The organism is Streptomyces sp. NPDC048436, from assembly GCF_043200355.1.
Taxonomy (GTDB): domain Bacteria; phylum Actinomycetota; class Actinomycetes; order Streptomycetales; family Streptomycetaceae; genus Streptomyces.
This window is the reverse complement of record NZ_JBICXP010000007.1, coordinates 228258-342640: the sequence shown is the minus strand read 5'-3', so window position 1 is coordinate 342640 and position 114383 is coordinate 228258. Positions and strand designations below refer to the sequence as shown.

99 protein-coding genes, 2 tRNA genes and 1 pseudogene (1 of these 102 only partly in view) are annotated in these 114383 nt (G+C 69.8%); 39 read left to right on the top strand and 63 right to left on the bottom strand.

Features of this window, described 5'->3' with window-relative positions; genetic code table 11:
* Positions 1–232 precede the first annotated feature (232 nt).
* Complete coding sequence (locus ACGFX9_RS25350) at positions 233–1792, top strand: APC family permease (protein ID WP_393476214.1); 1560 nt, start codon at positions 233–235, stop codon at positions 1790–1792.
* Between the two features lie 22 nt (positions 1793–1814).
* On the opposite strand, the gene ACGFX9_RS25345 is transcribed toward ACGFX9_RS25350, so the two are convergent.
* The 3 genes from ACGFX9_RS25345 to ACGFX9_RS25335 all read right to left on the bottom strand — a co-directional run bounded on the left by ACGFX9_RS25345 (position 1815) and on the right by ACGFX9_RS25335 (position 4853).
* Positions 1815–2681, bottom strand: a complete 867-nt coding sequence (locus tag ACGFX9_RS25345; RefSeq protein ID WP_393476211.1) for a hypothetical protein — start codon at positions 2679–2681, stop codon at positions 1815–1817.
* A gap of 95 nt (positions 2682–2776) precedes the next feature.
* The gene (locus tag ACGFX9_RS25340) at positions 2777–4318 is read right to left on the bottom strand and encodes a CehA/McbA family metallohydrolase (RefSeq protein WP_393476208.1); all 1542 of its coding nucleotides are present in this window, start codon (positions 4316–4318) and stop codon (positions 2777–2779) included.
* Between the two features lie 106 nt (positions 4319–4424).
* On the bottom strand, positions 4425–4853 hold the full coding sequence (locus tag ACGFX9_RS25335) for an ankyrin repeat domain-containing protein (RefSeq protein WP_393476205.1): 429 nt from the start codon (positions 4851–4853) through the stop codon (positions 4425–4427).
* 132 nt (positions 4854–4985) lie between these two features.
* Here ACGFX9_RS25335 and ACGFX9_RS25330 point away from each other — a divergent pair, with 132 nt between their 5' ends.
* The 3 genes from ACGFX9_RS25330 to ACGFX9_RS25320 are packed head-to-tail and all read left to right on the top strand — an operon-like array spanning position 4986 to position 9151.
* Positions 4986–5543: a hypothetical protein gene (locus ACGFX9_RS25330; RefSeq protein WP_393476201.1), complete on the top strand. Its 558-nt coding sequence runs from the start codon at positions 4986–4988 to the stop codon at positions 5541–5543.
* Positions 5544–5589: 46 nt separating this feature from the next.
* The gene (locus ACGFX9_RS25325; protein ID WP_393476198.1) at positions 5590–6474 is read left to right on the top strand and encodes an LLM class F420-dependent oxidoreductase; all 885 of its coding nucleotides are present in this window, start codon (positions 5590–5592) and stop codon (positions 6472–6474) included.
* Positions 6475–6517: 43 nt separating this feature from the next.
* Positions 6518–9151: a bifunctional FO biosynthesis protein CofGH gene (locus tag ACGFX9_RS25320; RefSeq protein WP_393476195.1), complete on the top strand. Its 2634-nt coding sequence runs from the start codon at positions 6518–6520 to the stop codon at positions 9149–9151.
* Positions 9152–9169: 18 nt separating this feature from the next.
* Here the strand turns inward: ACGFX9_RS25320 and ACGFX9_RS25315 are convergent, their stop codons facing one another.
* Positions 9170–10570, bottom strand: a complete 1401-nt coding sequence (locus ACGFX9_RS25315; protein WP_393476192.1) for an FG-GAP-like repeat-containing protein — start codon at positions 10568–10570, stop codon at positions 9170–9172.
* A 206-nt stretch (positions 10571–10776) separates the two neighbouring features.
* On the opposite strand from ACGFX9_RS25315, the gene ACGFX9_RS25310 reads away from it, so the two are divergent.
* Both ACGFX9_RS25310 and ACGFX9_RS25305 read left to right on the top strand, forming a co-directional pair.
* Complete coding sequence (locus ACGFX9_RS25310; protein ID WP_393476189.1) at positions 10777–14118, top strand: tetratricopeptide repeat protein; 3342 nt, start codon at positions 10777–10779, stop codon at positions 14116–14118.
* A gap of 169 nt (positions 14119–14287) precedes the next feature.
* Positions 14288–15406: an ADP-ribosylglycohydrolase family protein gene (locus tag ACGFX9_RS25305; RefSeq protein ID WP_393476186.1), complete on the top strand. Its 1119-nt coding sequence runs from the start codon at positions 14288–14290 to the stop codon at positions 15404–15406.
* A 70-nt stretch (positions 15407–15476) separates the two neighbouring features.
* Here ACGFX9_RS25305 and ACGFX9_RS25300 read toward each other — a convergent pair whose 3' ends face one another.
* Together ACGFX9_RS25300 and ACGFX9_RS25295 are read right to left on the bottom strand one after the other, a co-directional pair.
* Positions 15477–17057: a sodium:solute symporter family protein gene (locus tag ACGFX9_RS25300; RefSeq protein ID WP_393476183.1), complete on the bottom strand. Its 1581-nt coding sequence runs from the start codon at positions 17055–17057 to the stop codon at positions 15477–15479.
* 288 nt (positions 17058–17345) lie between these two features.
* A complete protein-coding gene (locus ACGFX9_RS25295) occupies positions 17346–18137 on the bottom strand; it encodes an SDR family oxidoreductase (protein WP_393476180.1) in 792 nt (263 codons plus the stop codon).
* An 82-nt stretch (positions 18138–18219) separates the two neighbouring features.
* Here ACGFX9_RS25295 and ACGFX9_RS25290 point away from each other — a divergent pair, with 82 nt between their 5' ends.
* Positions 18220–19083, top strand: coding sequence for a hypothetical protein (locus ACGFX9_RS25290; protein ID WP_393476177.1), 864 nt, complete (start codon positions 18220–18222; stop codon positions 19081–19083).
* Between the two features lie 119 nt (positions 19084–19202).
* Here the strand turns inward: ACGFX9_RS25290 and ACGFX9_RS25285 are convergent, their stop codons facing one another.
* The 3 genes from ACGFX9_RS25285 to ACGFX9_RS25275 all read right to left on the bottom strand — a co-directional run bounded on the left by ACGFX9_RS25285 (position 19203) and on the right by ACGFX9_RS25275 (position 21641).
* Positions 19203–19412 (bottom strand): DUF397 domain-containing protein, encoded by a 210-nt coding sequence (locus ACGFX9_RS25285; protein WP_393476174.1) that lies wholly within the window; start codon positions 19410–19412, stop codon positions 19203–19205.
* Between the two features lie 227 nt (positions 19413–19639).
* Positions 19640–20497, bottom strand: coding sequence for a helix-turn-helix domain-containing protein (locus ACGFX9_RS25280; RefSeq protein ID WP_393476171.1), 858 nt, complete (start codon positions 20495–20497; stop codon positions 19640–19642).
* A 352-nt stretch (positions 20498–20849) separates the two neighbouring features.
* Positions 20850–21641 (bottom strand): GPP34 family phosphoprotein, encoded by a 792-nt coding sequence (locus ACGFX9_RS25275; RefSeq protein ID WP_393476168.1) that lies wholly within the window; start codon positions 21639–21641, stop codon positions 20850–20852.
* 144 nt (positions 21642–21785) lie between these two features.
* On the opposite strand from ACGFX9_RS25275, the gene ACGFX9_RS25270 reads away from it, so the two are divergent.
* Both ACGFX9_RS25270 and ACGFX9_RS25265 read left to right on the top strand, forming a co-directional pair.
* Entirely contained in the window at positions 21786–24305 is a 2520-nt protein-coding gene (locus ACGFX9_RS25270; RefSeq protein WP_393476165.1) for a D-alanyl-D-alanine carboxypeptidase, read from the top strand.
* A 190-nt stretch (positions 24306–24495) separates the two neighbouring features.
* Complete coding sequence (locus ACGFX9_RS25265) at positions 24496–26358, top strand: MFS transporter (protein WP_393476162.1); 1863 nt, start codon at positions 24496–24498, stop codon at positions 26356–26358.
* Positions 26359–26370: 12 nt separating this feature from the next.
* On the opposite strand, the gene ACGFX9_RS25260 is transcribed toward ACGFX9_RS25265, so the two are convergent.
* The 4 genes from ACGFX9_RS25260 to ACGFX9_RS25245 all read right to left on the bottom strand — a co-directional run bounded on the left by ACGFX9_RS25260 (position 26371) and on the right by ACGFX9_RS25245 (position 30593).
* Positions 26371–27261 carry a MerR family transcriptional regulator gene (locus ACGFX9_RS25260; protein ID WP_393476159.1) on the bottom strand — a complete coding sequence of 297 codons (891 nt, stop codon included), beginning with the start codon at positions 27259–27261 and terminating at the stop codon, positions 26371–26373.
* Between the two features lie 70 nt (positions 27262–27331).
* Entirely contained in the window at positions 27332–27970 is a 639-nt protein-coding gene (locus tag ACGFX9_RS25255) for a hypothetical protein (RefSeq protein WP_393476156.1), read from the bottom strand.
* A 92-nt stretch (positions 27971–28062) separates the two neighbouring features.
* Positions 28063–30057, bottom strand: coding sequence for a transglycosylase domain-containing protein (locus tag ACGFX9_RS25250; protein WP_393476153.1), 1995 nt, complete (start codon positions 30055–30057; stop codon positions 28063–28065).
* A 47-nt stretch (positions 30058–30104) separates the two neighbouring features.
* On the bottom strand, positions 30105–30593 hold the full coding sequence (locus ACGFX9_RS25245) for a MerR family transcriptional regulator (protein ID WP_393476598.1): 489 nt from the start codon (positions 30591–30593) through the stop codon (positions 30105–30107).
* A gap of 212 nt (positions 30594–30805) precedes the next feature.
* Between ACGFX9_RS25245 and ACGFX9_RS25240 the strand changes: the two genes are divergently transcribed.
* Entirely contained in the window at positions 30806–32314 is a 1509-nt protein-coding gene (locus ACGFX9_RS25240; protein ID WP_393476150.1) for a SulP family inorganic anion transporter, read from the top strand.
* A gap of 384 nt (positions 32315–32698) precedes the next feature.
* Positions 32699–33415, top strand: a complete 717-nt coding sequence (locus tag ACGFX9_RS25235) for a hypothetical protein (RefSeq protein WP_393476147.1) — start codon at positions 32699–32701, stop codon at positions 33413–33415.
* Between the two features lie 62 nt (positions 33416–33477).
* Here ACGFX9_RS25235 and ACGFX9_RS25230 read toward each other — a convergent pair whose 3' ends face one another.
* The 7 genes from ACGFX9_RS25230 to ACGFX9_RS25200 form a co-directional block, all read right to left on the bottom strand.
* Positions 33478–35115 carry an amino acid ABC transporter substrate-binding protein gene (locus tag ACGFX9_RS25230; protein WP_393476145.1) on the bottom strand — a complete coding sequence of 546 codons (1638 nt, stop codon included), beginning with the start codon at positions 35113–35115 and terminating at the stop codon, positions 33478–33480.
* A gap of 4 nt (positions 35116–35119) precedes the next feature.
* Positions 35120–37156, bottom strand: coding sequence for a hypothetical protein (locus ACGFX9_RS25225; RefSeq protein ID WP_393476143.1), 2037 nt, complete (start codon positions 37154–37156; stop codon positions 35120–35122).
* A 360-nt stretch (positions 37157–37516) separates the two neighbouring features.
* Positions 37517–37589, bottom strand: a tRNA-Arg gene (locus tag ACGFX9_RS25220).
* 191 nt (positions 37590–37780) lie between these two features.
* Positions 37781–39871, bottom strand: a complete 2091-nt coding sequence (locus ACGFX9_RS25215; RefSeq protein WP_393476140.1) for a pectinesterase family protein — start codon at positions 39869–39871, stop codon at positions 37781–37783.
* A gap of 81 nt (positions 39872–39952) precedes the next feature.
* On the bottom strand, positions 39953–41875 hold the full coding sequence (locus tag ACGFX9_RS25210; RefSeq protein WP_393476137.1) for a helix-turn-helix domain-containing protein: 1923 nt from the start codon (positions 41873–41875) through the stop codon (positions 39953–39955).
* Between the two features lie 48 nt (positions 41876–41923).
* Positions 41924–43333, bottom strand: a complete 1410-nt coding sequence (locus tag ACGFX9_RS25205) for an MFS transporter (protein WP_393476134.1) — start codon at positions 43331–43333, stop codon at positions 41924–41926.
* Positions 43334–43438: 105 nt separating this feature from the next.
* The gene (locus ACGFX9_RS25200; protein ID WP_393476131.1) at positions 43439–44236 is read right to left on the bottom strand and encodes a 3-hydroxybutyrate dehydrogenase; all 798 of its coding nucleotides are present in this window, start codon (positions 44234–44236) and stop codon (positions 43439–43441) included.
* 358 nt (positions 44237–44594) lie between these two features.
* On the opposite strand from ACGFX9_RS25200, the gene rho reads away from it, so the two are divergent.
* Positions 44595–45791 (top strand): transcription termination factor Rho, encoded by a 1197-nt coding sequence (gene rho / locus ACGFX9_RS25195; protein ID WP_393476128.1) that lies wholly within the window; start codon positions 44595–44597, stop codon positions 45789–45791.
* Positions 45792–45820: 29 nt separating this feature from the next.
* Here rho and ACGFX9_RS25190 read toward each other — a convergent pair whose 3' ends face one another.
* On the bottom strand, positions 45821–47104 hold the full coding sequence (locus ACGFX9_RS25190) for a M6 family metalloprotease domain-containing protein (RefSeq protein WP_393476125.1): 1284 nt from the start codon (positions 47102–47104) through the stop codon (positions 45821–45823).
* Positions 47105–47394: 290 nt separating this feature from the next.
* Between ACGFX9_RS25190 and ACGFX9_RS25185 the strand changes: the two genes are divergently transcribed.
* On the top strand, positions 47395–48051 hold the full coding sequence (locus tag ACGFX9_RS25185) for a TetR/AcrR family transcriptional regulator (RefSeq protein ID WP_393476122.1): 657 nt from the start codon (positions 47395–47397) through the stop codon (positions 48049–48051).
* Positions 48052–48166: 115 nt separating this feature from the next.
* The gene (locus ACGFX9_RS25180) at positions 48167–49684 is read left to right on the top strand and encodes an MFS transporter (RefSeq protein WP_393476119.1); all 1518 of its coding nucleotides are present in this window, start codon (positions 48167–48169) and stop codon (positions 49682–49684) included.
* A gap of 66 nt (positions 49685–49750) precedes the next feature.
* Here the strand turns inward: ACGFX9_RS25180 and ACGFX9_RS25175 are convergent, their stop codons facing one another.
* On the bottom strand, positions 49751–50266 hold the full coding sequence (locus tag ACGFX9_RS25175) for a MarR family winged helix-turn-helix transcriptional regulator (protein ID WP_393476116.1): 516 nt from the start codon (positions 50264–50266) through the stop codon (positions 49751–49753).
* Between the two features lie 129 nt (positions 50267–50395).
* On the opposite strand from ACGFX9_RS25175, the gene ACGFX9_RS25170 reads away from it, so the two are divergent.
* Complete coding sequence (locus ACGFX9_RS25170) at positions 50396–51178, top strand: dioxygenase (RefSeq protein WP_393476113.1); 783 nt, start codon at positions 50396–50398, stop codon at positions 51176–51178.
* 23 nt (positions 51179–51201) lie between these two features.
* Here ACGFX9_RS25170 and ACGFX9_RS25165 read toward each other — a convergent pair.
* Positions 51202–52241, bottom strand: a pseudogene (locus ACGFX9_RS25165) (questin oxidase family protein).
* Positions 52242–52325: 84 nt separating this feature from the next.
* The gene (locus ACGFX9_RS25160) at positions 52326–52853 is read right to left on the bottom strand and encodes a GNAT family N-acetyltransferase (RefSeq protein ID WP_393476110.1); all 528 of its coding nucleotides are present in this window, start codon (positions 52851–52853) and stop codon (positions 52326–52328) included.
* Positions 52854–53037: 184 nt separating this feature from the next.
* Here ACGFX9_RS25160 and ACGFX9_RS25155 point away from each other — a divergent pair, with 184 nt between their 5' ends.
* Positions 53038–54045, top strand: coding sequence for an RNA polymerase sigma factor RpoD/SigA (locus ACGFX9_RS25155; protein ID WP_393476107.1), 1008 nt, complete (start codon positions 53038–53040; stop codon positions 54043–54045).
* 276 nt (positions 54046–54321) lie between these two features.
* Here the strand turns inward: ACGFX9_RS25155 and ACGFX9_RS25150 are convergent, their stop codons facing one another.
* Positions 54322–55371: a helix-turn-helix transcriptional regulator gene (locus ACGFX9_RS25150; RefSeq protein ID WP_393476104.1), complete on the bottom strand. Its 1050-nt coding sequence runs from the start codon at positions 55369–55371 to the stop codon at positions 54322–54324.
* A 62-nt stretch (positions 55372–55433) separates the two neighbouring features.
* On the opposite strand from ACGFX9_RS25150, the gene ACGFX9_RS25145 reads away from it, so the two are divergent.
* The 5 genes from ACGFX9_RS25145 to ACGFX9_RS25125 all read left to right on the top strand — a co-directional run bounded on the left by ACGFX9_RS25145 (position 55434) and on the right by ACGFX9_RS25125 (position 61495).
* A complete protein-coding gene (locus tag ACGFX9_RS25145) occupies positions 55434–57032 on the top strand; it encodes an MFS transporter (protein WP_393476101.1) in 1599 nt (532 codons plus the stop codon).
* A gap of 192 nt (positions 57033–57224) precedes the next feature.
* Positions 57225–57986, top strand: a complete 762-nt coding sequence (locus tag ACGFX9_RS25140; RefSeq protein WP_393476098.1) for a DeoR/GlpR family DNA-binding transcription regulator — start codon at positions 57225–57227, stop codon at positions 57984–57986.
* 65 nt (positions 57987–58051) lie between these two features.
* On the top strand, positions 58052–58999 hold the full coding sequence (gene pfkB / locus ACGFX9_RS25135; protein WP_393476596.1) for a 1-phosphofructokinase: 948 nt from the start codon (positions 58052–58054) through the stop codon (positions 58997–58999).
* 100 nt (positions 59000–59099) lie between these two features.
* Positions 59100–61118, top strand: a complete 2019-nt coding sequence (locus ACGFX9_RS25130; protein WP_393476095.1) for a fructose-specific PTS transporter subunit EIIC — start codon at positions 59100–59102, stop codon at positions 61116–61118.
* A gap of 128 nt (positions 61119–61246) precedes the next feature.
* Positions 61247–61495, top strand: a complete 249-nt coding sequence (locus ACGFX9_RS25125; RefSeq protein WP_393476092.1) for a hypothetical protein — start codon at positions 61247–61249, stop codon at positions 61493–61495.
* Here ACGFX9_RS25125 and ACGFX9_RS25120 read toward each other — a convergent pair.
* From ACGFX9_RS25120 to ACGFX9_RS25105, 4 genes are all read right to left on the bottom strand, one after another.
* Complete coding sequence (locus ACGFX9_RS25120; protein ID WP_393476089.1) at positions 61492–62265, bottom strand: DUF6227 family protein; 774 nt, start codon at positions 62263–62265, stop codon at positions 61492–61494. The two genes, ACGFX9_RS25125 and ACGFX9_RS25120, sit on opposite strands and share 4 nt — an antisense overlap.
* A 161-nt stretch (positions 62266–62426) precedes the next feature.
* Positions 62427–63656, bottom strand: a complete 1230-nt coding sequence (locus ACGFX9_RS25115; RefSeq protein WP_393476086.1) for an Ig-like domain-containing protein — start codon at positions 63654–63656, stop codon at positions 62427–62429.
* Positions 63657–63871: 215 nt separating this feature from the next.
* Positions 63872–64915 carry a P1 family peptidase gene (locus ACGFX9_RS25110; protein WP_393476083.1) on the bottom strand — a complete coding sequence of 348 codons (1044 nt, stop codon included), beginning with the start codon at positions 64913–64915 and terminating at the stop codon, positions 63872–63874.
* 13 nt (positions 64916–64928) lie between these two features.
* Entirely contained in the window at positions 64929–66140 is a 1212-nt protein-coding gene (locus ACGFX9_RS25105; protein ID WP_393476080.1) for a low temperature requirement protein A, read from the bottom strand.
* Positions 66141–66369: 229 nt separating this feature from the next.
* Between ACGFX9_RS25105 and ACGFX9_RS25100 the strand changes: the two genes are divergently transcribed.
* From ACGFX9_RS25100 to ACGFX9_RS25080, 5 genes are all read left to right on the top strand, one after another.
* On the top strand, positions 66370–67848 hold the full coding sequence (locus ACGFX9_RS25100) for a NarK family nitrate/nitrite MFS transporter (protein ID WP_393476077.1): 1479 nt from the start codon (positions 66370–66372) through the stop codon (positions 67846–67848).
* Between the two features lie 120 nt (positions 67849–67968).
* Positions 67969–70257 (top strand): formate C-acetyltransferase, encoded by a 2289-nt coding sequence (gene pflB, locus ACGFX9_RS25095; protein ID WP_393476074.1) that lies wholly within the window; start codon positions 67969–67971, stop codon positions 70255–70257.
* Positions 70258–70290: 33 nt separating this feature from the next.
* Positions 70291–71082 carry a pyruvate formate-lyase-activating protein gene (pflA, locus tag ACGFX9_RS25090; protein WP_393476071.1) on the top strand — a complete coding sequence of 264 codons (792 nt, stop codon included), beginning with the start codon at positions 70291–70293 and terminating at the stop codon, positions 71080–71082.
* An 84-nt stretch (positions 71083–71166) separates the two neighbouring features.
* Complete coding sequence (locus ACGFX9_RS25085; RefSeq protein WP_393476068.1) at positions 71167–72579, top strand: NarK family nitrate/nitrite MFS transporter; 1413 nt, start codon at positions 71167–71169, stop codon at positions 72577–72579.
* 40 nt (positions 72580–72619) lie between these two features.
* Positions 72620–72847: a hypothetical protein gene (locus ACGFX9_RS25080; RefSeq protein WP_393476065.1), complete on the top strand. Its 228-nt coding sequence runs from the start codon at positions 72620–72622 to the stop codon at positions 72845–72847.
* Positions 72848–72854: 7 nt separating this feature from the next.
* On the opposite strand, the gene mscL is transcribed toward ACGFX9_RS25080, so the two are convergent.
* The 6 genes from mscL to ACGFX9_RS25050 form a co-directional block, all read right to left on the bottom strand.
* Positions 72855–73334, bottom strand: coding sequence for a large conductance mechanosensitive channel protein MscL (gene mscL, locus ACGFX9_RS25075; protein WP_393476062.1), 480 nt, complete (start codon positions 73332–73334; stop codon positions 72855–72857).
* Positions 73335–73478: 144 nt separating this feature from the next.
* Complete coding sequence (locus tag ACGFX9_RS25070) at positions 73479–74021, bottom strand: hypothetical protein (RefSeq protein ID WP_393476059.1); 543 nt, start codon at positions 74019–74021, stop codon at positions 73479–73481.
* A gap of 215 nt (positions 74022–74236) precedes the next feature.
* Entirely contained in the window at positions 74237–75088 is an 852-nt protein-coding gene (locus tag ACGFX9_RS25065) for an S-methyl-5'-thioadenosine phosphorylase (RefSeq protein WP_393476056.1), read from the bottom strand.
* A gap of 96 nt (positions 75089–75184) precedes the next feature.
* Complete coding sequence (locus ACGFX9_RS25060; protein ID WP_393476053.1) at positions 75185–75550, bottom strand: FmdB family zinc ribbon protein; 366 nt, start codon at positions 75548–75550, stop codon at positions 75185–75187.
* A 67-nt stretch (positions 75551–75617) separates the two neighbouring features.
* On the bottom strand, positions 75618–76883 hold the full coding sequence (locus ACGFX9_RS25055) for an MFS transporter (protein ID WP_393476050.1): 1266 nt from the start codon (positions 76881–76883) through the stop codon (positions 75618–75620).
* 279 nt (positions 76884–77162) lie between these two features.
* Positions 77163–78683 (bottom strand): potassium/proton antiporter, encoded by a 1521-nt coding sequence (locus ACGFX9_RS25050; protein ID WP_393476594.1) that lies wholly within the window; start codon positions 78681–78683, stop codon positions 77163–77165.
* Between the two features lie 214 nt (positions 78684–78897).
* Between ACGFX9_RS25050 and ACGFX9_RS25045 the strand changes: the two genes are divergently transcribed.
* Entirely contained in the window at positions 78898–81651 is a 2754-nt protein-coding gene (locus ACGFX9_RS25045; RefSeq protein ID WP_393476047.1) for a penicillin acylase family protein, read from the top strand.
* 87 nt (positions 81652–81738) lie between these two features.
* On the opposite strand, the gene ACGFX9_RS25040 is transcribed toward ACGFX9_RS25045, so the two are convergent.
* Positions 81739–82350 carry a 5-formyltetrahydrofolate cyclo-ligase gene (locus ACGFX9_RS25040; protein ID WP_393476044.1) on the bottom strand — a complete coding sequence of 204 codons (612 nt, stop codon included), beginning with the start codon at positions 82348–82350 and terminating at the stop codon, positions 81739–81741.
* Positions 82351–82456: 106 nt separating this feature from the next.
* Here ACGFX9_RS25040 and galU point away from each other — a divergent pair, with 106 nt between their 5' ends.
* From galU to ACGFX9_RS25005, 7 genes are all read left to right on the top strand, one after another.
* Positions 82457–83362: a UTP--glucose-1-phosphate uridylyltransferase GalU gene (galU, locus tag ACGFX9_RS25035; protein ID WP_393476041.1), complete on the top strand. Its 906-nt coding sequence runs from the start codon at positions 82457–82459 to the stop codon at positions 83360–83362.
* A gap of 4 nt (positions 83363–83366) precedes the next feature.
* Positions 83367–84698 (top strand): gephyrin-like molybdotransferase Glp, encoded by a 1332-nt coding sequence (gene glp, locus ACGFX9_RS25030; RefSeq protein ID WP_393476039.1) that lies wholly within the window; start codon positions 83367–83369, stop codon positions 84696–84698.
* 87 nt (positions 84699–84785) lie between these two features.
* Entirely contained in the window at positions 84786–85301 is a 516-nt protein-coding gene (moaC, locus tag ACGFX9_RS25025) for a cyclic pyranopterin monophosphate synthase MoaC (RefSeq protein WP_393476036.1), read from the top strand.
* The gene (locus tag ACGFX9_RS25020) at positions 85298–85798 is read left to right on the top strand and encodes a molybdenum cofactor biosynthesis protein B (RefSeq protein WP_393476033.1); all 501 of its coding nucleotides are present in this window, start codon (positions 85298–85300) and stop codon (positions 85796–85798) included. Before moaC ends, ACGFX9_RS25020 begins: the two co-directional genes overlap by 4 nt.
* Positions 85795–86418 carry a GNAT family N-acetyltransferase gene (locus ACGFX9_RS25015; RefSeq protein WP_393476591.1) on the top strand — a complete coding sequence of 208 codons (624 nt, stop codon included), beginning with the start codon at positions 85795–85797 and terminating at the stop codon, positions 86416–86418. The genes ACGFX9_RS25020 and ACGFX9_RS25015 overlap by 4 nt, the downstream gene beginning before the upstream one ends.
* Before the next feature lie 197 nt (positions 86419–86615).
* Positions 86616–87956 (top strand): gephyrin-like molybdotransferase receptor GlpR, encoded by a 1341-nt coding sequence (gene glpR, locus ACGFX9_RS25010; RefSeq protein WP_393476030.1) that lies wholly within the window; start codon positions 86616–86618, stop codon positions 87954–87956.
* Positions 87957–88023: 67 nt separating this feature from the next.
* Positions 88024–88097: transfer RNA gene (locus ACGFX9_RS25005), tRNA-Ala, on the top strand.
* A 97-nt stretch (positions 88098–88194) separates the two neighbouring features.
* Here ACGFX9_RS25005 and ACGFX9_RS25000 read toward each other — a convergent pair.
* The 5 genes from ACGFX9_RS25000 to ACGFX9_RS24980 all read right to left on the bottom strand — a co-directional run bounded on the left by ACGFX9_RS25000 (position 88195) and on the right by ACGFX9_RS24980 (position 91607).
* Complete coding sequence (locus ACGFX9_RS25000; protein WP_393476027.1) at positions 88195–88689, bottom strand: GNAT family N-acetyltransferase; 495 nt, start codon at positions 88687–88689, stop codon at positions 88195–88197.
* Positions 88690–88938: 249 nt separating this feature from the next.
* On the bottom strand, positions 88939–89484 hold the full coding sequence (locus ACGFX9_RS24995) for an NUDIX hydrolase (RefSeq protein ID WP_393476024.1): 546 nt from the start codon (positions 89482–89484) through the stop codon (positions 88939–88941).
* Positions 89485–89501: 17 nt separating this feature from the next.
* A complete protein-coding gene (locus tag ACGFX9_RS24990) occupies positions 89502–90623 on the bottom strand; it encodes an adenosylhomocysteinase (protein WP_393476021.1) in 1122 nt (373 codons plus the stop codon).
* Positions 90624–90678: 55 nt separating this feature from the next.
* A complete protein-coding gene (locus ACGFX9_RS24985) occupies positions 90679–91155 on the bottom strand; it encodes a hypothetical protein (protein ID WP_393476018.1) in 477 nt (158 codons plus the stop codon).
* Positions 91152–91607, bottom strand: a complete 456-nt coding sequence (locus ACGFX9_RS24980) for an ATP-binding protein (protein ID WP_393476016.1) — start codon at positions 91605–91607, stop codon at positions 91152–91154. Before ACGFX9_RS24980 ends, ACGFX9_RS24985 begins: the two co-directional genes overlap by 4 nt.
* Before the next feature lie 262 nt (positions 91608–91869).
* Here ACGFX9_RS24980 and ACGFX9_RS24975 point away from each other — a divergent pair, with 262 nt between their 5' ends.
* Entirely contained in the window at positions 91870–93120 is a 1251-nt protein-coding gene (locus tag ACGFX9_RS24975) for a multiprotein-bridging factor 1 family protein (protein WP_393476013.1), read from the top strand.
* A 14-nt stretch (positions 93121–93134) separates the two neighbouring features.
* The gene (locus ACGFX9_RS24970; RefSeq protein ID WP_393476010.1) at positions 93135–93500 is read left to right on the top strand and encodes a hypothetical protein; all 366 of its coding nucleotides are present in this window, start codon (positions 93135–93137) and stop codon (positions 93498–93500) included.
* A 59-nt stretch (positions 93501–93559) separates the two neighbouring features.
* On the opposite strand, the gene ACGFX9_RS24965 is transcribed toward ACGFX9_RS24970, so the two are convergent.
* From ACGFX9_RS24965 to ACGFX9_RS24945, 5 genes are all read right to left on the bottom strand, one after another.
* Entirely contained in the window at positions 93560–93904 is a 345-nt protein-coding gene (locus ACGFX9_RS24965) for a hypothetical protein (protein ID WP_393476007.1), read from the bottom strand.
* Positions 93901–94140: a hypothetical protein gene (locus ACGFX9_RS24960; protein ID WP_393476004.1), complete on the bottom strand. Its 240-nt coding sequence runs from the start codon at positions 94138–94140 to the stop codon at positions 93901–93903. Before ACGFX9_RS24960 ends, ACGFX9_RS24965 begins: the two co-directional genes overlap by 4 nt.
* A gap of 45 nt (positions 94141–94185) precedes the next feature.
* Positions 94186–94989: an N-acetylmuramoyl-L-alanine amidase gene (locus ACGFX9_RS24955; RefSeq protein ID WP_393476588.1), complete on the bottom strand. Its 804-nt coding sequence runs from the start codon at positions 94987–94989 to the stop codon at positions 94186–94188.
* 194 nt (positions 94990–95183) lie between these two features.
* On the bottom strand, positions 95184–95408 hold the full coding sequence (locus ACGFX9_RS24950) for a hypothetical protein (RefSeq protein ID WP_393476001.1): 225 nt from the start codon (positions 95406–95408) through the stop codon (positions 95184–95186).
* Positions 95409–95499: 91 nt separating this feature from the next.
* A complete protein-coding gene (locus tag ACGFX9_RS24945; RefSeq protein WP_393475998.1) occupies positions 95500–97122 on the bottom strand; it encodes a right-handed parallel beta-helix repeat-containing protein in 1623 nt (540 codons plus the stop codon).
* Positions 97123–97251: 129 nt separating this feature from the next.
* Here ACGFX9_RS24945 and ACGFX9_RS24940 point away from each other — a divergent pair, with 129 nt between their 5' ends.
* Positions 97252–97806, top strand: a complete 555-nt coding sequence (locus ACGFX9_RS24940; RefSeq protein WP_393475995.1) for a hypothetical protein — start codon at positions 97252–97254, stop codon at positions 97804–97806.
* 47 nt (positions 97807–97853) lie between these two features.
* Here ACGFX9_RS24940 and ACGFX9_RS24935 read toward each other — a convergent pair whose 3' ends face one another.
* From ACGFX9_RS24935 to ACGFX9_RS24880, 12 genes are all read right to left on the bottom strand, one after another.
* The gene (locus ACGFX9_RS24935) at positions 97854–100457 is read right to left on the bottom strand and encodes a hypothetical protein (RefSeq protein ID WP_393475992.1); all 2604 of its coding nucleotides are present in this window, start codon (positions 100455–100457) and stop codon (positions 97854–97856) included.
* 111 nt (positions 100458–100568) lie between these two features.
* Positions 100569–100874 carry a hypothetical protein gene (locus ACGFX9_RS24930; protein WP_393475989.1) on the bottom strand — a complete coding sequence of 102 codons (306 nt, stop codon included), beginning with the start codon at positions 100872–100874 and terminating at the stop codon, positions 100569–100571.
* A 200-nt stretch (positions 100875–101074) separates the two neighbouring features.
* Entirely contained in the window at positions 101075–103132 is a 2058-nt protein-coding gene (locus ACGFX9_RS24925) for a hypothetical protein (RefSeq protein WP_393475986.1), read from the bottom strand.
* Positions 103133–103348: 216 nt separating this feature from the next.
* Entirely contained in the window at positions 103349–103852 is a 504-nt protein-coding gene (locus tag ACGFX9_RS24920; RefSeq protein WP_393475983.1) for a hypothetical protein, read from the bottom strand.
* On the bottom strand, positions 103852–104394 hold the full coding sequence (locus tag ACGFX9_RS24915; RefSeq protein ID WP_393475980.1) for a phage tail tube protein: 543 nt from the start codon (positions 104392–104394) through the stop codon (positions 103852–103854). The genes ACGFX9_RS24920 and ACGFX9_RS24915 overlap by 1 nt, the downstream gene beginning before the upstream one ends.
* A gap of 12 nt (positions 104395–104406) precedes the next feature.
* On the bottom strand, positions 104407–104838 hold the full coding sequence (locus ACGFX9_RS24910) for a minor capsid protein (RefSeq protein ID WP_393475977.1): 432 nt from the start codon (positions 104836–104838) through the stop codon (positions 104407–104409).
* Entirely contained in the window at positions 104835–105185 is a 351-nt protein-coding gene (locus tag ACGFX9_RS24905) for a hypothetical protein (protein ID WP_393475974.1), read from the bottom strand. Before ACGFX9_RS24905 ends, ACGFX9_RS24910 begins: the two co-directional genes overlap by 4 nt.
* Complete coding sequence (locus tag ACGFX9_RS24900; protein ID WP_393475972.1) at positions 105182–105499, bottom strand: hypothetical protein; 318 nt, start codon at positions 105497–105499, stop codon at positions 105182–105184. Before ACGFX9_RS24900 ends, ACGFX9_RS24905 begins: the two co-directional genes overlap by 4 nt.
* On the bottom strand, positions 105496–105885 hold the full coding sequence (locus ACGFX9_RS24895; RefSeq protein WP_393475969.1) for a hypothetical protein: 390 nt from the start codon (positions 105883–105885) through the stop codon (positions 105496–105498). Before ACGFX9_RS24895 ends, ACGFX9_RS24900 begins: the two co-directional genes overlap by 4 nt.
* A 4-nt stretch (positions 105886–105889) precedes the next feature.
* Positions 105890–106018: a hypothetical protein gene (locus ACGFX9_RS24890; protein WP_393475967.1), complete on the bottom strand. Its 129-nt coding sequence runs from the start codon at positions 106016–106018 to the stop codon at positions 105890–105892.
* Between the two features lie 20 nt (positions 106019–106038).
* Positions 106039–106896, bottom strand: a complete 858-nt coding sequence (locus ACGFX9_RS24885) for a phage head protein (RefSeq protein ID WP_393475964.1) — start codon at positions 106894–106896, stop codon at positions 106039–106041.
* Between the two features lie 65 nt (positions 106897–106961).
* Entirely contained in the window at positions 106962–107660 is a 699-nt protein-coding gene (locus ACGFX9_RS24880) for a hypothetical protein (RefSeq protein ID WP_393475962.1), read from the bottom strand.
* 105 nt (positions 107661–107765) lie between these two features.
* Between ACGFX9_RS24880 and ACGFX9_RS24875 the strand changes: the two genes are divergently transcribed.
* On the top strand, positions 107766–108254 hold the full coding sequence (locus ACGFX9_RS24875) for a DUF6082 family protein (protein WP_393475959.1): 489 nt from the start codon (positions 107766–107768) through the stop codon (positions 108252–108254).
* A gap of 36 nt (positions 108255–108290) precedes the next feature.
* On the opposite strand, the gene ACGFX9_RS24870 is transcribed toward ACGFX9_RS24875, so the two are convergent.
* On the bottom strand, positions 108291–108461 hold the full coding sequence (locus ACGFX9_RS24870; protein WP_393476585.1) for an Rmf/CrpP fold protein: 171 nt from the start codon (positions 108459–108461) through the stop codon (positions 108291–108293).
* Between the two features lie 2 nt (positions 108462–108463).
* Positions 108464–110695, bottom strand: coding sequence for a phage minor capsid protein (locus ACGFX9_RS24865; RefSeq protein ID WP_393475956.1), 2232 nt, complete (start codon positions 110693–110695; stop codon positions 108464–108466).
* Between the two features lie 301 nt (positions 110696–110996).
* Here ACGFX9_RS24865 and ACGFX9_RS24860 point away from each other — a divergent pair, with 301 nt between their 5' ends.
* Positions 110997–111521, top strand: coding sequence for a hypothetical protein (locus ACGFX9_RS24860; protein ID WP_393475953.1), 525 nt, complete (start codon positions 110997–110999; stop codon positions 111519–111521).
* Positions 111522–111526: 5 nt separating this feature from the next.
* Here ACGFX9_RS24860 and ACGFX9_RS24855 read toward each other — a convergent pair whose 3' ends face one another.
* The 3 genes in view from ACGFX9_RS24855 to ACGFX9_RS24845 are tightly spaced (each overlapping or abutting the next) and all read right to left on the bottom strand, a layout consistent with a single transcriptional unit that may run on beyond the window.
* Positions 111527–112993, bottom strand: a complete 1467-nt coding sequence (locus ACGFX9_RS24855) for a phage portal protein (RefSeq protein WP_393475950.1) — start codon at positions 112991–112993, stop codon at positions 111527–111529.
* On the bottom strand, positions 112980–113207 hold the full coding sequence (locus tag ACGFX9_RS24850) for a hypothetical protein (protein ID WP_393475947.1): 228 nt from the start codon (positions 113205–113207) through the stop codon (positions 112980–112982). The genes ACGFX9_RS24855 and ACGFX9_RS24850 overlap by 14 nt, the downstream gene beginning before the upstream one ends.
* A protein-coding gene (locus ACGFX9_RS24845) for a PBSX family phage terminase large subunit (RefSeq protein ID WP_393476583.1) crosses the window boundary here: on the bottom strand, positions 113204–114383 show its 3' portion. 77 nt of this gene lie beyond the right edge of the window; only the last 1180 of its 1257 coding nucleotides appear in the window; its start codon lies off the right edge, out of view — the gene reads right to left on this strand; its stop codon occupies positions 113204–113206. Before ACGFX9_RS24845 ends, ACGFX9_RS24850 begins: the two co-directional genes overlap by 4 nt.

Here is a 114383-nt window from a genome sequence, read left to right as displayed (position 1 = left end):
GATATGTGGACGGTGAGAAGCGGCGCGGGAAACTTTTGAAACGGGCAAAACGGACAGTGCTGCGGTTCCCGCATACCGGACAGTCTGGCATTTGCCTGAGAATGAATAAGCGTTTCTCGGAACCACTCACTCAATCAATGGCGGTTGCCCCAATTCATCCATCGATTGCAACCCAAGAGAACCGGATCTCTATCTTCCGTATGTGGAAACCGCAGGACTTAACGTCCTGTTCATGAGTCAGTTGGACGTACGGCCCCAGGCCGGAGACACGGTAAGCGGCGCCCCCGACGGGGGCGTACGCGCCAAAGGCCTCGGCGGGAACTCCGTCGGCCTCATGGGCAGCGCCGTCATCGGCATCTCCACCGTCGCCCCCGTCTACTGCCTGACGTCGACCCTCGGCTCCACAGCCGGCGAGGTCGGCCTGGCCATGCCCGCGGTGTTCCTCGCGGGCTTCCTGCCGATGCTCCTGGTGGCCTTCGCCTACCGCGAGCTCAACAAGGCCATGCCGGACTGCGGTACGTCGTTCACCTGGACCGTGAAGGCCTTCGGCCCGCGGATCGGCTGGATGTGCGGCTGGGGCCTTGTCATCGCCACGATCATCGTCCTGTCGAACCTCGCGGGCGTGGCGACCTCGTACTTCTGGCTCCTGGCCGGCGAGATCACGGGCAGCGAGTCGACAGCGGCCCTGGACGACAACAAGGCCGTCCACATCCTCACGTGCCTCGCCCTGATCGCCGCGGCGACGGCGATCAGTTACCGGGGGATGACGGCTACCAAGGGGGTGCAGTACGCCCTGGTGGGGCTCCAGCTTGTCGTGCTCGCGATCTTCGTGGTGATGGCCTTCCAGAAGGCGGGCACCGCGGACTTCCCCATGTCGGCGGAGTTCTCGTGGTCGTGGCTCAACCCGTTCGCCGTGAAGTCGTTCTCCGCGTTCACCGCGGGCCTCTCGCTCGCGATCTTCGTCTACTGGGGCTGGGACGCGTGCCTGGCCGCCAACGAGGAGACGACCGGCAGCGACAAGACTCCCGGCCGCGCCGCGCTCGTCGCGATGGTCGTCCTCGTCGGCTCCTACCTCGCGACCGCCATCGCCGCGCAGATGGTCGTGGGCTCGGGCACGAAGGGCCTCGGCCTCGCCAACCCCGACACCTCCGACAACGTCTTCGCCGTCCTGGCGGGCCCGATCATGGGACCGACCCTCGGCATCCTGCTCTTCGTCGCCGTCCTCGCGTCGGCGGCGGCGAGCCTGCAGACGACGTTCATCCCGGTGGCCCGCACGGTCCTGGCCATGGCCACGTACGAGGCGCTCCCGAAGTCGTACGCACGCGTCCACCCGCGCTTCAGGACCCCGGGCCGCGCGACGGTCATGGCAGGCGTCGCGACCGCTGTCTTCTACACGGTCATGACGCTGGTCTCCGAGCACGTCCTGGTCGACACGATCTACGCGCTCGGCCTCATGATCTGCTTCTACTACGCACTGACGGCCTTCGCCTGCGTCTGGTACTTCCGCCGTGAACTCCTCGGCTCCGTACGGGACTTCGTGTTCAAGGGGCTGCTCCCGGCACTCGGCGGCGCCCTCCTGACCGGCGTCTTCACCAAGACCCTGACGGACATGTGGAACCCCGCCTACGGCAGCGGCTCCTCCGTCTTCGGCGTCGGCTCGGTCTTCGTGATCGGCGTGGGCCTGCTGCTCCTCGGCGTGGTGATCATGCTGGTGATGGGCCGCACGAGCCCGGCGTTCTTCCGGGGCGAGGTCCTGAAGCGGGACACTCCGGCGCTGGTCGTCGAGGACTGAGCCTCAGTCTTCAGTCCTGTCCTCAGTCCAGGAGTCGCAGGAGCGACGTCTTCAGGCCCGCGACGAAAGCATCGCGGACCCCAGCGCCCACCAGGTCAAGGGACAAGTACGGGTTGAGGTCCTCCAGCTCCACCAGGAGCAGCTCCCCCGAAGGGGCCCGGCAGGCGTCCACGCGTTGGATGCCGTGGTCGATCGTGTTCCAGTCGATGAACCGCTGGGCGAAGGCCAGGTCCGCCGCCGTGGGGGCGTAGGGCTCCAGGGCCCAGCGGCGGTCGGGGTGGGGGGTGTGCAGGGCGTACTGGAACGTGTCGTCGATGAAGTAGAACGACACCTCGTACGTGAAGTCGACGCGGGGTTGGATGAGGAGCGAGCCGTCGGCGTGGTGGCCGCGGGTCTCCAGCTCGGTGCGGGTCAGGAATTCCAGGCCTATCGAGTCCGCGCCCTGCTTGGGCTTGATCACGTACTGGTCGTCGGCGCCGGTCGGCAGCCGGTCGATGTCCGCCAGGCTGTCGACCGTGGGGATCACCGGGTGGCCCGCCGCCGTCAGGTCGAGGAGGTACTGCTTGCCCGCCATGTCCGCGCTGCCCGTGAGCTGGTTGTGGACGCGGGCCCCCGTCGCGAGCGCGTGGGCGCGGAAGGCGTCGAAGGACGACTGGTAGTTGAGGACCGGGCCGCTGTTGCGGATCAGTACCGCGTCGAAGGCGTCCATCAGGCGTCGCGCATCCAGCGGGTGGCACAGGGCGATGTCGAAGTCCGTGCGCAGGCGGGCCGCCAGGGCGATGTCCTCGTCGCAGTAGCGGCGGCCCCGGGCCTCGTAGGCGAGGTCGGTGACCAGCAGGACGCGGGGCTTGGTGGACGAGGCGGACGAGGCGGACGAGGGCGATGGCATGGGGCGGCTCTCCTGGGGCGCTGGTGATCAGCCGACCCTATGCGTGGCCCCTCGCGAAGGCCGCCCCGCCCCAGGGGCGGCCCTCGCGGCGCGCTCTAGTTCCGGCCCAGGAACACCGGGTTCGTGAAGGCCGCCAGCGGGCCCGGGAGTCCGGGGGTGACCGGGGCGTGGCGGACCTCTGCCCTCACGTATGCCGCGTACGAAGCTGTGGTCTGCCACTGCGCCGTACCCGTCCCGGATTCCGGCAGTGCGGGGGCCGTGAACAGGACGCCCTGGTCCGTGACGAAGCGGACCGTGCAGCCCGGGGCGCCCGTGACGTCCAGGCGGACCGTCACCGGGGCGTCCCGCTCGACGTACAGGCGTTCGCCGATGCCTGCCTGCTTGCCCCGGCCGCCGGTGGCCGTGAATTTCAGGCTGACGTTCTTGGACTCCGCCACGTAGCTGTGGCCCGCGCGGATGCCCGCCTGGATGGCCTCGCGGGTCAGGTCGTCCGCGAGGACCACCGTCTGCGGGCTGCCGATCGGGTCGGGGTCGCGGTGGGCGTCGCTGTTGCCCATCGCGGGAATCCACGGCTTGCGGCCGCGGACCGCGGCGACCAGGGTGCTGTCCCAGTCGGCCAGGGAGATCTCGTCGTCCGGGGTGTACGGGCCGTTCCACACCTCCACCGCGTCCGCTTCCCCGAAGCCGAACTTCCAGTTGCAGCCGATGCAGGTGGCGTGCGGGTGGGCGGGCACGACGAGGCCGCCCGCGTCGCGGATCTCCCGGGCGTACTTGCCGAAGCGGTTGTCGCGGGCGCGGTACCGCCAGTCGATGAACGTTTCGGGGTCCGTGCCGAGGGCGACCACGTGGCCGTTGCGCGTGGTGACCTCCTCGCCCAGCATGATGAGGAGATCGTCGCCCGCCTCGCCGGCCCAATGGGCGTGCGCGGAGTGCGTGTTGTGCTCGGAGCTGTTGATGAAGTCGAGCCCCGCGGCGCGCGCGCCCGCCGCGATCTCGGCCAGGGTGCGCTTGCCGTCCGAGTACACGGAGTGCAGATGGCAGTCCCCCCGGTACCAGGCGCGGCCCCGCCCCTTCGCCCGCTCCGGCGGGTGGACCGGCCGGGGCGTCTTGCCGGGCGCCCCGTACTTGAGCGTGATCGTCACCTCGTACGGCAGGCCCTGCGGGGCCACGCTGTAGGGGCCGAGCGCGATGTGCCAGGTGCCCGCCCTGACCGGGCCCGGAATGTAGCCGGGTGTCGCCTCGTCGGCGCGGATGAAGAACTCCGTGCGGGCGCCGCCCGACCAGCCCCTGAAGCCCTTGCCGCCGAGGGCGGTGCCACGCTGGTCGAAGACGCCGATGTCGAGCGCGTTGCCCTGCGTGCCGGCCGGGACGCTCACCTTCTCGTAGGTGTACGAGACGTGGATCTCCCGTACGCCGTCCGGGACTTCGACCGGCAGGTACACGTAGTCGGGTGACCCGGTGGGCAGCGTTCCGCGCACCACCTTGGTCTGGTCGCCACTGCCGGAATCGCGCCCTGCGGCGCTCGCGAAGCTCACGCTGTTCAACGTAAGCGCGGCGGCGGCTCCCGTCACGAGCAGACCGCGCCGGTTCAGGGATGTGTCCGCGGATCTGGCCGGGCGGTGTTCGTCCTCGCACATGTGTCGGCTCCCCAGGGTGTCGGAAGGGACTGCAGGGCCACCCTGGTATTGAGTCGTGAACTGCCGCGCAAGGGAAGGCAATTGACAGAGTTACACACGGTGTCGTTCAGCCACCCGCTACAGGCCTCGCGCCCGCGGCCCGAAGCAGGGCCGCCGTCTCCTCGTGCCCGCCCTGCAGCGCCCAGTTCAACGGGGTGCTGCCCGTGCCGTGGTCCTCGCGCAGGTTGGGGTCCGCGCCGTGGGCGAGGAGTTGGCGCACCGCTTCGGTGTGGCCCCAGCAGGCCGCCCCGCACAGCGGCGTGCCCTGGGCGCCGTGGCCGCTCTCCGCGTCGGGGTCGGCGCCTGCCTCCAGGAGCGCCCTGACGATGGACACGGTGCCGTGGACGGAAGCGCCGTACAGCGGTGTCGTGCCGTCAGGGTCGGGCGCCTTCGGGTCCGCGCCCGCTCGCAGCAGCGCCTTCGCCTGACGGGTGAAGCCCAGCTCCGCGGCCAGGACCAGCTGTTGTGTCTGTCTCTTGCGTCGTCTTCTGCTCATCGGGCGCCAGGGTAGTTCGGGAGGAGACCGGAGTGGTCGGATTTATCGCTCCCCCACGCGGCGGAGGCGCGGCGCCCCGGATCGGCCCGTACGTCGATGCGGCACCCCGCGCCCGCGGTCAGCATGACTCCCATGCTGAAGATGAGCGCACTCCCCGACGTCCCCCGGTGGGCCGTGATCGCCGCCCACGCCGTACCGCTGGCCACGCTCCCCTCCGGCCTGTGGCGCATCGCCCTGGTCGTCGGGCTTCCGGTGGCGGACGTGCCCGTCCGGGGCTGGGGCGAGACGCTCTACGTCCTGGGTCTCAGCGTCGTATCCGAGTGCCTCGCCCTGCTGACGCTCGGCCTGGTGCGGGGGTGGGGCGAGGTCGTGCCGGGGTGGGTACCGCTGCTCGGCGGGCGCGGGGTGCGGCCGCTCGCCGCGGTGGTTCCGGCGCTGCTCGGGGCCGCCGGGCTCCTCTTGATCACTGGCTGGTTCGTCTACGCCCAGTACGCGGACCTCGGCCCCGGAGTCACGCACAGCGCCGTCCGGGAGGCGGTACTCGTGGCCTGTTACGTGCCGCTCCTCCTGTGGGCGCCGCTGCTGGTCGCGGTGACGGTCGCGTACTACCGGCGGCGGACGGGAAGGACGGGACGTACGGGACGTACCGGATCGGCATGGACTCCTGCGCCGCTGACGGCTAGTAAGTGAGCCCCGCCCGCGTACGACGCGACAGGACTCAACCGGAGGCCGTTCCATGCGAGTTGCCGCCACCCTCTATCTCACCGACCGGACCATCACGCCCATCCGCCTCGCCCAGGAGCTGGAGCGGCGCGGTTTCGCGGGGCTCTATCTCCCCGAGCACTCCCACATCCCCGTCTCCCGCGAAACCCCCTATCCGGGCGGTGAACTCCCGCCCGAGTGCGCCCGCATGCTCAACCCCTTCGTCGCCCTCGCCCAGGCCGCCGCCGTCACCGAGCGGCTCGGACTCGGCACGAACATCACGCTCGTCGGGCAGCACGACCCCATCGACCTCGCCAAGCAGATCGCGACCCTCGACCATCTCTCGGGCGGCCGTCTCACCCTCGGTATCGGCTACGGCTGGAACAAGGAGGAGGCCGCCGACCACGGCGTCGAATGGCGCACGCGGCGCGCGCTTGTGCGGGACCGGATGGCGGTCATGCGGGCCTTGTGGGCCGAGCAACCGACCGCGTACGAGGGTGAGTTCGGGAGCGTCCGCGCCAGTGACGTCCACCCGAAGCCGGTGCGCGCGCCCCGGCCACGCGAGCAAGGCCCCCTGCACGGCCCCCGCACCCTCATCGGCGGAGCCGCAGGACCCAAGCTCTTCGCGCACATCGCGGAGTACGCCGACGGATGGCTGCCCATCGGCGGCAGCGGTCTTCGCGATTCCCTCCCCGCACTCCGCACCGCATGGGCCGACGCGGGCCGGGACCCCGCGGGGCCGTACGTGGCGCTCTCCGCCGTGGAGCCGGCCGAGGGCAAGCTCGCCCACTACGCGGAACTCGGCGTGGACGAGGTCATCGTGCAGATCCCGGCACGCGGGGAGGCGGAGGTGCTGCGCGTCCTCGACGGATTCCAGCGATACGTGCACCTCACACCCGCCCCCGGTAACCCGCACTGACCTGTAGCTGTTTCTGTCGGCGCTCGCTCGTATGCTCGGAGTCATGACCAACAGCGCGCCGCAGGACTCAGCACCCCAGGGGCCGGCCCAAGCGCCCGCAAGGCCCACCGCCAACGCCATGCGGCGCGCGCTCAAACGCGCCAGGGACGGGGTCGCGCTCGACACCGCCGAGGCTGCCGTGCTGCTCCAGGCGCGCGGCGACGACCTCAAGGACGTCGCCGCGTCGGCCGCGCGGGTGCGTGACGCGGGGCTCGCGGCGGCGGGGCGGCCCGGGGTCATCACGTACTCGAAGAAGGTCTTCATCCCGCTGACGCGGCTGTGCCGTGACAAGTGCCACTACTGCACCTTCGTGACCGTCCCCGGCAAGCTGCGGCGCGAGGGCCACGGCATGTTCCTCTCGCCGGACGAGGTCATCGACATCGCGCGGCGGGGCGCCGAAATGGGCTGCAAGGAAGCCCTGTTCACGCTCGGCGACCGGCCCGAGGACCGCTGGCCCGAGGCCCGCGAGTGGCTGGAGGCGGAGGGCTACGACGACACCCTCGCCTACGTCCGCGCGATGGCGATCCGCGTCCTGGAGGAGACGGGCCTGCTCCCGCACCTCAACCCGGGCGTCATGACCTGGACCGACCTCCAGCGCCTCAAGCCCGTCGCGCCGTCCATGGGCATGATGCTGGAGACGACGGCGACACGGCTGTGGAGCGAGCCGGGCGGCCCGCACCACGGCTCGCCCGACAAGGAGCCCGCCGTCCGGCTGCGGGTCCTTGAGGACGCGGGCCGCTCGAACGTCCCCTTCACCACCGGCGTCCTCATCGGGATCGGCGAGACGTACGAGGAGCGGGCGGACGCCCTCTTCCGCCTCCGCTCGACCCAGCGTTCGTACCACGGCATCCAGGAAGTCATCGTCCAGAACTTCCGCGCCAAGCCGGACACGGCGATGCGCGGCATGCCGGACGCCGAGCTGGAGGAGCTCGCCGCGTGCATCGCGGTGGCCCGGCACATCCTCGGCCCCAGCGCCCGCATCCAGGCCCCGCCGAACCTGGTGGACGCCGAGTACGCCCTCCTGATCGGCGCCGGCATCGACGACTGGGGCGGCGTCTCACCCCTGACGCCCGACCACGTGAACCCCGAGCGCCCCTGGCCGCACATCGACGAGCTCGCCGAGAAGACCGCGGCCGCGGGCTTCACGCTGCGCGAACGGCTCACGATCTACCCCGAGTTCATCGAGCGCGGCGAGCCCTGGCTCGACCCGCGCCTCCTGCCGCACGTGCGCGCGCTCGTCGACCCCGAGACGGGCCTTGCGAACGAGGACGCCCGGCCGAGCGGGCTGCCCTGGCAGGAGCCCGACGAGGGGTACGTCGCCTCGTCCGGCCGGACCGACCTGCACCGCACGATCGACACCACCGGCCGCACATCGGACCGGCGTGACGACTTCGACGAGGTGTACGGCGACTGGGAGGCCCTGCGTGAGCAGGCCGCGCCCGGCATGGTCCCCTCCCGCATCGACGGCGACGTACGGGCGGCCCTGAAGACGGCCGCCGACGATCCGACGCGCCTGACGGACGCCGAAGCCCTGACGCTGCTGCACGCGGACGGCCCCGCGCTCGACGCGCTGTGCTCCGTCGCGGACGACCTGCGCAAGTCGGTGGTCGGCGACGACGTCACGTACATCGTCACGCGGAACATCAACTTCACGAACGTCTGCTACACCGGCTGCCGCTTCTGCGCCTTCGCCCAGCGCCGCACGGACGCCGACGCCTACACGCTCTCCCTGGACCAGGTCGCCGACCGGGCCGCGCAGGCCTGGGAGGTCGGCGCCACCGAGGTCTGCATGCAGGGCGGTATCCACCCGGACCTGCCCGGCAGCGCGTACTTCGACATCGCGCGGGCCGTGAAGGAGCGCGTGCCGGGCATGCACGTGCACGCCTTCTCGCCGATGGAGGTCGTGAACGGCGCGACGCGCACGGGACTTTCGATACGGGACTGGCTCAGCGCCGCGAAGGAAGCGGGCCTCGACTCGATCCCCGGCACGGCCGCGGAGATCCTCGACGACGAGGTGCGCTGGGTCCTGACCAAGGGCAAGCTGCCCACGGCCACCTGGATCGAGGTGGTGAAGACGGCCCACGAGCTGGGCATCCGCTCCTCGTCCACGATGATGTACGGGCATGTGGACCAGCCAAGGCACTGGCTCGGGCACTTCCGCACGCTCGCCGCGATGCAGCAGGACGCCCTGTCCAAGGGCGTGGAAGGCTTCACGGAGTTCGTCACGCTGCCCTTCATCCACACGAACGCGCCGGTCTATCTGGCGGGCATCGCGCGCCCGGGCCCGACCACCCGCGACAACCGCGCGGTGATGGCGATGGCGCGGCTGCTGCTCCACCCGTACATCCCGAACATCCAGACGAGCTGGGTGAAGCTGGGTACGGAGGGCGCGGCGGAGATGCTCAGGTCCGGCGCGAACGACCTGGGCGGCACGCTGATGGAGGAGACCATCTCCCGTATGGCGGGCTCCAGTTACGGCTCGTACCGCTCGGTCAAGGACCTGATCGCGATCGCGGAGGAGGCCGGGCGTCCGGCGAAGCCGCGTACGACGCTGTACGGCGAGGTGTCCCAGGAGCGCCAGGAGGCGGCCGCCGCGTCGGACGGCCACCTCCCGGAGTTGCTTCCGGTGCTGGAGTAAGTCGCACCGGGGGCGGGGTCAGGCGAGCTCGCCGCCGAACCGGGCGCCCGCCTCCGGGGTGCCGAGCGAGGACGGGCTGAACGACGTGATGCCGGTCGTCGTCAGGCCGGAGTTGGAGCCACGGAACAGCCAGGCGGCGCCGGAGTCCTTGGTCGTGCCGTCCTCCAGCGGGGCGCCCACGGTAAGGTCGGCGCGGCCGTCCTTGTTCACGTCGGAGAGCTTGACCTCGGTGCCGAAGTTGTCGCCGGACTCCGAAACGCCGGGGACGGCGGCCGTGGTCTGGTTGAAGGCCTGGGCGCCGGTGCCGGTCAGGCCGTTCGCGCCGCCCTTGAGGAGTACGACGGCGCCCGTGTCCCCGGCGGAGTCGACGTCTTCACCGGGCACGCCGACCGCGATGTCCGGGTAGCCGTCGCCGGTGACGTCGCCCGCGGAGAGCGAGTAGCCGAACTGGTCGCCCTTGTCGTTCAGGTCGGGGTCGCCCTGCTCGCCCACGCCGGGGACGCCTGCCGTGTCCTGAGTGATCTTCGCGGTGCGGGTGGAGAAGCCGGACGCGGAGCCGTAGACGACCCGGACGGCGCCCGCGTCGTAGACCTGCATCTCGGAGACCTCGTCGACCTCGCGGGCCACGAGGTCGCCGTAGCCGTCCTTGTCCACGTCGGCGATGACGCCGTTCGTCGTGAACTTCTTGGTCGGCGTCGACGTCTTGGCGAGGCCGTCCTTGCTGCCCTTCCACAGGCGCGAGGAGTGCTGCATCTCCTCCATGGCGTGGCCGGTCACGAGGTCGTCGGCGCCGTCACCGGTGACGTCGCCCACCATGAGGTCCTGGGGGCCGTCGTCGCCGTTCTCGACGGAAGAGGTGGAGGCGGGCTTCCCGTCACGGGTGAACGGGCCGTAGTTCACCGTGAGGGTGCTCTGCGAGTTGGCGACGAGGTCGGTCTTGCCGTCGCCGTTGAAGTCGCCGGCCTTCAGCTCGTTCACGTAGTCGCCCGACAGCTCGGTGCCCTGGGTCAGGCCGTTCGCGGAGCCCCAGATCACGACGTGCCTGGCGCCGTTGTTCACGGTGAGGTCGGTGTATCCGTCCCCGTCCAGGTCGGCCGCCTCGGTGCTCGCACCGAAGCTGCCGCCCTCCTCGGGGTCGCCGGGTACGCCGGCGGTGGTGCGGTCGATGCGCTTGGCGTGCGCGGTGTCGGCGCCCGACGCCGAGCCGTACACGATCGATACGTAGCCGGCGCCGGACGTGCCGTTCACGGCGCCGCGGTACGCGGAGACGGCGAGGTCGGCGTACCCGTCATGGTTGAAGTCGGTCACGGGCTTGGTCGCGGCGGCCGGAGCGGCGGCGGCGGAACCTGCCGTGGCCACGATGGCGAACGGGGTCGCGAGGGCGGTCACCGCGACGGCGGCTATGAGTGAGCGACGCACTTGTCCTCCTGTGGGGAAACTTCTGTGACACAAGGGAAGACAGGTGCCTGGGGCGAGTGGTTGTACACCACAGGTTCTTGTTACCGGGCCCGGACATTTACCTTCCGGTTTCGGCCGTACGGTTTCGGCCCGGCGGCCCGGGGCCGGTGGAACACTGTGCGCAGGGCAGGGCAGTCGGGTTCGCGGGGGAGGGTGGAGAGCCTGTGGTGGCATCGTCGGCCGGGTCGGATCAGCCGTCCATGCAGGAGCTGATACGTCGCCGAAGGCGGGCGGGTTTCGTCGGCCGCCGGGGTGAACTCGATGCGTTCCGAGCCAATTTCGACGTACCGCCGCACGACGACCGGCACCGCTTCCTGTTCCATGTGCACGGCATCGGAGGCGTCGGGAAGACGTCGCTGGTGAGGGAGTGGGAGCAGCTGGCGCGCGAGCGCGGCGCGTTGACGGCGTACGTGGATGAAGCAGTCGGCAGCGTGCCGGAGGCGATGGCGGCGATCAGCGCTCAATTCGCTCTGCAGGGACGCCGATGCAAGGACCTCAACCGGCTTCTGACGGCCCACCGCGAGCGTCGCCACGAAGCTGAATCGGCGTCCGCGGCGGCGATGTTCGACGCCGGGCGGGAACCTGGCCCGGCGACCCCGCCCGCTCCCTCCACCGGCAGCATGACGGCAGCCCGCGCGAGCCTGGTCGGACTCGGGCTTCTGCCCGGAGTGGGCGCCTTCGCGGGAGCGGTGGACCCGGCCCAACTCGCGCAGGGGGCTGACTGGTTGCGTGCCGGTCTGAGCGCTCGCCTCGGCAGCCAGGACGACGTCCAGCTCGTCCTGGCCCCGGAGCGGGTCCTCACGCCGGTTCTCCTGAACGAGCTGACCGAGGCGGCGAAGGGGGCACCGTGGATCGTCCTCTTCTTCGACACGTACGAGAGGACGGCGCCGTTCCTGGACAGCTGGCTGCACGAGGTGATGCTCACCGACCGGCACGGAGCGCTGCCCGCGAACGTGGTCGTGGTGACGGCGGGGCAGCAGGCCTTCGACACGGCCCGCTGGGGCGGCTACGGGGACTTCGTCATGGACGTCCCGCTGGGCCCCTTCACCGAGTTGGAGGCGCGGGGGCTGCTCGCCGGAAAGGGAGTGGTGGCGGAGCCGGTGGTGGAGGAGGTCCTGCGGCTCTCCGGCGGCCTGCCCGTCCTCGTCTCCACCCTCGCCGAGGGCAGGCCCGCCGCCCCGGACGACGTCGGCGACCCCAGCGCCACAGCGGTGGAGCGCTTCCTGAAGTGGGAGCGGGATCCCGTACGGCGGACCGTGGCGCTGGCGTGCGCGCTGCCGAGGCGGCTTGACGCGGACGTGTTCCGGACGGCGGTGGAGGGGATCTGCGCGGAGGCGGAGGTGCCGGGCCTCTTCGGGTGGCTGCGGGGGCTGCCGTTCGTGAGCGACCGGGGTGACCGGGTGCAGTACCACGATGTGGTGCGGGCGCCGATGCTTCGCTCGCAGCGCAACGGGTCGCCGCGGGGGTGGGCGGAGGTGCACGGACGGTTGGCGGAGACGTTCGCCGGGTGGCGGGCGGAGGCGGAAGCGGGCCTTGCGGACTCGGAGTTGTGGAAGGACGAGCCGTGGCGGGAGTTGAGGCTGGCGGAGTCGTATCACCTGCTGTGTGCGGGGGAGCGGGGTGCGTTGTCGGCCGTCCTGCGGGATGTCGTCGACGCCTGTGACGAGGGCGAGGTCGTGGCAAGGCGCTGGGCGCGCGTCCTGGTGGACGCGGGGGAGGACGCCGGGGCGGCGGCTGCCGGGAAGTGGGGTCGTGACCTGCTGGCCGCGCTGGGCGAGAACTGCGTCGACGCGCTGGGGCTGCTCGCCGACCGTGCCGGGTTCGACGCGCGGGGTCAGGCGGTCGCACGGATGCTGCGGGGGCGTGACCTGCGCAACAGCGGGGCGTACGAGGCGGCGCTTGCCGAGTACGACCGGGCTGTCGGCCTGGATCCGGAGCTGGCGAGGGCCTACTACGGCAGGGGGTCGACCCGTGCCTTGCAGGGTGATCACGCCGCCGCGATCACTGAGCTCGACCGGGCCCTCGCCGTCGCCCCTGACTATGGGCGGGCCCTGCGGCTGCGGGGCGAGTTCCACCGGCTCCTCGGCAACTGGGGGCAGGCGATCAGGGACTTGGGCCGGGCGATCGCGATCCAGCCGGCGGATGCGTTCGCCTGGGCGTCCCGGGGTGCCGCCCAGTACAGCATCGACCAGGACGAGGAGGCCCTGGCGGACCTGGACCGGGCGGTGGAACTCGACCCGGAGTACGCGTGGGCGCTGGCGCGGCGGGCTCGGGTGCGACGCTCCCGCGGGGAGCACGCACAGCAGATGGCGGACCTGGACCGCGCGGTCCTGCTGGCCCCGCAGTCGGCGTTCATGGCCTGCGAGCGGGGCGACGCCCTGCGGCTCGCGGGGAGGCCCGAGGAAGCTCTCTCGGAGTACGACCGGGCGATCGAACTCGACGATGCGTACGCGTCGGCGTACGCGAGTCGGGGTGCCTTGCTGGACGATCTCGGGCGGCTGGAGGAGGCGCTGGCCGACCTGGACCGGTCCATCGACCTCCATCCGTCCTATGCCTGGGCGTGGGTCCGCAGGTCGAACGTGAAGCGGGCCCTGTCCGACTACGACAGCGCGTTCGCCGACGCCGACCGGGCCGGCGTCCTTTGGCCCGACAACGACTGGGTCCTGTACCAACGCGCCGCGGCACTCAACGATCTGGAGCGCTACGAGGAGGCCCGCTCCGGTCTTGACCGGGCGCTCGATCTGAACCCCGACTTCCGGACGGCGCGCGTCCTGCGCGGCTCTGTGCTGCACAGCCTCGGCCTGTACGCGGAGGCGTCGGCGGATCTCGACCGTGCCGTGGAGGAGGAGCCGGACGACGCCTGGACGGTCATCACGCGTGCGCGGTTGTGCCTCTCCGCCGGCCGCTGGGAGCAGGCCCTTGCCGATGTGGCGCGCTACGCGGAGGCCGGGGAGGACCCGGGGTGGGCGCGTCGCAAGGCTGCCGAAATCCACCTGTGGACCGGCGACCCGGAGCGGGCGCTGGCTGTGCTGGAGGCCGATGAAGCCGACGACGCCGAGGAGTTGGGCAAGGCGTACCGCATGACGGGGCGGTGGGACCGGGCGCGGGAGGCGGCGCGGACGCTGGGTGCGAGGGACGCGGCGGCGGGGGCGCTGGCCCTCGCGCTGACGGCCGGCGGCACGGAGGGGACGACCGCGGCCCGCCCGCTGTGGCAGGAGGCCGCCCGTTGCTGGCGAACCGAGGATCTGCCGCCGGGCCCGCGCGACTGCCTGGGCGTGGTGTTCCACGCGGCCATGGCCGACTGGACGGCACTCGACGCCACCCTGGAGCGAGTGCTGGCCGCGCGGGCGCCGGAAGTGGACTGGGAAGACCTGGCCGAAGCGGCCGACCTCTTGACGGAAGTCCTCCAGGCCCCCGGCGCGGACCGATCCCGCCTGGCCCCACGCCTGGCCGGGGTGGTGGCGGCGCGGGACGCCTTTCAGGAGCGGTGGGCGGGGCCCGTGGCGTAGGGGAGCGGGCTGCGGAGATCCCTGAAAGCCCTGGTGAAGGCCGGTCAAAAGTGATCTGAAGGGCGTCTCCTTCGAAATCGCATCGACCCTGAACCGACCGTTCCCGGTCGATTACAGTGCTGCGCAGAAGTGCGGGAAGCGCAGGGGGCGAGCCAGGAGAGGAGGTGCCGTGAGCACCGCAGCAGCTACCGGAGTCTGGGGCCGTGCCGAGCAGCAGGACTTCCGCAGCCGGGTGCGCGGCACGCTGCTCGGAGCCGCCGTCGGCGACGCGCTGGGAGCGCCCGTCGACGCCCTGGACCTCGAAGAGATACGTGAGGCGCACGGGGCCGAAGGGCTCACCGAGCCCGCTGTCGCGCACGGGCGGCGCGGCGCGGTCACCGCGGCCACGCAGCTCACCCTCTTCACCGTCGACGGACTCATACGCGCCCAGGTGCGGCGCGACACCGGCGCCTGGCATCCGCCGACCGACCTGCACCGCGCCTACCGGCGGTGGGCCGCCACCCAGAGCGACTGGGGCCCCGACGAGCGGCGCAAGGAAGACGGATGGCTGGCCCGCGAGGAGTGGCTCTACTCCCGTCGCTCGCCGGCCCGCGCCTGCCTGGTGGGGCTCGGGGACGAGAACATGGGGACCCTTGAGGCCCCCAAGAATCCCGAGGACCGGGGGGCCGAAGCCCTCGCTCGGTCCGCCCCCTTCGGGCTCCTGGTCGGGTGGGAGCCACAGCTGGTGCTCCAGCTCGCCGTGGAGTGCGCCGTGCAGACGCACGGGCATCCCACCGCGTACCTCGCCGCCGGCGCGCACACCATCCTCGTACACGGGCTCGCCCGTGGGGAATCCCTGGACGGCGCCATCCAGCGGGCGCTCGCGCTGCTTGCCGCCCGGCCAGGTCACCAGCCGGTCAGCGACGCGCTGAAGCACGCGCTGGGTGCCGTACGGCAGGGGATGCCCGCTCCTCCCCGGGTGGAGGAGCTGGTGGGGGAAGGTACCGCGGAGGGCGTGCTCGCCGGGGCCGTGTACTGCGCCCTGGTCGGGGAGGACATCCGGCACGGGCTGCGCCTCGCCGTGAACCACGGAGGGCCGTCCGCCGCCGTCGGGGGGCTGTGCGGGGCTCTGCTCGGGGCGCTGCACGGGGAGACCGCGCTGCCGCCCGCCTGGCTCACCGAACTGGAGGGGCGGGCCACGATGCTGGAGCTCGCGGACGACTTCGCCATGGAGATGACACAGGGGCCCGCCCTGCACGGTCCGGCGCTCTCGTCACCGGGGTGGCTGGCTCGCTACCCGCGGGCTTGAACGCGAACGCCGGACAGGCAGTTACCAGCCTGTCCGGCGTTTGAGGACGAACTACGGCGAAGCCGGTGATCTACGGCAACGGGCGCCGAGCCGAGTCCAGCACCTCGTCCTGCGGCTCCGCCGGGGGAGGAACAGCCGCTGCCCCCGCCGAACCGTCGTCGTCCGTATTGATCATCTCGATGATCGCGTCCCGCTCCGGAGTGTCCTCCGGCTTCAGATAGCCGACCAGGATGTAGAGGATCAGCGAGACCGCGAGCGGGATCGAGACCTGGTACTCCAGCGGCACCCCGCCCTCGACGTTCCAGTTGATCGGGTAGTTGACCAGCCAGAAGGCGAGCAGACCCATCGACCAGCTGGTCAGCGCCGCGGTCGGGCCCGACTTGCGGAACGTACGCAGCAGACCCAGCATCATCGGGATCGCGATCGGACCCATGAGTCCGGCCACCCACTTGATGACGACCGTGATGATGTCCTTGAAGGTCGGCGAGCTGACCTGCGTGGCCACCGCCATGGAAAGGCCGAGGAAGATCACGGTCGTCAGGCGCGCCGCGATCAGACCCGAGCGTTCGTTCCAGCGCCTGGCCTGCTTGGAGATCACCGGCGCCACGTCCCGTGTGAACACCGCGGCGATCGCGTTCGCGTCCGAGGAGCACATGGCCATCGTATGGGAGAAGAAACCGACGATGACCAGGCCCAACAGGCCGTGCGGGATGAGCTGTTCGGTCATCAGGGCGTACGAGTCGGAGCCGTCGGGCTTCTGCGCGTCCACCAGGAGCGGCGACATCCACATGGGGAAGAAGAGGACGACCGGCCAGACAAGCCACAGGATCGCCGAGAGCCGGGCCGAGCGAGCGGCCTCCCTCGGGTTCGCGGTGGCCATGTAGCGCTGGGCCTGGTTGAGCATGCCGCCGTTGTACTCGAAGAGCTTGATGAAGAGGAACGCGAGGAGGAAGATCGTTCCGTACGGGCCGACCAGTGGTTTGCCGTGGCCCGCGAGCTCCGGCTCGTCCCAGACCCCGAAGAAGCCGCCGTAGGGGCCGAGCTTGGCGACCACGGCGATGAACATGGCGATACCGGCCATGAGTTGGATGATGAACTGGCCGAGCTCGGTGAGCGCGTCGGCCCACAGGCCGCCGATGGTGCAGTAGACGGCGGTGATCACGCCGGTGATCAGGATGCCCTGGTTGATCGAGATGCCGGTGAACACCGAGAGCAGGGTGGCGATGGCGGCCCACTTGGCGGCCACGTCCACGATCTTCAGGAGCATCCCGGACCAGGCGAGCGCCTGCTGCGTCCGGAGGTTGTAGCGGTTCTTCAGGTATTCGAGCGGCGAGGCCACGTGCAGCCGTGAGCGGAGCCGGTTGATGCGGGGTGCGAAGAGCTTCGAGCCGATGGCGATGCCGAGAGCGATCGGGAACGACCAGGTGATGAAGGACGTGACGCCGTAGGTGTACGCGATGCCCGCGTACCCGGTGAACATCACCGCGCTGTAGCCGGACATGTGGTGCGAGATGCCGGACAGCCACCAGGGCATCTTGCCGCCCGCGGTGAAGAAGTCGCTGACGTTGTCCACCCGCTTGTGCGACCAGATGCCGATCGCGACCATCACGCCGAAGTAGCCGATGAGCACGGCCCAGTCGAGACTGTTCATGTGCCCCCTCCAGGGGTCCGCCTTGTGAACTGCGCAGAAATGCCGTGCACTTCGCCAGTTTCGTGACACACGGACGTGGCGGCCTTGAAGTGCCCGCTCATCGTGGGTTCGGGGGCGTGTCGCGGACAACCGCCCGTGTAGTCAAGAGGGGGTAAAATCGTTCTGTTTGCTGACCTCGGTTCACATTTCTGATCACGGCAGCGGGTTTGAGAAACATGCAAAAGCGGCTGTACGGGACCCAAGTCCCGTACAGCCGCGCAGTGTTCCGGCAGCTCCGATGGGCGGCGTCTACCGCATCAGCTCCCCCGCGTTCACCAGCAACGACTGCCCCGTGATCGCCCGCGCCCTGTCCGACGCGAGGAACACCGCCGCGTCCGCCACATCCCCGTCCGTGGCCAGCTCCGGCAGCGCCATCCGCTCCGCGAGGCGCCCCCGCACCTCCGCCTCCGGGACCCCTTCGGTGTGCGCGGTGAACTGGACGTACGCCTCGACCGGCGGGCCCCACATCCAGCCGGGCAGCACCGTGTTGACCCGGATCCGGTCGGGCCCGACCTCGTGCGCGAGGGAGTACATCGCCGAGGTCAGCGCGCCCTTCGACGCCGCGTACGCCGCCTGCCGCACCTGGGAGGGTGACGCGATCGCCGACTGCGTGCCGATGAACACCACCGAGCCGCCGCCCCGCTCCTTGAGCGCGGGCAGGCAGGCCCGGGTCATCCGCAGCGTGCCGAGCAGATTTACGTCGATGACCTGCTGCCAGGTCGCGAAGTCCGCGTCCCGCACACCCCCGAAGTAGCTGTCCCAGGCGGCCACATGGACCACCGCGTCGATCGCGCCGAAGCGCTCATGAGCCAGCGCCGCCAGGGCCTCGCACTGGGCCTCGTCCGTGATGTCGGTCGGCAGATACGCGGTGTGCGCGCCCTCGGGGTCGATCTCCGCGGCCGACTTGGCGAGGTTCGCCTCCGTACGCGCCCCCAGCACGGCGCGGCCCCCGTCGCGTACGACGGCCGCGCACACCTGATGTCCGAGCCCGGCGCCCACTCCCGAGACGACGACGGTCTTTCCTTCGAGGAGCGACGGCATGGGGCGCCTCCCGGCTCTGGCAGTTTTGCTGACAGGGCGTCAGAGTATGGGCGTCCACCGGAGGAAGGAAGGGGAGGGACACATGAGCGACGACAGTCATGAGGACACGCGTGACGACACCCGCAGCGAGGTGTACGGGGAGCTGGCCGGCGTCGGGCCGTACGGAGTGCGCCCGGGCCACGCCCTGATCACCATGGTCGAACCGCACCCGGGCCACGAGTACGCCTACAACCGCTGGTACGAGGACGACCACTACTACGCCGGTGCGATGGCGATGCCCTGGATGTACGCGGGCCGCCGCTGGGTCGCACCCCGCGAACTCCAGCTCCTGCGCCGCCCCGAGAAGTCCGCCGTCGCCGAGCCCGTGACCGCGGGCTGCTACCTCTCCACGTACTGGGTCACCGAGGGCCGCTACGACGACCACATGAAGTGGACCGTCGGCATCAACAAGCGCCTCAACCGCGACGGGCGGGTCTATCGCGACCGCACCCACGTGTTCACGGCCTTCCAGGACCACGAGGCCACCGTCTATCGGGACGGTGCGGCCGGGCCCCGCGACTTCCACGCCCTCGACCACCCCTACCGGGGTCTTGTCCTTGAGGTCATCGACGCCGAATCGGCGCAGCGGCGGGCCGAGTTGCTGGAGTGGCTGCGGGCCAAGCAGCTGCCTCGCGTGCTTCAGGACTCACCGGCCGCGATGGTGACGATCTTCAGGCCGACGCCGCTGCCGGGGGACCGGATGACGTACGTGAAGCAGGTCGAGAGGGTGGATACGCGGCTCACGCTGCTGTGGTTCCTGGAGGCCGATCCGCGGGAGTGCTGGGAGGAACACTTCGCGGGCAGGCCCGATGCGGTGGCGGAGTCCGGGCTCGGGCGGGTGGAGCTGGTGGCGCCGTTCGTTCCGACGGTGCCGGGGACCGATACGTACGTCGATCAACTGCGGTAGCGGGTTCCCCCGAGCTTCGTCAGGACAGAGCCGAGCCCCCTCGGCCGGGACGGCGGGCCAGTCGAGAGGGCTCAATCGGTGGTTCATATGCGGTTGTTGATCTCTCTCACTGGCTCGTATCAGTCGAGGTGTGCGGTCTCCCGGCCGACCTCGGACACGAACGCACGCCATGAATCGGCGGGGAAGGCGAGGACGGGGCCCTCGGTGACCTTGGAGTCCCTGACCGAAATCGCCGTCACAAGCGGGGACTTGACCTCTACGCACGCGCCGTTTCCCGTGGAATACGAGGACTTGACCCACGTATTCGTAGCGCCCTGATGAATTGCCATGGTTACTCCGGTTCGCCCAGTCGGTGAGTTGCGAACGCCGCGAAGAGCGGCTGTGCCACCAGGTGGTGCTTGATGGCGTGAATGACGCTACTCGCCAACATCGCCGAGTGAAGGGAGCGTTCACTCAACCGGATGGCATATTCCAGTGGGGTCTTCCGCCTCGCCGAGAGGTAGGTGTACCGTGCGGCGCCCGCCCGCGCGAGGCGGTCGCATACGCGGCCGGAGCCCTAGCGTGCGTAGTCTTTCGCGATCTCCGCGATGAGTTGGCGTGATTGATCCACATTCAGGGCCTGTGCCCGCAGATGCTCGTACATCACGCTGTACTGCTGGACGTCGTTCGCCTTCTCCAGATAGAGATCGCTCGTGACGCCCTCGATGTAGACCACGCTGGAATCCGCGGCGTCCGGGAATTCGAGGATCGCGTACTGGCCGTTGAGGCCCGGATGCGCGCCCATCTCGAAGGGGATCACCTGGACGGTCACGTGCGGCAGTTGGGACTGCTCCACGAGATGCTCGAGCTGGTCGCGCATCAGATGCCGGGAGCCGACCACGCGGCGCAGCGCGGACTCGTCGAGGACGGTCCACAGGCGCAACGGATTCTCCGGGGCACTGATTCGTTCCTGCCGGCGCACGCGGACCTGGACGCGCTTCTCGATGTCCGTCGGCGTGGTCTCCGGCAGGGCGCCGGTGATGAGGGCTTCGGCGTACGCACGGGTCTGGAGCAGGCCCGGGACGACCTGGGGGTCGTAGACGCGCAGGGACGCCGCGTCCGTCTCCAGGCCGATGTAGACGCTGTACGGGATGTCGCCGAAGGAGTGCCACCAGCCCTGCTGGCGGGAGTCCTTGGCCATTTGCATGAGCGAGTCGACGATGCGGTGGTCCTCGACCTCGTACACCCCGCAGAGATCGCGGACATCGCGCTGGCTGATCGAGCGGCGGCCGTTCTCGAGGCGGCTGATCTTGGACTGCGAGACCAGCAGACGCTCGGCGACCTCCTCTGCCGTCATGCCCTTGAGCTCACGGAGCCTGCGGAGCTCCTGGCCCAACCGGCGTCGCCGGACGGTGGGGTTGACATTGGACGCCACGGACGTGCACCTCCGACTACATGCCTCTACTTTGCGTATCTGCTGTTCAGCAGAGTGCCACCAACGCGTCGCGCACCGCTGGGAAACAGCCGATGTTGAAATGCGATGCGAAGGCGTCGGTGTGAGGGGTGCGGTCCGGCTGTGCGGCGCCAAGATGTGCGGCCGCGCGGGGCGGAGGTACCGGTGTCGTCGTCCGGACGGTCCGGTGCCAGTGCCCCGCGCGGCCCAGCGGCTCCCGAACCGGGTCTGGGGGACTGCGGTGCGGCGTTGCTGTTGCGGGTACTGCGGTTTCGTTACTGCGGATTTCGGTGCTGCGGTGCTGCTGTGCTGCGTGTTCGGTGCTGCGTTTTGTTCAGTGGGCCACGGCACGTGCCATGGATCCGCGGCGTGGCTGCATCGGAACCCCGCCGGGTTCCGGCGCGGTCCTGGCCGGCTGTCGGCCACCGCCTGGACCACCGTGTCCGCCAGGACCACCCGGTCCGCCCGGGCCCGCTGGGGCCGGACTGCGGCGTGGCTGAGCGGCCACACCGTTCTGGACGTCCATCACGGCGTGCGCCACGAGGCCGCCCATCGGGTCGTGCCTGATCAGGTCCCGGAGACGGGAGCGCGATGAACGCCCCTCGTTGCCGGGGTAGAGGTGCTTGCCGAGTCCCACTGCGTGAGCGAGCGCGGCGAGCGCCGCGGTCCGCGGGTCCGGCGGTACGCCGGTGCGGATCGCACTGTCCAGCCGGGACCTGATGTCCCGGCTGATCGCCGTCTCCGTCGCTTGGTAGCGAGTCGTCGGCAGCACTCCGCACATCTGGCCCGATACGGCATGCACCATGCCGCACCGCTCCAGGTGCGCGAGGTAAATCTGGCGCAGCCCCAGTCGGGGCCCGCCAATCCAGTGGACCGCCCGAACCGGGCTGCCGCGCCTGCGCAGCAGTTCCAGTGCGGAGTCCAGAGTCGGATCTCCGGTCGGCCGTGGCATCACCACGGCGATACGATCCCCGTCAGGGGCTATCCGTCCGGCCAGCGCCAGCTCCACTAGCTGTGCTCCGGCCAGACCGAGGTCGAGCGACTGCGGCTGCGCTGTGGTACCCGTGGCCGGGTCCAAAGCGAGCAGCAGAAGCTCCTCCGGAATTGTTCTGCGGCTCCTGCCCATCCATGCCTCCCCGCGTGGATGAATGACAGGGTGACCCCTCTCACATTGGTCTGTCGAGAGTGCGTGACCGGTACGTACGGGAACCAGTAGGTATGTCGTTCTCGTCTACCACGGGGGTTAAGCCCTCACACAGGACACTGGTACATGGTTCGGACAGCGGGTCCGGCCGTGTTTTGGCGCAACGGCAACGCGAGCGGCATGGCGTACGAGGAGGCATCGGTGGCGGGCGAGACCCCCGACAGGTCGAAGCAGCGGAAGTCGTCGGGGAACCCGACCGGGGTGGAGCCGTCCGTTCCGGCACCGGAGGAACGGGACCCACGGCTGGCGGTGGCCCGCGAGGTTCCCGCGGCGCGGGAACCGGAGCGGCGAGAGCAGGAGCAGGAGCAGGAGCCGGAGCCTCGGGAGGACCAGGCGACGGCGGTTTTCTCCACGAAGGCGGTGGCGGAGGCGGAGGCGGAGGCGGCCAAGGGTGAGCCTGAGCCTGCCCCTGAGCGTGAGCGTGAGCCTGCGGCTCCGGGCGAGGCGAACGGTGACGCGCGGCTGAGGGCGGCTGTGGCGGCGTGGGTGGCCACGGCGGACGAGAAGGACGCCGAGGCGCCCGAGACCTCCGATGACGAGACGCCGTCCGGCGAGGCCGACAAGGCTGGCGACACCGCCGAGGAGGAGAGCTCCTCCGAGGCCGAGGCCGAATCCGAGGCCACGCCCGACTCCGGGACTTCGACGGACAGCGGCGACGCGGCTGACGAGGCCGATGAGGCCGATGAGGCCGACGACGAGGAAAGCTCTTCCGACGCCGAGGTCACGCCTGACGCCGGGACTTCGGCCGCCGGCGGTGACGTGTCCGGCGAGGCTGACGAGCGCGAGGACGAGGCGCCTGACGCCGACGAGGAGGGTTCCTCCGACGGCGGCGATGCGACTGACGAGGCCGATGAGGTGGCCGACGCCGACGAGGAGAGCGCCTCCGACGCCCCCGAGGGGAGCACTAAGGCCCCCGAGCGCCCCACCGGTGGAGTCGATCAGGCCACCGCCGTCTTCAAGGCGCTGCCCCCGAAGGCCGTCGACCAGCCCACCACCATGCTCAAGCTGGGCGACCACAAGCCCGAGCCCAAGAAGCCCGAAGCCAAGAACACCGAGAAGCCCAAGGCGAAGCCCGAGGCAAAGCCAGAAGCGAAGCCAGAAGCAAAGCCCGAGAACGACGCCGAGCGCACCAGCAAGTTCGTCGCGCTCAAGCCCCTGGACAGCGCATCGCCCGGCGGAGCAGCAGGAGCAGCAGGAGCAGCAGGGGCCACTGGCGCCCCCCTGCCCCCCGCCAAGGCCGCCCCGCAGGAGAAGAACCCCGAACGCACCACCCAGCAGCCCCTGCCGCCCAGGCCTCCGTTGGACCTCCTGGCAGAGCTGACCAACACTCCGCCGCCCGCGGAGACCCGCGTACGCACCGCCGTGCGCAGGGTCAAGATCTGGACGCCGCTGGTGCTGCTCATGGTGGTCGTCTTTGCGGTCGTACAGGCCGTGCGGCCACTACCGACGCCCACCCTTGAGCTCACCGCGCAGGAGACCGTCTCCTTCGAGGGAGGCAAGCCGTCGATGCCGTGGCCGAGTCAGGGTCAGGCCGCGATGGACGTCAACGGCATCGGGTCGTTCGGTACGTCGGGCGACCAGAAGCCCGTGCCGATCGCCAGCATCGCCAAGGTCATGACGGTCTACCTCATCCTGCGGGACCACCCGCTGAAGCAGGGCGAGGACAGCCCGAAGATCCCGGTCGACGCCGCGGCGGAGAAGCACTACGAGACGGGCAAGGCGGGCAACGAGTCGGTCGTCAAGGTCACCGAGGGCCAGAAGATCACCGAGTACGAGGCGCTGCAGGCGGTCATGCTGCCGTCCGCGAACAACGTCGCCAAGCTGCTCGCCCGCTGGGACACCGCCAGCAAGTCCGAGGACGAGTTCGTCGCGAAGATGAACAAGACGGCCAAGGAACTCGGCATGAAGAACACCCACTACACGGACCCGAGCGGCCTGGACAAGACGACCGTCTCCACCGCCGCGGACCTCGTGAAGCTGGGCCGGGCCGCGATGGAGAACCCGGTCTTCAACGAGATCTCCCGCCAGCCCAGCTACAAGGACCTCAACGGCGACAAGCAGAACAACTTCTTCGGGCTCGTCCCGACCGTCGCCATCGGCATCAAGACCGGCACCACCACCGCGGCGGGCGGCAACATCCTCTTCGCCGCGGAGAAGAAGGTCGGCGGCGAGACCCGGACGATCATCGGTGCCGCCCTCGGCCAGTACGGGAAGTCGGGCGTGGCCAACATCGACGAGGTCACCGGGGTCACCCGCAAGCTCATCGAGGCCGGGCAGGGCGCGCTGACCGCGAAGACCATCGTGAAGAAGGGCGCGGTGGTCGGCCGGGTCAGCGACGGGCTCGGCGGCACGACCCCGGTCGTCGCGACGAAGGACGTGTCAGCGGCGGGCTGGTCGGGCCTGACCGTGAAGCTGAAGCTCGACACGAAGGCAGGGGAAACCATCCCGCACACGGCGAAGGCCGGGACGAAGGTCGGCGTGCTGAGCGTGGGCGACGGCAAGAGGGGCGCCGTCGAGGTGCCCGTCGCGCTCCAGAAGGACCTGACCGAGCCGGGCTTCGGCCCCAAGCTCAAGCGCGTCGGCTGAGGCCCGCGTAAGGCTCACGCCCGCGCGGCGGGGGCCGGGAAGGCAGCTCCCTCCCCGGCCCTCGCCGCGCCCTGCGTGCTAGCGTCACAAGCTCGGGGAGCAGTGGACCGGGGCTGCGTGACGGGGTGTTCCGGGACGGACTCCCCGGGCGCGACCCCGGACGGACGGAACAACACGGGGAGAGCCTTAAGTGGCCACAGCGGAGCCGACGCGAGCCGACGACGCCGATCCTGATCCCGGCACCGGCAGCGGTAACCGCACCGGGGCGCGAATAAAGCTGCCCGCTCAGCGGAGCCCCACCCCGGCCTCACCCGAACAGTCGTCCGGGTGGAGTCGCTTCCTGCGGCACCCGGTGACCGTCATGACCGTCGCCGCGGCCGTCCTGCACATCGTGTGGTTCTTCACGTTCGCGAACAGCGGCGGCGACCTCGCGGCTCAGGACGCGTGGGCCGAGTTCGTCGGACGGCACCCGGACTCCGCGTACAACCTCGCCTGGTACGGCGGGATGCACCCGGTGTCGTACAGCGTCGTCTCGCCGTATCTCATGTCGGTGCTCGGCGTGCGGACCACGATGATGATCGCGGGGACCGTCTCGGCCGGCCTGCTGACCCTCATCCTCATCCGCAGCCGTAGCGTCAAGAACACGCTGTGGACCGCCTCCGCGGGCGTCTTCGCGCTGTTCTGCAACGCCGTGTCGGGCCGTGTGACGTACGGACTCGGCCAGATGTTCGCGCTGATGGCGGTCGCCGCCGTCTTCTGCTGGCCCTACCGCTGGCGCTACAAGCGCTGGGCCAAGGCCCTCGTCGCCGCGCCGTTCGCCGCGCTCGCCACCATGGGAAGCCCGGTGGCCGGGCTCTTCGTCGGGCTCGTCGCCGTCGCGCTGTTCCTGAGCAAGCGGTACCCCGGGGCGTACGCCCTCGGGCTCGCGCCCGCCGCCGTCGTGGGGCTCTCCGCGTGGCTCTTCCCGTTCTCCGGTACGCAGCCGATGTCGTTCGGGTCGGCGTCGCTGCCGCTGCTCTACGCCGGGTTCGTGTACTACGTCGTGCCCAAGCAGTGGAAGACGGTGCGGATCACCACCGCGGTGTACGCGGCCTTCGTACTCGGTGTCTGGCTGATCAGCTCGCAGATCGGCTCCAACATCACCCGCCTCGCGGGGTCCTTCGCGGGTGTCGCGCTGGTCGCCGCGCTGCCGTACACGGTGCGCAAGACCCGCAAGTGGTACGTGATCATCGTGGCGCTCGTCGGCTTCGTCGGCTGGATCGGTTTCAAGACCGGCGACGACATCGTGCACACGACGCCCGAAGCCTCCTGGTCGCGTGAGCTGGCGCCGCTCCTGAACGAACTGCAGGAGGTCGGCGCCGCGAAGGGCCGCGTCGAGGTCGTACCGGCCCGCAGCCACCGCGAGGCCTCCGCGCTGCCCCAGACGGTACAGCTGGCCCGCGGATGGAACCGGCAGGCCGACATGAAGCGCAACCCGCTCTTCTACGACGACACCCTCAACTCGGCGAACTACCACGAGTGGCTCCAGCGCTGGTCCGTCCATTACGTCGTCCTGCCCAAGGGCGAGCCCGACGGCGACGGCGGCAAGCGGGAGGCGCAGCTCATCGAGAAGGGGCTGCCGTATCTGAAGCAGGTGTGGGTCAACTCGGACTGGCAGCTGTACGAGGTCACCGACCCGAACCCCCTCGCCGAGCCGCACGCCGTCGTGCAGCGCGCCGACTCGGGCGAGATGACGCTCCGCGTGGACGAGCCGGGCCGCATCCTGATCCGCATCCCGTACTCGCCGTGGCTGACCGTCGTGGACGAGGACGGCAAGGGCCTTGAGCGCCCCAAGGAGACCGACGCGTCGAAGCGGCAGCGTGAGGATGACGAGCAGCGCCCCAGGGAGTTCTCCAACGTCAACGGCTGTCTGATGGAGGCCGAGGAGAACCAGGACGGCGACAAGTGGGTCGAACTGCTCGCCCCCAAGGCCGGCATCTACCGGCTCGGCTCGCCCTACCAGATCCCACGCGGCACGCCCTGCCCGGAGGAGATGCGGGAGAGCGGACGCTAGCGCCCGCAGCGGCTACCGGGACACCGGGAACGCCACGTCGCAGACCTGGTCCTCCGGCCCCGTCGTCTCCCACTCCGCGAAGTAGACCTCGCGGCACGGCCCCGTGACCGTCAGGCCTTCGCGGGCCACCCACGCCTCCACCGCCTCGAACGCGGCGAGGATCTGCGGGAAGGACACCTGCGCCTTGGTGATGCGGGTGTAGGCGAGGCGGTGGGCGGGCTCCACCCGGTAGGTGGCAGCCCGCTGCCGCCCCGCGCTCTCGGCCCACGCACGCGCCGCCGCCGCGTCCCTGACCGGGACGCAGGCTTCGGCGGGGCCGTCGCTGTCCTGGCTGACGTCGGAGTGGTAGACGACGACCGGCGAGCCCGCCACGCCACCGCATTCGCGCTCGGCCGCCTCCTCCAGGCGACGCGTGGACGCGTCGATCCAGACCGGCAGCTCCTCGGCGAGCAGGTGCCTGCTCTCGCTGATGAAGTACTGCTCCGGCACGTCGACGGTCTTGACCTCGAACTCGTTCTCGTACATCTCGCAACCTCTTTTGGACAGTCGTCCACGGAGGTACCCCGCCAGCGTCCGCCGCTCCGCGTGCCGCGCCTCGACGCCCGCCCAGTACGCGGCGAGCGCCCCCGCCGCCTGCTCACCGTCGAGCCTGACCGTCGCGGCGATGTCCGCCAGCGGCATGCCGATGCGGCGCAGCATGCCGACCGTGCGGGCGTCCTCCACCTGGTCCGCGTGGTAGTGGCGGTAGCCGGTGGACGCGTCGACGTACGCCGGGGCCAGCAGCCCGAGGCGGTCGTACAGGCGCAGTGCCTTGGGCGAGAGCCGTGCGCGGGCGGCGAAGTCACCGATGGTGAGCAGCGGTTCGCCGCTTTCGGCGTCGTCCATGTCGGCCACGTCATCCATGGGGGCATCCTCCGTCACCGGGCCCGTTGGCCCGGCAGGCAGGACGATGGCCTCTGCCCTTGGGGCAAGGTCAAGGGGTGCTCGTGTTCGGGGGAGCGTTGCCGGGGCCGTAGTAGGCCTGTGCCTCCAGCCAGCGGCGGTGTCTGCCGCGGCGTACGCCGACGATGATCGCGACGCCTGCGGCCGTGAGGAGACCGGCGAGCGGCACGGCGACGGTCACGACGACACCGCCGACGAAGGAGGAGACATCGGCGTCGTCGCCGGGTGCGAACGTGAGGGTGCCGCGCGGGTCGTCGCACCGCACGCGGTAGTCCGCGTCCGTGTCCGCCTTGAGCACGAACGCCCGCTCCCACCGGTCGCCGCCCTTGGCCACGGTGAAGGTGCTGCCGGGAGTCGTCACGCGCGGCGTGGCCCCGGAGGGACCGGAGACGACCTCGCAGTGCGCGCGGGCGTCGAAGGGGCTGCGTACGTAGATGGCGGCGTCGTCATCGGGCCCGAACCGCAGCGTGACGGACCGCCCGCTCGCGAACGCCTCGCCGTCGTCGACCGAGTCCACCGCCGAGCGCAACGTCATCGCGAAGCTGGCGATGCCGACGCCCACGCAGATCCCCGCTATCACCCCGGCGACGGCGAACCACCGCCGCCGGGGCCGCAGTTGCCGCGTGTCGATGCGCGGCGGCGGCCCGGGTGGTGGCCCATAGGGATACATGTCGGAACGATGACAGGCGAGCGGCTGTTCGAGAAGGGCGCGCCGGGCGCGGCCCCGCCCACCATTGACTCCTGCCCGTCAACTCCTGCCCGTTAACTCCTGTCCGTCGCGAGGGAGTTCACGTAGTCGCCCCAGATCCTGACCGGAAACACATTGCCCCGTTGCGAACTCCGCCCGCCCACACCGGACATGGGCAGGAGCCGCGCCTTGCCCGGGCTTGTGCGGAACAGGGTCACGGCCGTCGACAGGTCCTCCGTGGCGCCGGTGAACCACGCCGAGCGGAGGCGGTCCTGGTCGCCGGTGCGGCCCGCGGCGACCGGGTGGCCCACGGACTTGCCGACGCCCCGCATCGCGTAGGCGACCTCCGCCGCCGTGTCCGGGTCCATCGCGCGCCTGGCCCGCGGCTTCGTGAGCCCGGCGATCGTCTCGTCGCCCTTGACGACCTTGGTCACCGAGTAGGGGTCGTGCTGGATACCGCGGTTGACGAAGGTGCCGTAGGCGGCGGCCATGCGGATCGCGCTCGGTGTCGACGTACCGATGGGGAAGGTCCGTTCCAGGCGGGCCATGCTGCTGTCGAGCAGCCCCGAGGCGACGGCGGTGCGCCGCACCCGGTCCCATCCGACGTCCTTGCCGAGGCGTACGTAGGTGGCGTTGCCGCCCTTCGCCAGGGCCTGGGCCAGGGTGGGGTGGGCGGAACCGCGCCCCTGGACGGCATCGGCGGCCGTGGGCGTGGTCCACAGGAGGCCGTTGTCGTCGTAGGAACTGGTGGCCGAGACAGGCTCGTACTCCCCGGTGCCGCGCGTCCTCGCCCCGTTCTCGAGGGCGGAGGCCAGGACGAAGGGCTTGAAGGCGGACCCGACGGGGACGCCGGAGGTGTCGGCGTTGTCGGTGAAGTGCCGGGTGGCGTCGACCCCGCCGTAGAGGGCGAGGACGGCACCGTCCGCCGGACGCACGGAAGCGGCGCCCACCTGCACGCCCTTGTCGGCGGCACGCTTCTTCGGATCGATGTCCCGGTCGAGCACGCGCCGGACCGCGCGTGTCAGCCGCCGCGTCCTGTCCTGGTCGAAGGTGGTGTGGATCTTGTAGCCGCCGCGGGCGAGATCCTTGTCGGTGAGGGAGGTGTGCTGCTTGATGTACTTGTTCGCGACATCGACGAGATACCCGGTCTGCCCGCTGAGGCTGGTGGCCCGGGACTGCTTGTGGGGCTCGGGATAGACCGTGTACTTCTCGCGCGTCTTGCGCTCCATGAGCCCGGCCTTGACCTGCCGGTCGAGAATCCACTTCCAACGGGCCACGGAGCGCCGGTGGTTGGCGCCGCTGACGGACGGATCGTACAGCTCGGCGCCCTTCAACAGGGCGGCGAGCGCGGCACCTTGGCCGGGGTTCAGCTTCTTGGCGGGGATGCCGTAGTAGGCGTGGGCGGCGGCTTCGACGCCGTAGGCGCCGCGCCCGAACCAGCTGGTGTTCAGATACCCCTGGAGGATGTCCCGCTTGCTCTTCTTCCGGTCCACCTTCAGCGCGATGACGAACTCCTTGACCTTCCGCGTCACCGTCTGGTCCTGGGAGAGGTAGGTGTTCTTCACGTACTGCTGGGTGATGGTGGACCCACCCTGCGTCTCCTGGCCGCGGACCATGTTGACGGCGGCGCGGGCGAGGCCCTTGGGCGAGACGCCGGAGTCGCTGTAGAAGGTGTCGTTCTCGGCGGCGATCACGGCGTTCTCGACGGCGTCGGGAATCTCCGAGAGCCGGACGTTCTGCCGGTTGACCTCGCCGGTGCTCACCATCTGGGTGCCGTCGGCCCAGTAGTAGACGTTGGCCTCGCGGCGGGCGGTCGCGTTCTCGTCGGGGATGTCGACGGAGGCGTACACGAGGGCGAAGAGGCAGCCGAGGGTGGCGAGGACGAGCGTGAGAGAGCCGGTCCACTGCCGCCAGGAGGGGATCCAGCGGCGGGGGCCCCGTCTGCCGGGGCGGGGATAGGCGATGCGGGGACAGGCGATGCGGGGGCGCCGCTTCCGGGCCCGGCGGCGGGGCTTCTCCTCCCGGCTGACCTTGCCCTGGAGGCTCTTCGGCTGCGCGTGTGTCCCCATGCCCGGGGAGAGGGCGGGGGCGCGGGCGGAGGTTGGGCCGGGGGGTATTAGCCCTTCGTAACAGTCGCCGGGGGGACGGGGGGCGAAGGCTGCTGGGGGGCGGGGGCGGGAGCGGGGGCGGGGGCTTCCGTGAGGCGGGCGGCGAGGGAGGCCGCGAACTCTTCGGCGCGCGCCAGTTGCGTACGCAGCTTCGCCACTTGCCCGGAGGCGGCGATCTCGAAGCGGCGTACGCACTCCAGGAGTTCGGCGTGCTCCTCGGCGGACAGTTCCTCGCCGGAGTCGAGCCGGTCGAGTCGGTCGAGTCGGTCGAGCTGGTCGAGCCGGTCGGTGGCGGACAGCAGCTCGCCCATCTCGTCCAGCGAGAACCCGAGGGGCTTCATGCGCCGGATCACCATCAGGCGGGCGACATCGGCCTCGGTGTACAGGCGAAAGCCCCCCTGTGAGCGGGCGGAGGGCACGACGAGGTCAGCGTCTTCGTAATGCCGGATGGTGCGCAGCGACAGGTCGGTGCGGGCGGCTACTTCGCCGATCTGCATGTGTGTCTGCGTCTCTGTCTCCTGGGTGATCACGGGCCAACTCTACCGTAACGTTAGGGTAGAGTTCGGGATTGCCGGGGCCGATGGCGCTCCCCGCTCCTGGTGAAGGCCGACGACGGCCTACCGCACCCACACCCCCGATGCCGCCCCCCCCGCATGCCCCCTCGTGACGCAGGGTGCGGCGTGCCCGAGCACGACAGGTTCCCCCACCCTTGCCCTCCTCCGCCCTGTCCCAGGCCACGCGGCTGCGCGGCCTGCGCCCCGACTGGCTGTCCGACCCGAAGGTCTGGCGTACCGAGATCCTCGGCGGTCTCGTGGTCGCGCTCGCGCTGATCCCCGAGGCGATCTCGTTCTCGATCATCGCCGGAGTGGACCCGGCGATCGGCCTGTTCGCGTCGTTCACCATGGCTGTGGTGATCTCCGTGGTGGGCGGACGCCCCGCGATGATCTCCGCCGCCACCGGCGCGGTCGCGCTGGTCATCGCCCCCCTCAACCGCGAGCACGGCCTGGGCTACCTGATCGCCGCGGTGATCCTCGCGGGCGTCTTCCAGATCGTTCTCGGCGCCCTCGGCGTGGCGAAGCTGATGCGGTTCGTGCCGCGCAGCGTGATGGTCGGCTTCGTGAACTCGCTCGCCATCCTGATCTTCATGGCGCAGGTGCCGGAGATGCACGACGTCCCGTGGCCGGTCTACCCGCTGCTCGCCGCCGGTCTTGCCCTCATGGTCTTCTTCCCGAGGATCACCAAGGCGATCCCGGCGCCGCTGGTCTCCATCGTGATCCTCACCGCCATCACGGTGGCGGCGGGCATCGGGGTCCCGACCGTGGGCGACAAGGGCGAGCTGCCCTCCTCGCTCCCGGTGCCGGGCCTGCCGGACGTGCCGTTCACCCTGGACACCCTCACCACCATCGCGCCCTACGCGCTCGCCATGGCGCTGGTCGGCCTGATGGAGTCGCTGATGACGGCGAAGCTCGTCGACGACATCACCGACACCCGCTCGTCCAAGACCCGCGAATCGATCGGCCAGGGCATCGCCAACATCGTCACCGGCTTCTTCGGCGGCATGGGCGGCTGCGCCATGATCGGCCAGACCATGATCAACGTAGGGGTGTCCGGGGCACGTACCCGCCTGTCGACGTTTCTCGCGGGTACGTTCCTGATGGTGCTGTGCATCGTCTTCGGCCCGGTGGTCTCCGACATCCCGATGGCGGCGCTGGTGGCCGTCATGGTGATGGTGTGCTTCGCGACCTTCGACTGGCACTCCATCGCGCCGAAGACGCTCAAGCGGATGCCGGCGGGGGAGATCGCCGTCATGGTCGTGACGGTGGTGTGCGTGGTCGCCACCCACAACCTGGCGATCGGGGTGGTGGCGGGCACGATCACCGCCATGGCCGTCTTCGCCGAGCGAGTCGCCCACGCGGCGGAGGTCACCGCGGTCAAGTCCCCCCAGGGAGACCAGGTGGTGTACGCCATCACCGGCGAGCTCTTCTTCGCCTCGGCCAACGACCTGGTGACCCGCTTCGACTACGCGACGGACCCCGACAGGGTGGTCATCGACCTGACGGCAGCGCACATCTGGGACGCGTCGTCGGTGGCGGCGCTCGACGCGGTGACGGCGAAGTACGCGCAGCGGGGAAAGCGCGTCGAACTGGTGGGCCTCAACCGCCCGAGCGCGAAGATCCACGGGACGCTGAGCGGGGAACTCACGGCGGGCGGCGGCTGATTCGCCGGGGGCCCACTCGTCGGCCGGCCGTCCTCCCGCGACCTGCACGACATGTTCACGCCCAGCCCTGAGACTCCTGATGCCTGCCGGGGCGCCGGGCCAGTAAACTGCGCGGCGCTCAGACGCGCGCGCAGCTGCGTCGCAGTAGGCCGAGGGGGAACGGTGGCACACGGGGGATACCAAGGCTGGGGTCCGGGCAACGGCCAGCCGCAGGGCGGCGGTCCGACCCCATATGGGCCGCCCCCAGCGGGGCCTTACCCGTCCCCACCGGCTCCTTACCCGCCCCCGCCCCCACACCCGTACCCGTATCCGAACCCGCCGCGTCCCCCCGCAAGGCGGAGCCGCTCGGGCTGCGGCTGGCTCTTCGTGTCGCCGCTGATCCCGGTGATTCGTTCCGCCCGCCGCCGCGCGGAGGCGATCTTCAACCAGCCGGGCGGCGGCCGTATCGAGGACCGGCTGGTGTCGCGGGTGCAGCTGTGGCGCGCGGTCATCGGAGCGGCCGCGACTCTCCTCCTCATCTACACCTACGGCGCGGACGACGGCTGGAGCGGAGTAGCCAACGACGGCGTGGTGAAGCTGATCCTCGCCCCGCTGCTGCTCATCCTCACCGGCCCCTTGGTCATCCTCGGTTTCATCCGCTACGCCCCCGCCGCCCAACGGCGGTTGCTCCGCTCCCGCCTGCGCGCGCCGCTCAAGGCGGTGGGCTGGTACGTCGGCATCCTGGTGGGCGTCGGGCTGGTCCTGGCAGGCAGCGCCGTCCTGCTCAAACAGAACTACGGCACGCTGGTGAACGGCCTGGTGGCGCTCGGGCTGCTCCTCGGCCTCACCTGGCTCCTGCCGTTCCTCCTCTTCGCCTCCGCCTACGCCGCCCGCTATGCCTTCAACACAGCCAACGTCCACGCGGTTCTCCCGGCGGCGCTGACCGTCGTACTCGTGTGGGAGCTGATGCTGTTCAGCGTCGCCCTGGAGGGCGGAATGCCCCACGGGCCGCCGGCCGCGCAGTGGTGCGCGGTACTCGGCGGCCCGGTCTCCGTGACGGCGGTGGCGCTGTGGGAACTCCACCGGATGCGGACTCGGTACGGGGTGCGGGTTCGCGTTTGAGGCCGAGCCGGGGTTGAGCTGAGGTCAAGCGTCGGCCGGGCTGCGCGCGCCACCCGCACTGCTCAACTCCCGCCCCGCACCACGCAGTCCTCCGCCTGCTCCCTCCCCAGCGGCCACGCAAGGCCGACGAACCCCAGGCGGCTCGAGCCCGCCTTCTCGCTCGGCTGCAGCTTCACCACCGCCAAGGGCTTGTTGTACGGGTTGCCCGCCGGGGTGAGGCAGATGCGGCCGCTGGTGCCGTCGACGCGGTTCTTGGCCTGCATGGTGGCCCAGCGGTTGCCCACCTGCTCGGGGGTCGGAGCCGCCTCGCCCGGGAGCTTGGCGCCGCGGATGGCCTCGATCGCGGTGCGTACGCCGTCGTGGACCATCATGGTGCGGGAGTCGGCCATGTCCAAGGGACCGATGTCGCCCGCCCTCCGGGCGCTCTCGTGCAGCCTGTCCAGCTCCTTCAGCGGGTCGCGAAGGGACCCCGGGGCCTTCGCGGCGTCCGGTCGGTGCCCGGTCCGCTTCTCCTCCCTGCCCTGCCACTTGCGGACCTCGGCGCGCCAGGCATCGGGGTGGGCCGGTGCCGCGTACTGCACGGTCATCTTCGGTTCTCCGGAGTCGTCCATGAGCTGCGACCAGTCGTCGTCGGACATCTTGTTCTTCAGCGACGCGGCGTCCGATCCGGAGACCACCGTGAACTTCGTGTCCTCGCACCTGTCCTGGGCCAGGCGTTTGACGAACAGCCGCAGATGGGTGGACCGCCCCGCGAAGTAGACTGTGTCCGCGCCGGAGCTGCAGATGGTGTCGACGGCTGGGCGGAACTGGTTGTCCACGTCGCCCTCTTCGGCGATGCCGTCCGATGTGAAGGTCATGGTGTCGGGGCCGTCCGGCCCCGTCTCGTCCTTCTCCAGTTCCTGGAAGGCCTTGGCGAGGGAACGGACGTACGGGTCGCGCCTGGTGTCCCGTACGACCACCGTCCGCTCGTTCCTGCGGCTGCCGTTGAAGTCCGCGAGCGCGTGGGCCTGGTCCTCATTGGTGGGCAGGATGCGGGCAAGCCCGGGGAACTCGTGTTCGCCGTCGCCCTCCTTGTTGGCGAGCGAACTCGCCGATGCCCGCGCCACCAGGACCGGCACATCCTGCTCGGTGAGGCTGCGTATCGCCGCCTTTGTCGTGTCCAGGGACAGGTTGAAGCCGGTCACCGCGCGCAGCCTGTCCTTCGTGGAGTGCGACATCTGTACGAGGTCGGGGACCACCTCGTCCTGCTTCTCGTAGTCCTTGCCCGGGTTGGCGAGCACAAGCCGCACCTTCGGCGCGCCCTCCTCGCGGTTGGCCCGGTACTGCGCGATGTAGGCGCCCTGCAGCTCGCTGCGCAGCTGCTGCTTCTCGGCCTTCGACTCAGGCTGCATGGGAAGCATCATCGCCACGGTGACGTACGTCTTGCCGAGCTTGCCGAGCCTGGAGTTCTCCGCCTCGATCCGGTCGACGACCGGGCCGATCTCCTTGACGCCCCAGTCGTAGCCGGAGCCGTTGACGCCGACGCACTCGCCGCCGGATTCGGTCACGCCGCCGGCGCAGGACCTCGCCTCGTCGACGATCTTCTGCCCGCCGATGTACCCGCCGACGAGGACGATGATCACCACCGCGCAGGTGATGATCCGCTTCAGCAGCGTCTCCCACGTCTTCTCGTACAGCCAATTACCGAAGGTCCGGGACATCTGCTCAGCTCCCCTGACTGAAGTGGGACGTGCAGGCACAGGGCTGCAGCGGGCGCTTGCCACCGGCGCGTTTGCCCCACTCCCCGGCCCGGCGGGCGAGCACGGGCGCGGCAGCGGGGTACGCGAGCGCCAGATCGCCGAGCAGATCCTCCATCTTGTCGGCAGCCGCCGCGTCCGCGGGGCGCGTGCGCTCCTCGCACAGCCACACGGCGTGCAGCAGCTGGTCCAACTGGCGCTCCAGCGTGGTGCCCACGATCTCCGCGACGTTCATCCGGGCATGTCGTACGTCGGGTCCGCTGAGCAGGGGCGCCTGGGCGATGGCGAGCAGCTGCTCGCACCACTCCTCGGCCCTCGTGCCGCTCGCCGGGAACTCCGCGGCGAGGTGCCGTATGGCGCGCTCGGGGCCGCCGCCTGCGACGAGGTCGTGGTTGAGGCCGTGCGCCGCGGTGGTGCCGAAGGCGAGGTCCGGGGCTTCGGGCAGGGAGCGGTAGGAGGCGTGCAGGAGGCTGTGGTTGCGGCGCCAGGCGGTGCTGGTAGCGCTACTGGTGTCGGTGGGGCCGTACAAGCGACTCATCAGCAGCTGCCGTAGGCCGAAGTCGCCGATGAAGTGCCGCTCGCAGGCCGGCCAGCCGCTCTCAAGCAGATACTGCTGCACCTGGTCCGCGGTGAGCCCGCCGGCCAGCTGCTCCAGGTGGCTGCTGCGGAGCAGTGTGCGGGCGCAGTCTCCGCTGTGGGCGACCGACAGGTGGGTGAGCAGGTCGAGCCAGCGGTCGGTGTGGCCGACGGGCAGCCGCTCCGGGAGCTGCCGCAGCACCAGCTCCTCCAGGAGTACGTCTCGTACCGCCGTGGGAGAACCGTCGAGGATGGCCCGGTGGTCGAGCAGGTCCCGGTCGTTGTCCAGCGGCGGCAGCTGCGCCGCCGCCTCGGCCAGCCGCTGCACCATGCGGGGACGGAGTCCGGAGAGCCGCCGCACCGCGCCCTGGGCCCGGAGCAGCAGGCCCGCGTTGTCCACCGCGCCCGCCTGGTCGAGCACCTGCTGCTTGACCTGTACGGAGGTGAGCGGCGGCATGCGCAGCAGCAGCACGGCCTGCCCGAGGTGCCCGCGCGCGGGCACCCGCTCCCATGTCTTGGGCGCCGCCTGCTCGTCCGGCCGGTAGACCGCGAGGTCTTCGGTGCGCCGTTCCCCGGCCAGGAAGAGCGGCTCCGCCATCCGCTCGCTCGCCACGAGCAGCACCGCGCGGCCTCGATGGCCCTCGGCCCAGTCGTCGAGGGCTGCTGCCAGCAGTTTGCGCCCGACCGGCCAGTTGGAGTGCTGCAGCAGGATGGCGGGGCGGCCGACGCGCTTGAGTCTGGCGCCGGCGCCGGAGTAGGCGGCGTCCACGTCCTCGCGCAGGGCGCGGAACAGGAAGCCCTCGGCGAACCGGCGCGCTTCCTCGTCCCTGCGGAAGCTCCTGCCGAGCAGCCGCAGCCCGGTGGCGGCGCTTCCTGCGGCCCCCGGGTAGTTCCTGTACGTGCCCTGCACCGGCTCGTCGCCTCGCGCCGCCAGCGTCTCCAGGAACTCGGACAGGGCGGTACCCACCAGCGGCATCGCGGCTGCCGGGGCGACGACCGCCGCCAGTGCGACCAGATAACCGTGCGCCATGTTCTTGAAGATCCGGGTGACGCGGGTCTGCGGGGCGTGCAGCAGCGGGCGGTACCGGGTGAGCTCCTCGTCCAGCTCCTGTGGCCGCAGCCCCGTGGCCACCGCCGCCACCGCGGCCATCCCGGCGAAGAACCGGGGGGTGGGCACCGCGCCGCCCGGCCCATGCCACTCCGCCATCCGCTGCGCGATGTCGTACAGCGTCTCCGTCGCGGCGGACCGACAGGAGGGGCGCTCGCCGGCTTCCCGCTCGTACTGCGGATCGGCGCAGTCCACCAACGCCACCGGCGCCTTACCGCCGAACCGGTCGCGCAGCTCCTCCAGCAACTGCTGCTTGCCCATGCCGGGGCCGCCGGTGAGCAGCACGACGGGGAGGTCGGGGCCGTAGGGCGGCGCGCTCATATGGCCGTGGACATTGCGATCAAGCAACCGCGGAAAGAACCGCTCATCCCCGAGCAGCTCCTCAAACCCAAGCCTGGCCGCCATCCGGCCCACACCCCCCGTGCCGTGCCTCGTCCGGTGCCTCGTCCCGTGCCCTGTCCGGTGCTTCGTCCCGTGCCTCGTGTCGCGGATGCTGTGTGCGGCAAGTGGTCAACGTCGCGCAGAGTGTAATGGAGCGGCCGATGAAATCCAGGTCAACTGGTGGAACTGGGCGGGTAGTTGTGAGGTCATTCCACCTCCTCTTCCGCAGGAGCGTTGCCGAGGTGGTGGACGCAGAAGGGCCAGCCCCGGGAAACATCCCTGAGCTGGCCCTTCTCACTGTGCCCCCGGCAGGATTCGAACCTGCGACACCCGCTTTAGGAGAGCGGTGCTCTATCCCCTGAGCTACGAAGGCGTACCGGAACCGTCACGGATGACGGTTTCAGACAGGGTAGCGGATGTGGGACGTCGCGCGGCGGGGGGATCCGGCGGGGTGCGGTGGGGGCGGGGCCGGGGAGGTGGCTAGAGGCCGTTAGCCGGTGGGGGCCGCGGGGGCCGGTTCCCCGTGGTCCTGGCGGCCCGCGTTGATCGCCGGTGCCGTGGCCGTCAAGTCGTCGGCTTCCAGTTTCCCAGCCAGTCCCCGATCTCCTGGTCCGCCGCCTGCGCGTCCGTCAATTGCGGGCGGTCTCCGCTCGCCGCGCCCGACCCCGCGCCCGTGTTCTTGTACTCCGCGAAACGGTCGTCCTTCCAGGGGAAGCCGCCCATGTCCATCCACGGCGTCGTCCTGATCGCGCCGCTGAGCGTGGAGTCTCGGACCGTCGTCTGGGGGTCCAGGCTCGCGTCGCCGCCCGCGTGCCAGTTGCGGCCCAGGTAGAAGCTGCGGGCGGATACGTCGCCGTTCACCGTTGTGCCGGTGATCAGGAAGCCCTTGCGGTCGGCCGCGGTGCTCGGCGCGGTGATGTAGCCCTGCGAGGTGCCGTCCCAGCGCTTCTTGAGGGTGATCACCGAGTGGTCCACCACGGCTGTCGCCCGGCCGAAGATGAAGTCGGTGTTGCCCACGATGTAGGAGTTCTTGATGTAGGCCCGGCCCAGCTTCTCCTTGGCGGCGGTGTCCAGGAGCAGGGTGTCCTGGTCGCCCGTGACGATCACGCTGTCCAGGAACGCCTTGTCGGCCGCTGTGCGCAGGGCCACCGCCTGGTGGCCGCTCAGGTTCTGGTTGGCCTTCTCGTCGAAGTCGTTGGAGAAGGTGAGGTTGCGGGCCTGGAAGTCGTCGGCCTCGACGGCGACGGTGGCGCTGCCCGATGTGCCGTAGTTTCCGGAGCCGTCCGGCTTGGGCGTGCCCGCGGCGTTGTTGTAGACGATCACCGTGTCCTTGCGGCTGCCGCCGGTGCCCTGAAGGGTGATGTGCGGCTTCGACGACGGGATCTTGACCGTCTCGCGGTACGTTCCCGGCGCGATGGAGATGGTGACGCGGGCCGGGTTGTTCGCCGGTACGGCGTTCACCGCGGCCTGCACCGTCCTGTACTGGCCGCTGCCGTCCTTCGCCACCGTCAGGGTGGTCCCCGCGGCGGTCCCAGCGGCGGTCCCAGCAGCGGCTGTCGTCCCGGCGCCGACCGTGGCGCGTGGACCCACCCCCGCCTTCACCTTCGCCGGGACGTCCGCCGCCTTGTCGAGCGTGTAGCTGTAGTAGGCCTTGGGGTCGAACGCCGTGCCGCCGCTCTCGTTGCGCCCGCTGGTGCCGGTGAAGATGTTGCCGCGTTGCACGACGGTGGCCGAACTGTCCTTCGTCACCGGGTTGTTGATGCCCTCGAAGTAGCTGTTCTCCAGGACCATTCTCGTATTGCCGCGCGAGTAGTTCCCGTAGGAGGACGTGATGCCGGTGCCGGGGACGTCCTGGAGGTAGTTGTTGTAGAGGTGCGCGTGCGCCACGTTGTCCGTGGACGGGTTGCGCTGCTCGGTCTCACGGAACCAGTTGTGGTGGATCGTGATGTCGGCGGTCGTGTTCTCGGTCCAGCCGATGCCGAACGTCTTGTTGTTGTCGCTCAGCTTGTTCCAGGACACCGTCAGATACGTGGTGTCCTTGCGGCTGTCGATCAGCCCGTCGGCCATGTGCCGCAGGTCGTTGTGGTCGATCCAGACATGGTGCGCGCCGTCCATCTGTACGGCGTCGAAGTCGTGCTCCTTGTCGTTCCACGTGCCGGCGTACGAGTCCCGGATCGTGAGGTTCCGGATGATGACGTTGTGGACGCCCTGGCCCAGGAAGAAGCCGCCTCCGACGATGTGGCCCGACGTTCTGGAGCCCACGATCGTCTTGTCCGACGCGACCTTGATCTCCTTGCCCTTGGGGTCCATCGTGATCGTCGCGGCGACGACGATGACGTACGGATCCGGGGACGTCGCGTACTTCTCCAGGTCCGCGAGTGTCTTTACGGTGACCGTCTTTCCGTCTCGGCCGCCGTAAGTGCCGTCCTGGCCGAGCGCGTTGACCGACGCGAATCCGTCGGCGACCGCAGCCGTGGCCGCGGCGGCGGAAGTCGTCGCCGCCGACGCCCTGGACTGCGCGTCCCCGCCGAAGATCCCGAAGACCGTGCCTCCGCCGTACGTCAGTCCCGCCGCGGCCACCGCGGCCACCGGGATACCTGCCCTCAGGCCCAGTCGGCGCCTGCGGTGCCGCGCCTCGTCCTTGATCGCTCTCATTGCCTCATCCGCCCTGGCGATAGTGGGTGTGCGTGGTGCAGGAGAGTCGCCACTGCCGGGGGAATGGTTGCCGTACCGCGTCTACGACGATCCGCTCGCCCGCGTGTACGCGTGCAGGCGCAGCGCCAGCTGCAGCTCCAGGGCGCGTTCGGGGGACTGCCAGTCGGCGCCGAGCAAGTGGCCTACGCGGTCCAGGCGTTGGACCACCGTGTTCACGTGGACGTGGAGGGAGTCCTTCGCCTTGGACTGGCTCATCCCGCAGGCGAAGTAGGCGCGCAGGGTGTGGACGAGTTCGGTGCCGCGTCTGGCGTCGTAGTCGATGACGGGGCCAAGGGTGCGTCGTACGTAGGAGTCGAGGTTCGTGTCGTCGCCGAGCAGTACGCCGAGGAAACCGAGGTCGGGCAGGTCCGCGCCCTGGCCGGTGTGGCCGAGGGCGCGCAGGGCGGACAGACAGCGCAGCGCCTCCGCGTGGGCCCGGGAGAGGGCCGCGGGGCCGGTGGCGGGGCCCGCCGCGCCCACCGTCACCGGGGCTCCGGCGGCCTGGGTGAGCTCGGCGGCGAGCGCGCGGGCGAGGGAGCCGGTGTCGTCGGCCGGGAGTACGAGGACCACGTGGTCGTGGTGCAGGCCGGACAGGCCGCGGCGGGTGCGGGCCGCGCGGGCGGCGGAGGAGAGCAGCAGCCGGCGCCGGGCCGTGTCGCTGTGGGTGGCGAACACCGAGTGGGGGAGGGCCAGATCGACGTCCAGGCGGCGGGCGCGGGCGGTGAGGCGGGCGGGGGTGCCGGAGAGGGAGAGCAGGTCACCGAGGAGTTCGCCGCGTACGCGGTCCTCGGCCTCGGCGGCCGAGCGGCGAAGGAGCAGGAGCAGCGCGGTGACGACTCCGGCGCGTTCGAAGAGGCGGCGGTCGGCCTCGCCCAGGTCGGCACGGCCGGTGAGGGCGATGCTGCCGAGAAGCTCGGAGCCCGCGAGGACCGCGCACACCCAGGTCCCGTCGAAGGGCACGGCCCGCCCACTGGCCCGCGAGGCGGCGATGGCCTCACCCGAGGGCGTCCGGGGGTCCGCGTCGACCCGGGCGAGTTCCATCCCGTCCGCGTCATGGATGAGCGTGCCCCCGTGCAGGAGGGCGCCGATGGCTGTGGCGACCTCGGTGAAGTCTCCGCCTCGCAGTACGAGATCGGTCAGGCGGTCGTGTGCGTCCTCGGCTCTGCGCAGGGCCTCGCTGTGGGCCCGGATGGTCTGTGACGCCGCGTTCAGGTCGACGAGCGCGGCCCGCGTCTCCTCCATGCGGCGCGCGCTGTCGATGGCGATCGCCGCGTGGTCGGCGAGCGAGGAGAGCAGCGCGCCCTCGTCCGGCGTGAAGGCGCGGGCGGTGCGGTCGGCGGCGTAGAGCACCCCGATGACGTCGGTGCCCTGCCGCAGCGGCACACCCAGGATGGCGTGCAGACCCTCCTCCAGTACGGCGCTGTCGATCGGCACGGTGTGCTGGAAACGGGGGTCGACCTCGTAGTCCCCGGTGGCGTACGGCCTGGCGGTCTGGGCGACGAGGCCGCCGAGCCCCTCGCCCATGCCCAGGCGCAGATTCTGGAACGCGGCGGAGACCGAGCCGTCCGTCACGCGCATGTAGGTGTCGCCCGCCGCCGGGTCGTTGAGGGAGAGGTACGCGACGTCCGTGCGGAGCAGCAGCTTCGCGCGGTGCACGATGGCGCGCAGCACCGCGTCGAGGTCGCGCAGCGCCGCGAGGTCACCCGCCGTGTCGAACAGCGCGGTGAGCTCCGCCTCCCTGCGCTGGTGCTGGTTCAGGGTGCGGCGGACGCGCAGCGCGGTCTGCGTGGCCTCGTCGATCTCCGTGAGCTCGGCGGCGCTCGCCCCGGCCGCGCGGGCCGCCGCCGCGGGCCCGGCGAACCGCTCGGCCGGAGCGTCCTGGGCAAGCAGGCCGAGCAGCTCGCGCAGGGCGGCGGCAGCGGCCTGCTCCCGGTCGGCGGCGTCGGGGGAGCGGGAGCGGGACATGCGACGGGTCGCCTCCGGGAGCGGGGTGCTGCGGGCCGGTCAGGTCGGTCAGGTCGAGATTGTCGCCGACGGGGAGGCGGCGGAGGAATCCCCGGGAGCGCCAAGAGCCCCGCTCGGCTGGGCCAGCGAGCGGCCCCGCGTCTCCTTCGCCACGAGGACGGTCAGCGTCGTGATCACCACCGTCACGCACACATAGAGGGCCACCGGCGTCGCGGAGCCGTAGTCCTTGAGCAGCTCGACCGCGATGATCGGCGCGAGCGCCCCGCCGATGATGGACGCGAGCTGCGAGCCCATCGACGCCCCGGAGTAGCGGACCCTCGTATCGAACATCTCGGAGATGAAGGCGGCCTGCGGCCCGTACATCGCACCGTGGAAGAGCAGCCCGACCGTGACCGCGAGCGTGATCACGGCGAAGGACTCGCTGTCGACGAGCGCGAAGAACGCGAACGCCCACCCCGCCATGCCGACGGAGCCGATCAGGGTGACGGGCCTGCGGCCGATGCGGTCCGAGAGGGCGCCCCACAGCGGGATCGTCACGAAGTGCACGGCGGAGCCGATGAGTACGGCGTTCAGGGCGGTGCTCTTGGGCAGTTCCAGGTGCACGGTGACGTAGACGAGGACGAAGGCCGTGAGGATGTAGTACGAGACGTTCTCGCCGAGCCGGGTGCCGATCGCGGTGAGGACGCCGCGCCAGTTGTGCCGGAAGACCTCGACGACCGGGGCGTCTTCCTGCTTGACGGCTTCCCCCGAGGCCTCGGCGGCTTCCGCCCGCGCCTGCGCCTCCAGGAAGAGCGGGGACTCCGAGACGGAGACCCGTATCCACAGGCCGATGATCACGAGCACCCCGGAGAGCAGGAACGGGATGCGCCAGCCCCAGGCGAGGAAGGCCTCGTCGGACTGGACGGCGGCGAGGAGCGCGAGGACGCCGGTGGCGAGGAGGTTGCCGCCGGGGGCGCCGGCCTGCGGCCAGGAGGCCCAGAAGCCGCGGTTCTTGTCGTCGCCGTGCTCCGAGACGATGAGGACGGCGCCGCCCCACTCGCCGCCGAGCGCGAAGCCCTGGATGAGGCGCAACACCGTGAGCAGGATGGGGGCGCCGATGCCGAGGGTGGCGTGGGTGGGCAGCAGGCCCATCGCGAAGGTGGCGCCGCCCATCATCATCAGGCTGAGCACAAGCAGCTTCTTGCGGCCGATCTTGTCGCCGAAGTGGCCGAAGACGACACCGCCGAGTGGCCTCGCGGCGAAGCCGACGGCGTACGTGAGGAAGGAGAGGAGGGTGCCGACCAGGGGGTCGCTGTCGGGGAAGAAGAGGGTGTTGAAGACGAGGGCGGCCGCGGAGCCGTAGAGGAAGAAGTCGTACCACTCGATGGTGGTCCCGATGAGGCTGGCGCTGATGATGCGGGCGATGCCGGGCGTCGTGCCGCGGGCTTCGCCCTGGGCACGCGGGGTTTCGGCTGCCATGGCTTGATCCGTTTCTCGTCGGGGACGGGGAGGTGCGGGGCGTGGGGGTGCGGGAGCGGGGGATGAAGCTCGGGGTGCGTGAAATGGCTCTGGAGGAGCGGGAGTTCAGCCGGCGGTCCAGCCGCCGTCCAGGGGAAGCGACGCGCCCGTCACGAAACCGCTGTGCGGGCCGCAGAGCCAGAGCGCGGCGGCGGCGATCTCCTCGGGCTCGATCAGGCGTTTGGCCGCGGAACGCCGCAGCAGTACGTCGGTCAGGACCTGCTCGGGCGCTATGCCGTGCGCGGCGGCCTGGGCGCTGATCTGGTCCTCGACGAGGGGGGTACGGGTGTAGCCGGGGCTCAGGCAGTTGCTGGTGACCCCGCGCTCCGCGCCTTCGAGCGCGGTGACCTTGCTCAGGCCCTCCAGACCGTGCTTGGCGGCGACGTACGCGGACTTGAAGGGGCTGGCCCGCAGCCCGTGCACGCTGGAGATGTTCACGACGCGGCCCCAGCCCTTGGCGTACATGTGGGGCAGGGTCCTGCGCACGAGGAGGAACGGGGCGGTGACCATGACCTTCTGGATCAGGTCGAACCGCTCAGGGGGGAACTCCTCGATGGGGGCGACGTGTTGGAGCCCCGCGCTGTTGACGAGGATGTCGACGCGGGTCGGCAGGGCCCCGATCGCGGCGGGGTCGGCGAGGTCCACGGCGTGGGCTTCACCGTCAAGGGCGTCGGCGACGTCCTTGGCCGCGTCGGCGTCCAGATCCACGACGTGGACGAAGGCTCCGGCGCCCGCCAGGGCCATGGCGCAGGCCCGCCCGATGCCGCTCGCGCCGCCGGTGACCAGGGCGGTGCGTCCGGTGAGGTCGGTTCCGTTGAGGTCGGTTCCGGCGGGGGTGACACCGCGGGGAGTGGGGCTCGTCATGGCCGGAAACGTAAGGGCGGGCCGCGGGGGGATCCCATGTGTGGGGCCCACATAACCGCCGGGCGCTTCATGTGGGTGGGTGCGTCGATCAGGCCCTGAGCGGACTCTGCCCTGGTGACCCACGTCACGCCAGGCGTCGCCAAAGCTGTGCTACCTTGCGAACAGCACGTGTGTACGCCGCCTTCTGCGGCGCCGGTGCCGATCTTCTTTCTACCGCCTCTGTGAGGCTCCCGCAGCTTTGAAGCTTCCGTGGTTTTCCGAAGCCCTTTGCCGCAGTTTTCCCTCCGCCCGTCGTACGGGACGTGATCACACCATCCCGCCGGGCCCCTCATTCGCATGTCCGCGAAAGGACCCCATCATGAGTAGCGCAACCATCACCCGGAACAAGAACACCACCACAGCCACAACCACGGCCACGCCCCCCGCCGTCGCCGCATCCGGCATCCTCGACGTGAGTCACAATGCCAACGGCCATCTCCGTACCGGCGATTTCCTCCCCACCCCGGGCGACGTACAGGTCCCCTCCGCCCTCATCCGCCAACTCGGCCTGCGCGCCGGCGACATGGTCCAGGGCGAGTGCGGCAAGGCCCGTACGCTCACCCGTGTCGAGCGGGTCAACGGCCACTCCGCCGAAGCCCTGCACAGGCGGGCGCGGTTCGGGGACCTCACCCCGCTGCACCCCCGCGAGCGGCTCCGTCTCGAAACCCCGGGGCACGGCGGCGGCTCCATCGCGACCCGGCTCATCGACCTCGTCGCCCCCGTCGGCAAGGGCCAGCGCGGCCTCATCGTCGCGCCGCCCCGCACCGGCAAGACCGTCCTGCTCCAGCAGATCGCCGCGGCCGTCAGCGCCAACCACCCCGAGGCGCACCTCATGGTGGTGCTGCTCGACGAGCGCCCCGAAGAAGTGACGGACATGAAGCGTTCCGTACGCGGCGAAGTGCTCGCGTCGACCTTCGACCGTCCCGCCAAGGAGCACATCGCCCTCGCCGAACTCGCCGTCGAGCGCGCCAAGCGGCTCGCCGAGGAGGGCAGGGACGTCGTCATGCTCTTCGACTCCCTCACCCGGCTCTGCCGCGCGTACAACAACGCGGCGTCCAGCGGCGGCCGCACCCTCTCCGGAGGTGTCGACGCCGCCGCCATCCAGGGCCCCAAGCGCCTCTTCGGTGCCGCGCGGCTCGCGGAGGAGGGCGGGTCCCTGACCATGCTCGCCACCGTGCTCGTGGAGACCGGATCGCGCGCCGACGACTACTACTTCGAAGAGCTCAAGGGCACTGGCAACATGGAGCTCCGCCTGGACCGCGGCATGGCCGAGCGGCGGGTCTTCCCCGCCGTCGACGTCACCCCGTCCGGTACGCGCCGTGACGAACTCCTCGTGCCCGCCGAAGAGTTGACCGCCGTACGAGGACTGCGGCGCGCCCTGCACGGCAGGGACCCGCAGGCCAACCTGGAGGCGCTGATCGAGCGCCTGCGCAAGACCCCGGACAACGTCGCCTTCCTGCGGCAGGTGCAGCAGACCGTGCCCGGCGCCGGCACCGCGAAGGTCAACGGTGGCTGATCCTCACGGGCGGGAGACGTGCGTGATCCTCACGGGCGGGTGACGTGCACCCGGTAGTTGCCGTCCTTGTCCACGTCCGCCACCGTGATGCGTACGCCCGACTCCGTGTCCGTGAAGGTCTGGCCGGGCTCGTAGGTCGCGTCGGAGAGCTCCGCGTGGACGTTCGGCCGGCGCGTGCAGCCGCCGCTGTCCTTGGTGGAGTCGGAGACGGTGACCGGGCCGTTGCCCGTGTCGACCTCCGCGTCCACCCGGTAGATGAGCACGCCCGGCTTGCAGACCGCCTCGTCGTTGCCCGCGAGGGTGCGCACCTCGACGGCGTACCCCGTCTTCTGGCCCAGCGGCACGAAGGCGAGCTTGGTGCCGCCGGTCGTCGCCAGCGGGCTCAGCGTGTGCTCGGTGGTGCCCGCGTTCGACGCGCAGCTGATCTGGTCGTCGCCGAGCCAGCCGAGCTTCCACTTGTGCCAGGCGAGCAAGTCGTTGTTGGCGCCCCAGTCCTCGCTCATGATGTCCCAGTGGCCGACCGCGCCGCCGCCCTCCTGCGTGTAGAGGTCGGGCAGGCCGAAGACGTGGCCGTTCTCGTGGGGCAGTACGCGGTAGCCGGTCTCGCGGTAGTTGCCCGAGCCGTCGTCCTGGCGGCTGTAGACGAACGACGCGTTGGAGACGGGGACGCCGTCCGCGACGGGCGCCTCGTTGTTGCCCGCGAAGGTCACCGACAGGACCGTGTCGAGCGCGGAAGGGCCCGCGTTCGGCGTGATGAGGATGTTGACCAGGTCGTACTCCCGGAAGTCCACATCCGGGTCGGCGGTCGCCACGATGTCCTTGACCAGCTCGCGGTAGCCGGGATCGAAGGGGGCGCCGCGTTCTATCCCGTACTCCTTGAAGCTCTTCGGCATCCGCAGCCAGTCGGGGACGGGCGACTCGGGCCGGTAGTCGAGCCGGCCGTAGGAGCTGGTGCGGTACCAGTCCGACGTCTGCGGGAAGAACTCCGCGAGGCGGTCGAGGGCGCTGCCCTCGCCGGGGGCGTCGGAGAAGTCGACCATGAGGTTCAGGGCGCGGACGGTGCCGGTGGAGCGGGAGTAGCCGGACGGCGTGGGCACTCCCTCCGACATCTGGACGCCCATCGCGCCGTTGATCATGCACGGGGCGAGTGTCGTCGCGCGGGCCAGGGAGACGGGGCCCGCCGTGCTGGGGGAGTCCTCCATCAGGCGTCCGGTGCTCGCCGACGTGGTGACCGTGAGGGCGAGGGCGGCGCAGGCGGCGAGGGCCACGCCACGCCTCGCTTCGCGTATCCGACTCCAGGTCGGCTGCTGCATGCGTGGCCCTCCCTTCGCGGCAGCCGCCCGTCCCGGCTGCACCCTGTTCGATCACCCTGTGCCGGTGGATGCGCGGGCGCTCGCTGGGTGCGACCGATCGGTGGGTTCACCTCTTTTGAGGGTGTGACCCGGGTCACATGAAGAAAGTCGGGGGATGGGAAATATCCGGGGACTCCCTCCCCGTTTAGACCTGTGTCCGCGTGAAGCGGGGAGTGATTCCCCGCATCGCGCAGCAAACCTCTTGCAGCGAATCTCTTGCAGCGAACCTCTTGGTGAAAGGAAGTGCCGCCGTGGAAGCCGCCACCGCAGCGCAGCCCCGTGCGACCCGCCCGCGGGCCGACGCCCTGCGCAACCGGGAGCGGATCGTCGCCGCCGCACGCGAGATGTTCGTCGAGTTCGGCCCCGATGTGCCGCTCGACGAGGTCGCGCGCCGGGCCGGCGTCGGCAACGCCACGGTCTACCGGCACTTCGCCGACCGTTCCGAACTGGTCCACCAGGTCGTCCTGTTGGTCACCGATCGCGTCTCCGCACACGCCGAGAAGGCGATCGCGGAGGCCGACGCCGACGAGAGCGTCACGTTCGACGCCCTGCGCCGGTTCGTACATGCTTCCGCCGACGAGCGGATCGGTGCCCTGTGCCCGATGCTCCAGGCGGCCTTCGACCCTGATCATCCGGATCTGGTCGACGCCCGTGAGCGGCTCGAAGCCGTCATCGACGGGCTCATGCAACGGGCGCGCGCGGCCGGGCAGCTGCGCACCGACATCGCCGTCGGAGACCTGATGGTCGCCCTCTCCCAGCTCACCAGGCCGCTGCCCGGCACCGCGTGCCTGAACATGGACCGCTTCGTCCACCGCCATCTGCAGCTGTTCCTCGACGGCCTGATGGCGCCGGCCCGCTCCGAGCTGCCCGGTGAGGCGGCGACCTTGGAGGACCTCCGCCAGTCCTGAGCCTCGCTCGCCTCCACAGCACGCAGCACGCAGCACGCAGCACGCAGCACGCAGTACTCAGCACGCATCGCTTACGTCACTTTTTCACCACTCGTACCGCTAGGTGGCTACTCCCATGTCAGAAACAGATCCGAGGCGCTGGAAAGCGCTGATCTTCATCGCGCTCGCGCAGCTGATGGTCGTCCTCGACGCGACCATCGTGAACATCGCGCTGCCCTCCGCCCAGCAGGACCTGGGCATCTCGGACGGCAACCGTCAGTGGGTCATCACGGCCTACGCCCTCGCCTTCGGTGGCCTGCTGCTCTTCGGCGGCCGCATAGCCGACCTCTGGGGCCGCAAGCGCACCTTCGTGACCGGCCTGATCGGCTTCGCCGCGGCCTCCGCGCTCGGCGGCGCCGCCAACGGTGAGGCCATGATGCTGGGCGCCCGCGCCCTGCAGGGTGTGTTCGGCGCGCTGCTCGCGCCCGCCGCCCTCTCGCTGCTCGCGGTGATGTTCACCGAGGCCAAGGAGCGCGCCAAGGCGTTCGGCATCTACGGTGCGATCGCCGGTGGCGGTGGCGCCGTGGGCCTGATCCTCGGCGGCTTCCTCACCGAGTACCTGAACTGGCGCTGGACGTTCTTCGTGAACATCCCCTTCGCCGTCGTCGCCGCGCTCGGCGCGTACTTCGTCATCCGTGAGCCGGCCGGCGCCCGCAACCGCTCGCCGCTCGACATCCCCGGCGTGATCCTGTCCACCCTCGGTCTGGTCGCCCTTGTCTACGGTTTCACGCGCGCCGAGTCCGCCGGCTGGTCGGACACCCTGACGGTCGGCATGTTCGTCGGCTCCGCCGTCCTGCTCGCCGCGTTCGTCTTCACCGAGGCGCGGGTCAAGTCGCCGCTGCTCCCGCTGCGCGTCCTGACCGAGCGCAACCGCGGTGGCGTCTACCTCTCGCTCGGCCTCGCGATCATCGCGATGTTCGGCCTGTTCCTCTTCCTCACGTACTACCTGCAGATCGTCAAGGGCTTCTCGCCGGTGAAGACCGGCTTCGCGTTCCTGCCGATGATCGTCGGCATGATCACGGGCTCCACGCAGATCGGCGCCCGTCTGATGACCCGCGTCCCGCCGCGGCTCCTGATGGGCCCCGGCTTCGTGGTCGCGGCCGTCGGCATGCTGCTCCTGACGCAGCTGGAGATCGGCACCTCGTACGCCGGTCTGATCCTGCCCGCGCAGCTGCTGCTCGGTCTCGGCATGGGTACGGCGTTCATGCCCGCCATGTCGCTCGCCACGCACGGTGTCGAGCCGCGTGACTCCGGTGTCGCCTCCGCGATGGTCAACACCTCGCAGCAGGTCGGCGGCGCCATCGGCACGGCCCTCCTGAACACCATCGCCGCCTCCGCCACGACCGCGTACGTCGCCTCGCACGCGGCGGGCGCGACGACTCCCGCGGCCCAGAAGCTGGTCCAGGCGCAGGCCATGGTCGAGGGCTACACCAGCGCGATCTGGTGGGCCGTCGGCATCCTGGCGGCCGCCGCCGCGATCGCCTTCGCGCTCATCAACACCGGTGCGCAGGGCGGCGCTCCCGCCGCATCCGGCGACACCGACGGCGTGATGAAGGACTCCGAGGAGGTGCGGATCCCGGTGGTCGCGCACTGACCACGGGCAACCGGCACCTCCTGAAGGAGAGTCATTCCTTGAAGGAGAGCCATTCCTGAAGGGGAGTCAGCGGAGCCAGGGCAGGTCCGCTCCCGCCTCCTTCGGCTGAAGTCCCTCGGCGACGATCATCATGATGTCGCCGAGGGACTTCTGCTGTTCCGGGCTGAGCCGGTCGAACAGCGCCTGGCGTACGGCGGCGACATGGCCGGGGGCGGTCCTGCGCAGCACCTCGTACCCGTCGTCGGTGAGGATCGCGAACTGGCCGCGCTTGTCGGAAGGACAGTCCTCGCGGCGCACCCAGCCGCTCTTCTCCAGGCGCGCGATCGCGTGCGAGAGGCGGGAACGGGTGATCTTGCTGTTCTTGGCCAGCTCCGTCATGCGCAGCCGCCGCCGCGGGGCGACGGAGAGCTGGACGAGCAGGCCGTAGTAGATGTGCGGCATGCCCGCGTCGCGCTGCAACTGGCGGTCGAGGTGGTCCTCCAGGAGCGTGGTGGCGTGCAGATACGCGAGCCAGGTGCGCTGTTCCTCGTCGTCGAGCCAGCGCGGGTCCCCGTCGGGGGGAGAAGTGGGTGCCGTGTCCATGTACTCCACTGTACGCAACCCTTACTTGAAAGTTAAACAATGCTGGAGTAGGCTCATCATCGAGCGAAAGCTTGAGAGTTAAAGTAAATCGAAGTGAGTCGTTCCCGCACGTTCTCGGAAGGCGCCGCCATGACCGCAACCCAGGAGCGCATGCCCGCCCTGTACCTCAGCCACGGCGCACCGCCGCTGGCTGACGACGCGCTCTGGCCGGACCAGCTCCGTGCCTGGTCGGCCGGGCTGCCACGCCCCAAGGCCGTGCTCATGGTCTCCGCCCACTGGGAGGAGGCCCCGCTCGCGCTCGGCGCGACGGAGCGGGTGCCCCTCGTCTACGACTTCTGGGGCTTCCCCGAGCACTACTACCAGGTGACGTACGCCGCTCCCGGCGCCCCTCAACTGGCCGATTCCGTACGGAAATTGCTGCGCGGGGCGGGTACGCCGGTGCAGGACATCCCGGATCGCGGGCTCGACCACGGAGCGTATGTCCCGCTGGTCGAGATGTATCCCGACGCGGACATCCCCGTACTCCAGATTTCCATGCCGACCCTGGACCCCGGGCGCCTGATGGACATCGGCCGGAAGCTGGCGCCGCTGCGGGACGAGGGCGTGCTGATCGTCGGCAGCGGCTTCTTCACGCACAACCTGGCGGCACTGCGCCAGGGCGGTACGCCGTCGTGGTCGGTGGAGTTCGACGCCTGGGGGCACGAGGCGCTCGACGCGGGCGATGTGGACGGCCTCCTCGACTTCCGGCACAAGTCCCCCGCGGGCGAGCTGGCACATCCGCGCACCGAGCATTTCGCGCCCCTGTTCGTGACGCTGGGGGCGGCGGAGGCCGCGGGGGACCTTGGCGGGCAGCGGAGTGTGATCGACGGGTTCTGGATGGGGCTCGCGAAGAGGTCGGTGCAGTTCGGCTGATCGCCTTCAGGGTGCTGTCGGGCTCAGGTCAGCGGCTCGCTGATCTCGATCGCGCGCAGGGCCGCCGCCAGGGCCCGCTCGTCGCCCACGTCGAGTGCCGTGTCGGTGAACTTGATGACGTGTTCGTTGCCGTGCGCCAGGGCCCGCTCGAAGACCTCCTCGGGGGCGAAGGTGCCGGGCGCTGTGTACGTGACCGGGGCGTCCGGGGCGTACATCGAGGTCACGGCTGCCGATGCCGTCCAGGCCGCGTGCAGGCTCGGCGCCCACAGCGTGCGGGGGAGCGCGGGCAGGGCGCGCAGCACGGCGTTGGGCGCGGTCGAGGCGTGCACCAGCATCGTCTCCTCGCCATGGCCGTGCGTGGCGTATCGGTGGGTGGCCGCGCGGACCAGCTCCGTGAGTGCGCGGTGCGCCTCGTCGGGGTCACGAACGCCTGCCGCCCACGTGGGCAGGCCCGCGACCCGGCCGAGCCTGGCGGGGAAGCCGCCGGTCTCCCGCTCCGAGATCGGCGCGACGGAGTCCAGGGCGTCGGCGGCGGTGCCGGCGCCCGACGGCAGGAGCGTGATGCCGGTGACGGGGTGGTGGCGGGCGGCCCAGTAGCCGAGGCCGTGGGCGAGTTCGGCTGTGCGGGGCTCGGTCGCCGGGGTGGTGAGCAGGGTGCGCACGGCGTGCCCCACCCGGATCACGGGGTGCGTGGAGCCGCCGTACATGCCGGGAGCAGACGCGGCCACCACTCGGCGAGTACGTCGCGCCACGGGCGTTCGCCGGTCTCCCGGCCGAAGTACGCGATCCAGTCCGCGGCGCGGCGCGGATCACCGAGGGCCTCGCGCCAGTTCTCGCCGGTGACCGGCTCGACCGCGGCCGGGAACTCCTCCAGCTTCGGCTCGTACAGCTCCAGCCAGCGGTGGACCGCCGCGGACTGCCCACGCGCGGCGAGCGCCTCGACGGCCATCGGTGCGTGGTTGGTGAGCCGTCCGAGCCGTTCGGGGCCCGAGGTGTGCAGGCGCTGGAGGGCTTCGTCGAGGGTGCCAGAGGTGTCGGTGCTTTCGGCTGAGGCGTCGTCCATGGGGGCACGGTAGGTGGGGTGCGAGCGGGGCGTAACGGCCTTGCGGCCTAGGCCGGGACCTAGGACCTTCTCCTGAGGAGTGGGCTACTGGGGGCCGAGAGGGCGCTCGTACCAGGCGACGTCCCAATAGCGGCCGAATTTCCGGCCGACCTCGCGGTAGGTGCCGACGTGCCGGAAGCCGAAGCGTTCGTGGAGGCGGGCCGACGCGTCGTTCGGCTGGGCGATCCCGGCGTAGGCGCGGTGCAGGTCCTCGCCCTCAAGGGCCTCGAAGAGCGCCTTGTAGAGCAGGGTGCCGATGCCGCGGCCCCCTGCGTCCGGTGCGCAGTAGACACTGACTTCCACTGAAGTGGTGTAGGCGGGCTTCGGCCGGAAAGGGCTACTGGTGGCGTACCCGAGGATCCGGCCCGAATCCCGCTCCTGGGCAACCATCAGGCGGTGAGGGCCGTCTTCAGGGTGGGAGAGCAGCCAAGGGCGGCGCTCTTCGGGCAGGAAGACGTCCGTGTCGAAGGTGATCGGCGTCTCACGTACATAGTGGTTGTAGATGTCGGTCAGGGCCCCGAGGTCAGCCTCCGCGCCGGGCCTGACCTGCACCTCGGTTGGTTCCGACGGCATCTTGCCTCCCCCTTGTGGCGGGACAGGGTACTGCAACGCCAGGAAAATAGATGTGCGGGTTGGGAATTCTGTCCGGATTCCAGTCGTTGTTTCCATCAGAAGCTGGGCACCCGGGAGGGTGTGGCTTCTACCACAGGGGCCCGTGAGAAGGGCCGACCAGGACCACCACCGCAAGGGAGCACGCATGGCAACCCGTGCCGTCGCCCGTCGTAAGTCCGCCGCCTCCGGCGAGACCGACGCGGCACGCAGTGTTCGCGCCGTAGGCGGGGAGATCGCCGACCGCGACCTGGTCGGCATGTACCTCGACGAGATCGCGCGTACGCCGCTGCTCGATGCCGCCAAGGAAGTCGAGCTGTCCCAGATCATCGAGGCCGGTGTGTACGCCCGGAAGATAATCGACGGCGAAGTCGAGGGCTCCGCCGCGGCCTCGTCCGCCTCCCGCGAGGAGCTCGACGCTCTGGTCGCGGACGGCGAGCGGGCCAAGGACGTCTTCATCCGGTCCAACCTGCGCCTGGTCGTCGCGGTCGCGCGCCGCTATCCGCGCAGCGGTCTCCCGCTCCTCGACCTGATCCAGGAGGGGAACGCGGGCCTGGTCCGCGCGGTCGAGAAGTTCGACTACGCCAAGGGCTTCAAGTTCTCCACGTACGCGACGTGGTGGATCCGCCAGGCCATCACGCGCTCCATAGCCGACCAGTCCCGCACCATCCGTCTCCCCGTCCACCTGGTCGAGGAGCTGGGTCGGATCCGCCGTGTCATGCGCGAGTTCAACCGCAAGCACGGGCGCGATCCGGAGCCGGCGGAGGTCGCCGCGGAGCTCGACTCCACGCCCGCGCGCGTGACGGACGTCCTGGACTGGGCCCGTGACCCGGTCTCGCTCAACATGGGCGTGGACGACAACGGGGACACGCAATTCGGTGACCTCCTCGAGGACACCTCCGCGGTCTCGCCCGAGCAGTCCGTCATGACGCTGCTGCGCAGCGAGGAACTGGACGACCTGATAGGCCGCCTCGACCAGCGCACGGCCTCCATCATCAAGATGCGGTACGGCATCGAGGACGGCCGGGAGCGGACCCTGACGGAGGTCGGCAAGCAGCATGGGCTTACGCGGGAGCGGATCCGGCAGATCGAGAAGCACGCGTTGATGGAGCTGAAGAAGTTGGCGCGGGACACGGGGTTCGACGCGGCGGCCTAGGCGGCCGGCGAAGCTCCCGTCTTGAGCTGAGCCCCGGTGCCATCCCCCCGGCACCGGGGCTCGTTTGTGTTTGGGGGCGGTGGGGGCTTCTTGGGTTGCGCTTGCGTCTTTTCCGTCGGGCGGCATCGGGTGACTCTTTTCCGCGCTTCGCGCGGATCTTTCCCGCCCACCCACCCGATTGCCCCGGGGTGCTCGGGTGGGTGGGCGGGAGACCCCCGCGCGGAGCGCGGGAAAGTGCCTCGCGCCCGCAGTCGGCGGACGACGCGCTCGGCAGGATCAGACGGCTCCGGACGTCGACGCCCGCGTCAAGCGTGTGCCCAAGGTGTGGAGGGACGCGACCAGTTCGGGAGGCCCGTGGGCCACGAAGTCGTGGCCCGTCATGGCGAGCCGTACCGCCAGCCAGTCCACCGCGTCCGTCACCGTGGAGCGCAGGCGGCACGTCGAGGAGGTGAGGGGTTCCGGAGTACCCAGCGCCCCCGGCAGCCTCGCCGCGATCGACTCGGCCGGCGCCTCGAACGTCACGTCGATCTCGTACGACTCCTGACCCCGCCACATCGACCGGCGGATGTACTCCGCCGCGTCCCCCGTAGGCAGCTCCCGCGGCACGAAGCGGGCCCCGGTCGCGAAGGGGGACGACACCCGGTCGACCCGGAAGGTGCGCCAGTCGTCGCGGTCGATGTCGTACGCCACCAGATACCAGCGCCGCCCCGTCGACACGAGCCGGTGCGGCTCCGTCAGGCGGCGGGACTCCGTGCCGTCGCCTGAGCGGTACGCGAAGCGGAGGCGTTCTTGGCCCGCCGCCGCTGACGCCATCACCGTAAGCGTCTCGGGCGCGATGCTCGCACCGTCCCCGCTGGTCAGCGGGGTCGTGGCGATCTGCAAGGTCTGGACGCGATGGCGCAGACGGGACGGAAGCACCTGCTCCAGTTTCGCGAGGGCCCTGACCGACGCCTCCTCGACCCCCTCCACCGCGTGCCCCGCCCCGGCCCGCAGCCCCACCGCGATCGCCACCGCCTCCTCGTCGTCGAGGACGAGCGGCGGCATCGCCTTGCCCGCGACCAGGCGGTATCCGCCGCTCGCCCCCTGGCTCGCCTGGACCGGGTAGCCGAGATCCCGCAGCCGGTCGATGTCGCGCCGGACCGTGCGGCGGCTGACGCCGAGCCGGTCGGACAGCTCCCCGCCCGGCCACTCGCGCGGGGTCTGGAGGAGGGAGAGGAGCTGGAGCAGCCGCGCCGGGGTGTCCGTACCGCCGGATCCGCCGGATCTCTCCGAAGCGGCAGGGCTCGTACGCGTCGTACGCGGTGGTGTACCCGGATTCGAGGTCATGTCTTCCACGATGCCGCCCATCTAGGACACGGTCTGGCCTATATGGCTTCTAGTCTCCTCCCATGACTTACAGCAGCCCTGCCACACCCCCGACCGGAGCGGCGGCCGCAGCCGCCGACCGGCGCCGCTGGTTCGCCCTCGCGATCGTGATGACCGCGGCGTTCATGGATCTCGTCGACGTCACCATCGTCAACATCGCGATCCCCTCCATACGCGAGGACGCGGGCGCCACGTTCAGCCAGATCCAGTGGATCACCGCGGGCTACGCGCTCGCCTTCGCGGCCGGACTGATCACCGGCGGTCGTCTCGGTGACATCTTCGGGCGCAAGCGGATGTTCCTCCTCGGAATCGGCGGCTTCACGCTCGCCTCCGCGCTCTGCGGCTTCGCGGCCAACCCGGAGATGCTGGTCGCCTCCCGGATCTTGCAGGGCGGCATGGCCGCGATGATGGTGCCGCAGGTCCTTTCGATCGTGCACGCGACCTTCCCCGCGCACGAGCGCGGCAAGGTCTTCGGTCTCTTCGGGATGGTCGTGGGACTGGGCGCGGTCTCGGGACCGCTGCTCGGCGCGCTGCTGACCGAGTGGAACCTCTTCGGGCTCGAATGGCGGCCGATCTTCCTCATCAACCTGCCCGTCGGAATCGCGGGGCTGATCCTGGGACGCAAGTTCATCACTGAGTCCAAGGCGCCGAAGGCCCTCAGGCTCGACCTCGTCGGCGTCGTCCTCGTCACGCTCGGCCTGCTGATGGTGCTCTACCCGCTGACCCGCGGGCGCGAGCTGGACTGGCCGCTGTGGGGGTACGCCATGATGACGGGCGGGCTCGTCGTCTTCGGCGCGCTCATCGCGTACGAGAAGGCGAAGGCGGCCAAGGACGGTTCGCCGCTGGTGGAGCTGTCCCTGTTCAAGGTGAAGAGCTTCGCGGCGGGCATCGCGGTGCAGACCGTCTTCGGCGTCACGATGGGCATCTTCTTCCTGGTCTGGACGCTCTACATGCAGGACGGGCTCGGCTGGAGCGCGCTGCGGGCGGGCACCACGGGGGTGCCGTTCTCGATCGCCGTGTCGGCGGCGGCCGGTATGTCGGTGCAGCTGCTCGTGCCGCGGTTCGGACGCAAGGTGCTGCAGGCCGGCGCGCTCACCATGGCCGCCGGGGTGCTGCTCTACATCTGGGAAGCGGGCCGGTACGGCGCGGACATCGCGTCCTGGCAGATGGCGCTCCCCTTGGTTGTCATGGGTGCCGGGATGGGCTTCATCGTCGCGCCGCTGACCGACGCGATCCTCTCGGAGGTGCCGCGTGAGCACTCGGGGTCCGCGTCCGGTCTCCTCAACACCGTGCAGCAGATGGGCACCGCGCTCGGGCTCGGCCTGGTCTCCGTCGTGTTCTTCGGCATGATCGACGAGAAGGCCGCGCCGAGTCGGATGCATGCGGAGTTCGTGGACGCGTTCCAGAACTCGCTGTGGTGGGTCGTGGGCGTGCTCGTCGTCATCTTCCTGCTGATGTTCGCGCTGCCGGCCAAGCCGCGGCAGCACGTCGAGGGCGGCGGCGGCGACGGTGACGTGAACGATGCCGGGGATGGCGTGGATGCCGGGGACGGCGTGGATGCTGGCGGCGTCAGTGAGGGTTCCGGTGGACTCCCGGAGCGGGAGCCCGCGTTGACCTCCTGAGCGGTGCTGTTGGCGGGTGCGGCCCGGGTGGAGCCTTGAGCTCCGCCCGGGCCGCACCCGTGTCCAGGGACTTCAGTACAGAGGAAGTCCGTTTGTGTCCGAAGTGGGCCCGAAGTTGTTTACTTTCTGGAAATCCAATCGTATTCTTCCAGGGAACCCACAAGCTCGGGCATCTGGCGGAGGCGAACGGACATGTACGCACCGGAGCGGCAGCAGGAGATTCTGCGGCTCGCACGGGACGGCGGGCGGGTCGACGTGCTGTCGCTGGCCGAGCAGTTCCAGGTCACCGCCGAGACCATCCGGCGTGACCTGAAGGCTCTGGACCGCGCCGGTCTCGTACGCAGGGTGCACGGCGGTGCCATACCGGCCGGGCGCCTCGACTTCGAGCCCGACCTCGCGGAGAGGGAAGGCACAGCGGCCGACGAGAAGGACCGCATCGCGCGGGCCGCCCTCGCCGAGCTGCCGGTCGAGGGCAGCGTCATCCTCGACGCGGGCTCGACGGTCGCCCGGCTCGCGGCGTCGCTGCCGCTGGAGTCGACGTTCACCGTCGTCACGCACGGCCTGCCGACCGCCGCGCGCCTCGCCGACCACCCCGGCATCCAGCTGCACCTCATCGGCGGCCGGGTCCGAAGCCGTACGCGCGCGGCGGTCGACGCGTGGGCGCTGCGGGCGTACGGAGAGATCCGAGCCGACGTCCTCTTCGTCGCCGCGAACGGCTTCTCCGCGGAGGCCGGCCTGACCACCCCCGACCTCGCCGAGGCGGCGGTGAAACGCGCCGCGATCGGCGCGGCCCGCCGCGTGGTGCTCCTCGCGGACTCCACCAAGCACGGCCAGGAGCACTTCGCCCGCTTCGGCGACCTGGACGACGTAGACCTACTGATCACCGACACCGGCCTCACCCCCGAGGACGCCGCGGCGATCGAGGGCGGCGGCACGGAGGTGATCCGGGCGTGAGCGGCGGGGACGTGAACGCGGGCAGCGGCAAGCAGCAGTTCGGCACAGAAACGGTACGTACGCGCATGATCCTCACCGTCACCCCCAACCCCTCCCTCGACCGCACCTACGAGGTCCCCTCGCTGGACCGTGGTGAGGTCATCCGGGCCACCGGGGAGCGGATGGACCCGGGCGGCAAGGGCGTCAACGTGTCGCGGGCCGTCGCGGCGGCGGGTGCCGTGACGCTCGCCGTGCTGCCGCTCGGCGGTGCGCCCGGCGCGCTCGTCGCCCAGCTTCTCGACGAACAGGGCATCAAGGTCGCCCCCGTCCCGGTCGCCGGCCAGACCCGGTCCAACATCGCGGTGGCCGAACCGGACGGCACCCTCACCAAGATCAACGCACCCGGGCCCGAACTGACGTCGCCCGAGGCCGAGTCGCTGCTCTCCGTCGTACGGGAACGCTCCTCGGGGGCCGACTGGATCGCCTGCTGCGGCAGCCTCCCGCGCGGCCTCGCACCCTCCTGGTACGCCGACCTGGTGGCCCGCGCGCACGCCGCCGGAGCCCGGATCGCCCTGGACACCTCAGGCCCCGCGCTGCTCGCCGCCCTCGCCGAACGCCCCGACGTCGTCAAGCCGAACGCGGAGGAGCTCGCCGAAGCGGTGGGCCGCCCGCTGGCCACGGTCGGCGACGCGGTCAAGGCGGCGGAGGAGCTGCGGGAGCGCGGCGCACGCGCGGTACTCGCCAGCCTCGGAGCCGACGGCCAGCTCCTGGTGGACGACTCGGGCACGTACTTCGGCAGCGCCCAGGTCGACGCCGTACGCAGCAACGTCGGCGCCGGTGACTCGTCCCTGGCCGGTTTCCTCATCGCGGGCGGCACCGGCGCGAAAGCCCTCGCCTCCGCCGTGGCGCACGGCGCGGCGGCGGTCCAGCTGCCCGGCAGCGCGATGCCGACCCCGTCGGACCTCGCCCCGGACGCGGTCACCGTCACCACCGAGGTCCCGCTGGACCGCGTACTGACGGAGCCGGCGCCATGACTCCCCACCCCCAGCCCCACCCCCTGCCCCACCCCCGCTCCACCTCAACCCCCGTCCCCACCCCCGCCCCCCGGGCGATACGCGTGCGAAGGAGCCCGCGATGAGCGAGATGATCACCGCGGAACTGGTCGACCTCGAAATCGACCGGTCCGCCGGAACCAAGGAAGCGGCGGCCCGTGCCCTCGCCGAGCGCATGGTCGCCCTGGGCCGGGTGACCGATCTGGACGGGTTCCTCGCCGATGTGGCGGCCCGCGAGGCCCAGATGCCGACCGGCCTCGACGGCGGCATCGGCATCCCGCACTGCCGCAGCACCCACGTCACCGAGCCGACCCTGGCCTTCGGCCGCTCGGCGGACGGCATCGACTTCGGGGCGCCGGACGGACCGGCCGACCTCATCTTCCTGATCGCCGCCCCGGCGGGCGCGGACGACGCGCACCTGACGATCCTGTCGTCGCTGGCACGTCAGCTGATGGACGCGGAGTTCACGACAGCGCTGCGGGCGGCGGAGGACGCGGAGACGGCTGCGGACCTGATCCGGGGTAATGAGCGGGCGGGCGGGGAACAAGCCGCGCGCAGCGCGGCAGAAGACCCCACCGACCCGCAGCCGGAAGACGACCCTGCCCCGGCGGAGCCGTTCCGCATCGTGGCGGTCACCTCCTGCCCCACGGGCATCGCGCACACCTACATGGCAGCCGAGTCCCTGGAGAACGCCGCCCGCGAGGCAGGCGTGGAACTGGTCGTCGAGACCCAGGGCTCAGCAGGCTTCACCCGCCTCGACCCGGCAGCCATCGCCACCGCCGACGCGGTCATCTTCGCCCACGACGTCCCCGTACGGGACAAGGACCGCTTCGCCGGTAAGCCCACGGTCGACGTCGGGGTGAAGGCAGGCATCAGCAGGCCCGCCGCCCTCATCGCGGAGGTGCGCGAGAAGGCAGCCCGCGGCGAGATCACCTCCGGGGCGGGGGCCAAGGCCAGCCCCGTGGACGACGCGGGCGAGAGCGGCGACGGCTACGGCACCAAGCTGCGCAAGTGGCTGATGTCCGGCGTCAGTTACATGGTCCCGTTCGTCGCCGCCGGCGGCCTCCTCATCGCACTCGGCTTCGCCATCGGCGGCTGGAAGATCGACAAGGCCCCGTCCGTGGCCGAGCACTTCGTGTGGACGGACACCACCAGCTGGGCCGCGCTCCTCTTCCAGATCGGCGGGCTCGCCTTCGCGTTCCTGGTGCCGGTCCTCGCGGGCTACATCGCGTACGGAATGGCCGACCGGCCAGGACTCGTACCCGGCTTCGTCGGCGGTTCCGTCGCCGTCACCATCAACGCGGGCTTCCTCGGCGGCCTCGCGGCGGGCTTGATCGCCGGTGCGGTCGTCATGGGCATCCAGCGCGTGAAGATCCCGGCCGTGCTTCGCGGCATCATGCCGGTGGTCGTGATCCCGCTGATCTCGTCCGCCATCGTCGGCTTCCTGATGTTCCTCGTCATCGGGAAGCCCATCGCCTCGCTGCAGAGCGCGCTCACCGACTGGCTGGAGGGCCTGACCGGCGCCAACGCCATCATCCTGGGCGTCATCCTCGGCCTGATGATGTGCTTCGACCTCGGCGGCCCGCTCAACAAGGTGGCGTACGCCTTCGCCGTCGGCGGCCTCGCCAACCCGACCGAGGGCAGCCTCAAGGTCATGGCCGCGGTGATGGCGGCCGGTATGGTCCCGCCGCTCGCCATGGCTCTGGCGACCACGGTCCGCGGCCGTCTCTTCACCAAGACCGAGCGCGAGAACGGCAAGGCCGCCTGGTTCCTGGGCGCCTCCTTCATCACGGAGGGCGCCATCCCGTTCGCCGCGGCCGACCCGCTGCGGGTGATCCCCGCCTCCATGGCGGGCGGCGCGGTCACCGGCGCCCTGTCGATGGCCTTCGGCTGCACGCTGCGGGCCCCGCACGGCGGCATCTTCGTGGTGCCGCTCATCGGCCAGCCGCTGCTCTACCTGGTGGCGATCGCCGCCGGTGTCGGCGTCTCGACCGTGGCGGTCATCCTGCTCAAGGGCGCCCGGAAGACGCCGCCTTCGGAGAACGCCGTCACGGCCGAGGAGGCCGTGACGGAGAAGCGGGTGGCGACGGCGGCTGTCTGAGCCCCGACGATTCGGGCTCTATGGATCTATGGCTCTATGTGAGGGGTTGTGCGACATGCGTCACTTCGGGACGTAAGTCCCACAACCCCTCTGTCTTTGGCCCCGGACCGTGTTGTCTACTGTGCGGCATGCTCCAGAATGTCTCGATCCTCCAGCAGATAGGCGTGGCCGTACTCGCCGTGGCGACCGTCGTCTGGGCCGTGGGCCTGGTGCGGGTGCTGCGGCGTGACCGGTTCGACGTCGACGTCTGGCGCCAGGCTCAGACGCTGGCCGCACTGCCCGCGCAGTCGGGACCGCCGCGCGCCGAGACGGTCGAGCTGACGGCGGACGAGCGGGTCGCCTTCGCCGGGCTCGTACGGGAGTTCGGCCGCTCTTAGCCGCTCACTCGCTTCGCCCGCTGCTCCATCGCCGCGCGGGCCGCTTCCTCGGTGACGTACACCTCGCACCTGTGCCGCTTGTCGGGCGTGACCGTGTGCTCGACCTCCCACAGGCTGAGCTCGCTGCCGTCGAAGAGCAGGAACGCGTGCTCGTAGAGCGAGAAGCTGAGCCGGGCCTCGCCCGCCAGGCCGGGGCGGCCGAAGGCCTGTGTGATCTGGTGCGCGAACGCCGAGCGCAGCAGCCGCCCGATGTCCTCGCCGGGGCGGCCCGCGTCGGCCGTGTTCTCCGCGCGGCGCAGCAGCCGTCGCCCGTGGTCCGCCGAGTCGTCGGGGACGTACGAATGCCGGGGCTCGTCCTCGACCGAGAGCTGGAGCACGGTGGGCTGCTCACAGACGGAGGCGGGGGTGTCGGGCGGGAGCGGCAGGCGGGAGGTGGCGACGCCGGCCTCTTCCTCGTCCGCGTACAGCTCGTACTGGGCGTGGCTGCCGGGGCCTGTGTTGTGCACGAGCTCCCAGAGGGTGAGCGCGCCGGCGTCGGCGAGCAGCCACGTATGCCGGTAGGTCTCGCGGTGCAGACCCGCGCTGTGGTGAGCGGAGTGCAGCGAACTGTCGTACGCGAGAGCCGACTCCAGGCGCCCTATCGTCTCGTCCGGCAGGTCGAAGGAGTTCATGGCGCGGCGAAGAAGCCGCTCAAGATGCTCCTGCGGAGATTCGTGTGCGGGCGACTGGGTGGATTCGTACGCCGTCTCGTACTCGTACGGAACGCTCAAGGTTTCTCCCGGCGTTGCTGCATGTCACCTGGTGAGTGCATACCGTAGCCCCTGTGTCGGACATCATGCCCGGGAACTGGAAAACGCACGAGCCGCACGGCAAGTTCCCGTGCGGCTCGCGGTGTTGGGCCTGGTGAGGGGCCCCGCGGTGTTACTCGCGGTCAGCCCGCGCTGCCCGCGGTCCACTGGCTCCAGGACATGTTCCAGCCGTTGAGGCCGTTGTCCGGGGCGACGGTCTCGTCCGGGGAGCCCTTGACCGTCACGACGTCGCCGATGAGGGAGTTCTCGTAGAACCACGCGCCCGGCGTGCTGGAGTCGCCCGCGCCCTGCGCGTCCTGGAGGCCGACGCAGCCGTGGCTGGTGTTGGAGCTGCCGAAGATCGAGGGCGAGCCCCAGTAGTTGCCGTGGATGAAGGTGCCGGAGGACGAGAGGCGCATCGCGTGCGGGACGTCCTTGATGTCGTACTCACCGCCGAAGCCGACCGTGTCGCCGTTCATACGGGTCTGGGTGAACTTCTCGGAGATCACCATTTTCCCGTTGTACGTGGGATTCGACGGGCTGCCCGCGGAGATCGGGATGGTCTTGACGACCTTGCCGTCCCGCTCGACCGTCATCTTCTTGGCGCCGACGTCGACCGTGGAGACCTGCGCGCGGCCGACGGTGAAACTGACGGTCTTGTTCTGCACGCCGGTGGCGCCGTCCGCGCCCTTCACGCCCTCCAGGTCGATCTTCATGGTGACCTTGGAGCCGGCCTTCCAGTACTCCTCGGGCCTGAAGTCGAGGCGCTGGTTGCCGAACCAGTGGCCCACGACCTTCTGGCCGCTGTCGGAGGTGACCTTGATGTGCGACTGGACGGACTGCTTCTCGGTGATCGCCTTGTCGAAGTTGAACGAGACCGGCATGCCGACGCCGACCTTCGTGCCACCGTCGGGGGTGTAACTGCCGATGAAGCTGTTGTCCTTCGAGACGGTGGTGAAGATCGAGTTCTCGGTCGCTTCCTTGCCCTTGCTGTCCTTGGCGTCGGCCGTGATCTTGTACTTCATGCCGCGCTCCAGCTGGGACTTGGGCTTCCAGCTGCTGCCGTCGCCGGAGAGCGTGCCGTCGACGGCGGCGCCGGTCGAGACCAGCGTCATCTTCACGTCGGTGAGCTTGCCGCCCTTGACCCTGACACCCGTGGCGTTGATGGAGGCACCGGTCGAGCCGTCCTTCGCCGAGATGGTGATGGTGGCGCCCTTGGGCGCGGAATCGCCGTTCTTGCCGTCGCCGTTGGCGTCCGTGTCGCCGCCGCAGGCCGTGAGGGTGAGTGCGCCCACGGCGGCGAGCGTGGCTGCCGCCAGGAGGGTGCGTCGCCGGGGCTCGGCTATGTGCGACGTTGTCACGGGCTGCTCCATCTTTGTGCGTACTTGTGCGAAGTGCGCGTTCTGATCCAGTAAGAGTTAAGAGCTGCCTACAGGCGGAAAGGTTCCTTCCGCTTGATGTGAGGGCGGGCACAGGGTCATGGCCCGCCGACGGCCCAACGGGCTGTGTTCTGCGGCCATTTGTAGTTGTTCTTCCTGAGATTTCCCTGAGGCGACTCTGGGAGGAGCCTTTGGGCTTTGCTTGCGGGCTACTCGTCGTAGAGGTCGCGGTACGAGGGGAAGCTGCCGCCCGGCGTCGCCACGGACTCCGCAGCGAGGAGAGCGCGGACGATCGCCGTGGTCACCATGTCCGCGCCCGCCGCGAGGATCTCGTTCAGGGCGAGCGGGTTCCGCGCCGCTTCCGGCAGAGGGCGCTCACCGGTCGCGAGGGCGAAGACGGTGTCCCCGTCGTTCAGGAGGTGGACGGGGCGCACGGCACGCGCCATGCCGTCATGCGACGTACCGGCGAGCTTCTGCGCCTGGGCCTTGGTGAGTTCGGCGTCCGTGGCGACCACGGCGAGGGTGGTGTTCAACGGCGGAGGCCCGCTCTTGGCCGCGGCTTCGGCGAGCCGACGCGTGGCCGCCTCGTGGACGTCGGGGGCGGGGTAGGTCATCCGCCGCCCCTCGAAGTACTGCCCGTACAGCGCGCCCGTCCCCGGATCGACCCCGGAGCCCGCGGCGTTCGCCACGACCAGGGCCGCGACCGTGATGCCCGAGTCCAGCCTGACGCTCGCGCTGCCGATACCGCCCTTGACTTTGCCCACCACGGCGCCCGTGCCCGCGCCGACGTTGCCCGTCTCGACGGGGGTGAAGGGCTCGGTGGCCGCGGCGGCCTCCACCGCGGCGCGACCCGTCGTGGCGTCGGGGCGGGCCCTGAAGTCGCCGCCGCGGCCGAGGTCGAAGACACAGGCGGCCGGGACCACGGGGACGACGTGGGAGGGATCAGGGCCGACGCGCACACCGCGGTGCTGCTCCTCCAGCCACGCCATCACGCCGGTCGCTGCTTCCAGGCCGTACGCGCTGCCGCCGGTCAGTACGACGGCCTCGACGCGCTGCACCAGATTGCGGGGGTCCAGGGCGTCGGTCTCACGGGTGCCGGGGCCGCCGCCCCGTACATCCACGGCCGCCACGGCGCCGCCCGCCGGGGCGAGCACGACGGTGGTGCCGGTGAGGTGCCCCGCGTGAGCCGGGGCATCGAGCGTCGCGTGGCCCACACGGAGGCCGGGTACGTCGGTGAGGGAGTCGGAAGTCATGGCGAACTGCGTATCACGCATGGCGGGCCATCCGGCTGGTGAGTGTGACGCCGGTCGCGACGGTGGCCGCCGCGACGAGCCCCGCGACCAGGACGGCCCAGCTCCCGGCGAACGTACTGGCGAGGGTCGCCAACGCGGCCGTCGGCAGAACGAGTTGCTGCGCGATACCCACCTTGTAGTAGCGGGAGTGCAGCAGCCAGACCGTGAGGAGATACAGCGCCATCGGTACGGTCACGGCCGCCGATGCCGCGAGCGTCGAGATGTGCGACTTGCCGACGGCCTCCTCGACCGCGACCTCGATCCCGGCGCCGATCGCGGCGGCGGCCCCGAGGATGACGTAGTGGCCGTAACCCCACAAGAACGCCTGCCGGTTGCCGCTCAGGCGGCCGTGGACGGGCACGACGAAGTAGATCCACCAGGCGGCGAAGACCATCAGCAGGCCACCCACCGCGATGGGCAGCAGCTCGCCGAGCGCGTCGTGCTCGTCGATGCCCGACTTCACCGCGATGGTCGCCGCCGCGATCGTCTCGCCGAGCACGATGATCGTGAACAGGCCGTACCGCTCCGAGATGTGGTGCGGGTGCCAGGCTGTCGTGTACGCCCGCTCCGCGTACACCGGCACGCACATCTCCACGATCGCCATCGCGAGGAACAGCCAGGCCCGGCCGCCCTCGGGCAGGAACAGCAGCCCCGACCAGCCGATCTGACAGACCAGCACCCCGAACGCGTACCGCAGCGCGGTGGTGCGCTCGGCGCCCGTGGCCGTCTTGGCGACGCGCAGCCACTGGGTGGTGAGCGCGACCCGCATGATCAGGTAGCCGAGCCAGATGAGAAGGAAGTCGTGCTCCTCGAACCCCTTGGAGACACCGGCGGCGAAGACGAGCACACCGGCGATCTGTACGAGCGTGACGACCCGGTAGAGCACGTCGTCGTTGTCGTACGCCGACGCGAACCACGAGAAGTTGACCCACGCCCAGAACAGCGCGAAGAACACCATCGCGTAGTTGAGCACGCCTTCGCCCGCATGCCCCTCGGCGATGGCGTGCACGAGCTCGGCCCCGGCCTGCGCGACCGCCACGACGAAGCAGAGGTCGAAGAAGAGCTCCAGCGGGGTCGCGGCCCGATGCGCTTCGTCGCGCCCGCGCGGGTGCAGAGGGCGCAGGGGCCGCAGTGGAGCTGGGAGAGGTGGGCCCGGTGTCGGCTCCGGGGCCGGTGTGGACGTCATGGGTCAAGCACAGCAGAAGGCTTCGGCCGAAGCGGACTACGGCACTCCGAGTGCCGGCGGTGACATCGGGGCGCCGCACGCCGGGGGCGACGTCTGAAGGGCCCCTGACTCTCGTGCCTTTGGGCTGGTCAGGCCGTGCCCTACGACTCTGCCGCCGCACATCAGCGCACGCGAGCCTGGATACGTCAGGCCCCGGAGCAAGGTCGGGACCCATAGCGAACTGGGAACCATGATGAGATCGCCTGCCGCCGAAGAAGAGACACGGACCGCCGCCCTGACGGGACCGAGCGGACCGCCGAGAGCGCCGGGAGCGCCGGGGCCGTCCTACGACCCCGCGCAGTACCGCCCCGGCAAGACCATTACGGACTGGGACCCGGAGAACGCGCTCTTCTGGAAGTCCACCGGCAAGAAGGTCGCCGCCCGCAACCTGTGGATCGCCGTCCCCGCGCTCCTCGTCGCGTTCGTCGTGTGGCAGGTGTGGTCGGTCACGGCGACCAACCTGAAGGACGTCGGCTTCGGTTTCTCCACCTCCCAGCTGTTCTGGCTGACGGCCGTCCCCGGCATCACCGGCGGCACGGCGCGCGTCTTCTACACCTTCCTCGGCCCGATGATCGGCCAGCGCCGCTTCACCGCGCTCTCCACGATCGTCCTGGTCGTCCCGCTGGTCTGGCTCGGCATCGCGGTCCAGGACCCGAACACCTCGTACGGCGTGATGATCGCCATCGCGGCCCTGTGCGGTGTCGGCGGCGCCAACTTCGCGTCGTCCCTCGCCAACATCGGCTTCTTCTTCCCCAAGAAGGACAAGGGCAACGCCACCGGCATCAACGGCGGCCTCGGCAACCTCGGTGTCTCCGTCGTCCAGCTGGTCACCCCGATCGTCATCACCAGCTCCGTCCTCGCGGTCGGCTCCGCCCAGCACAAGGCGGACGGCACTGCCGTCTGGCTGCAGAACGCCGCGTTCCTGTGGGTGCCCGTCCTGGTGATCCTGGCCGCCGTCGCGTGGTTCGGGCAGAACGACCTGAAGGTCGCGTCGACCCCCTTCAGCCAGCAGAAGATCATCTTCAAGCGTAAGCACAACTGGCTGATGACCTGGCTCTACGTCGGCACGTTCGGCTCCTTCATCGGCTTCGCGGCAGCCCTGCCGATGCTCATCAAGACCACGTTCACGCCGATCGACGCGGCCTACTCCGCGGCGACCTACGCCTGGATGGGTCCGGCCGTGGGCGCGCTCGCACGCTGGGCCGGCGGCTGGATCGCCGACAAGATCGGCGGCGCCCGGGTCACCATCATCTCGTTCGTCGGCATGGCGCTCTCGATCATCGGCGTCATCAGCTTCCTGCCCTCCGGCGGCGACAACGGCAACTTCTGGGGATTCCTCGCCTGCTTCCTGTGCGCGTTCTTCTTCTCGGGCATCGGCAACGGCTCGACGTTCCGCCAGATCCCGGTGATCTTCCGCGACCAGCATCTGAAGGGCCTGACGGAGGGCACGGACGAGTACGCGAAGGCACGCAAGCAGTCCGAGATGGAGGCGGGTGCCGTCACCGGCTTCACCTCCGCGATCGCCGCGTACGGCTTCTTCTTCATCCCGGCGATGTTCGCCAACTTCGCTGTCACCAGCGCGATGTGGGGCTTCGTGGCCTTCTACGTCAGCTGCATCGCGGTCTGCTGGTGGTTCTACGCCCGCAAGGGCGCCGAGTCCCCGAGCTGACGAAAGGACCGGAAAGAAGGGACTTCCGGCTGCGGGGTGAGGACCATTGCCGGGCCCTTGACCGATCGAACCGCAGTGCAATGAAGGCAGAGCGAAGAAGCGAATCGGAAGGTGCGGAACATGACTGCCACCCCCACGGAGACGACAGCACACGGCCAGGCACGGGACAGCGAGATGGGGGACGGCGAGGCCTGGGAGGGCTTCAAGGGCGGTCTGTGGCGGGACGCCATCGACGTCCGCGACTTCGTACAGCAGAACTACACCCCGTACGAGGGTGACGCCTCCTTCCTCGCCGGCCCGACCGAACGCACCACCCAGGTCTGGCAGAAGCTCCTGTCGATGTTCCCGACGGAGAACGAGCGCGGCATCTACGACGTGGACGTGAAGACCCCGTCCCGCATCGACGCCTTCAAGCCCGGCTTCATCGACCAGCGGCTCGACCTCATCGTCGGCCTGCAGACCGACGCCCCGCTGCGCCGCGCCATCATGCCCAACGGCGGCTGGCGGATGGTCGAGGGCGCACTCAACGCCTACGGCTACGAAGCGGACCCCGAGGTCAAGCACGTCTACACGCACCTCCGTAAGACGCACAACGAAGGTGTCTTCGACGCCTACACGCCCGAGATCCGCGCCTGCCGCTCCTCCGGCATCATCACCGGACTGCCCGACGCCTACGGCCGCGGCCGCATCATCGGCGACTACCGCCGCGTCGCCCTCTACGGAGTGGACCGCCTCATCGCCGCGAAGGAGGCCGACAAGGGCCGCCTGGGCGAGGAGTGGGCCACCGAGGACGTCATCCGTGCCCGCGAGGAGACCTCCGAGCAGATCAAGGCCCTTGGCGAACTGAAGTCCATGGCGATGTCGTACGGCTACGACATCTCCGGGCCCGCCACCACGGGCCGCGAGGCCGTCCAGTGGCTGTACTTTGCCTACCTCGCCGCCGTGAAGGAGCAGAACGGCGCGGCCATGTCGATCGGCCGCATCGACAGCTTCCTCGACATCTACCTCCAGCGCGACCTCGAAGCGGGCCGCATCACCGAGGCCGAAGCCCAGGAGTTCATCGACGACTTCGTCATCAAGCTCCGCATCGTCCGCTTCCTGCGCACCCCCGAGTACAACGAGGGCTTCTCCGGCGACCCCACCTGGGTCACCTGGTCGATGGCCGGCATCGGCGAGGACGGCCGCCCGCTCGTCTCGCGCACCACGTTCCGCGCCCTGCAGACCCTCTACAACCTGGGCCCGGCCCCCGAGCCGAACCTCACCGTCTTCTGGACGCGTGAACTGCCCAAGGGATTCAAGGACTTCGCCTCCAAGGTCGCCATCGACACCTCGGCCATCCAGTTCGAGTCCGACGAGCTGATGCGCCCCAAGTACGGCGACGACACCGCGATCGCCTGCTGTGTCTCGGCGATGGCCGTCGGCAAGCAGATGCAGTTCTTCGGCGCCCGCGTCAACGTCGCCAAGGCCCTGCTCTACGCGATCAACGGCGGCCGGGACGAGAAGACCGGAAAGCGCGTCGTCGAGGGCTTCGAGCCCATCGAGGGCGAGTACCTGGACTACGACACCGTCGCCGAGCGCTACGACGCGATGCTCGGCTGGCTCGCCAAGACGTACGTCCACGCACTGAACGTCATCCACTACATGCACGACAAGTACGCCTACGAGCGCATCGAGATGGCCCTGCACGACCAGGAGATCCTGCGCACGATGGCCTGCGGCATCGCGGGCCTCTCGGTCGCCGCCGACTCGCTCTCCGCCATCAAGCACGCCAAGGTCAAGGTCATCCGCGACGACACGGGCCTCGCGGTCGACTACGAGATCGAGGGCGACTACCCCGCCTACGGAAACAACGACGACCGGGCGGACCACATCGCGGAGCGCATCGTCTCGGACTTCATGGGCAAGATCCGCAAGCACCCGGCCTACCGGAACGCGGTGCACACCCAGTCCGTCCTGACGATCACCTCGAACGTCGTCTACGGCAAGAAGACAGGCAACACCCCCGACGGCCGCCGCGCGGGCGAGCCGTTCGCCCCCGGCGCCAACCCGATGAACGGCCGCGACGAGCACGGCTACATCGCCTCCGCGCTGTCGGTCGCCAAGCTCGACTACGACGACGCCGAGGACGGCATCTCGCTGACCAACACCATCACGCCGGACGCGCTGGGCCGAACCCCCGAGGAGCGGATCGGCAACCTCTCCGGAGTCCTTGACGGCTACATGGCCAGCGACGGCTTCCACATGAACGTCAACGTGCTCGACAAGACGACCCTGGAGGACGCCATGGAGCACCCGGAGAACTACCCGCAGCTGACCATCCGGGTCTCCGGCTACGCGGTCAACTTCGTCCGCCTGACCCGCGACCAGCAGCTCGACGTCATCAACCGCACCTTCCACGGCTCCCTCTGAGCCATCTCCGCCCAGTAGTCCGGGAGTCCTGCCATGGCTGTCCTGCTCGATACGGCGACTCCGGTGACCCCGGCGGCGGCCGTCACCCGGCGCCCCGTCACCGGAACCGTCCACTCCTGGGACCTGTCCACCGGCGTCGACGGACCCGGCAGCCGCTTCGTCACATTCCTCTCGGGCTGCCCGCTGACCTGCCTGTACTGCCACAACCCCGACACCTGGCGGATGCGCGACGGCAAGCGGACCACCGCTGACGAGGTGATCGGGGAGGCCGCCAAGTACACGAGGTTCATCGCGGCGGCCGGCGGCGGAGCCACCGTCAGCGGCGGAGAGCCCCTCCTCCAGCCCGTCTTCACCGGCGAACTGCTGCACCGCCTCAAGCACGAACTGGGCCTGCACACCGCCCTCGACACCTCCGGCTTCCTCGGCGTGCGGGCCACCGACGCGATGCTCCGTGACACCGACCTCGTGCTGCTCGACATCAAGTCCTTCGACCCCCAGACCTACAAGAAGGTCACCGGCCGTCCACTGCGGCCCACCCTGGACTTCGCCCGTCGCCTTGCCGGCCTCGGACAGGACGTCTGGGTGCGCTTCGTCCTCGTACCCGGCCTGACCGACGACCCGCGGAACATCGAGGGCGTCGCCCGCTTCGCCGCGTCCCTCGGCAACGTCTCGCGCGTCGACGTGCTGCCCTTCCACAAGCTGGGCGAGGCGAAGTGGGACGCGCTCGGCAAGGGCTTCACCCTGCGTGACACCCCCTCGCCCACCCCCGGACAGATGGCCGCCGCCAAGGAGATCTTCGCAGCTCAGGGCCTGTACGCGGTCTGAGCGAAGCCTCCGTGCCAGGGCCCGGAACCACCCGAACGGCCCAGCGGCCGGGCGGCACCCCGGCGCCGTACCTACGGTGGCTCCATGAGCGCTCCCACCAGCCGGCGTCGGACGGGCGACACCTACCGCCCCGGTTCGACCATCGAGGAATGGCGGCCCGAGGACGACACCTTCTGGCGGTCCGTGGGCCACAAGGTCGCCAACCGCAACCTGTGGGTCTCCATCCCGGCGCTGATGCTCGGCTTCGTCGTCTGGCAGGTGTGGTCGGTCACCGCCGTCCGCCTCAACGACGTCGGTTTCGGTCTCTCCACCTCGCAGCTGTTCTGGCTGACGGCCATCCCCGGCCTCACCGGTGGCACCTTCCGGATCCTCTACACGTTCATCGGCCCGATCTTCGGCGAGCGGAAGTTCACCGCGCTCTCCACGATCGTCCTGATCGCACCGATGCTCTGGCTCGGCTTCGCGCTCCAGGACACCAAAACGCCCTACTGGGAGCTGGCCCTGATCGCCGCCGTCTGCGGCATCGGCGGCGCCAACTTCTCCTCGTCGATGGCCAACATCGGCTTCTTCTTCCCCAAACGGGAGAAGGGCAGCGCCAACGGTCTCAACGGCGGCCTCGGCAACCTCGGCGTCTCCGTCGTCCAGCTCGTCGCCCCGCTGGTCGTCACGGCGGCCGTACTCGGCGCCCCGGCCGGCGGCCCGCAGCGCGACACGGTCAAGAACGAGGACGTGTGGCTGCAGAACGGCGCGTTCCTCTGGGTGCCGCTCCTGGTGATCGTGGCCCTGATCTCCTGGTTCCTCATGAACGACCTGAAGGTCGCGGCCGCCCCCTTCAGCCAGCAGAAGATCATCTTCAGGCGTAAGCACAACTGGCTGATGACCTGGCTCTACGTCGGCACCTTCGGCTCGTTCATCGGCTTCGCAGCGGGGCTGCCGCTGCTCATCAAGAACAACTTCGCCACCTCCGGCTACCAGGCCACCACCTACGCCTGGGTCGGCCCCTTCATCGGCGCGCTCACCCGCTGGGCGGGCGGCTGGCTCTCGGACAAGATCGGCGGCGCCCGGGTCACGATGGTGTCCTTCGTGGGCATGGCCGCCTCGCTGGTCGTCGTGATCAGCGCCCTGCCGTCCGGTGGCGACAAGGGCAGCTTCTGGGCCTTCTACATCGGCTTCCTCTGCGCCTTCGCGTTCTCCGGCATCGGCAACGGCTCGACGTTCCGGCAGATCCCGGTGATCTTCCGGGACCAGCACCTCAAGCAGGTGGAGGGCCAGGGAGCGCAGGCGCAGCAGGCCGCGCTCAAGCAGGCCGAGATGGAGGCGGGCGCGGTCACCGGCTTCTCCGCGGCGATCGCCGCGTACGGCTTCTTCTTCATCCCGGCGATGTTCGCGAGCATGGCCGTCACCAGCTCGCTCTGGCTGTTCATCGGCTTCTACGCGACATGCCTCGTCGTCTGCTGGTGGTTCTACGCCCGCAAGGGCGCCGAGGCACCGAGCTGAGCGGGGGCGGGGCCGCGCCCCGCGGACGTACCCTGGAGACATGAGCACCGCCCCCGCCCCCGAACCGCGCGATCCGAAGGAATCGGAGACCTCCGAGGGCTCCGCGGAGCCGAAGAAGCCGAAGAGCGCCCTGGTCTTTGACGATCCGCTGTCGCAGCAGTCTTCGGACGACACGGACCGCGGGTGGGGCGAGCGGCCTCCGGTCGGCGGCGACAGCGCCGCCGACCTGGCGCGCTTCCTCGACGAGAAGCCGCCCCACCACCTCTGAGCTCGCGCTAGCGCTCGCTGTGCCCGGATCCGCGTTGTGCCACCAGGGCGTCGCGGATCTCCTTGAGGACCTCCAGCTCCGTGAGCTCCATGACCTCCTTCGTGCCCTCCTTCTCGGCCTTCCGGGCGGCCTGCCTGGCCAGGTACTTGGCCATCGGCAGCACCATCAGGAAGTACACGACGGCCGCGGTGATCACGAAGCTGAGCGTCGCGCTGAGGACCGTGCCCCACATGATCGGGATGCCCTCGGTGACCTCCCCCGCGGCGTTCATCTCGCACGGGGACTTCAGGCACGAGCTGTAGTGGTCGAGATCCTTCGTACCGAAGGCACCGACCAGCGGGTTGATGACACCCTTCACCACGGAGTTCACGATGTTCGTGAACGCGGCGCCGATGACCACCGCGACCGCGAGGTCGATGACATTGCCTCGCATCAGGAAGGCCTTGAAGCCCTCCCAGAGACCCGGTTCGTTCTTCTCGCTCACCACGAGGCCTTTCGTTGCACATGCAGGTCGTGAAACAGACAGCTTCGCAACCTACGTCAGGGCCTGGATGAACTGTCCAATCGGGTAACACGATTGAGCTACTCGACAGCAAGTCAGTGCAGTCGCACACGGTGTGAACCAGGTAAGTCAGCACAACGTCACCGCCAGGCGCGTCCCCGCTCCCGCCCCCGCCAGCCGAGCCGCCGTCGCCCGGGGCACGGAGAGCACGACCAACGCCCCGCCCTCGGCGGCACTCTGCCCCGCGTCCTCGTGGGGCTCCGGCACCTCGGCCACCCGGGCCCCCGCGGCCACCACCCGCGACGCCGAGCCATCGGCGGCCACCACGTCGACCCGGTCGCCCCGATGCAGCAGGCGCACCGTCTCCGCGTCCGCGATCCGCACCGGCGCCGTCACCAGAGAGGTGGCCCGGCCCCCACGCCCGGCATCACGCGAGGGCGCGGCGGCCACCGGATGCCCCTGTGGCCGCACCCGCTCGGCATCTCGCGGCCCGGCGGCCACGAGCGCTGCGGCGGTCACCGCGAGCCCCGCGGCCAGGGCGCGCCGTCTGTGCCGCAGGAGCCGCCGCAGCCGGTGGTGCCCGCCGCGTACGCGCACGGGGGAGAAGTGCGGCACGGGGCAAGGGGGCGGGGGAGGAGAAGGTGAGGGGATGTCTGAGTACACGTGCGCCATGACGGCCACCGCCTGCGGAGAGTTGGTCGAGAAGCTCGGCTGCTTCCGCTCCCACGATGCGCGCCCGCGCCGAATCCCGCTGAGCCCCGTGGACTACTCGCCGGTTGTGGACAACTCGCTCACCCGAAGGGGAAGTTCCGCACCCAAGCCGCATGCACGCTCAAGCCGCACGCACGCTCAAGCCACATGCCCGCTCAAGCCACACGCACCCCCCCCTACGGCAACCGAATCCCCGGCTCCATCCCACCCAGCGCCCCCGCGCACAGACAGTCCCGCCCGCTCTCCGCAGGCAGCCCCGCCACCGCGTCGAACAGCACAGTCCGCAGCCGGCCCACATTCGCGGCGAACACCTGGAGCACCTCCTCGTGCGAGACGCCCTCGCCGCTCGCCGCCCCCGCGTCCAGGTCCGTGACCAGCGTCAACGACGTGTAACAGAGCTCGAGTTCACGGGCGAGTACGGCCTCGGGATGTCCGGTCATGCCCACCACCGACCAGCCCTGCGCCGCATGCCAGCGCGACTCGGCGCGGGTCGAGAACCGCGGCCCCTCGATGACCACGAGCGTCCCGCCGTCCACCGGCTCCCACTCCCGCCCGCGCGCAGCCTTCAGCGCGGCGCTGCGCCCAGCGGGACAGTAGGGGTCGGCCAGCGATACATGCACGACGTTCGGAATGCTCCCGTCCGCCAGCGGGATCCCGTCGAAATACGTCTGCGTACGCGACTTCGTGCGGTCCACGAGCTGGTCGGGCACCAGCAGCGTCCCCGGCCCGAACTCGGGCCGCAGCCCGCCCACCGCACACGGGCCGAGCACCTGACGTACGCCCACGGAGCGCAACGCCCAGAGATTGGCGCGGTAGTTGATGCGATGCGGCGGCAGATGGTGGCCGCGGCCGTGCCGGGGCAGGAACGCGACCCGCCGCCCGGCGACCTCACCGACGAAGAGGGAGTCGCTCGGCGGCCCGTAGGGGGTGTCGACCTGGAGCTCGGTCACGTTGTCGAGGAAGGAGTAGAAGCCGGAGCCGCCGATGACACCGATCTCGGCTCGTGTCGCGTTCGCCGTGTTCACCATGGCGAGCACAGTATCCGGGCGCCGGAACGCCGAAGACCCCGCCGTCGGAGGACGGCGGGGACCTGGAAGCAAGACGTACGCGGGGCGGTGTGTGCCCTACGCGGCAGAGGAACTCGACGAGCTCGAAGAGCTGGAGGAGCTGGACGAAGACCCCGAGGACGAGCCGGACGACTTCGAGTCCGACGAGGAGGACGACGAAGCGCTCGCGGACGACTTGGAGTCCGACGACTTCGAGTCGGAGGACTTCGACGCGGACGCCGGCGACGGCGTGCTGCTCGACGACGAGCCGCGGCTGTCGTTGCGGTAGAAACCGGAGCCCTTGAAGACGATGCCGACTGCCGAGAACACCTTCTTGAGGCGTCCCTCGCAGCTGGGGCACACGGTCAGGGCGTCATCAGTGAACTTCTGCACCGCCTCGAGGCCCTCGCCGCATTCGGTGCACTGGTACTGGTACGTCGGCACTTGCTTCCTCCTGGCACTCTCACTCGATGAGTGCTAACGACGGTCCATAGTGACGTATTCCGCGAGATCAGTCCACCGTGACCGGCTCGCGGTGACCGACGCCACGTGCCACGGTGCGTCCGACGGACCGCGGAACGAGCCGGGAGCGCAGGATGAGGAGCACGGCGAGCGCCAGTGCCGTACCGCCGAGCGGCACCAGGAAGCCGGCGCCGTCCCAGAGGCGGTCCTCCAGCTGTCCGGCCACCGTGACGGCGGCCGCCTGGCCGAGCGCGACGGCGCCGGTGAGCCAGGTGAACGCCTCGGTCCTACCGGTCGGGGCGACCAGCCGGTCCACCAGCGTGTAGCCGGTGATCAGCGCGGGCGCGATGCAGACGCCGACCAGGAGTCCGATGCCGGCGAGCAGCACCACGGAGTGCGCGGCAAGCAGGCCACCGGCCATCAGCGTCAGCGCCGCGTAGGCGACGAGGAGGCGCCGCTGCGGGGCGATCTTCCAGGCGACGGCGCCGCAGACGAGCCCGGAGAGCATGTTGCCCGCGGCGAACGTGCCGTACAGGACGCCGTTCAGGCCGGGTTCGCCGATGGACTCGGTGAAGGCGGCCAGCGAGACCTGCATGCCGCCGAAGACGGCGCCGATGCCCAGGAAGGTGGCGATCAGAACGCGCACTCCGGGGATCCGCAGCGCCGAGACGTGCTCCACGCGCGCGTGCTCCTCGCGTGAGGCGGGCTTCGGCTGGGTGCTCTTCTGCGCGGCGAACAGCAGGCCGCCGACCAGGGTGAGTCCGGCCTCCGTGAAGAGTCCGGCGGCCGGGTCGATGGTGGTGCACAGCGCGGTCGCGAAGAGCGGGCCGAGGACGAACGTCAGCTCGTCCGTGACCGACTCGAAGGCGGCCGCCGTGCCCGCCAGCGGGGAGTCCTGGAGCTTGACGCCCCAGCGGGCCCGCACCATGGGGCTGATCTGCGGCTGCGAGGCGCCCGTGGGCACCGCGGCGACGAAAAGTGCCCACAAGGGGGCGTCCGACAGTGCGAGCACCGTCAGGGAGAGCACTGACACCGTGTGGACGAGCACGCCGGGCACCAGCACGGCCCGCTGGCCGAACCGGTCGGCGAGCTTGCCGGTGAAGGGGGCGAACACCGCCATGGAGACACCGGTGACGGCCGATACGGCGCCCGCGACGCCGTACGAGCCGGTGGTGTGCTGCACAAGCAGGACGATGGAGATGGTCAGCATCGCGAAGGGCTGGCGTGCCGCGAAGCCGGGCAGGAGAAACGTCCAGGCGCCGCGGGTGCGCAGCAGCTGTCCGTATCCCGGGCGGGAGGTGACCGTGGATGCCACGGCCCAAGCCTTTCTGCTGCCTGGTAGCGCGGCCCCCTTTTTCAGGGTGACGGTGCCGAGAGCTGTCCTCTTGCGCGGAACTGCGGTAGATGCCGGTTGTCCACTGCGAGGACACGCGGCCGCCATACGGTCGGCGCCAGCTCTGCTTCAGACAGAGTTGGTTCGATCAGTTGGTACAGAAGAAGTGTGCCTTCAGCGTACAGGCAATGGGGCCATCAAGCCTGTGAAATCCGACAATGAGGCGCCCATCACCTGCGATTACCGAGGGTGGAACGCTCCTCACCTGCGATTTCGCCGATCTTTCGGCTCCTCGCCAGTGGTTCCCAGCCATCCGGCGAGCTTTCCGCCCTGCCCGACGGCGCGCAGCCGATTCTCCGCGGCGTCCCGCACCGGGTCGGTCGCCACCACCAGGAGCTCGTCCCCGCGCCGCAGCACGGTCGTCGGCAGCGGCACAAAGGATTCGCCGTCGCGGACGACGAGCGTGACCGCCGCCCCCGCGGGCATCCGCAGCTCGGCCACCTCGACGCCGTGCATCCGCGAGCCCTTCGGGATCGACACCGAGAGCAGATGGCCGCGAAGCCGCTCCAGGGGCGCCGATTCGACGCCGAGGTCGGCGGGGCCCGAAGCGTCGCCCAGACGCAGCTTCCTGGCCAGCCACGGCAGCGTAGGGCCCTGGATGAGGGTGTAGACGACGACCAGGACGAAGACGATGTTGAAGATGCGCTGGCTGTCGTCGACGCCGTTCACCATCGGGATCGTGGCCAGGATGATGGGCACGGCGCCGCGCAGCCCTGCCCAGGACATCAGGGCCTTCTCCTGCCAGGGGATGCGGAACGGCAGCAGGCTGAGCATGACTTCCAGGGGCCGGGCCACCATCGTCAGGACCAGGCCGATGACGATCGCGGGCCAGGTGTCGTCGAGCAGGTCGTGCGGGGTGACCAGGAGGCCGAGCAGGACGAACATGCCGATCTGCGCGATCCAGCCGAGCCCTTCGGCGAAGCCGCGGGTGGCGGGCCAGTGCGGCAGCTTCGCGTTGCCGAGGACCATCGAGGCGAGGTAGACGGCGAGGAATCCACTGCCGTGCGCCATGGCTCCGGCCGCGTAGGCGGCGACCGCGATGGCCATCACGGCGATGGGGTAGAGGCCGGAGGCGGGCAGCGCCACATGCCGCAGGCCGTAGGCGCCGAGCCAGCCGACCGCAATGCCGATCGCCGCCCCGATGGCCAGTTCCAGAGCGATCTCGCCGATGAGGAGGTACCAGTGCTCTACAGGTCCTGCCGTGGAGAAGGCCACGACCAGGATCACCACAGGGGCGTCGTTGAACCCCGACTCCGCTTCCAGGATGCCCGTCACGCGCGAGGGGAGCGGCACCTTGCGCAGCACGGAGAAGACCGCCGCGGCGTCTGTCGACGAGACCACCGCGCCGATGATGAGCGCCTGCCGCCACTCGAGGCCGACCAGATAGTGGGCGCCGGCGGCCGTCACTCCGACGCTCACCGCGATGCCCGCCAGGGAGAGGGCGGCGGCCGCGGGCAGCGCGGGCTTGATCTCTTTCCACTTCGTGCCGAGGCCGCCCTCGGCCAGGATCACGACGAGCGCCGCATAGCCGATGACCTGCGTCAATTCGGCATTGTTGAAGGAGACGTTGCCGATGCCGTCCTGGCCCATGGCAATGCCGATGCCGAGGTACAGGAGCAGGCTGGGGAGCCCACTGCGCGACGAGATGCGGACCGCCCCCACCGCGACGAGCAGGACGAGCGAGCAGATGAGCAGGAGTTGGTTGAGGTCGTGGACAGTCAGGGGCCGGTTCCTTCCTCCGAGCGAGCCAAGTACTTCGTTACCTTACCTAATTGTTAACGCGTCCTTGACGCTCCCGAACGCTCATACGATGCGTCGGGATGTGCGTTCCTGACTCCGCGTCCGAGGCCGCAGTGCCCTGCGCCTATGGTTGCTCCAGCGCTCCCACCACCGCCCAGCCAGCCCTGCCGCTCGCGTAAGGACAGCAAGGACAGCGATGCCCTCGAATACCACCGCCTCTTCCGGTCATAAGTCCGGCAAGAAGAAGGGGCGCCGAGCCCGACTCATCGTGATCGTCCTGGTCCTGGCCATCGTGGCGGGCATCGGCTATGGCGCGTACTGGAGCATCAGTACGGTGCGTGCCTCGTACCCGCAGACCAAGGGAACGATCAAGCTCGACGGTCTCTCCGGGCCTGTCGACGTGAAGCGCGACGCCAACGGCATCCCCCAGATCTACGCCGAGTCCGACGCCGACCTGTTCATGGCACAGGGCTTCGTCCAGGCGCAGGACCGCTTCTGGGAGATGGACGTACGCCGTCATACGACCTCCGGTCGGCTCTCCGAGATGTTCGGCAAGAGCCAGGTAAAGACGGATGAATTCCTGCGGACGCTCGGATGGCACCGCGTCGCGCAGAAGGAGTACGACACCAAGCTCTCGCCGGAGACCAAGAAGTACCTCCAGGCGTACGCCAAGGGAGTCAACTCCTACTTGAAGGGCAAGGACGGCAAGGCGATCTCCCTGGAGTACGCCGCCCTTGGCTTCACCAACGACTACAAGCCCCAGGAGTGGACCCCCGTCGACTCCGTGGCCTGGCTCAAGGCCATGGCCTGGGACCTGCGCGGCAACATGCAGGATGAGATCGACCGCTCCCTGATGACCAGCCGCCTCGGCCCGTCCCAGATCAAGGACCTGTACCCGGAGTACCCGTACGACCGTAACAAGCCGATCGTCCAGGAAGGCGCCTACAACAGCGTCACCAAGAAGTACGAGGCCAAGGGCAGCGCCACCGGCAGCCAGTCGCAGAGCGGCGGCGCCGCGGGCACCGGTCTCGCGGGCGGTACGCAGGCCCCCGATGGGCTCCAGTCCCAGCTGTCGGGCCTCTCCGACGTCCTGGACAAGGTCCCCGACGTCGGCCTCGGCCCGAACGGCAACGGCATCGGATCCAATTCCTGGGTGGTCTCAGGCGACCACACGATCACCGGAAAACCCCTGCTTGCCAATGACCCGCACCTGTCACCGCAGCTGCCGTCGGTCTGGTACCAGATGGGCCTGCACTGCCGGGCGGTCGACAAGGACTGCCAGTACGACGTCTCCGGCTACACCTTCGCCGGGATGCCCGGTGTCGTCATCGGCCACAACAAGCAGATCGCCTGGGGCATGACCAACCTCGGCGCCGACGTCACCGACCTCTACCTCGAGAAGTTCGAGGGCGACGGCTACGAGTACGACGACAAGGTGCTGCCCTTCAAGTCCCGCGTGGAGACCATCAAGGTCGCGGGCGGCAAGTCCAAGAAGATCACCGTCCGGGAGACCGGCAACGGGCCCCTGCTGTCCGACCGCGACGACGAGCTGGTGAAGGTCGGCAAGAAGGCCACCGTCGACAGCGCGGCCCCCGACCGGGGCGACGGCTACGGAGTCTCGCTGCGCTGGACCGCGCTCAAGCCGGGCAAGTCCATGGACGCCGTCTTCGAGCTCAACAAGGCGAAGGACTTCTCGGCGTTCCGCAAGGCGGCGTCTTCTTTTGAAGTGCCCTCGCAGAACCTGATCTACGCGGACACCAAGGGCCACATCGGCTACCAGGCGCCCGGCAAGATCCCGGTCCGCGGCAAGGGTGACGGCGCGCTGCCCGCGCCCGGCTGGGACTCCGACTACCGCTGGACCGGCTACATCCCGCAGGCCGCGCTGCCCTACGAGTACGACCCCAAGCGCGGCTACATCGTGACCGCCAACCAGGCCGTCATCAGCGACAAGTACCCGTACAAGCTCACGGCGGACTGGGGCTACGGGGCGCGCAGCCAGCGGATCACCGATCTGATCCAGTCGAAGACCAAGAACGGTGGGAAGGTCTCCACCGAGGACATGCGCACGATGCAGATGGACAACAGCAGCGAGATCGCCAAGGTGCTGGTGCCCAAACTGCTCAAGATCGACGTCAAGGACAGCTACGTCCGTGAGGCGCAGAAGCTCCTTGAAGGCTGGGACTACACCCAGGACGCCGACTCGGCGGCAGCCGCGTACTTCAACTCGGTCTGGCGCAACATCCTCAAGCTCTCCATCGGCAACAAGCTGCCCAAGGAGCTGCGGGTCAAGGGCCAGTGCCTGAGCGTCGAGCCGGCCGGGAACACCGGCCCCGCCGACGAGGCCGAACCGGTGCGCGAGTGCGGGCAGCGGGACTCGGCCACCGCGCAGCCCGATGGCGGCGACCGCTACTACGAAGTGATCCGGTCGATCCTCGACGACGAGGACAACGACTGGTGGAAGTCGCCGGGGACCCGCACCGACGCCGAGACCAAGACCCGCGACCAGCTGTTCGGCCGGGCCATGGAGGACGCGCGCTGGGACCTGACGGCCAAGCTCGGCAAGGACGTCGACACCTGGAGCTGGGGCCGTCTGCACCGGCTGACGCTGAAGAACCAGACGCTGGGCGTCGAAGGCCCCGGCTGGCTCCAGTTCATGCTCAACCGCGGCCCGTTCAAGCTGGGCGGCGGCGAGGCGGCGGTCAACGCCACCGGGTGGAACGCGGCGGGCGGTTACGGCGTGCAGTGGGTGCCGTCGATGCGCATGGTGGTGAACCTCGAGGACCTCGACAAGTCCAAGTGGATCAACCTCACCGGTGCTTCGGGGCACGCCTACAGCGCGCACTACACCGACCAGACGAGCAAGTGGGTCAAGGGCGAACTGCTGCCGTGGTCCTTCTCACCGAATGCCGTCAAGAAGAACACGAAGGACGCTCTGGTGCTGCGGCCCTGAGCCGCACGAGCCGCACCGATCGGTGAAAGGGCCCTCCACGCGCGCGTGGAGGGCCCTTTCACGTGGCTGGGGCTCAGCATCTGTGGCTCAGCGGAACCGACGCACTCCCGACGGCGTGACGACGGCGTGCACCGGCTTGTCGTGCGCCTCCTGAGGGAGGTGCGCGACGACCTCCGTGTCGTACAGCAGCACCACCAGGGCGGGATCGGCCCCGGACCGGCCGAGCCGCGCGAGCACCCGGTCGTAGGACCCGCCGCCGCGCCCGAGCCGCATCCCGCGCTCGTCGACGGCCAGGCCCGGCAGCAGCACCACGTCCGCCGCCACGACGGCATCGGGGCCAAGGCGCGTCCCCGAGGGCTCCAACAGCTGGATCTTCCCCGGGTGTTGTACGCGGGCCAGCGAACCCTCGCCTTCGTAGGGCGCCCAGTCCAGATCGTTGTCCGGTAGCAGCACCGGCAGCAGGACCCGCGCCCCGCGCGCGTGCAGGGCGTCAAGAAGCGCGCGCGTCCCCGGTTCGCTCCCCACGGAGACGTACGCCGCCACTGTGCGCGCCCCGGCGAGCTCCGGCAGCTCCATCGCGCTGTCGGCGAGAACCGCGGCGGCCTTCTGCGCGTCATCCCTAGTCAACCGGCTTCTCACCGCGAGGAATTCTCTTCGCAACGTCCGCTTGGTTGGCTCGTCGGGGCCGGGTTCTTCCATGACTTTTTCCACGGTTGGCTAACAAACCCTTCCTAGTGCACTCATATGAGAAATAAATGTGCGGAGCCACAGATTCCGCACATACGCACCGGTTATGGTTACGGACATGACTGAGTCTCACCCCCACAGGATCAGCAAGGCTGTCATTCCGGCAGCAGGCCTGGGCACGCGGTTCCTGCCCGCCACCAAGGCCACTCCGAAGGAGATGCTGCCGGTCGTCGACAAGCCGGCGATTCAGTACGTGGTCGAGGAGGCCGCCTCCGCGGGCCTCGACGACGTCCTCATGATCACGGGCCGCAACAAGCGCCCCCTTGAGGACCACTTCGACCGCAACTACGAGCTGGAGTCGGCCCTCCTGAAGAAGGGCGACGAGGCGAGACTGGCGAAGGTCCAGGAGTCCAGCGACCTCGCGACCATGCACTACGTACGCCAGGGCGACCCCAAGGGGCTCGGTCACGCCGTCCTGTGCGCCGCCCCGCACGTCGGCAACGAACCGTTCGCCGTCCTCCTCGGCGACGACCTGATCGACCCGCGTGACCCCCTCCTCGCCCGCATGGTCGAGGTCCAGGAGCGGCACGGCGGCAGCGTTATCGCCCTCATGGAGGTGGCCCCGGAGCAGATCCACCTCTACGGCTGCGCCGCCGTGGACGGCACGGACGAGGGCGACGTCGTCAAGGTGACCGGCCTGGTCGAGAAGCCCGACGCGGCGGACGCCCCCAGCAACTACGCCATCATCGGCCGGTATGTCCTTGACCCTCATGTCTTCGACATACTGCGCAAGACCGAGCCGGGCCGCGGCGGCGAGATCCAGCTCACCGACGCGCTCCAGCAGCTCGCGGCGGACGAGAAGGTCGGCGGCCCCGTGCACGGCGTCGTCTTCAAGGGCCGCCGCTATGACACCGGTGACCGCGGCGACTATCTGCGTGCCATTGTCAGACTCGCATGCGAACGTGAAGACCTGGGCCCGGACTTCCAGGCCTGGCTTCGCAGTTACGTGTCCGAGGAGATGTAGCACTTTGAGCAGCAGCGCGCCGACCGAAGTCACCGGCCAGGACCACGTCTGGTCGGTGAGCGAGCACCTGGACGACATCCTCGGATCCGTCCGCCCCCTGGAGCCCATCGAGCTCCAACTCCTCGACGCCCAGGGCTGCGTCCTCGTCGAGGACGTCACGGTGCCCGTCTCGCTGCCGCCCTTCGACAACAGCTCCATGGACGGGTACGCGGTCCGGGTCGCCGACATCACGGGCGCGAGCGAGGAGTTCCCCGCCGTCCTGACGGTCATCGGTGACGTGGCCGCGGGCCAGGGCGAGCAGCCGGAGGTCGGCGCGGGCCAGGCCGCCCGCATCATGACCGGCGCCCCGCTGCCGCCCGGCGCCGAGGCCGTCGTCCCCGTGGAGTGGACCGACGGAGGCCTCGGTGAAGGACCCGTCTCCGGGATGCGCGCGCACAGCACCGCCCCCGACGGAGCCTCCGGAGAGGTCCGTGTGCACCGCCCCGCCGAAGCACGCGCGCACGTGCGGGCGCGGGGCAGCGACGTCCAGGCGGGCGACCGCGCGCTGAGCGCGGGGACGGTCCTCGGAGCCCCGCAGATCGCCCTGCTCGCCGCGATCGGCCGCGGCACGGTGAAGGTGCGCCCGCGCCCGCGCGTGGTCGTCATGTCCACCGGCAGCGAACTGATCCAGCCCGGCGAGGAGTTGGCCAAGGGCCAGATCTACGACTCCAACAGCTTCGCCCTCACCGCCGCCGCCCGCGACGCCGGAGCGATCGCCTACCGCGTGGGCGCCGTCGCCGACGACGCCGAGACGCTGCGCTCCACCATCGAGGACCAGCTCATCCGCGCCGACCTCATCGTCACCACGGGCGGCGTCAGCGTCGGTGCGTACGACGTCGTGAAGGAAGCCCTGTCCTCCGTAGGGGACGAGGACGAGGACGGCAGCGGCATCGAGTTCCGCAAGCTCGCCATGCAGCCGGGCAAGCCCCAGGGCTTCGGCTCCATCGGCCCCGACCACACCCCGCTGCTCGCCCTGCCGGGCAACCCGGTGTCGTCGTACGTCTCCTTCGAGATCTTCGTACGTCCCGCGGTGCGCGCCCTGATGGGTCTCCCGGACGTCCACCGCCCCACCGCGCGGGCGACGCTCAGCGCCGACAAGGCGCTGACCTCGCCCTCCGGGAAGCGGCAGTTCCTGCGCGGGCGGTACGACGCCGATGCGGGCAGCGTGCGGCCCGTGGGCGGCGCGGGCTCCCACCTCGTCGCGGCCCTCGCGCACGCGGACGCGCTGATCGTCGTCCCCGAGGACACCACTTCCCTGGAGCCGGGCGCCGACGTCGAGGTGGTCCTGCTCGGCTGAGAGCGGGCCCCGCGCGGTACGGTGTCGCGCACATAGGCCTCCTTGCGCCGCACCGCGGGAGGGCCCGGACCGGGAGCGCCACAGCACATGAGTACCGATCAGCGACTGACGCACATCGACGAGGCGGGCGCCGCCCGCATGGTCGACGTATCCGCGAAGGACGTGACCGCGCGCACCGCACGCGCCAGTGGCCGCGTCCTGGTCTCGCCCCGCGTGATCGAGCTGCTGCGCGGGGAAGGGGTGCCCAAGGGCGACGCCCTCGCCACCGCGCGCATCGCGGGCATCATGGGCGCCAAACGCACCCCTGACCTCATCCCGCTCTGCCACCCGCTGGCCGTCTCCGGAGTGAAGCTCGACCTCTCCGTAGTGGACGACGCCGTCGAGATCCTCGCCACGGTGAAGACCACGGACCGTACGGGCGTCGAGATGGAGGCCCTCACCGCGGTGACCGTCGCGGCCCTCACGGTGATCGACATGGTCAAGGCCGTCGACAAGGGCGCCGTCATCACGGACGTCCGCGTGGAGGAGAAGACGGGCGGCAAGTCCGGCACCTGGAGCCGCGAAGGGGCCAGCAGCGAAGGCAGCGAAGGAGCCGGAGCATGACGGCGTACCGCGCCCTTGTGATCACCGCCTCCAACCGCGCCGCAGCCGGTGTCTACGCCGACCGCGGCGGCCCGGTCATCGCCGAGGCACTGTCCGCGCTCGGCTTCGAGGTCGAAGGCCCCCGGGTCGTCCCCGACGGCGACCCCGTGGAGCAGGCCCTGCGCGCCGGAGCCGACGCCGCGTATGACGTGATCCTCACCACAGGCGGCACCGGCATCTCGCCCACCGACCGCACCCCCGAGGCCACCCGCGCCGTCATCGACCACGAGGTGCCGGGCATCCCGGAGGCGATTCGCGCGTACGGCAGGGAGAAGGTGCCCACCGCGGCCCTCTCCCGCGGTCTCGCCGGAGTCGCGGGTCGCACGCTCATCGTGAACCTGCCGGGCTCCACCGGCGGCGTACGCGACGGGATCGCCGTCCTGGAGCAGCTGCTTGTCCACGCCGTGGAGCAGCTGCGCGGCGGCGACCACCCCAGACCCGGCGGGGGTGCGAGCTGAACAGCCCCTCCTGGCCCGTCGAACTGACGGACGGCGATGTCGCCCTCCGCCCGATAAAGATGCGCGACCAGCGGCCCTGGCGTGAGGTCAACCGGCGCAACCGGGACTGGCTGCGCCCCTGGGAGGCGACCATCCCGCCGCCCACGCCCAGCGGTCCGATCGTGCACCGCCCGACGTACCGTCAGATGGTCCGGCATCTGCGCGCCGAGGCGCACGCCGGGCGCATGCTGCCCTTCGTGATCGAGTACCAGGGCCGGCTCGTCGGGCAGTTGACGGTGGCCGGGATCACCTGGGGATCGATGTGCTCGGGCCATGTCGGCTACTGGGTCGACCAGTCGGTCGCGGGCCGCGGTGTGATGCCGACCGCTGTGGCTCTCGCGGTCGACCATTGCTTCCGGTCGGTGGGGCTGCACCGTATCGAGGTCTGTATTCGCCCCGAGAACGGGCCGAGCCGCAGGGTCGTGGAGAAACTCGGATTCCGCGACGAGGGGATCCGTCCACGTTATCTCCACATCGACGGTGCCTGGCGTGACCATCTTGTCTTCGCACTGACCGCGGAAGAGGTACCGGAAGGGTTGCTGCGACGCTGGCACCAGGCACGACCCCGGAAGACCGCGTAAATAGAATAAGTGTTTGAAATTGATCGGTGATCGACCGTCTGGGCCCTGACTTGGTCCCCCAGGGGCATTAATTTCACGGTCTCGGTGGCCTGTTGATCGCATCAGTCACAAAAAAAGTTCGAGATATCAGCCAGATCGTGCGACACACCGGCGCAATTGGCAGATGGCCTCAACGAAACCCCTCTACCGTGTGAGGCGTGAGCAGCAGCGGCCTCATCTACGCAGTCATCGTCGGGGCCTGGGCCGCCTACTTGGTGCCGATGTGGCTCCGTAGGCAGGACGAGCTCAATGAAGCCCGTCCGACGGAACGCTTCAGCACCGCCATCCGGCTCCTGTCCGGACGTGCGGGGATGGAGCGCCGATACGCCAAGGACCTGCAAGCGCGCTCGCCTGAAGAGGAGGAGTCGCGCGAACCGGACAACGCCACCGGCTCGGTGGACGTCCGGTCCTTCGTCGCGCCTCCGCACCCTCAGGGCGGGCAGGAAGCGCGGCCCGAGCCGCAGGGCAAGGCGCCGGTGAAACCCCAGGCGCAGCAGCCCGCGGCGAGGCCACCGGCGCAGAAGCCACCGGCGCAGAAGCCTCCGGCACGGCCCCAGGCGCAGCCCGCGGCGAAGTCCCCGGCGCAGCCGTCCGCGCGGGCGCAGGTGCCGTCTCCGGCGTCCGGTTCCGCGGTCTCCGGTCAGAGCCAGGCCCACCACTCCGGCGCGCGCCCTCAGCCGACGCACGCCAAGCGGGCCGCGTCGGCGGAAGCCGCCGCGCGCGCCCGGCGCTCGAAGGCGCTCGCGCGCCGTCGGCGTACGACAGCGACGCTGTTCGTCGGCTTCACGCTCGGCACGGTCGTCGCCGCGGTGGGCGGGCTCGCGTTCCTCTGGGCGCCGGCCGCCCCGGCCGCGCTGCTGACCGCGTACATCTTCTATCTGCGGGCGCAGGAGCGGCGCCGCTTCACCTACACCATGGACCGGCGCCGGGCCGAGGACGCGGCGCGGCGCCTGCGTGAGCGCCAGCCGCGCAGGCGGGCGCAGGCCGGCGTGGAAGAGAGCGCCGACGAGCCGGAGGAAGGACCGGGCCCCGACACGGAGACCGGCCTCTCCTCGCTCGCCGCCGACCGCCGAGCCCTGGTCGAACAGACCGACCACGCGGAGTGGGTGGACCAGCAGCGCGAACGCCAGCGCCGCCCCGGGCACGGCGACAGCTGGGACCCGGTGCCGGTGCCGCTGCCGACGTACGTGACCGCACCGGTCGCGCCCCGGGCCACCGGGGACGTCGACTTGGGCGCGCCCGATGCCTGGAGCTCGGCGCGGTCGAGCGCGGCGGGGCCCACGGCCGAGGAGGCGCGGGAAGCCGCCGCGCCAGAGGGCCAGTACGCCGAGTACGCCGAGTACTCCGAGGGCGCGGAAGACGCCGAGGCAGCGGACGGAACCGGCGGTCGCAGTGACGCCCGGCGGGCCGCGTCCGCCCGCCGGGCCCGCGAGCGCGGACGCACGCCGCTCTTCGATCAGTACGAGGACGGGGAGCGGCCGCGGGCCGCCAACGAGTGAGGTCTGACCAGCCAGGAACGGATTTCCGAGCACCCGGATCGGGATGCTAGAGTTTCACTCGTTGCAAGGGCCTGTGGCGCAGTCTGGTAGCGCACCTCGTTCGCATCGAGGGGGTCTGGGGTTCAAATCCCCACAGGTCCACCGCAGCTCAGAGCCCCTACCGGGGAAACCCGGTAGGGGCTCTTTGGCGTCCCGCTCCCGCGGGGCGGGGCGCCGTCATCGCCCACGGGCCGCGTGGCTACAGCGCCTTGACGAAGCAGCGGCTCAAGTCGTCGAAGCGGTAGTGGCCGAACTTGGCGAGGGCCGTGGTGTAGCCGGTCGAGGTGTAGAGAGTTATGGCCTCCGGCTGCTTGGTGCCCGTCTCCAGGACCATGCGCGTGCGGCCCGCCGCTCTCGCGTCGTCCTCAAGCGCCGTCAGGATGCGGCGGGCCAGACCAAGGCCGCGGGCTTCCGGGATGACGTACATGCGCTTGATCTCCGCGTCGCCGTCGCTGTAACCCTCGTCGTTCTCCTCGTGCCCGCGCCAGCCGCCGGTGGCCAGCGGGGTGCCGTCCTCGTCGTACGCGATGAGGTACAGGCCGCGCGGGGGCTCGAACATCGCCGGGTCGAGCGGTGTGATGTCGCCCTCGTCCCCGTACCGCTCGGCGTACTCGAGCTGGACGCGGTCGTTGAGCTTGACCGCGTCCGGGTGGTCGAAAGGGGTGGGGCGTATCTGGATAGGCATGCTGAGCATCGTACTTCTATGCAGGCGCGGGGAGCGCGGGAATTTGTTGGCCCGGGGGGCGGGGGGCCCGGGGGCCCGGGGGTGCCGCCTCGGGGGTGCGGGTCTTCCTCCAGTGTGCCGGTATCGTGCCGGGATGCTCACAGTGACCAGTGACAGTGTGTGTAAAACACTCGCCTCCTGAGCTGCCCCGTTTCTCAGCGTGACGCGGCCCCGGTACCTACGCAGGTACCGGTGCCGAGCTGTGGATGATGGCGGGCGCTACCTCGTAGCGTTCATGACGCGAGAGCGCAGCGGCTCGGCTGTCAGCGTGTCGGCGAACTGCCATGAGTACGCCGTGACCTCTTCCTCTTGCAGCGCGACCAGGTCAGCCGTGGTGCGGAACAGGTACCGAAAGTCGAAGTGAAGGTGTTGCGGCTCGCCCTTGGCCGGGTTTGCTGGGATCGAGTGCGCGTCGATGTGGAGCGGCAGGCCGCTGTCTGGTTCGACATGCGCGGCGGCGATGCCCGTCTCTTCTTCCAGCTCCCGAAGGGCGGCATCGACGAGCGTCGTGTCGCTGTCCTCGACATGCCCGCCAGGCAGCAGCCACCTTTTCAAGGCGCGGTGCTCGATGGTGAGTACGCGGCCGTCGGGGCGGAGCAGCGCGGCGCCGGCCGTGACGTGGCCCCGGAACTCCTTACGAGACGCGATTCCGTCGCCCGCGTCATCGAGTGTCTGGACGAGGGTGGACAGGCCGTCCTTTTCGTCTGGGTGCTCGGCGAGGTAGGCATCGACCGTCTCGCGCACATGCTGTGCCGTGATCGGCATGGGGTTGCTCCTGTCCTCTATCGGTTGAAGTAGCTGAGCCACGTAGCCGCGATGGTCGCCCGATCGTCGGCGCCCACCTCGTGCATACCGGGTCCGAGGTCACCGCAGGTGAGCATCCGGATTCCGGCGAGTATCTCGGCTTGCACGAGGAAGATGAACGGCCCGACAGAGGCGCCGTGCAGGAAGTTGACGGCGTTCCCTCCGTTGAGCAAGTAGAAGTAGTGCCCGGTGGTTGAGTAGCGCGTGACGTGGTCGCCCTGGGGCGCGCGCTGGTAGACCCGTGGCAGTGCGGCGAGGTCGAGTTCGTCCTCGGACGAGGTGACGGTCGCGACATAGGCGCCATTGCGCAGGCTCGAAAAGTCCTCGCCGCGCAGGGACACCGCGCCGGTCGCGCACAGGACCAGGCCCGCGCCGTGCAAGGCTGCGTCACGGTCGCGCGCCACGGTGAAGCCCTGTGAGAGTGCCTGTGTCTGCCGGACGGGGTCGACGTCGTGCACGGTGACCTGCACGCCCTTGGCGTGCAGCAGGCGGGCGATGCTCGACCCGAGCTTGCCGAAGCCGATCACGAGGGCGGGGCGGCCGTGCAGGATGTCGCCGCGGCTGCGCATCAGGGCTTCGGCGGAGAACACGACGGACTGCCCGACGAGGAAGTCCTCGGGGTCTTTGAGGGGCGAGCGGGCGACGGAGACGACGGGGCAGGGCAGCTTGTCGCGGTCGGCGTAGCGCTTGTGGCCGTTCTCTGTGTCCTCGACGACGCCGAGGATGCGTCCGGAGAACCGGTTGCACAGGGCGTCGAGCGAGGGAGCGAAGTAGCCGCCTACGTCCAGTAGGACGACAGCCTCGCCGGGTGTGCGCGATTCGATGTACTCGACTGCGGTGTCTGCATCCTCGAATAGCTCGCGCGTCAAGGGGTCGCAGGGCGTTGCCTTCTCGACCGCGCGGAGGGCGGCGGGGTCGATTGACTTCGGCTTGGGCAGGACGGCCCGGAGAGTGCTGCTGGTGCCCACCGCCTGTACGAACGACGGGCGCTCGGGCAGCAGGTGTGTGATGAGGAAGGACGACGGGCGCTCGGTCGGAGCGAAGCCGTCCGCGATGCGTGCAAAGTAGGCGTCTAGCCGGGCACGCTCGAACTGTTCCATGGACTCACTTCCCTTGGTGAGGGGGTAACTCCAGTCGCCGTGTGCGAGTAGCGGGTCACATCCGGCGGCGGGCGTACGTGGTGCCCCAGACGATCGCGTCGCGGGCGAAGCTGGCGCGTAGGTGTGCGTCGGTCTCGGCCTGATCGGCGCCTAGAGCGAGGGGTGTGAAGACAAGGCAGACACGGCAGGGGGTGCCGTCGCGGACGAGCCGCAACCAGTCCTGTGACGGCGAGGGGATCGTCATCACGTATTCGTCGTGGCCGTAGTCCAGCGCCGTGACTTTGCGGCACAGGATGAGGCGGCTACCGATCACGGGCGGGAGCGCGTTGCCGGGGCCGAGGCGGAGCGCGGTTGCGAGGCGGCGCATGCCGGCCTCGATGCTTTCCGATGTTTCGTGGGCGCGGCGGGGGTCGGGGTGCGTGATGAGGAGCTGAGCGAACGTGTACTCGCCGACGGAGTACACGCCGGTCGCGGCTGCGACGTTGGTGACGAATCCGGGGCCGGGCGGGTTGGTGACATTGGACAAGCTCATGACGCCTTCACCACAGCCCACACGGCTTTACCATCCGGGGTGTCGCTCACGCCCCAGGCTCCGGGGCACAAGGCGTCGATGATCGCCAGGCCGCGCCCGTAGTCGTCCTGTGTAGTGGCGGAGCGCATGTGTGGATGGTGGCGGGCCGGATCATGCACCTCGACACGGGTCCGACGGCCGTCGGTGTCGATCACCAGGCACAGGGAGTCGTCTGCGGTGTCCATGGTGGTGGCGTGTCGAACGGCGTTGGTGACCAGCTCGCTGACGATCAAGACGACGTCGTCGAGGTGGCCCGCGGTTACGTCGGGCGCGGTGGTGCCGAGGTGCTCACGCACGAAATCCCGTGCCTCAGTGGGTGCTTGTGGGCGGCTAGGTAGTAAGAGGGTCTCGGGCCGCACTAGTTGAGCGCCAGCATGCGAGGCCGGGCGCGAGATCCATCTGTCGAGTTTCATCGGCCGCCCTCGCCGTGCGCTTCCTGAGGGGCGATGACCGCTACCCAACCTGTGTCATTCGGCTTTTGGTTGGGCTCTGCTGTGTTCGTCATCGTCGTGCCCGTCCCTAAATCTGGCCTTGGCGTTTTCCGGAGTGACACATTCAAGGGAACCGCGCCGTATAGGGAGTGGCCACGGCATCGATGCGGCACTCTTGACGCACATCTGATGCACGGTCGCGGTATGAGGTGCCGACAGTGCCCGGCGGGGGAAGGAAGTCGATGTGACCCTCAAAGATCGGCGGAAGGCCCTGGGCTACAGTCAGGAGAAGATGGCCGCCGGGCTTGGCGTCGACCGCACAACGGTCGGCCGATGGGACCGGGGAGAAACCGAGCCCCATCCGGAGTACCGCCCCAAGCTGGCAGAGCTGTTACACGTTGACCTCGTTACGCTCGACGCCTTGATCAAAGAATCATCAGCGCCCCCCGAAGGGCATGCGGGGGCGCCGTCACACGACGCCTACGGCACGGGGGATGACGACATGATCCGACGCGATTTTCTGCGCGTCATAGCGGTGGCAGGGGCCCTTGCCGCCCTGTCCGCCGAGGAAGTCGACGCCCTTGCGGACGATGCCGCGCGCGAGGATGCGGTCGGCTATCTGCGCATGAACGAACACCTCTGGCAGGTTTACCAACTCGCCCGCTCGAAACGGTCTGTTCAGCCGGTGGTCAGCGACCAGCTCTTCGCATTGAACGAGAGCCTTGCCGACTGTCCGGATCATCTCGGCCCGTTGTGCGTCGCGGCTGGGGACCTTTTCCAACTGGCCGGCGAGTTGGCGTTCGACGGGAACCGGCACACGGATGCGGCGGCGTCCTACGCACTCGCGGCGTCGGCGAGCAAGGAAGCAGGGGCCTTCGACTTGTGGGCCTGCGCCCTGATCCGGCATGCCTACGTCGAAATGGCGGGCGGCCACTACCGTGAGGCCGTCGGCCTGCTGTCCGTTGCCGAGAGGGTGGCCAAGCGCGGGGACAGCTCCCTTTCTACGCGGCAGTGGGTCGCTGCTGTGCAGGCCGAGGCGCACGCCGGATTGGGCCACCCCGCCGAGTGCGAGCGCGCGCTCGATGAGGCCGAGAAGGTGCTCAACCTCGGCGCCCACGCGCACAACGGTGGATGGCTCCGGTTCGACGGCTCACGTCTGGCAGAGGAACGAGGGGCCCGCTACGTGCAGCTTGGCCAGCTCGGCAAGGCCGAAGCCGCGCTGACAAGTGCCCTACAACAAGGGGCCCTTGCCAAGGGTCAGTCCTTCCGGCGACGCGGCGTCGTACTTGCTGACCTTGCCGCAATCGGGGCCAAGCGCCATGACCCTGAGCAGGTCGTCGTCTACGGCACCGAGGCGCTGCGGCTTGCCCGGCAATCCTCCTCCGGATACGTCGCCCGTAGACTCCGAGGGCTACAGGCTGAGATCGGCTCACTCGCTGATGACCGCCGGGTCGCCGAGCTGGGCGCCGAGATCGCCGCATTGAGCACGACGTGACGAGAGAGGTTGCCATGTCGAACACCGAGGGTGCCCGGTTGTTCCGCGAATCGTGGATCGCGGGCGTACGGAAGCACTTCCCGGGCGATCCGAAGCCGGGCTATGTGACTCCCTGGGAAGAGACCCCAGAGTGGGAGCGGCAGGCCGCGGGCGCGGTGTACGAGCAGGTGCGGCAGTTCCTCGAACTGAGCGGCGGCCACGCCTCGCGCCTGAGCCGCGAGCAGAAGAGCCGGTTCGTTGCAACCGCGTGGACGGCCCAGATGTACAAGCACTTCGAAGACCCGAAGCCGGGATACGTGGCTGACTGGCCGGGCCTTCCCGAGTGGCAGCAAGAGACTGACGCGGACATTTTCGAGGCTATTGAGGTTGCCGTCGCCTGACGTTGCGGAGACACAGCAAAGCCCCCCGCACGGCCTGTATGCCGTGCGGGGGGCTTTGCTCATGATCGGGTAGCGAGCTGCCACAGAGACAGAGTGAGGCCGGTAAGGGCGACCAGGGCGGCCACGGAGGGGAGCGGCCACCGGGTGCGTTCGAGGGCGTCGAGGCGGGCTGTGTCGCGCTTTTGGCGTTCGGTCTCGCCACGTTCGAGGGCGTCAAGGCGGGTGTCGTGGTCGTCGATTCGGCGCGTGTGTTCCTTGAGCGCTTCGTCGGTCTGGTCGTGCCGTTGCACCAGTAGCGCGAGGGCGCCGTCGGTGCGGGTGAACCCGACCTCGATCGTCCTCCGGATGCGCTCCAGTTCGAGCGCGACCGCGGCCGGGTCGGACGGCGAGGGCGAGGTCGTCACGGCGCGGTGGGCTCCTTGGCGTCGTCGACCAGGCCGAGGCCGAGGCGGTCGAGCAGGGCCTCGACGCTCGGCAGGGCCATCACGCGGGCGAGGCCGCCCGCGACGGCGAGGCCGCCGGCGACCCAGGGCAGGGAGTCGGGCACGCTGGATGCGGCGACGATGCCGGGTAGTGCGACGGCGAACGCCACGGTGCCTTGCAGGACGGTGCGGATGGTGCGCTTGTTCTCGGGGGTCATGGGTGGCGCTCCTGTTCTGTGTGGGTGGGGAGGGGGCGTGTTCGGTTACGCGGTGACGGCGAACCCGTGCTTCCGCGCGAGCGTGTCGAGCGAGGCGCGGCCGGGGATGCCGTCGGCGGCGTCGCCGCTGTATCCGCATCGCTGCTGCCACTTGCGGTAGGCGGTCACGGTGGTGGTGCCGAAGTGCCCGTCTACGTACTTCTTGGCGAGCAGCCCCTCGGCGGCGAGGGCATCCTCGACGGTGCGGGCGCCCGCGTAAGAGACAGGGATGCCGGTCTTGGCGGGGTCGTGCTTGGCGGCGGTGATCAGCTTGGACAGGTCGACGGTCTTCGGCTTGCCCGGCGCGGTGCCGCTGTTGTCGCCGGTGAGCTTCTTTGCCCGGCGGACGATCTCGGGCAACTGGGCGACGATGCGGGAGCCGGGGCAGGACGTGTGTCCGCCCCACGCGCTTCCGCCGAGGCCGTGATAGGCGAGGCCGCGGTCGCTGGTCGACGTGGCAACCCGCAAGGGCACGCCGTAGGTCTTGTGGGCCCACGCGAGTACCTGCGCGTTGCGGTCGAGCTGGTCGTCGGTGAGGATGTCGCCGCCCTTGCCTTCGTTCTCGACGGACAGCCACGACGGGTTGCCCGCGGCCTGCGCCCACGCGCGGTCGCTGGTATCGACCCACTGATAGAGCGCTCCGCCCTTGCCGGTGCCGAAGTGGCTCGACGCGCGCGCCCTGCTGTTGCGGAACCATGCATCCGTGCCGGGCAGGGTCCCGGCCATGATGTGCACGACGACGCCCCGGACCTGGGCCTGTCCGTCGTTGGTGAAGTTGACCGAGATCGGGCGCCAGGCGGCGCCGGGCATACGTGCCACGGGGAAGACTCCAGACATGAAAAAGGCCCCGGCCAAGTGGCTCGGGGCGTGGGCAAGCGGTGCGCTCTGGTCTACGTCCGGGAGTGGTGAGACACGGAGCGACGCAGGCATGGGAAACGCCCCGCATCTGGACGACACGGGGCAGTAGGAGACGGGGGGGGGTGGGGCTCTAGCGGTGGAGCGTTCTAGGCATGGTCGAGGACGTAGGTGCAGTCTTCGGCGCTCTGGCCGACTGCGTCTCCGAGACTGGCCACGGCGGCTGCCTGGTTGCACCCCATGCCCGTCGAGAAGCTCCAGTTGTCGGCGGCGCCGTATGGGCCGCCGTAGTTGTTGTCGTCGTCGGCGTGGGCGGGTACCGCGAGCATGAGGGTGCCGAGGGCCAGCATGCCCACGGTGATGATCTTCTTCATGGGCTGGCAACGACGCTCAGCATCCGGCGTCACGCTTGGCCACGGGGCAAGACTCGGTTGGACGCTGCGGGGCGTACGGGGTGGGGTGAGATCAGGCGAGGTCGGTCGCGAGGGTCTGCGGGGTCGGTGACTTGTCGTCGAGGGCGCCGGCGGTGAACTCCGAGCCGCGCCAGTCGTTGCCGTAGCGGGCAATGAGGGTGCACGTGTTCGTTGCGGAGAAGCCGTTCAGTGCTTCGTTGCCGCTGCCGTTGGGGCGGACCTTGTTCCCGGACAGGGAGATGGACGATGCGGTACTACTCAGGCGGATGCCGTAGTACGTGGCGTTGGCGGAGCGTCCGGGGCTCTTGATGTAGCTGTCGCGGATGTGGATGTTGTTGCCGTCCTGGACCAGGACGCCGTTTCCGCCGGGGTAGAGGATCTGATTGCCGGTCAACGATGTGTGCGTGCAGGTGACGGCGGTGATGCCGTGCGCGCCGGGCGTGTAGATCTGGTTGCCGGTAACGAGCCCGTTGTCGGCGTTCTCCATGGACACGGCGGTGCCGTCCACGCTGGAGATAGCGTTTCCGGTGATGGCGAACCGCTGTACCTGTTGGAGGCGGATGCCGTTCTGCCCGGCCGTCGAGCCGTCGATGGCGTTGTCGCCGATCGTCAGGTTCAGGATCTGGCCGGACGTCTCCCCGAGCGCGACGATCGGCTCGTCGTAGCCACCCCCGCCGCGGAAGGTATTGCCCGTCACCGTGAGGTTGCGCATGCTCTGGCTCGCGCCGGTCTGTGTACCGTCGGGCCGCTTGGTGTCCTCGGTGTCGGTGAGGATCACGGCGCGGAAGCGCACCCCCGAACCGCAGCTCGCGAAGGTGCAGCCGGTCACCGTGGTGTCTTCCCAGTTGTAGGCCGATACGGCGTACTGGGTGACGCCCTCGAACGTGCAGTCGGAGACGCGTATTCGCCGGTGGTACTTGGTGATCGTGGCCGAGTGGGAGCCGATCCCGCGCGGCCACGCGGTGGTGAGGCTAGTGCCGGACGCTCCGAAGTAGCAGCCCGTAATGAGGATGTCCTCGCACGGGGTGTGGTCGTAGGGACCGAATCCGCCGAACACCCCGACAGACTTGGCGAGGTCGAGCTGTACGGCCTCGGAGAAGTCGCGGGCGCCGGGATCGTAGTAGCCCAGGAAACGGCAGTTCTCGATGGTCGCGCGCTTCGTCGAGTTGAGTTCGATGGCGTGGTAGCCGGACACGTCGCGGATCTCAACGTCTCGGATGGTGACGTCTCGGGCGTGACCGATGCTGATGCACATGGCCGGGGCGGTCAGGCCGGGCGCGGTGCCTTGGCAGTCCCAGACTCCGCCCTCGACGGTGATGTTGCCGTGGCCGGTGTATCCGGCGAGGTTCTGCCCGGCGTCGCCGTTGACGAGCATGGTCTCGGCCGCGCCGCGCACGAAGCGTGCGCCGGGGAGCAGGGTCAGACGGGTGTTGCGGTAGATGCGGAGCGGGAGCGAGGCGAGCAGGTAGGTACCGGGCGGGACGATGACCCAACCCCCGCGCGATTTGGCGGCGTTCAGCGCGGCCTGAATCGCCGGGGCATCGTCTATGGTCCCGGTGCCGACGGCCCCGTACGCGGTGACGGTGAGGGACTCGGAGAGCCTCTCCAACATGTATTGGAGGCGTCCGGCGGTCATCTGCATGCCGGGAAGCCACTGAGCTACGGGCGTGGACACGGCTCGACCTCCTTCTTGAGGCGATGGGCGGCAATTCGCTACATACAGTAGGTAATGGGTATTAAAGTGGAGAAAATAACACTCACTTAGCGGTGGTTGAAGCCGCCCTGCTGACTGAATAATGGAGAGGTGAATGAATGGATTGCCGGCGCCTTCGGCCTGGGCGGGACGGTTATTGGTGGTGGAGCTTCCTTTGCGGGGACGGCTTGGCAACAGCGCAAGGCGGCAGAGGCGGGAAAGGAGGCTGCTGAGAACTCGGCAGCGGCCACCCTGGCCGCCGAGCTGGTTCGAATTCGTCAACACCTAAATGCTTTGCCGGATGGGTTGGTTAGTCGGCCATCCGAAAATAAATCAGAAGCCACCCAAGTTCTCGTGTATGCCATTCAGAGCGACTGGCATGCGAAATTGGGAAACCTCATTGTGCCGGCTGAGGTTGCCACACGTATCTTGCGTGATGCGGATATTAGGGGTCGTGAGCTAGAAATCTTTGACCTGCTTGGCAGGTGGCCGATCCTGAACTTTCAACAGGCGGCGATCATGAACCGTTACTCCATGGGGGAAATCGTCAATCACGCTCTGGAGTGTGCGGGCGCATGGCAGCGGCAAGACGAGATGCCACCCACCGCCCCTGCGCTCATTGCAGCGCGAGAAGTGTGGCGCATCCTCCGGGAAAAGGGGCAATGAGCCAAGTCGGCGCCTTCAAAGTTCGCCTCACCACGTAGGACACGGCCTTAAAGTGCAGCAGGGGCGGGGCAGGCGAACTGCACGGCGGCGCCTGCGAGGTGTGGCAGGGCGAGGCCGCTAGCGCCGCGGGTGACGGTGAAGGTCTGGAGTCCGGCGATTGTAGACGGCGCGATGCCGTGCACTTCGAGCTCCTCGCCACCGATCCGTAGAGCGATGGGGAAAGCGCCGGGCGCCTCGCCGTTGAGGGTGGGGCGCAGAGTGAGCCGGGTCGCGATCAGCACGTCAGCGGCCGGGGGGAAATCGGGAATGGTCGCGGCGATATTGGCGAAGGCTGCACCGACCGGCGCGGTGAACGCTTCCTCGAACCAGGTCCATGCGCCCGCGGTGACTGCCTGGCTGCTCGCCGCGGTGTCGAGATACTCGCCGGTGGCGTCGAACCAGTTCACGTCAAGGTCGACGGTGCGGGCCGATGCGGAGCGAAGCCAGCCGCTCACGGTGTAGGAGCGGGCGGCGGTGACGGGCAGGAGGTCAGAGCCGAGGTTCGGGTACTCCTCGATGCCGTCGGGGGTGAACTGTGCCGACCAGGCCCCCATGCCCGCGCCTCTGTCCGGGGTGGGCACGCGGGCGAGGGTGCCGCCGTAGCCCGTCCACTGGTCGAGGCCCTCGGACATGTCGGGGTTGGTGTTCAGCGGCAGCGCGGCCACAGGCCACGCGGGGCCTGCGGTGACGGTGGCCTCGAATGTGGTCTCCGCCTCGCCGATCGCGGCGACAAGTTCGGTGCCATCCGTCCCGACGACGGCGTACTCGACGTCGTCGAGGGTGGCGACCAGCCACGGCCCGCCGGGGGAGCACGTGAACGTGATCTCCCATGTGCGCACGCCGAGGGTCTCGGTGTAGCCCTCGACGAGTAGCTCGATCGTGCCGGGCGGGAGCCATGGCGGCGGGGTGAGGATGCGGGCGCGGTCGCCGACGTCGACTGCGGCGACTGTCTCGGCCAGGTGCGGCGCCTCGTGCAGGGCCACCGACACGGACGGGTAGCGGGCCTCGTCCCAGGTGCCGCGGTGCAGTCCCCACCACGCGTACGGCGCGCACTGGTCGTCGGAGTACAGGTTGAGGGTGCGGCTGTCGGTGTAGCGGCCGATGCCGTCCGGCGGGGGCAGGACCGACAGGGGGCCCGACTCGCACACGGCCCGCGCTGAGCTTCCGCCGGTGCGCTGCACCGTGACGTCGTTGCGTACGGCCTGGTCGTCGTCGACGGGTTCGAGCGGGGCGACGACCTCGCGTGCTGCGTAGTCGAGGGTGAGCGCGGGGGGTTGGGTGTACAGGGTGGCGCGGGAGCGGTAGGCCAGCGCGAGCGCGTCGCGCTGCTCGTGCAGCATCCCCGAATCGGCGTCCGCGGCAACCTGGAAGAGGTCGAGCAGTGCGGCGACGGTCTGCGCGCCCAGCCGGGTGCCGGCCGCATTGGGTCGGCCGGTGTAGGTGAACGGAATCTTTTCCTCGGCGGCGATGCGTTGCAGCCGGGTGGAAAGGCTCTCGCCCGCCCACCCGATCATGGCGCGGCCGGTCCCGCTGTACGCGGCTGCGGCGTTGGCGAGGACGACGTGCCCGACCGCGGCCTCGCCTGCCTTGCCGCCGCCCACCCCGATGTGGGTGATCCGGCCGACGGCCTGCCCAATGGTGTTGCCGCTCCACTCCGAGACGGGGCCGCCCTCGTAGGTGTAGGCGTCGAGGTCGACGTAGTAGAGCCGGTAGTCGGTGAGGAAGCCAGACTCGATGAGGTCCAGGCCGATGTTCACCTTCTTGCCGAGCAAGGAGTTCCCGCCGGTGATCAGGCTGACGAGATCCACGCCCAGGGCGTTGCGGCCGTACATGCTCAGCCGACCGTCTGGCCGCAGCGTGAGGCTCCAACGCGAGATGCGCCCGGTGGTGACGAACGAGCAGAGCACGACCTCGGCCTCGGGCGCGGAGTCCGGAAACGCAGCGAAGAAACGCAGCGCGCTTTCCCCGGTGGTCGGGTAGATGGGCGTGATCCCGGTGGCCGCGCCGTCGCCCAGGGTGGGCAGCACGTCGGACGCCTCGTGGCCGGTATAGGCGGCCGGTTTGATCCCTGCACTCGTGATGCGCATCGGGGCGGCGCCGGGCAGCGCCGAAGCGAACTCGGTTGCCCCCGAGCCGTCTTCGAGCGGCCAGTACGCCACAACCGCCGTGCGGGCGGGGTTGGAGAACTCACGGCGCATCGCGGATTGCAGCGGTGCCGCGCCCTGCCCCAGTCGGCGCAGAATGCCTGCGGCCGTGACAGAGACAGAGACGCTGTGCTTGGTGCCCCACTTCACGGGCCACCCGGGCACCTCGCCCACGAACCGCACCAGCCGCGGACCTGTCGGTCCGTAGGGGGCGACGGAGACGCGCACGGGGGTGTTGCGGCCGAGCAGCCCGTACAGGTCACTGCGCGGGTTGCGGGGGCTGTAGCGGCCACTGGTGTTGTTCAGGACGAACGTGCAGCTGGCCGCATCCGTGCGGGCGCCCTCGTCGGGGCGCCCGCACGTGATGGTGATGGGGTTCTCGGTGTAGACGTCGCCGGTGATGTCCAGCCACGCCCCGCCGAGGTGCAGCTCGACGCGCACGCCGAGCGCAGTATCGGGGAAGACCACAAGCTCACCCCCTCCGCGCAGAATCTCAGCGGTCCTTACGGATCCTTGGTACAGAGGTGAGGTGTGCTGACATCGTGCGCGAACGAATCAGGTGCCGCTGTCTCCGGAGGATCACCGATGCACATGGGCGGTCGCGGCGGCCCGTAGCGCGATATGGGCGTCCAACGTGCGCCCCCGCCCCGCTGCCAGGGCGGCTTCGACGTGTTCGGCAAAGCGGCCTTCTGTGGCCTGGCCGACGGCGATGTGACTCAGCTCGATCGCCGCCGAGTGAGCTGCCGAAGCAGCGTGGATGAGCGGCGGATCGGTCGTTAACAGGCTGAGCCTGTCAAAGGCTCTGGTGATCTCGGATCGGGCTCGATAGCGAGCGGCGCGTGTCTCTCGGGTGTCCTGTTCACCGGCCCGAATGTCGGCGATCAAAAGCCAATGCGTCTCCCGGTATGTCATTACTGCGCCGAGTAGCTGATGAACGGCGTCGGCAATCTGTTGTCGCTGCTGTTCTCTGCGCGCCCGACGATCGGTAAGGGCCTGCGTGGCGCTAGCTAGCGCCGCGCCGCTAAGCGTGCCTAGTACAGCAATGACGGCCCCCCACATACGGCCCCCTGAGTATCTACAGGCTTTCAAGTACCAAACGCAGTCTGCACGTTGCCGCGCCCGTCGAGGCGGACCATGCGGCGGATAACGCGCTTCCACTCGGCGTCGGCGCCGGTGACGTCGAGGACCAGGCGCCCGCCGTCACTCCCGCCGTTGCCCCCGGTGCCGGTGTGGGCGGCCATGGCTGCGGCGGTGGCCTGTCCGGGGGTGGGGGTGGAGACGAGATTGCGCATGGTGCGATCGACCGCGCCCTGTCCCGACTCGATGCCGTCGACGATGCCCGCGGGAATCCACTGACCGATCTCCTGCGCCATGACGCGGGAGGGGCTGTTGATGCCGAGGGCGTCGGCGATCGGCCCCGGAATCATGGCCTTGGCCCAGCCGATCAGCTTGTCTTTGATCCATCCGCCCATGGCCTTGATGCCGGACCACAAGCCGCGCACGACGTCGCGGCCCTTGCCGGTGAGCAGGGAGCCGAGCGAGCCGATACCGCTCGCGATGCGGCGGGGCATGCCGCGAACCCACGCGATGAAGTCGCTGGCCTTTTGGCCGGCGGCCGTGCGGAAGGCTTGGAAGCCGCGCGAGGCGGAGGCGCGCAGACTGCCCGGAAGTCCGGCCAGTGCGGACGCGGTACGGCCCGGCAGACCAGACAGCCATGACGTCAGTTCGGTGACCTTGCCGACCGCGGCATCCTTGGCGGAGCCGAACCATCCGGAGAACTTGCCGGGCAGGGAGGCGAACCAGTTCAACGCGGTACCGATGCCGGACATAGCCGTATCGGTGGTCGACTGGATGAAGCCCCACGCGGCCGACCACGCCGTCTGAAACCACGTCGTCTTGGTGGCGATCAGGACGACGATGGCGACCAGGGCGACAATCGCGGCGATGATCCAGAACACGGGCGAGGCGAACATCGAAGCGTTCAGGGCCCATTGGCTACTGGTCCAGATGGCGTTACGGGCAGCCACGACCGTTTGAGCCAGTGCCCACGCCTTCGTGGCCACCGTCACGGACCCGATGACCACGGCAAGCGCAGTCAGTACCGGGGTCGGAACCGAGCTGATCATCTGTGCCAGATACAGAACGAGTTGGGCCGTCACGCCGAGCAGGGGTGAGAGCGCTACGAGGAGTTGAACGGCCGCGCCGCCGAGGTCGCCGAGCGTTCCGGCGCCCTGCTCGGCCAGGTCGAGGAACGTCGCGAATCCCTCGCTGTCGTCCAGCGAGGTACCCCAGTCGGCGAACGCGCCGGACATGGTCACCAGACCGCCGGTGACCCCGGCGGAGGCGGGCAGGAAGGCTTGCAGCAGGCCCGCGAAGCCAACGGCGAAGTTCTTGACGACGTCGAGAATGTCGCGCAGCGCAGGCCCGGCGGCGGCGGCCGTCTCGCTCGCCCACTCCTTGAACTCGGCCGACTTGATGCCTGCTGAAACGTCGTCGAAGAACTCGGAGAACGCCCCCGCGGCGGCCTCGACGAAAGGGGTCAAGGTGGGGAGCAGGTCACGCAGGACCCCGATGCCCTTGGTGACCACGGGCATCGTGGTGGTCGACAGCGAGTCCGACCACGCCTTGTAATCCGACTTCAGGCCGATGAACGCGGTAGCCGCATCCCGGGTAGCGGGCGGGAGTTCGGCGAGAGCGTCGGTGTACGCCTTCTGCTTCTCGGCCGCGTCCTCGGCGCCCTCGGCCGCTGCCTTCTCCGCCTCGGCGGCCAGGTCGGCGACCCCCTGTACGGCCTCCATCTGCGGGCCGACCGCAGCAGAGAATGCCTTGACCGCCAATCCGGCCGCGACCGCGCCCGCGGCCAGGCCGACAAGGGCGGTGGTACCGGCGGCCACGAGCGGGACCGCACCGCCGAACAGGGCGAGGCCCTTGGCCGCGCGGACCGCGCCGGAACGGACGTTGTCGCCGAGCGCGCCGCCCATGGCCGTGGACTGGGCAACGAACCTGCCGCGCAGGTCGCTTAGACGCCCATCGGTCGTGCGGGCGAGGTCGTCGAGTCCGGCCCGGGTGTCGGCCAGACCGCGGCGAGCCCCGGAATCGTCAAGATCAATGAAGCCGGTGAGTTCGCCGACGGTCAGCGCCACGCGCGCCCACCTCCCGTCGTGCTTGGTGGTGGGCGCGGGCCGCTACAGCAGCGGACTACCGCGGGGGTTGTTCAGGGGGTGCAAAGTGGCGCGAGAGCCTGCTCTCGGCCGAGAGTAGGCCGAAGATGCGTACGCGCAGCCATCGCCAGGAGCGGGCGCGCATGAGGTTGCGGTCGCCGACGTCGACGCCGTAGACCTCGTGTAGATCAGTCTCGATCAGCGGCCACTGGTCGAGGAGTTGGGGCCAGGTGAGCGACGCTTGCGCCGTGCGTGGGCTGGTGCCGGGCGGGTACTCGTACCACTCGTGGAGGCCGGATTCTTCGTCGTATTCGCCCCGCCCGATCGGCGCTGCTGCCGGTTCGGGGCCAACCGAGAAGGGTCGCCACCCGAGGACCACACGCGCTCGGCGCTGGCCTTGTCCTGCACCACCCACGCAATGGCGGTCCGTGCGGCGTGCTTGAGCGCCGGCCAGGACACGCCGTCGGCGAGCATCTCGTCGTAGGCGGGGCCGAGCAGGTCGCGGTACAGGTCACCCTCGGCCGCGTCGCCGAGGGCCTCCTCGTCGACCTCTCCGCCCGCCGCGGCGACCGCGGCGGCCTGCACGATGGCCTGCACGCGCAGACCGGTATCGGCCGAGGGCGCCAGGATCGTGTACCGGTGTCCCTTGATGGGGAGGACGAGCGTTTCGTCGAGCAGCTCGTCGAGGGCCTCGAACGCCATTACGCGGCCACCTCCGTCAGGGTCTTATCCGCGGCGAGCGCGAACGTGCCGCCCCCGGCGGGCGCAACCGGGCTGGCGATCTTCTTGCGGGGGCCCTTGCCGGTGAGGGTGACCTTGACGGTGTCCAGGTCATCGGCGGCGCCGCCGTCCGGCTCCCAAGTGACCAGGGCGTGGCCCTCGTACGCCTCGTCGCGGCCCTCGCGGTCGTAGTAGCGCACGTGCACGCGGGAGGCGGCGCCGAACGTTTCGGACGCGAGCCGGATCTTTTCCTGTGCGGCGTTGAAGGCGCCGGTGGTGGGGTGGCAGCGGTGGGCGAGCTTGGTCTCGATCGACCACGCGAGTTCGGTCACGGTGCTGTCCGCCCACCCCTCGTCGTCGTACGTCGTCGACTTCTGCTGAGTCGGCTCGACCTTGGGGGCGAACTCCTGAATGCCCGGGACCAGGGACCACACGGGGGTGGCGTCGGTGCCGGTGTTGAGTTCGAGGCGGTAGCGGCGCGCGAGGGCGGTCTCGGTTTCCACCGGGGGCGTGGGCGTACTCAAGGCGGGGTCCTCCTATTCGAGGCGGGGGTGTGGGCGGTTGGCGCGCAGGCGGTAGTTACTGGTCCGCTCCTGGCGGCCGTTGGCATCGGCACCGAGCGAGCCGGACGAGAAGCGGTAGATGAGCGAGATACGGGCGCTGCCGAAGGTGTGCCGACCGGAGGCGTGCAGGGCGTCGAATACGTCGTCGTCGAGGGCGGAGACCTCGCGCGGGTCGGGGCCCGCGCGGGTGCGCACCTGCACGGCGAGCACGGTGTCGGTCAGTGCCGCCGACTCGGTGACCGGGTAGGCGGTCAGGCAGATGACGCGGTCGGGCCCGTCGGGCATCGCGGTGTCGGTGATGGCGGTCTCGCCCGCGGCATAGATGCCGTCGGGCCGGTAGGTTCCGACCCCCTGCGCGTCGAGCAGGCGGGCGAGGCCGTCGACGACGTCGGGAAGGAAGCTCACTGCAGCGACCTCCGCACCTGTGCGGCGATGATCTCGCCGACCGCGTCGGCCTCCTCGGCGAGCGGGAGTTCGAGGTACTTCGCGGTGCGCCCCGCGTCGTGCTGGTAGTTCATCTCTTCGTGCTGGCGGACCGCGTACGGGGTGTCGTAGGCGACGGCGGCGGTGAGCGTGGCCTCGTCGACGGTGGCCGTTCCGGAGCGTTCGAGGGTGGCCTCCTCGATCGGCACGCGGCGGCGCGAGACGTCGAGGACGTGCTCGGCGCCGAGCCGCAGCCCGCGCACTGCACCCTGTCGGGTGGCCGCGAGGACGGCATCGCCGTTCCACCGGAGGCGGGAGCGCTGCGTCATTCGCACATCACCTCCGTACTGGCGGGCACGGGGAGACCCGGTGCGGTGTGGTGGGCGACGGTGAGCGCGGTCGTCTTGCGGCCGTCCGGAAGCGTGATCCGCGAGCCGGTCGGGCAGACGAGTTCGGGGGCGGCGATGATCTGCGCGGTCGATACGGTCTGGGCGCCGGTGCGGTCGCGCACGCGCTTGACGGTCTCGGAGACCAGGGCTCGGGCGGTGGCCGCGGGCCCGTAGCGGGGCCCGTAGGCGGAGGTGCCGAGGTAGGGCTCGACGCTCACCTCGTGGCGGAGCAGCCATCCGGGGACGCGGGTCACCAGATCACCCCCGGCAGGAGTCCCGCGCGCTTCAGCGCGCGGTGTGCGCGGGGGCCGAGGTCGACGTCGTCGCCTGCCTGCGGGCCGTCCTTGCGGCCGGACAGGGCAACGGGCCCGATACTCACGGAGTCCCAACGGCCCGCCGCTCCGGTCCCGTCGTCGCCTGTGGCGAGCCGGTACTCGACCTGCGCACAGACGGCCTCGCCGAGCGCAGCGGCGAGGGCGGGGTCGGTGGGCATCCCCGCGTCGTCGGTGGCGTAGAGCGCGGTGTGTAGGGCGTCGTCGACGTCCTCGGACGCGCGGGCGAGCAGCCGCTCGGCATCGGCGGGCGCCGGTGCCCCCGTCCACGCCGTGAGCTGCTCGGGGGTGGCGTAGACACGGGCCATGGGGCTACTCCTTCTTGGCCTTGCTGCGGGCAGCAGTACGCCCCGCGGGCTTGTCGGCCTGCGGGGCGTCGTCGGCGTCATCCGGCGTGGTGTCCGGGTCCGGCTCTCTCGGGTGGTAGCGGCGCAGCATCACGGCGGCGCCCTCCTTCCTGATCAGGTGGCGGCGAGGGTGCCGACGCACACGCCGCGGTCGGCGAGGCGCTTGACGGCGTAGTGCAGGGTCGTGGTGACGACGGTGGAGCGGGCGAGGATGTCGCGGTCGTCCTCGACCAGCGGGCGCCGCTTGTAGAGCAGGCCGAGCGCGCCCCGCTTCATGATCAGGAACTTTCCGGCGGTGACGCGGTTCGTCAGGAACACGGGCACGCCGCCGATACGGCCGATGCTGCCTGCGACCGCGGCGGAGGGGCCGTTGCCCAGCTTGGACGCGTCGACGAACTGCGGGTCGGCGAGCGTGTCGGCGTACTGCGCACTGTTGAGGAACAGGCCCGCGAAGTCGTCCGGCTCCCACTCGTCGCCGAACTGAGCGATGCCCGGCACCATGGCGTCGAGCCACGTGAACTTGGTCTTAGTGGCGGCGGTGGTGAACTTCAGCGGGTTGCCACCGCCGAGGGCGGACTCGTCGGCCTGCGCCTGGGTGATCAGGTCGGCGTCGACCTTGCGCGCGGCCAGTACGCCGAACTGCCGACGGGCCTCGGCCTCGGGGTCGCCGAGGGAAACGAGCTTGGCCTTATCGGTGATCTCGACGGCCTTACCGGCCTCCTTGATCACCGCGTGGGCCGTGCTGGTCGACATGGCGACCGGCGTCATCGGCGTTGCCTCGGTCAGCTCGTCGAGCTCGCCGAGGCTCCCCCACTTGGGGAACTCGATCTGTTGGCCGGGCGCCCCCTCAAGGGTGTTGTCCTCGACGACCGCGGCCGATCCGCCTACGCGGACCTTGCCGAGGAATTCGCCCTGCGCCATGTCGCCCCAGACCTCGGGGACGATCATCTGTGCACTGGTGGTCTTAGGCATGGTGGTGTGCTCCTTCTCCGGCGCTCTGGCCGGGCGTTAGGGGGCCCGGCGCGCGGCCGGGCGGGTCAGTGACCGGCGAGGCGCCGGTACGTCTCGGGGTCGGTCTGGAACAGCTCGGCGCGCTCGCCGTAGGGCAGGGCGGCGAACTGCTCGGGGGTGATCGCTCCGGGGCCGGGGTTGCTGAAGTCGGCACCCCCCTTGGGCGCGGTCTGCGGAACCGCGGCGAGCCAGGGCTGAGCCGTAAGGGCGTTCTTGATCGCGTCCGCCACGGCGGCCGGGTCGCTCGGGTCGATCTGTGCCACGGCGGCGGTGAACGACGTGGAGTCGAGCAGGCGGGCGACGTCGGCGCCCGCGGTCGGTGCGGCCTGCACAACCGCGGCCTGCACGGCGGCGCGGCGAGCGGCGGCCGTGCTGTCGGCAAGAGCCTGCTGTGCCCACTTCGGCAACCGGGTCACGTCGCCCTCGGCGGCCTCGACGGCGGGCGGCGCGGCCGGGGGCTGCGGTGCCTGCGGCGGCGCGGTCTGTGGGGCGGCCTGCTGGTAGCGAGTGCGGTAGTCGGCGGCCTCGGCGCGGGTGTCCTTGATGAGCTTCTGGGCCCAGTCGGGGAGCGCTGCGACGTCCTGCGGCTCACCTTGCGGCGCGGCCGGGGGCGGCGTGGTGGCGGCCTGCTGCTGCGGGGTCGAGCTGGTGCTCGGCGCGGGTACGGCCGGGGCCTGCGGGTCGCCGGTCGGGGTCGAGGCGGGCGCGGTGGTCGGGGTCGACACGGGGGTCCTCCTGGGACGGTGTCAGGGGCCGTGCGCGCCTGGCGCTCGGCCGGATGCGGGAAATGAAAAGGAGGCCCGCTCCTGGCGGGCACGGCTACAGAATGTGTGTCACAAAGGACCGAACGACTAGGAGTGTTGTCTGTGGCTGTCATTTCACTCGTGGTCTCAGTGGCCGCTTTGGTGGCTGCTGGGCTATCGCTCGTGTATCAAGCGCAGCAAACCAGGCTCGTGAGAGACGAGAGTATGAGGAATCATCACAGGGAGCTTTTGGCGATGGCCCTCGATGACCCGGACCTCAGGGTGAGTTGGGGAGGGACCATCGCCGAGCTGCCAGAAGAAACAGCGCGACAGAGCATGTTCGCCAACCTGATTGTCACCTGGTGGAACTCGGGTTACATGATCAAAGATATGTCGGACGGTCAACTGTCCTTGCTGCTCGATTCCTTCTTCAGGGGAGAAGTCGGTAGAGAGTATTGGGGTAGGGCTGGGCAAGGATGGCGGGATGCGGCGCAACTCTCGAAATCGAAGAGACAGAAGCGCTTTGTTTCAATCGTCGAGGCGAAATACCAATCGGCGTTGGCGGTGCACTCGTAGGACGGGGAAACGTGATTGAGGTTGAGACAGGGGGGTCTACGCAGGTCTCCCGGCCTCGTGCTCTCGGCGGCCAGCGGCATACCCCTTGATCCATGCGGTGCTGAGTATCGAGGTGAGCGGGTAGGGGCACGCGGTCGGCGGGTCGCCTCGCTCGCCTGCTTCGCGGCCGGCCGTGACGGCCGTGACGATGTCCTCGCGCGTGCCCATGATCACCTCTTGTTCTGCTGGTCCGACTCGTTATGGCGGGCGCCGGTCGCCCATCGCTGCTCTTTGCCGGTCACCTGCTCGATGAACTCAGCTTGCGTCAACCGGCCATGTTCCGCCCACCACTCCTTCAGCTCGTCGCTCGCGCGCGCGTGGGCGATGCGGGCGGGCCCGCTGAACAGCGTTGACGGGTTGTGTCCGGCGGCCTTGGCCTTGGAGTTGAGCAGGTAGCCGCGGCAGTCGTTTTCGGCCTGTAGGTACTGGCGATACAGGTACTCCTCGTACAGGGCGCGGGCCTCGCGGCGGGTGATGAGGTGCCGCTCGTCCTGGTCCTCATCGTCACCGCGGTGCAGTGCGGCGGAGGCGTCGCGTAGGTCGGCCCAAAACGCGTCGTCGTCGACGTGGTCGTCGAGGGCCTGGTCGGCGGCGAGGGCGCCCCACGCGGCCGGGCTGGGCACGGTGTCACCCATGGCTTCGGCGAGGGCGTCGCGGTCGGCGAGCAGGTCCTCGACGTCGTCGCCGGTGTCGGCGGGCGCCGGTAGCTCGACGGCGTCGCGGCGGTCCATCTCGGCGGCGATGCGCAGTAGTTCGGCGTTGTCGGCGTACCGCATCGCCCACGCGAGGTCGTCGTCGGACGCGTCCGACAGATCGGCGCGCAGATGTCCACCGGGGAACAACTGGGCGAGCAGGTCGCGGCGGGCGGCCTCCGCGGCGATGGCGGCGGCTTCCGGGCCGCTGGTGTCGCGGTAGCGGGCGGCGAGTTGCGCGTCGGACAGACCTATCAAGTCGGGTCGGACGTTGGGGAGTTGTCCGGCGCGGTCGCGTCGGTCGGTCTCCGCCATGATGCGCACTTGGTCGGCGTCGTCGACGTGAGTGAACACGCGGGCGAGGTCGTCGTCGGACAGGCCGAGCAGATCCTCGACCAGGCGTCCGCCGGGTGCGGCGCGGTCGAGCAGAGCCTCGGTGTCGCGGCGGTCTGTCTCGGCCTCGATCCGGCGCCGTGCGCGGTCGTCGAGCGGCGTGCGGAGCGCGGCGGCGAGTTGGTCGTCGCTCATCTCCCGTACGGACTGCTCGTCGCCCGACCACACGCGGGCGCGCTCGACCTGGTCGGGCGTTGCCTCGCGGCGCGGCTCGGGCAGGTCCGATGCGCCGGGCTGCTCGCGGTGGCGCAGACGGCGCAGGTTGGGGTGGGCCGTGAGGTGGTCGCGCATGGCGCCTTGCCACTGGCGGATCTTGAGGCGGGCGGCGCGCTGCGCTTCGGGGGTGACGGCGGCGGCCTCGCGGCGCTTGTACTGGCGGATGCGGCGCTCGATGGTGCGCTGGCGCTGTCCGGCCTCGTACCCGGCGGGGTCGCTCTCGGCGGTCTCGGTGCGGGTCAGGCCTGGGGTGTAGGCGCTGACGCTGTGGCGGCAATTGGGGTGTTGGAATCCGGCGAGGCGGGCCTCGTCGAGCGTCCCGGCCACGCGTACGGGGATCATGCGGCCGTCCTCGATTGCGTGCTCGACCTCGACCGTGCGCTCGCCCGTCGGGCCGTCGATGGCCAGTACGCGGCCCTCCCACGGTCGACACAGCGGGCACTCGCGCGGTGCGTCGGACACGATGACCAACTCGATACCGGCGTCGGACAGGGTCCGCATGTGCGCCTCTGTCGCCGCGCGGGCGACGGACGTACGTACGGCCATTTCCGCGTAAGAGGTGAGCTGCCATCGGCGGCCGGCCTTGTCGACGAACGCGCGTATGCCCTGGTCGGCAAACCGGCGCATGGCGTCCTGTGTGGCCTGTCTGCGCGTGCCGGTGCCCAGTAGAGGCGTGGCGGTGACCTCGGCGACGATTGCCCGGAAACCGTCGACAACTGCCCGCAGAATCGAGCGGTGCGTCGAGGTGACCACGTCGACCGTTTCCTGTGCGAGGCGGTCAACGGCCTGGGCGTTCGGGGCCACGTCGTCGACCAGGCCGCGGGCGTCGTCGGACAGGGCGCCCAACTCGGCGACGGCAGCGCGTTGTCCGACGCTGTACGCCTCGGCCACCACGTCGAACACGTCGAGGGTCACAGCCTTGCTCAACTCGTTCATCACGCCCTGAGCGGCACGGCGTAGCTGTTGGACGGCCGCGAGCTTGCGCTCGACCCACCCAGGGGCATCGAGGCCAGCGGAGAGCTGCCTCGCGATGATGTTGAGTAGCCGTGCCTCGGCTGCGGCGTACAGGTGGCGGGTCCGATCGGCGAGAGGCTCGACCATTGCAGGATGAACCGGCACGATGCCCCCTCGATTGCAAGCCAGGCTGATGATTTGAAAGCTGGCAGCCTCTACGCTGAGCGGGGGAGGATATATGCCGGGACCGAAGAGGACAGGTCGCCCGACCCAGAACCATTACACCCAAGAGGGAGAGCAGTTAAGGGGGCCGGATCAAAATGACTTTTGGTCGGCGCACGTTCAGCATAGGTCAGTGACGCTACGCGTAGACGTGAACGTTCCCGGAAGGAGCCTGTTAGGCGTACTGGAGATAGAGGGAACAGACGCGCGGCTTACGGACGCTCAAGTGACTGCAATTCAAATGAAGAGATCAGGAAATTGGTCCGTACCGAAGCAAACTAACCCCCGCGGGTATGGTAACCGGGTATTTTACAGTGCGCATGACGCCATAATGGTATTCTCCTCTTTGGCTTCACGCGCGGGCGGTGACTACATCCCCATGATCCATAGGTTCTTACCTGACCTGCTGCTCAGTGACGAAGCCGTGGTGCCTCATTTCAACTCACCACCCTCGCAGTGGGTTCCCCTGAGAGGTGTTGCCGAGCAGGCTTCCGCCATCGGCCTGGGGGTTACGGCGGGCGGAGACGGACTTCCGGTGCTGGTGGGCGCCTATCTTGGCGGTCTTTTTCTGGTCAAATTCATTGGTCCAATTGTCACCGAGGCTGGGAATGCTACGGCCGCTGGTGTCGGCGCGAAGATAAGAACAGCTTTCGGCGTATCTCCAGGCATTCCGCTCGGTGAAAATGCAGAGCAGCAGCCGTCACAGAGTGTCGAGCCGTCATCAGGGGATGTGGAGGGTAGCGCGAGTTGAGGTGATCAAAGAGAGAAACCGTCTACAGGGTCAGGGGTGGTCGCGCCGGTTTCGGTGAGGATCTTGACAACCTCGGCTTTTACCGCAGCGTCGTCCCATTCGGGGTGAAGGATCTTGACCTTAGTCGAGGTCGATACGGCCTCGGCTCGGTTGAGCAGGTCAAGGGTGGTCGCCGTGGCCTGCTCGCTCTCGGCGACACCGTCACCGAACTCAACGCGCGGACACTCCGGTTTGATCCGCTGCCCGAAGTGCACGGCGTCGAGCTGCAACATCACGTGCAGAATGTGCGCGAGTGGCTGGCGCGCATATCCGGTCTTCTTTCTGCGGGTGACCATGGACCGGGCGTCGCGGCTGTCGACCTCGGTCGCGGTGATCGGTTGTCCGCCACCGTCGAGGCCGAATGACTGGGCGCTGTATCCGGCGGACTGGGCGGCCTGTCGCGTGATCGCTTCGCCGCTGCGCTGGTGTTCCTCGACCCTGATCTCGAACTGGTTGAGGGTGATGCCGTTGCCTTGGTCGGTGGGCGGCATCCGCAGTGTTTGCCAGACCTCGCGGTCGTCGTCGAACGACGTTCCCTGTCCGGGGCCTTGGTCGCGTAGGTAGGCGTCGGGGACGATCAGGCGGGCGCGGGCGAGGCGGATGTCGCGCATCCATGACGTCCATACGTCGTCAAGGGCGGTGAACAGCTCGCGTATGCCCTGGAAGTCGCTGCGCCCCATCGGGGAAGACCGGTGCAGCCGGTTGGGCCCGATGTTGGGTACGTAGGCGATCGTCAGATCGGTGATGCCGGTCTCGACGCTCACCCCGTCCTCGCCCAGACTGCCGGCGAGGTCGGCGGTCTCGGGGTGCTCGGACAGGGGCACGGCGCGGCCGATGTTGTCGGGGGTGCCTTCGTAGAGGCCGTGCAGGATGCGGCCCGGCTCGTGCCGCTCGACGTGCCGGAACACGGTCGACGGCGGGCCGGGGAGGTCGCGCCACAGGGTGGCGGCCCGCAGCATGCCCCACCGGAACTCGGGGGCGACGTTGTCAGGCTGCACGACCGACAAGATCGGCCGGTCGATCAGGTCGCGGTCCCACGTGGCGCGCAAGTACACCCCGGACAGGGCCGATGCCTGCTCGGCGCCACCGTGCAAGATCTGCTGCATCTGGCCTTCGCCGATCAGGGTGTCGAGGCGTTCCTGTGTGGCCTTGTCCTCGACGCTGATCGTGGGCATGTCGCCGAACAACAGGTCGGCTGACGTGCTGGCGATGTCGGAGGGCAACGGCACGTGCAGACGGTGACGCCGGGCGGGCGGCTGCTCGCGGCGCCGGTTCCACGGTCCGCGGCGCGAGGGGGCGGTCTGCTCCTCGCCGCATGTGCGGGCGATCCGGCCGCGGTCGCCGGAATACCACGCGTCGTCGACGCGCATCTCGGCGTAATAAGGGGCCCACTGCGGGGGCGGCCACGCTGCGCCGTTGTCAGGCAGCGCCATGGGGGCTCACCTCCGTAAAGGGCATACGGACGGTCGTGGTCAGGGCGGCCCTGCCGTGCGTGATGATGCGGCCCTCGCGGTCGCGTACGAGCAGGGAGGCACGCAGTCCCTCGGCGTCGAGCGTCAACTCGTTGACGAGTGAGGGGGGCAGGCCGAGGGCCTGGCACGCTGCGCGACGCTGGTCGGTGGTGATGGCGGTGGGTATCTCGGTCATGCGGCGGCGGCCTCCTCGTGGGGCGCGGTGAGCAGGTGGCGCCACTCGTGCGCGGTGGAGTGGACGGCGTACCGCAGTGCGTCGGCTGAGTGGTCGTTGATCTTCAGTGGGGCGTCTTCGCCCCGCTCGGTGGCTTTGGGGTCCCAGGCGTATCCGGGGAGTTCGCCGAGCAGGCCCTCGCACGAGCGGTGCACGAGCAGGCGGTCGGCGGCGAGCAGGGAGGCCACGGAGCGAATGCCGTCAGAGACCGTGTTGTCGGCGCGGGCAACGCCCTGGTACCCGTCCTGCCAAAGCTGAGTGGAAAAGCTCTTCGCCGACGGGTCAATGAACGTCCACTCGGGGGCGATGTCCAAGTCGGTGAGCCACGCGCGGACTGCGGCGCTGTACTGCGCGTCGGTCATGGCGCGGTGGGCGGTGCGCGAGTCGAACCGCCACTCGGCGCACGCGTACATGCGGTCGTCGTCGCCAAGGCCGAGCAGGACGGCCGAGAACGGGTTCGTGGTGCCATAGTCCACGCCGACCCAGTGGCGGCGCATGGTGGGCAGCGCGTCGACGACGTGGCGGTCTTCGTCCCACTCGCTGTAGATGGCGCCCTCGGCGACCACCCACGCGCCCTCGATCATGCGCTTACGCCATAGGCCCGTGTACTCGGCGGCGAGTGCTGCGACGTACTCGGCAGACAGTGAGGGGTTGTCGGCGAGTCGGAAGTGCCATGCCCGCATGTCGAGTTCGGCGACGCGGTCGAGGTATCCGGCCTTGAGCCAGTGTCGGGGCGAGTCGGGGTTCGTGGTGGCGTACAGCCGCGCCCCAGGGACGGAGAGGCGGGCAAGTAGCTGGACCCAAAACCCCTCGGGCAGGAGGGTTGCCTCGTCGACGTACGCCAACTGCGCGGTGAGTCCGCGCAATCGGCCCTCGGCGCGCGCGTCGGCGGCGCCGATCAGGTGGACCGTGCGGCCGAGGATCGTCGCGGTCGTCGCCCCGCGGGTGTGCACGACGTGCCGGGCGAGGGCGCCGAACAGCGCACGGTCTTGGAGGGGCTCCAACACGTTGCGCTCGATCGTCTGCAACGACCGACCGACCACGATGATCAGGCCGCTTGGTCCGGCCGTGGCGACGGCGATAACGAACGCGAGCAGGCTCGCGATGGTCTTGCCGGACCGAACCGAGCCGTGCCAC

Coding starts and splice junctions, on each gene's coding strand:
- ACGFX9_RS25070 (WP_393476059.1), bottom strand. CDS start 74,021: ATGGCGCACGTGTACTCAGACATCCCCTCACCTTCTCCTCCCCCGCCC.
- ACGFX9_RS25085 (WP_393476068.1), top strand. CDS start 71,167: ATGAGCGCTCCCACCAGCCGGCGTCGGACGGGCGACACCTACCGCCCC.
- ACGFX9_RS24865 (WP_393475956.1), bottom strand. CDS start 110,695: ATGGTCGAGCCTCTCGCCGATCGGACCCGCCACCTGTACGCCGCAGCC.
- ACGFX9_RS25330 (WP_393476201.1), top strand. CDS start 4,986: ATGCTGAAGATGAGCGCACTCCCCGACGTCCCCCGGTGGGCCGTGATC.
- ACGFX9_RS25040 (WP_393476044.1), bottom strand. CDS start 82,350: ATGGAAGAACCCGGCCCCGACGAGCCAACCAAGCGGACGTTGCGAAGA.
- ACGFX9_RS25260 (WP_393476159.1), bottom strand. CDS start 27,261: ATGGATGACGTGGCCGACATGGACGACGCCGAAAGCGGCGAACCGCTG.
- ACGFX9_RS25345 (WP_393476211.1), bottom strand. CDS start 2,681: ATGCCATCGCCCTCGTCCGCCTCGTCCGCCTCGTCCACCAAGCCCCGC.
- ACGFX9_RS25080 (WP_393476065.1), top strand. CDS start 72,620: ATGAGCACCGCCCCCGCCCCCGAACCGCGCGATCCGAAGGAATCGGAG.
- ACGFX9_RS25105 (WP_393476080.1), bottom strand. CDS start 66,140: ATGACGTCCACACCGGCCCCGGAGCCGACACCGGGCCCACCTCTCCCA.
- pfkB (WP_393476596.1), top strand. CDS start 58,052: ATGATCCTCACCGTCACCCCCAACCCCTCCCTCGACCGCACCTACGAG.
- ACGFX9_RS25140 (WP_393476098.1), top strand. CDS start 57,225: ATGTACGCACCGGAGCGGCAGCAGGAGATTCTGCGGCTCGCACGGGAC.
- ACGFX9_RS25115 (WP_393476086.1), bottom strand. CDS start 63,656: ATGGAGCAGCCCGTGACAACGTCGCACATAGCCGAGCCCCGGCGACGC.
- ACGFX9_RS25205 (WP_393476134.1), bottom strand. CDS start 43,333: ATGGCAGCCGAAACCCCGCGTGCCCAGGGCGAAGCCCGCGGCACGACG.
- ACGFX9_RS25130 (WP_393476095.1), top strand. CDS start 59,100: ATGAGCGAGATGATCACCGCGGAACTGGTCGACCTCGAAATCGACCGG.
- ACGFX9_RS25100 (WP_393476077.1), top strand. CDS start 66,370: ATGATGAGATCGCCTGCCGCCGAAGAAGAGACACGGACCGCCGCCCTG.
- ACGFX9_RS24955 (WP_393476588.1), bottom strand. CDS start 94,989: ATGCCCGGCGCCGCCTGGCGCCCGATCTCGGTCAACTTCACCAACGAC.
- ACGFX9_RS25340 (WP_393476208.1), bottom strand. CDS start 4,318: ATGTGCGAGGACGAACACCGCCCGGCCAGATCCGCGGACACATCCCTG.
- ACGFX9_RS25320 (WP_393476195.1), top strand. CDS start 6,518: ATGACCAACAGCGCGCCGCAGGACTCAGCACCCCAGGGGCCGGCCCAA.
- ACGFX9_RS25275 (WP_393476168.1), bottom strand. CDS start 21,641: ATGGGCAGGAGCCGCAGAACAATTCCGGAGGAGCTTCTGCTGCTCGCT.
- moaC (WP_393476036.1), top strand. CDS start 84,786: ATGAGTACCGATCAGCGACTGACGCACATCGACGAGGCGGGCGCCGCC.
- ACGFX9_RS24885 (WP_393475964.1), bottom strand. CDS start 106,896: ATGCCTAAGACCACCAGTGCACAGATGATCGTCCCCGAGGTCTGGGGC.
- ACGFX9_RS24995 (WP_393476024.1), bottom strand. CDS start 89,484: ATGCCGATCACGGCACAGCATGTGCGCGAGACGGTCGATGCCTACCTC.
- ACGFX9_RS24920 (WP_393475983.1), bottom strand. CDS start 103,852: ATGGCGTTCGAGGCCCTCGACGAGCTGCTCGACGAAACGCTCGTCCTC.
- ACGFX9_RS25175 (WP_393476116.1), bottom strand. CDS start 50,266: ATGGACACGGCACCCACTTCTCCCCCCGACGGGGACCCGCGCTGGCTC.
- ACGFX9_RS25065 (WP_393476056.1), bottom strand. CDS start 75,088: ATGGTGAACACGGCGAACGCGACACGAGCCGAGATCGGTGTCATCGGC.
- ACGFX9_RS24985 (WP_393476018.1), bottom strand. CDS start 91,155: ATGAGCTTGTCCAATGTCACCAACCCGCCCGGCCCCGGATTCGTCACC.
- ACGFX9_RS24980 (WP_393476016.1), bottom strand. CDS start 91,607: ATGAAACTCGACAGATGGATCTCGCGCCCGGCCTCGCATGCTGGCGCT.
- ACGFX9_RS24870 (WP_393476585.1), bottom strand. CDS start 108,461: ATGGGCACGCGCGAGGACATCGTCACGGCCGTCACGGCCGGCCGCGAA.
- ACGFX9_RS25350 (WP_393476214.1), top strand. CDS start 233: ATGAGTCAGTTGGACGTACGGCCCCAGGCCGGAGACACGGTAAGCGGC.
- ACGFX9_RS25325 (WP_393476198.1), top strand. CDS start 5,590: ATGCGAGTTGCCGCCACCCTCTATCTCACCGACCGGACCATCACGCCC.
- ACGFX9_RS25285 (WP_393476174.1), bottom strand. CDS start 19,412: ATGGCAATTCATCAGGGCGCTACGAATACGTGGGTCAAGTCCTCGTAT.
- galU (WP_393476041.1), top strand. CDS start 82,457: ATGACTGAGTCTCACCCCCACAGGATCAGCAAGGCTGTCATTCCGGCA.
- ACGFX9_RS25215 (WP_393476140.1), bottom strand. CDS start 39,871: ATGAGAGCGATCAAGGACGAGGCGCGGCACCGCAGGCGCCGACTGGGC.
- ACGFX9_RS25170 (WP_393476113.1), top strand. CDS start 50,396: ATGACCGCAACCCAGGAGCGCATGCCCGCCCTGTACCTCAGCCACGGC.
- ACGFX9_RS25150 (WP_393476104.1), bottom strand. CDS start 55,371: ATGACCTCGAATCCGGGTACACCACCGCGTACGACGCGTACGAGCCCT.
- ACGFX9_RS25110 (WP_393476083.1), bottom strand. CDS start 64,915: ATGACTTCCGACTCCCTCACCGACGTACCCGGCCTCCGTGTGGGCCAC.
- ACGFX9_RS25180 (WP_393476119.1), top strand. CDS start 48,167: ATGTCAGAAACAGATCCGAGGCGCTGGAAAGCGCTGATCTTCATCGCG.
- ACGFX9_RS24990 (WP_393476021.1), bottom strand. CDS start 90,623: ATGGAACAGTTCGAGCGTGCCCGGCTAGACGCCTACTTTGCACGCATC.
- ACGFX9_RS24960 (WP_393476004.1), bottom strand. CDS start 94,140: ATGACCCCCGAGAACAAGCGCACCATCCGCACCGTCCTGCAAGGCACC.
- ACGFX9_RS25000 (WP_393476027.1), bottom strand. CDS start 88,689: ATGCTCAGCATGCCTATCCAGATACGCCCCACCCCTTTCGACCACCCG.
- ACGFX9_RS25300 (WP_393476183.1), bottom strand. CDS start 17,057: ATGAACAGTCTCGACTGGGCCGTGCTCATCGGCTACTTCGGCGTGATG.
- ACGFX9_RS25210 (WP_393476137.1), bottom strand. CDS start 41,875: ATGTCCCGCTCCCGCTCCCCCGACGCCGCCGACCGGGAGCAGGCCGCT.
- ACGFX9_RS25225 (WP_393476143.1), bottom strand. CDS start 37,156: ATGAGCGCGCCGCCCTACGGCCCCGACCTCCCCGTCGTGCTGCTCACC.
- ACGFX9_RS24895 (WP_393475969.1), bottom strand. CDS start 105,885: ATGGCCCGTGTCTACGCCACCCCCGAGCAGCTCACGGCGTGGACGGGG.
- ACGFX9_RS24850 (WP_393475947.1), bottom strand. CDS start 113,207: ATGACCGAGATACCCACCGCCATCACCACCGACCAGCGTCGCGCAGCG.
- ACGFX9_RS24970 (WP_393476010.1), top strand. CDS start 93,135: ATGTCGAACACCGAGGGTGCCCGGTTGTTCCGCGAATCGTGGATCGCG.
- ACGFX9_RS25335 (WP_393476205.1), bottom strand. CDS start 4,853: ATGAGCAGAAGACGACGCAAGAGACAGACACAACAGCTGGTCCTGGCC.
- ACGFX9_RS25270 (WP_393476165.1), top strand. CDS start 21,786: ATGGTTCGGACAGCGGGTCCGGCCGTGTTTTGGCGCAACGGCAACGCG.
- ACGFX9_RS25245 (WP_393476598.1), bottom strand. CDS start 30,593: ATGCAGATCGGCGAAGTAGCCGCCCGCACCGACCTGTCGCTGCGCACC.
- ACGFX9_RS25125 (WP_393476092.1), top strand. CDS start 61,247: ATGCTCCAGAATGTCTCGATCCTCCAGCAGATAGGCGTGGCCGTACTC.
- ACGFX9_RS24855 (WP_393475950.1), bottom strand. CDS start 112,993: ATGGCGCTGCCTGACAACGGCGCAGCGTGGCCGCCCCCGCAGTGGGCC.
- ACGFX9_RS25255 (WP_393476156.1), bottom strand. CDS start 27,970: ATGTATCCCTATGGGCCACCACCCGGGCCGCCGCCGCGCATCGACACG.
- ACGFX9_RS25250 (WP_393476153.1), bottom strand. CDS start 30,057: ATGGGGACACACGCGCAGCCGAAGAGCCTCCAGGGCAAGGTCAGCCGG.
- pflA (WP_393476071.1), top strand. CDS start 70,291: ATGGCTGTCCTGCTCGATACGGCGACTCCGGTGACCCCGGCGGCGGCC.
- ACGFX9_RS25045 (WP_393476047.1), top strand. CDS start 78,898: ATGCCCTCGAATACCACCGCCTCTTCCGGTCATAAGTCCGGCAAGAAG.
- ACGFX9_RS25295 (WP_393476180.1), bottom strand. CDS start 18,137: ATGCCGTCGCTCCTCGAAGGAAAGACCGTCGTCGTCTCGGGAGTGGGC.
- ACGFX9_RS25155 (WP_393476107.1), top strand. CDS start 53,038: ATGGCAACCCGTGCCGTCGCCCGTCGTAAGTCCGCCGCCTCCGGCGAG.
- ACGFX9_RS24950 (WP_393476001.1), bottom strand. CDS start 95,408: ATGAAGAAGATCATCACCGTGGGCATGCTGGCCCTCGGCACCCTCATG.
- ACGFX9_RS25200 (WP_393476131.1), bottom strand. CDS start 44,236: ATGACGAGCCCCACTCCCCGCGGTGTCACCCCCGCCGGAACCGACCTC.
- ACGFX9_RS25190 (WP_393476125.1), bottom strand. CDS start 47,104: ATGCAGCAGCCGACCTGGAGTCGGATACGCGAAGCGAGGCGTGGCGTG.
- ACGFX9_RS25145 (WP_393476101.1), top strand. CDS start 55,434: ATGACTTACAGCAGCCCTGCCACACCCCCGACCGGAGCGGCGGCCGCA.
- ACGFX9_RS25290 (WP_393476177.1), top strand. CDS start 18,220: ATGAGCGACGACAGTCATGAGGACACGCGTGACGACACCCGCAGCGAG.
- pflB (WP_393476074.1), top strand. CDS start 67,969: ATGACTGCCACCCCCACGGAGACGACAGCACACGGCCAGGCACGGGAC.
- ACGFX9_RS25160 (WP_393476110.1), bottom strand. CDS start 52,853: ATGCCGTCGGAACCAACCGAGGTGCAGGTCAGGCCCGGCGCGGAGGCT.
- ACGFX9_RS24905 (WP_393475974.1), bottom strand. CDS start 105,185: ATGACGCAGCGCTCCCGCCTCCGGTGGAACGGCGATGCCGTCCTCGCG.
- ACGFX9_RS25230 (WP_393476145.1), bottom strand. CDS start 35,115: ATGTCCCGGACCTTCGGTAATTGGCTGTACGAGAAGACGTGGGAGACG.
- ACGFX9_RS25020 (WP_393476033.1), top strand. CDS start 85,298: ATGACGGCGTACCGCGCCCTTGTGATCACCGCCTCCAACCGCGCCGCA.
- rho (WP_393476128.1), top strand. CDS start 44,595: ATGAGTAGCGCAACCATCACCCGGAACAAGAACACCACCACAGCCACA.